The 115343-nt window shown below is 75.5% G+C and carries 67 protein-coding genes (1 of these 67 running past the window's edge); 42 read left to right on the forward strand and 25 right to left on the reverse strand.

The window, feature by feature from the left end; genetic code table 11:
* Positions 1 to 360 precede the first annotated feature (360 nt).
* The 7 genes from AC067J_RS27350 to AC067J_RS27380 form a co-directional block, all read right to left on the reverse strand.
* Positions 361 to 2583 carry an MMPL family transporter gene (locus tag AC067J_RS27350; protein ID WP_478303511.1) on the reverse strand — a complete coding sequence of 741 codons (2223 nt, stop codon included), beginning with the start codon at positions 2581 to 2583 and terminating at the stop codon, positions 361 to 363.
* 87 nt (positions 2584 to 2670) lie between these two features.
* Positions 2671 to 4041, reverse strand: a complete 1371-nt coding sequence (locus AC067J_RS27355) for an alpha/beta hydrolase (RefSeq protein ID WP_478303512.1) — start codon at positions 4039 to 4041, stop codon at positions 2671 to 2673.
* Positions 4038 to 5072, reverse strand: coding sequence for an NAD-dependent epimerase/dehydratase family protein (locus AC067J_RS27360; RefSeq protein WP_478303513.1), 1035 nt, complete (start codon positions 5070 to 5072; stop codon positions 4038 to 4040). Before AC067J_RS27360 ends, AC067J_RS27355 begins: the two co-directional genes overlap by 4 nt.
* Positions 5069 to 7429, reverse strand: coding sequence for an MMPL family transporter (locus AC067J_RS27365; protein WP_478303514.1), 2361 nt, complete (start codon positions 7427 to 7429; stop codon positions 5069 to 5071). The genes AC067J_RS27360 and AC067J_RS27365 overlap by 4 nt, the downstream gene beginning before the upstream one ends.
* An 8-nt stretch (positions 7430 to 7437) precedes the next feature.
* A complete protein-coding gene (locus tag AC067J_RS27370; protein WP_478303515.1) occupies positions 7438 to 9069 on the reverse strand; it encodes an FAD-dependent monooxygenase in 1632 nt (543 codons plus the stop codon).
* Positions 9066 to 9809 carry an HAD family hydrolase gene (locus AC067J_RS27375; protein WP_478303516.1) on the reverse strand — a complete coding sequence of 248 codons (744 nt, stop codon included), beginning with the start codon at positions 9807 to 9809 and terminating at the stop codon, positions 9066 to 9068. Before AC067J_RS27375 ends, AC067J_RS27370 begins: the two co-directional genes overlap by 4 nt.
* Positions 9800 to 10837 (reverse strand): ScbA/BarX family gamma-butyrolactone biosynthesis protein, encoded by a 1038-nt coding sequence (locus tag AC067J_RS27380; RefSeq protein ID WP_478303517.1) that lies wholly within the window; start codon positions 10835 to 10837, stop codon positions 9800 to 9802. Before AC067J_RS27380 ends, AC067J_RS27375 begins: the two co-directional genes overlap by 10 nt.
* Before the next feature lie 495 nt (positions 10838 to 11332).
* Here AC067J_RS27380 and AC067J_RS27385 point away from each other — a divergent pair, with 495 nt between their 5' ends.
* Positions 11333 to 14554 carry an AfsR/SARP family transcriptional regulator gene (locus AC067J_RS27385; RefSeq protein WP_478303518.1) on the forward strand — a complete coding sequence of 1074 codons (3222 nt, stop codon included), beginning with the start codon at positions 11333 to 11335 and terminating at the stop codon, positions 14552 to 14554.
* A gap of 298 nt (positions 14555 to 14852) precedes the next feature.
* Here AC067J_RS27385 and AC067J_RS27390 read toward each other — a convergent pair whose 3' ends face one another.
* Both AC067J_RS27390 and AC067J_RS27395 read right to left on the reverse strand, forming a co-directional pair.
* Positions 14853 to 15794 (reverse strand): aminoglycoside phosphotransferase family protein, encoded by a 942-nt coding sequence (locus tag AC067J_RS27390; protein ID WP_478303520.1) that lies wholly within the window; start codon positions 15792 to 15794, stop codon positions 14853 to 14855.
* 59 nt (positions 15795 to 15853) lie between these two features.
* On the reverse strand, positions 15854 to 18970 hold the full coding sequence (locus tag AC067J_RS27395; RefSeq protein ID WP_478303522.1) for a non-ribosomal peptide synthetase: 3117 nt from the start codon (positions 18968 to 18970) through the stop codon (positions 15854 to 15856).
* 463 nt (positions 18971 to 19433) lie between these two features.
* Between AC067J_RS27395 and AC067J_RS27400 the strand changes: the two genes are divergently transcribed.
* From AC067J_RS27400 to AC067J_RS27470, 15 genes are all read left to right on the forward strand, one after another.
* Complete coding sequence (locus AC067J_RS27400) at positions 19434 to 20543, forward strand: Gfo/Idh/MocA family protein (protein ID WP_478303524.1); 1110 nt, start codon at positions 19434 to 19436, stop codon at positions 20541 to 20543.
* Between the two features lie 103 nt (positions 20544 to 20646).
* Complete coding sequence (locus AC067J_RS27405; protein ID WP_478303526.1) at positions 20647 to 22260, forward strand: carbamoyltransferase C-terminal domain-containing protein; 1614 nt, start codon at positions 20647 to 20649, stop codon at positions 22258 to 22260.
* Positions 22257 to 23222: an LLM class flavin-dependent oxidoreductase gene (locus AC067J_RS27410; RefSeq protein ID WP_478303528.1), complete on the forward strand. Its 966-nt coding sequence runs from the start codon at positions 22257 to 22259 to the stop codon at positions 23220 to 23222. Before AC067J_RS27405 ends, AC067J_RS27410 begins: the two co-directional genes overlap by 4 nt.
* Positions 23222 to 24430 (forward strand): glycosyltransferase family 4 protein, encoded by a 1209-nt coding sequence (locus AC067J_RS27415; RefSeq protein WP_478303530.1) that lies wholly within the window; start codon positions 23222 to 23224, stop codon positions 24428 to 24430. The genes AC067J_RS27410 and AC067J_RS27415 overlap by 1 nt, the downstream gene beginning before the upstream one ends.
* Complete coding sequence (locus AC067J_RS27420; protein ID WP_478303532.1) at positions 24427 to 25254, forward strand: TauD/TfdA family dioxygenase; 828 nt, start codon at positions 24427 to 24429, stop codon at positions 25252 to 25254. Before AC067J_RS27415 ends, AC067J_RS27420 begins: the two co-directional genes overlap by 4 nt.
* 65 nt (positions 25255 to 25319) lie before the next feature.
* The gene (locus AC067J_RS27425; RefSeq protein WP_478303534.1) at positions 25320 to 26558 is read left to right on the forward strand and encodes a PLP-dependent aminotransferase family protein; all 1239 of its coding nucleotides are present in this window, start codon (positions 25320 to 25322) and stop codon (positions 26556 to 26558) included.
* 47 nt (positions 26559 to 26605) lie between these two features.
* Positions 26606 to 27757, forward strand: coding sequence for a glycosyltransferase family protein (locus tag AC067J_RS27430; protein WP_478303536.1), 1152 nt, complete (start codon positions 26606 to 26608; stop codon positions 27755 to 27757).
* Positions 27758 to 27810: 53 nt separating this feature from the next.
* Entirely contained in the window at positions 27811 to 28929 is a 1119-nt protein-coding gene (locus tag AC067J_RS27435) for a PLP-dependent aminotransferase family protein (RefSeq protein ID WP_478303538.1), read from the forward strand.
* Positions 28926 to 29945 carry an NAD-dependent epimerase/dehydratase family protein gene (locus tag AC067J_RS27440; RefSeq protein ID WP_478303540.1) on the forward strand — a complete coding sequence of 340 codons (1020 nt, stop codon included), beginning with the start codon at positions 28926 to 28928 and terminating at the stop codon, positions 29943 to 29945. Before AC067J_RS27435 ends, AC067J_RS27440 begins: the two co-directional genes overlap by 4 nt.
* A 60-nt stretch (positions 29946 to 30005) precedes the next feature.
* Positions 30006 to 31394 carry an NDP-hexose 2,3-dehydratase family protein gene (locus AC067J_RS27445; protein ID WP_478303542.1) on the forward strand — a complete coding sequence of 463 codons (1389 nt, stop codon included), beginning with the start codon at positions 30006 to 30008 and terminating at the stop codon, positions 31392 to 31394.
* 59 nt (positions 31395 to 31453) lie between these two features.
* The gene (locus tag AC067J_RS27450) at positions 31454 to 32431 is read left to right on the forward strand and encodes a TauD/TfdA family dioxygenase (protein WP_478303543.1); all 978 of its coding nucleotides are present in this window, start codon (positions 31454 to 31456) and stop codon (positions 32429 to 32431) included.
* A gap of 128 nt (positions 32432 to 32559) precedes the next feature.
* Entirely contained in the window at positions 32560 to 33561 is a 1002-nt protein-coding gene (locus tag AC067J_RS27455) for a Gfo/Idh/MocA family protein (RefSeq protein WP_478303545.1), read from the forward strand.
* Positions 33558 to 35315 (forward strand): carbamoyltransferase family protein, encoded by a 1758-nt coding sequence (locus AC067J_RS27460; protein ID WP_478303546.1) that lies wholly within the window; start codon positions 33558 to 33560, stop codon positions 35313 to 35315. Before AC067J_RS27455 ends, AC067J_RS27460 begins: the two co-directional genes overlap by 4 nt.
* A gap of 18 nt (positions 35316 to 35333) precedes the next feature.
* Positions 35334 to 37364, forward strand: coding sequence for a hypothetical protein (locus AC067J_RS27465; RefSeq protein WP_478303548.1), 2031 nt, complete (start codon positions 35334 to 35336; stop codon positions 37362 to 37364).
* Between the two features lie 66 nt (positions 37365 to 37430).
* On the forward strand, positions 37431 to 38321 hold the full coding sequence (locus tag AC067J_RS27470) for an aminoglycoside phosphotransferase family protein (RefSeq protein ID WP_478303549.1): 891 nt from the start codon (positions 37431 to 37433) through the stop codon (positions 38319 to 38321).
* A 63-nt stretch (positions 38322 to 38384) separates the two neighbouring features.
* On the opposite strand, the gene AC067J_RS27475 is transcribed toward AC067J_RS27470, so the two are convergent.
* The gene (locus AC067J_RS27475; protein ID WP_478303550.1) at positions 38385 to 39509 is read right to left on the reverse strand and encodes a glycosyltransferase; all 1125 of its coding nucleotides are present in this window, start codon (positions 39507 to 39509) and stop codon (positions 38385 to 38387) included.
* Positions 39510 to 39600: 91 nt separating this feature from the next.
* Here AC067J_RS27475 and AC067J_RS27480 point away from each other — a divergent pair, with 91 nt between their 5' ends.
* Entirely contained in the window at positions 39601 to 40671 is a 1071-nt protein-coding gene (locus tag AC067J_RS27480) for a thioesterase domain-containing protein (RefSeq protein WP_478303552.1), read from the forward strand.
* Between the two features lie 43 nt (positions 40672 to 40714).
* Here AC067J_RS27480 and AC067J_RS27485 read toward each other — a convergent pair whose 3' ends face one another.
* On the reverse strand, positions 40715 to 41545 hold the full coding sequence (locus AC067J_RS27485; RefSeq protein ID WP_478303554.1) for a thioesterase II family protein: 831 nt from the start codon (positions 41543 to 41545) through the stop codon (positions 40715 to 40717).
* A gap of 207 nt (positions 41546 to 41752) precedes the next feature.
* Between AC067J_RS27485 and AC067J_RS27490 the strand changes: the two genes are divergently transcribed.
* Genes AC067J_RS27490 through pepN (AC067J_RS27505) form a run of 4 tightly spaced genes read left to right on the forward strand, consistent with a single transcriptional unit; the run spans position 41753 to position 46935 of the window.
* Positions 41753 to 42739 (forward strand): ABC transporter ATP-binding protein, encoded by a 987-nt coding sequence (locus tag AC067J_RS27490; RefSeq protein ID WP_478303555.1) that lies wholly within the window; start codon positions 41753 to 41755, stop codon positions 42737 to 42739.
* A complete protein-coding gene (locus tag AC067J_RS27495) occupies positions 42736 to 43503 on the forward strand; it encodes an ABC transporter permease (RefSeq protein WP_478303557.1) in 768 nt (255 codons plus the stop codon). Before AC067J_RS27490 ends, AC067J_RS27495 begins: the two co-directional genes overlap by 4 nt.
* Complete coding sequence (locus tag AC067J_RS27500) at positions 43500 to 44306, forward strand: ABC transporter permease (protein ID WP_478303559.1); 807 nt, start codon at positions 43500 to 43502, stop codon at positions 44304 to 44306. The genes AC067J_RS27495 and AC067J_RS27500 overlap by 4 nt, the downstream gene beginning before the upstream one ends.
* A gap of 34 nt (positions 44307 to 44340) precedes the next feature.
* Positions 44341 to 46935: an aminopeptidase N gene (gene pepN / locus AC067J_RS27505; RefSeq protein ID WP_478303561.1), complete on the forward strand. Its 2595-nt coding sequence runs from the start codon at positions 44341 to 44343 to the stop codon at positions 46933 to 46935.
* Between the two features lie 121 nt (positions 46936 to 47056).
* Here pepN (AC067J_RS27505) and AC067J_RS27510 read toward each other — a convergent pair whose 3' ends face one another.
* A complete protein-coding gene (locus tag AC067J_RS27510; protein WP_478303563.1) occupies positions 47057 to 48268 on the reverse strand; it encodes a helicase domain-containing protein in 1212 nt (403 codons plus the stop codon).
* A 371-nt stretch (positions 48269 to 48639) separates the two neighbouring features.
* Positions 48640 to 54210, reverse strand: coding sequence for an SDR family NAD(P)-dependent oxidoreductase (locus tag AC067J_RS27515; protein ID WP_478303565.1), 5571 nt, complete (start codon positions 54208 to 54210; stop codon positions 48640 to 48642).
* Between the two features lie 187 nt (positions 54211 to 54397).
* Between AC067J_RS27515 and AC067J_RS27520 the strand changes: the two genes are divergently transcribed.
* From AC067J_RS27520 to AC067J_RS27555, 8 genes are read left to right on the forward strand one after another with little or no spacing between them, the layout of a single operon-like run.
* Positions 54398 to 56671, forward strand: a complete 2274-nt coding sequence (locus tag AC067J_RS27520) for a lantibiotic dehydratase (RefSeq protein WP_478303567.1) — start codon at positions 54398 to 54400, stop codon at positions 56669 to 56671.
* Entirely contained in the window at positions 56658 to 61613 is a 4956-nt protein-coding gene (locus AC067J_RS27525) for an amino acid adenylation domain-containing protein (RefSeq protein ID WP_478303569.1), read from the forward strand. The genes AC067J_RS27520 and AC067J_RS27525 overlap by 14 nt, the downstream gene beginning before the upstream one ends.
* A complete protein-coding gene (locus AC067J_RS27530; protein ID WP_478303571.1) occupies positions 61610 to 67036 on the forward strand; it encodes an SDR family oxidoreductase in 5427 nt (1808 codons plus the stop codon). The genes AC067J_RS27525 and AC067J_RS27530 overlap by 4 nt, the downstream gene beginning before the upstream one ends.
* Position 67037: 1 nt before the next feature.
* Complete coding sequence (locus tag AC067J_RS27535; protein ID WP_478303573.1) at positions 67038 to 70136, forward strand: non-ribosomal peptide synthetase; 3099 nt, start codon at positions 67038 to 67040, stop codon at positions 70134 to 70136.
* On the forward strand, positions 70133 to 70954 hold the full coding sequence (locus AC067J_RS27540; protein WP_478303575.1) for a thioesterase II family protein: 822 nt from the start codon (positions 70133 to 70135) through the stop codon (positions 70952 to 70954). The genes AC067J_RS27535 and AC067J_RS27540 overlap by 4 nt, the downstream gene beginning before the upstream one ends.
* The gene (locus AC067J_RS27545) at positions 70947 to 74396 is read left to right on the forward strand and encodes a non-ribosomal peptide synthetase (protein WP_478303577.1); all 3450 of its coding nucleotides are present in this window, start codon (positions 70947 to 70949) and stop codon (positions 74394 to 74396) included. Before AC067J_RS27540 ends, AC067J_RS27545 begins: the two co-directional genes overlap by 8 nt.
* Before the next feature lie 5 nt (positions 74397 to 74401).
* Complete coding sequence (locus tag AC067J_RS27550) at positions 74402 to 79951, forward strand: SDR family NAD(P)-dependent oxidoreductase (protein ID WP_478303579.1); 5550 nt, start codon at positions 74402 to 74404, stop codon at positions 79949 to 79951.
* Positions 79948 to 80706, forward strand: coding sequence for a thioesterase II family protein (locus tag AC067J_RS27555; RefSeq protein ID WP_478303581.1), 759 nt, complete (start codon positions 79948 to 79950; stop codon positions 80704 to 80706). The genes AC067J_RS27550 and AC067J_RS27555 overlap by 4 nt, the downstream gene beginning before the upstream one ends.
* Before the next feature lie 79 nt (positions 80707 to 80785).
* On the opposite strand, the gene AC067J_RS27560 is transcribed toward AC067J_RS27555, so the two are convergent.
* Both AC067J_RS27560 and AC067J_RS27565 read right to left on the reverse strand, forming a co-directional pair.
* Entirely contained in the window at positions 80786 to 81088 is a 303-nt protein-coding gene (locus AC067J_RS27560; protein ID WP_478303583.1) for an acyl carrier protein, read from the reverse strand.
* Complete coding sequence (locus AC067J_RS27565; protein ID WP_478303585.1) at positions 81067 to 81831, reverse strand: thioesterase II family protein; 765 nt, start codon at positions 81829 to 81831, stop codon at positions 81067 to 81069. The genes AC067J_RS27560 and AC067J_RS27565 overlap by 22 nt, the downstream gene beginning before the upstream one ends.
* Positions 81832 to 81995: 164 nt before the next feature.
* Between AC067J_RS27565 and AC067J_RS27570 the strand changes: the two genes are divergently transcribed.
* Positions 81996 to 82814 carry an SDR family oxidoreductase gene (locus AC067J_RS27570; protein ID WP_478303587.1) on the forward strand — a complete coding sequence of 273 codons (819 nt, stop codon included), beginning with the start codon at positions 81996 to 81998 and terminating at the stop codon, positions 82812 to 82814.
* A 49-nt stretch (positions 82815 to 82863) separates the two neighbouring features.
* Here AC067J_RS27570 and pepN (AC067J_RS27575) read toward each other — a convergent pair whose 3' ends face one another.
* The 5 genes from pepN (AC067J_RS27575) to AC067J_RS27595 form a co-directional block, all read right to left on the reverse strand.
* A complete protein-coding gene (gene pepN, locus AC067J_RS27575) occupies positions 82864 to 85524 on the reverse strand; it encodes an aminopeptidase N (RefSeq protein ID WP_478303589.1) in 2661 nt (886 codons plus the stop codon).
* The gene (locus AC067J_RS27580; RefSeq protein WP_478303591.1) at positions 85512 to 86927 is read right to left on the reverse strand and encodes an ATP-grasp domain-containing protein; all 1416 of its coding nucleotides are present in this window, start codon (positions 86925 to 86927) and stop codon (positions 85512 to 85514) included. The genes pepN (AC067J_RS27575) and AC067J_RS27580 overlap by 13 nt, the downstream gene beginning before the upstream one ends.
* Positions 86924 to 88129: a peptidogalycan biosysnthesis protein gene (locus AC067J_RS27585; RefSeq protein ID WP_478303593.1), complete on the reverse strand. Its 1206-nt coding sequence runs from the start codon at positions 88127 to 88129 to the stop codon at positions 86924 to 86926. Before AC067J_RS27585 ends, AC067J_RS27580 begins: the two co-directional genes overlap by 4 nt.
* A complete protein-coding gene (locus AC067J_RS27590; protein WP_478303595.1) occupies positions 88120 to 90354 on the reverse strand; it encodes a lantibiotic dehydratase in 2235 nt (744 codons plus the stop codon). The genes AC067J_RS27585 and AC067J_RS27590 overlap by 10 nt, the downstream gene beginning before the upstream one ends.
* Before the next feature lie 96 nt (positions 90355 to 90450).
* Positions 90451 to 91083 (reverse strand): helix-turn-helix transcriptional regulator, encoded by a 633-nt coding sequence (locus AC067J_RS27595; RefSeq protein ID WP_478303597.1) that lies wholly within the window; start codon positions 91081 to 91083, stop codon positions 90451 to 90453.
* A 442-nt stretch (positions 91084 to 91525) separates the two neighbouring features.
* On the opposite strand from AC067J_RS27595, the gene AC067J_RS27600 reads away from it, so the two are divergent.
* The 12 genes from AC067J_RS27600 (at position 91526) to AC067J_RS27655 (ending at position 103622) form a co-directional block, all read left to right on the forward strand.
* Positions 91526 to 92410 (forward strand): alkaline phosphatase family protein, encoded by an 885-nt coding sequence (locus AC067J_RS27600; protein ID WP_478303599.1) that lies wholly within the window; start codon positions 91526 to 91528, stop codon positions 92408 to 92410.
* A gap of 89 nt (positions 92411 to 92499) precedes the next feature.
* Positions 92500 to 93429, forward strand: a complete 930-nt coding sequence (locus tag AC067J_RS27605; RefSeq protein WP_478303601.1) for a hypothetical protein — start codon at positions 92500 to 92502, stop codon at positions 93427 to 93429.
* Positions 93430 to 93520: 91 nt separating this feature from the next.
* Entirely contained in the window at positions 93521 to 94786 is a 1266-nt protein-coding gene (locus tag AC067J_RS27610) for an MFS transporter (RefSeq protein ID WP_478303603.1), read from the forward strand.
* A 103-nt stretch (positions 94787 to 94889) separates the two neighbouring features.
* Positions 94890 to 95897 carry an LLM class flavin-dependent oxidoreductase gene (locus AC067J_RS27615; RefSeq protein ID WP_478303605.1) on the forward strand — a complete coding sequence of 336 codons (1008 nt, stop codon included), beginning with the start codon at positions 94890 to 94892 and terminating at the stop codon, positions 95895 to 95897.
* 373 nt (positions 95898 to 96270) lie between these two features.
* Positions 96271 to 96873: a DJ-1/PfpI family protein gene (locus AC067J_RS27620; protein ID WP_478303607.1), complete on the forward strand. Its 603-nt coding sequence runs from the start codon at positions 96271 to 96273 to the stop codon at positions 96871 to 96873.
* A gap of 110 nt (positions 96874 to 96983) precedes the next feature.
* The gene (locus AC067J_RS27625; protein ID WP_478303609.1) at positions 96984 to 98138 is read left to right on the forward strand and encodes an inorganic phosphate transporter; all 1155 of its coding nucleotides are present in this window, start codon (positions 96984 to 96986) and stop codon (positions 98136 to 98138) included.
* Positions 98135 to 98383, forward strand: a complete 249-nt coding sequence (locus tag AC067J_RS27630; protein WP_478303611.1) for a hypothetical protein — start codon at positions 98135 to 98137, stop codon at positions 98381 to 98383. Before AC067J_RS27625 ends, AC067J_RS27630 begins: the two co-directional genes overlap by 4 nt.
* A gap of 204 nt (positions 98384 to 98587) precedes the next feature.
* On the forward strand, positions 98588 to 99646 hold the full coding sequence (locus tag AC067J_RS27635; protein ID WP_478303613.1) for a DUF4129 domain-containing protein: 1059 nt from the start codon (positions 98588 to 98590) through the stop codon (positions 99644 to 99646).
* Complete coding sequence (locus AC067J_RS27640) at positions 99643 to 100188, forward strand: hypothetical protein (RefSeq protein ID WP_478303615.1); 546 nt, start codon at positions 99643 to 99645, stop codon at positions 100186 to 100188. Before AC067J_RS27635 ends, AC067J_RS27640 begins: the two co-directional genes overlap by 4 nt.
* Before the next feature lie 124 nt (positions 100189 to 100312).
* Positions 100313 to 101470, forward strand: a complete 1158-nt coding sequence (locus AC067J_RS27645) for an AAA family ATPase (RefSeq protein ID WP_478303617.1) — start codon at positions 100313 to 100315, stop codon at positions 101468 to 101470.
* Positions 101467 to 102903, forward strand: coding sequence for a DUF58 domain-containing protein (locus AC067J_RS27650; RefSeq protein ID WP_478303619.1), 1437 nt, complete (start codon positions 101467 to 101469; stop codon positions 102901 to 102903). The genes AC067J_RS27645 and AC067J_RS27650 overlap by 4 nt, the downstream gene beginning before the upstream one ends.
* Positions 102900 to 103622, forward strand: coding sequence for a hypothetical protein (locus AC067J_RS27655; protein ID WP_478303621.1), 723 nt, complete (start codon positions 102900 to 102902; stop codon positions 103620 to 103622). The genes AC067J_RS27650 and AC067J_RS27655 overlap by 4 nt, the downstream gene beginning before the upstream one ends.
* A gap of 128 nt (positions 103623 to 103750) precedes the next feature.
* Here the strand turns inward: AC067J_RS27655 and dnaE are convergent, their stop codons facing one another.
* From dnaE to cobF, 5 genes are all read right to left on the reverse strand, one after another.
* Positions 103751 to 107302: a DNA polymerase III subunit alpha gene (gene dnaE, locus AC067J_RS27660; RefSeq protein WP_478303623.1), complete on the reverse strand. Its 3552-nt coding sequence runs from the start codon at positions 107300 to 107302 to the stop codon at positions 103751 to 103753.
* Between the two features lie 290 nt (positions 107303 to 107592).
* The gene (locus tag AC067J_RS27665) at positions 107593 to 111033 is read right to left on the reverse strand and encodes an SdrD B-like domain-containing protein (protein ID WP_478303625.1); all 3441 of its coding nucleotides are present in this window, start codon (positions 111031 to 111033) and stop codon (positions 107593 to 107595) included.
* A gap of 194 nt (positions 111034 to 111227) precedes the next feature.
* Positions 111228 to 111917 (reverse strand): TetR/AcrR family transcriptional regulator, encoded by a 690-nt coding sequence (locus tag AC067J_RS27670; protein ID WP_478303627.1) that lies wholly within the window; start codon positions 111915 to 111917, stop codon positions 111228 to 111230.
* A 360-nt stretch (positions 111918 to 112277) separates the two neighbouring features.
* The gene (locus AC067J_RS27675) at positions 112278 to 114245 is read right to left on the reverse strand and encodes an anthranilate synthase family protein (protein ID WP_478303629.1); all 1968 of its coding nucleotides are present in this window, start codon (positions 114243 to 114245) and stop codon (positions 112278 to 112280) included.
* 606 nt (positions 114246 to 114851) lie between these two features.
* On the reverse strand, positions 114852 to 115343 hold the 3' portion of the coding sequence (cobF, locus tag AC067J_RS27680; RefSeq protein WP_478303631.1) for a precorrin-6A synthase (deacetylating). Its footprint extends 267 nt past the window's final position; the window shows 492 of its 759 coding nt (coding positions 268-759); the start codon falls outside the window, past its right edge; it ends in the stop codon at positions 114852 to 114854.

Below are 115343 nucleotides of genomic sequence, written 5' to 3' on the forward strand. Positions count from 1 at the left end.
TGCGGCCGGCGGGGATGTCGAGGACGGTGGTGATCGGGGCGGTGGTGGCGAAGTTCTGCATGGTGGTGTGTGCTCCTGCGAGTCGTTGCCGTCGGTGTTTCTGACAACGGAAAAGCTACGTTGCTTTCCATATCCAGGCAACACACTCATTGCGTCAAAACAGCATCCTCGCAGGTCAATGCGGCAATATCGTTGCGACGAGTGCAGCTGAAATGCAACGACAGGCTCCTGTTTCATTGCAATGAATGAGAGTGAAAGCTATGCGGGGGCCTCGGGTCCGCCGGACGCCGACACGCCCGCACCACCTGCCTCGACGGTGCGGCGCAGGTGGTGCGGGCGGTTGGGGGTGGGAGCGGGGAGTCAGTCGGTCGCGGCCTCGGTGAGGCCGAAGCGGGCGTGGAGGCGGCGGAGGGGGGCCGGGGCCCACCAGTTGGCGTCGCCGGCGAGGCGCATCACGGCGGGGAGCAGGACGGCGCGGATGAGCAGCGCGTCGACCAGGACGGCGAGGGCGAGGCCGACGCCCAGCTCCTTCAGGAAGACCACCGAGCCGGTGGCGTAGACCGCGAAGGTCAGGGCCAGGATGCCGGCGGCGGCGGTGATCAGCGGGGCGCTGCGCTGGATGCCGGTGGCGACGGCGGTCCGGGTGTCGGCGCCGCGGTCGTGCTCCTCCTTGATCCGGGAGACGATGAAGACCTCGTAGTCCATCGACAGCCCGTAGGCGATGCAGAACATCAGGATCGGGATGCTGGGCTCCATCGTGCCGGCCGAGGTGAAGTCGAGCACGCCGGCCAGGTTGCCGTCCTGGAAGCCCCAGACCAGGGCGCCGAACATCACGGTGAGGCTGAGCAGGTTGGAGACGGTGGCCTTGGCGGGGATCAGCAGGCTGCCCGTCATCAGGAAGAGCAGGATGAAGGTCGGCACCAGGATCAGCCCGGCCACCAGCGGCAGCGCGGAGAGCAGGCCGGAGCGGAAGTCGGTCATGTCCGCCGGGAAGCCGCCCACCTGGACAGGGTAGGGCGCGGCCTCGTCCCGGACCTGGCCGACCAGGCCGGGCATGTCGCCGGCGAGTGCGGCCTCCTCCGGGATCACGGTGAGCCAGACCCCCGAGCCGGTGGCGAACCGGGCGGAGTCGGCGGTCGGGCCGGTGCGCAGCCGTCCGTCGGTGTAGGAGCCGGTGAAGGTGTCGACCTGGAAGACGCCGGGCAGGGCGGAGAGCTTGGCCGCGTAGGCGTCGGTCTGTCCGGTGGTCCCCTTCGGGTCGGCGACGCCGTCGGCGACGACCTGGAGGGCGTCGGTCTCGCGGGCCGGGAAGCCGTCCCGGATCTGCTGCTGGACGACCCGGCTGGAGGCCTCGGCGGGCAGCACCCGCTCGTCGGGCAGGCCGAACTTGACGCCCAGGAAGGGCGCCCCGAGGAGCAGCAGCAGGGCGACCACCGCGGTGCCGAAGGCGAGCGGGCGGGCCATCACCCGCTGGGTGAACCGGTACCAGCGGCCGGTCTCGACGGGGCCGGCGGCGGCGGCGTCCGGCCGCAGCACCCGGTGCCCGACGGCGGCGAGCGCGGCGGGCAGCAGGACGACGGCGCCGACGATCGCGGTGAGGACGACGAAGACGCCCGCGTAGGCGAAGGAGCGAAGGAACGGGAACGGGAAGGCGAACAGCGCGAGGAGCGAGATGGCCACGGTGACCCCGCTGAAGATCACCGTCCGGCCGGCCCGTTCGACGGCCCGGACCACGGCGGTGTGCTTGTCGTGGCCGGCGGCGCTCTCCTCGCGGAAGCGGGAGATCACGAACAGGCTGTAGTCGATGCCGAGCCCCAGGCCCATCACCAGGGCGAGGTTGGCGGCGAAGGTGGAGACCTCGGTGAACAGGGTGACCCCGCGGAGCAGCGCGAGGGTGGCGAGCACCGAGAAGAGGCCGACGCCGATGGTCAGCCCGGCGGCCGACCAGCGGCGGTAGACGGCGAGCAGGAGCAGCAGCACCGCGGGCAGCACGATCGCCTCGGCGCCGAGGAAGTCCTTCCGGGCCTGCGCGCCGACCTGCCGGAAGACCTCGTCCTGGCCGCCGACCTCGACCTTGACGTCGGCGGTCTCCCGGGTGAACTTCGGTGACAGGTCGGCGAGTCGCTCGCGGGACTCGGTGGCGGTGCCGTCCAGCCAGGCGGTGACCAGGGCCTTGCTCTTGTCGGTGGCGGCCAGCGCGGGGCTGTTGCCCTGCCCCCAGTAGGAGCCGGTGGTCCGGACGCCCGTGGAGGAGCCGAGTTCGGCGGCCAGCGCCTGGCCGGCCGCGGCGACGGCGGCGTCGTCGACGGTGCCGTGCTTGGCGGTCACCAGCAGGATCATGTTGGGGCTGCCGTGGCCGAACTCGCGGTGCAGCACCTCCGAGGCCCGGTCGGACTGCGAACCGGGCGCCTCGAAGCGGGAGAGGGAGAGCGCCTTCTGGGCACCGGCGCCGAGCGCGGCGGCGAGGACCAGCAGGACGGTGCCCGTGATCAGGACCGCGCGCCGCCGGTCGACCAGCAGTCGGCCTAGCCTCCGCAACAGCGGCACCCGCTGGTCGGCCGCGGGTTCGAGGGTGAGCGTCATGACAACTGGTCTCCAGACGTGAGGTGGTGGGGCGGTCGGTGCGCCCTGGTCGGGGCGCGCCGGTCGGCGGCCCGGTTCGCAGCCGGGTCAGCCCAGCTGGTGGCCCGCCAGCCAGTCGGCGAGGGTGGCGTGGACCTGGGGGGCGTTGCGGGCCATGCCCATGTAGTGGCCGGCGTCGGGGACTTCGACCAGCGTGGTGTCGGTGGTCCCGGTGAAGAGCGCGCGGTGCTCGGCACCGCCCTGGACCCGGGCGTCCTTCTCGCCGTAGAGGAAGAGCACCGGGATCCTGATGTCCTCGATGTGCCGCACGTCGACCAGGACGGAGCCCAGTTGGGAGGCCATGTCACCGCAGGGGTGCCGGTTCTGGTGCGGGGCGGAGAGGGCGAGCACGCCCGGCTCGGTGTCGTGGAAGTTGCCGGACTTGAACTCCTCGGTGCCGAGGTCGTAGTAGGCGTAGCCGCCGGGCCCGCCGGCGCCGTCCACCGCCGAGCCGCCGCGCAGGCAGGTCTGGAGGGAGGAGAAGAAGCGGGCGTTGGCCTGCGGGGTGAGGCCGAGGTCGGTCCAGTCCATGATGACCAGGCCGTCGACGTCCTGGAAGGAGTAGGCCTCGATCTGGGAGACCTGGCTGCCGTTGGACTGGCCGGCCAGTACGACCTTGTCGAACGGGACGGCGGCCTGGCCGGGTTGTTCGGTCTGGTAGCTGCCGGCCCGCAGCTGCTCGACGATCTGGTGGGCGATGTCGGCCTGGCCCCCGATGCAGCTGCCGAAGCCGTCCGGCTTGTCGCTGGCGCCGTAGCCGATCCGGTCGATGGTGAGCGAGGCGCGGCCCTTCTTGGCCAGTTCCTCGGTGTGGTGGTAGCCGGGGGCGTCGAGGCGCCAGTACCACTCGCCGGCCGCGATGCCGTGCTCGTAGAGGGTGACGGCGCGCTTGCCGGCGCCGCCGTCGAGGACCGCCTCGGGCGCGGTGAGGTGGCCGCTGACCTGGTAGGTCTTGCCGTCCACGGGGCAGGCGGCGAGGGTGCGGTTGATGTTCCGGACGGTGAAGCGGACCGGGATGTCCACGATGTTCTCGGCGGCCAGCCGGGTCTTGGTGGCGGCGGCGGCCTGTTCGGCGCCCGGCGGCAGGGCGGCCGGCCCGTTGGCGGGGGCGGTGGCCGGAGCGGTGGGTGCGGCGGAGTCGTCGGAGCGGGCCGCGACGGCGGCCACGGCGGGCGACAGGGCGAGCAGCGCGGCCACGACGGTCAGCAGGGCGGCTTTCCTGGAACGGGGCACGGTCGCGGCCCTTTCGTTGTCCGGGGAGGAGCGTGGGTGCGGGAGGGAGGGGACGTCGGCGGAGCCGGGAGTGTCGCGGGTGTCGGGGTTGTCGGGGTTGTCGGGGGAATCGGCGGCGGAGGGTGCGGCGGAGGCGGGGCCGGTCGGGTCGGGTGACGGGCCGGCCGACGGGACGGGGGGTGTCACGACGCCACCCGCCCCTGCTCCCGGTACCAGCTCGCCTCGTCGCTCAGGGTCTGCGCCAACGGGCGGAAGGTGACGCCGAGTTCCTTCTCCGCGCGGGCGGAGGAGAGCCGGGTCCGGGTGCCGTCGAGCAGCACCCGGACCCCCTCCCGCGTGGCCACCGGCGGTCGGCCGCGCAGCTTGGCGCCGTACTCCAGTGCGGTGGCGAAGGCGAGCGCGGCGCCGGCCGGGATCTGTCGGGGCGGGGTGGCGCCGGTGGCGGCGGCGATGCCGGTGACGAGGTCGTGCAGGCCGTACCAGGAGCCGGCCACGACGTAGCGCCGCAGTCCGATGCCGTGGGTCAGGGCGCGGACGCAGGCCGCGGCGACGTCGCGGGCGTCCACGACGTGGTTCCCGGCCCGGGGGACGGCGCGCAGTTCGCCCTGCGCGACGGCGAGGAAGAGCCGGCCGGCCGAGGTGGGCCCGGCGTCGCCGGGGCCCCACATCCAGCCGGGCAGCACCAGCGGGACGGTGAGCTGCTCGCGGGCGCAGAACTCGGCGACGGCCTGTTCGGCGCGGACCTTGCTGGCCCGGTACCCGTTGCGCTGCCAGTCGGCGGGCGGCGGGGTGTTCTCGTCGGCGGGGAAGTCGGCGCTGCCCCGGCCGATGGTGTTGATCGAGCTGGTGTGGACGACCCGGCGCACACCGGCGTCGACGGCCTCGCGGAGCAGCGCGGCGACCGCGTCGACGTTGACGGCGTGCAGCCGGCGCAGGTCGGGCTGCGGCTGGTAGTACTCCCGGAAGTAGGCGGCGGTGTGGACGATGCCGCTCGCGCCGGGCAGCGCCCGGCGGTAGCCGGCCGGGTCGGTGATGTCGCCGGCCAGCACGGAGAGCCGTTCGTCGGCGGGCAGCAGCCGTTCGGCCTTGTCCCGGTCGCGGACCAGGGCGGTCACCTCGTGGCCGGCGGCGAGCAGGGCGCGGACCACGGCGCCGCCGAGCAGTCCGGTGGCGCCGGTGACCACGACGCGGCCGGGCGGGGTGCGGACGTCGGTCATCGGGACTCCTTCGCGGCGAGGACGGGGCCGGGGTCGGGATCGGGGGCGGGGTCGGAGCCGGAGCCGGGACCGGGGTCGTAGCCGGGGTCCGACCCGGCGTGGCCGGCGGCGGCCTCCGGCGCGAGCGGCTCCTCGCGCAGCCCGAACCGTTCCTGGAACCGCTTCAGCGGCGCCGGGGCCCACCAGGTGGCGTGGCCGCCGAGGGCCATCACCGCGGGGACGAGCAGGCAGCGCACCACGGTCGCGTCGACCAGCACGGCGAGTGCCACGCCGAGGCCGAGCATCTTGGTGTTGGTGATCCGGGAGGTGCCGATCGCCACCAGCACCACCGAGAGGATCAGCGCGGCGGCGGTGATCAGCCCGCCGGTGTGCTGGATGCCGTCGGCGACGGCCTTGCGCGGGTCGCGCCCGCGCCCGTACTCCTCCTTGACCCGGGAGAGCAGGAAGACGCCGTAGTCCATCGAGAGGCCGAAGGCGACGCAGAACATCAGCACCGGCAGGGTGGTCTCGACCGCGCCGGTCGGGGTGAAGCCGAGCAGTCCGGAGAGGTGGCCGTCCTGGAACACCCAGACGACGACGCCGAACATCGCGGTCAGGCTGAGCGCGTTCAGCAGCACCGCCTGCAGCGGGATCAGCAGGCTGCCGGTGAGCAGGAAGACCAGCACCAGGGTGGCGATCGCGATCAGCGCCCCGGCCGGCAGCAGCCGCACCGCGATGGCGTGCTTGCTGTCCACCAGGGTGGCCGCCTGGCCGCCGACGGAGGGCCGCAGCGCCGGGAAGTCCGCGCCGGCCCGGCGGATCTCGCCGACCAGGTCCTGGTTGGCCTGGGAGACGTCGCCCCGGTCGGAGACGGGCACCACCGAGAGGTGGCCGAGGCCGTCGGCGGAGCGGAGGCTGTCGGCCGGACCGGCCTCGCCGGAGGACACGCCGCCCTCGTAGCCGCCGATCGGGGTGGACACCTCGGTGACGCCGGGCAGGCCGGACAGCCGGGCGGCGAAGCGGGCGAGCGCGTCGCGCTCCGGGCCGGGGACGGTGCCGTTGCCGGCCGCGCCGGTGTGCACCACCACGTCGACGACCCCGGTGGCGCTGGCGGTGAAGCCGTCCCGGATGGACTGCTGGACCACCCGGGACTCCGAGGCGGTGGGCAGCTGGCGGTCGTCGGCGGCGGCGAACTGGACGCGCAGGAAGGGGAGTCCGGCGAGCAGCAGCAGGGCGGTGATGCCGAGCGCGAAGAGCGGGGCGCGCCGCATCACCAGGGTGGCGGTGCGGTGCCAGCCGGCGCCGGGCCCGCGGTCGGGCCGTGCGGCGCGGCGGCCCGGCAGCCTGATCTTCAGGGCGTCGATCCGGCCGCCGAGCAGGGTGAGCAGCGCGGGCAGCAGGACCAGCGCCGCCGCGGCGGCGATCAGCACCACGGAGATGCCCGCGTACGCGAAGGACCGCAGGAAGTAGAGCGGGAAGATCAGCATCGCGGAGAGCGAGACCGCGACGGTGAGCGCGGAGAACAGCACCGCGCGGCCGGCCGTGGCGAGGGTCGTGGCGACGGCCTCGCGGACCTCCAGCCCGCGCTCGCGCTCCTCGCGGAAGCGGCGCACGATGAGCAGCGCGTAGTCGATGGCGAGGCCCAGGCCGAGCGCGGTGGTGAGGTTCTGCGCGAACACCGAGACCTCGGTGAACCCGGTGATCACCCGCAGTGCCGCGTTGGTGCCGAGGATCGCGCAGATCCCGACGGCGAGCGGCAGCAGGGCGGCGACCAGGCCGCGGAAGACCAGCACCAGGATCAGCAGGGTGATCGGCAGCGCGATCAGCTCGGCCCGCGCCAGGTCGTCGGCGATGGTGGCCTGCATCTCCTCGCGGACGGCGACGGTGCCGCCGAGCCGGACGTCCAGTGCCTCCAGGCCGGCCGGGCTGCCGCGGTAGTGCGGGGCGATCCGGTCGAAGACCTCCTTGGCGCGGTTCTCGTCGCCCTCGATGTGGGCGAGGATCAGCCCCTTGCTCCGGTCGGTGGAGCGCAGTTCGTCGACGCCGGTCTGCCAGTACGAGGTGACGCCGACGACGTCGGGCTCGAAGGCGAGCCGCTCGCCGAGCCGGGCGCCCGCCTGGGAGGTCTCGGGGGCGTCGACCGAGCCGCCGGCCTTCGCCGAGACCTCCAGGACGAGGTTGGGCGAACTCGCCGGGAAGGACCGCTCCAGCAGCACGGCGGCGTGCGCCGACTCGGAGGACGGGTCGCTGGTGCCGCCGTTGTGCAGGCGGTCGGTGACACCGGCGCCCACGACCAGCGCGTTGACCAGGAAGATCACCACGAAGAGGAGGGCGGACCAGGGCCGGGCGGTGACCGCCCGGCCGAGTCGCTTGAGCATCGGGTACCTCACGGAGCGGGGGTGGCGGAGCGCTGCCCGGTCGGCAGCGCGGAGAGCAGCTCGCCCACCCGGCCGGGCCGGTCCAGGGCGACGACCCGGCCCACCACCCCGTCCGGGCGGAGGTAGCAGGCCAGGCCCGCCGCCCCCGGCCGCCCGGCGCCGGGCAGCCGGCCGGCCGCGAGGTCGTACGCCGCCGGCCCCGCCGGGACGGGCGTCGGCCCGCCCGGCGGGAGCAGCAGCAGGACGTCGGCGAGGTCGCGCACGCCGCGCCGGGTCAGCTCGGTGGCGGCCTCCTCGGCCGCCGTCGCGGCCCCCGGCCCGGACCCCGCGACCAGCACGGCGTGCCGGCCGCTCGCGAGGTAGCGGTGCAGGGTGGTGGCCGTGGCCCCGTCGACCGGATCGAGCGGGGTGTCACCGAGCCGTCGTCCGGGGGTGGGACCACCCGGCGCGGGCGTGCGCGTGACGGCCGGACTGGCCGTCAGATCGAGGTCCAGCTGGGCGAGTTCCGGAACGATGCGGCGTTCCAGGGCGCCACTGCGGGACAGGGTGCCGAGCAGCAGGTCGCGCAGGGCGCGGGCCGGGCGGGGCTTCAGCAGCCAGAGCTTGGTCTGGCGTTCCGAGTTCCGCACGGCCCGGGCCGAGGTGGGGCGGCGTTCCGGGTCGTAGCTGTCCAGCAGGCGCGGGTCGGCGCCGCGCAGCACGGCGGCCAGCTTCCAGCCGATGTCGAAGCCGTCCTGGACCCCGGTGTTGAGGCCCTGGCCGCCGGCCGGGCTGTGCGCGTGCGCGGCGTCGCCGGCCAGGAAGACCGGGCCCTGCCGGAACCGGGCGGCCACCTTGGTGTGCACCCGGAACCGGCTGGTCCACCAGGTCTCCTCGATGGTCCAGCGGCCCCGGCCGCGGGCGTCCAGGAGCTGCTGGAGCTCGGCGTCGTCCGGCGGGCCGGTCCGGCTGCCCGGGGGCAGGTCGAAGAAGACCCGGTGGCCGCCCTCGGGCAGGGCGACCAGGACGAGCACGCCGTCCGGGCTGAGGTGGTACTGCGCCTCGGTGGGCGGCAGGTCACCCTTGATCCGGCCGTCGCCGAGCACGAACTCCCGGTCGTAGCTGCTGCCTTCGAAGGGGATGCCGAGCGCCTCGCGAACCGTGCTGCGGACCCCGTCGGCGCCGATCACCCACGGGACGGCGACGGTCTCGACCGCGCCGCCGGCCGTCTCCAGCCGGACCACGGCCCGGTCGCCGGCCGCCTCCACCGAGGTGATCCGGGTGGCCCACTCGACCCGGCCGCCGAGGTCGAGCAGCCGCTCGTAGAGCAGTTCCTCGGTGACCGGCTGCGGCACGCACAGCGGGCCGGGGAAGCGGGTGCCCGTCAGCGTGCCGAACGAGACGCCGGCCAGCCGCCGCCCGTTGGACCAGTACGAGGCGCCGCTGAGCGGCAGGGCCCGCTCGGCGACCGGCTCGGCCACGCCGAGCCGGTGCAGCGCCTCCAGCGCGCCGCTCCACATCACCAGGGCCTTGGGCTCGGCGGCGAAGCACTCCCGGCGGTCCACCAGGCGGACCGGCACGCCGTGCTGGAGCAGCGTGCAGGCCGCGGTCAGGCCGGTGGGGCCGGCGCCCACGACGAGGACCTCCGGCTGCGCCGTCACCGGAGCATCCCGCCCGCCGGCCGGTCGAGCTCCTCCACCAGGGGGTGTCCGAGCCGGCTGGAGAGCTCCCGCAGGGCCTGGGCGGTCAGCTGCTCGGAGACGTCCCGGACGGTCTGCGCGGTGTTCTCGAAGAGCACCGCCCGGAAGCCGAGCCGCCGGGCGGCGTCGCAGTTCTCCGCCGTGTCGTCGATGAAGAGGCAGCGCTCGGCCGGGGTGTCCAGCCGGGCCAGCAGCCGCAGGTACAGCTCGGCGTCGGGCTTGCGGACGCGTTCGGCCGAGGAGTCGACGACCACGTCGAAGAGCTCCGCCACCGGGAGGGTGGCCCGCCAGCGCGGGCCCCACTCCACGACGTTGTTGGTGAGCAGCGCGATCCGGTAGCCGGAGGACTTCAACTGCCGGGCGAAGTCGACCAGTTCGGCGTTGGCCCGGCGGCCCGTGAACCAGAGTTCACCGAACGGCCGGCCGCCGAGGGCCGCCCCGGAGCCGGGCGGCAGCTCGGCGAGCAGCCGCTCGGTGAACTCCTGCTCGGTGATCGCCGCGACCTCCAACTCGGCCATCGGGCTGATCCCGTGGCGCTTGGTGGCGGCGGCGAAGGCGGTGCCGATGGCCTGCAGGTCCAGGCCGGTGCGCGCGCCGAACTCGGTGAAGGTCTCGGCGAGCGGGTTGGTCAGGACGCCGCCGTAGTCGAGGACCACGGTGTCGATGCCGCCGGCGGACGGAGCGGGCCGGTTCAGATCCACTGGGTCACCTCGATGGCGAGGGTGGCGACGGTGGCCCCCTCCTGGGAGACGTTGATCGCGACGGGGACGGTGACGGCGCCGAGCGCGCCGTCGAAGCTGGCCTCGCCGACCTCCGCGGCCACCTTGGTCACCAGGTCCAGCTCGGCGAAGTCGGTGAACTCGGCCCTCGACGCCGTGACCACCAGGCTCTCGGCGGGCAGCCCGTGCAGCTTGGCGACGGCGGCCACGGAGAGCTGCCGGGCCGCCTCCAGCTGGAGGTTGCCGGGCACGTGGTCCAGCTTGTGGTCGAACAGGTGCGGGTGGTCGGTGTCGACGACCAGCAGCGCGGAGGCGGTGCCCGACTCGCTGACGGAGGGCTCGGTCAGCACGATGTTGAACGCGTCCCGCCGGCCGACCAGGGACGGCGCGGAGCGCAGCAGCTGCGGGTGGCGGGGCGAACGCCCGTCCAGCTTCTTGCGGTTGCCCGCCCGCAGCATCTGGAACGCCCGGTTGCTGACGAAGGTCAGCGAGCCGGAGCCGACGATGGCGGGCACGCCGTCCAGCCAGAAGGTGCCGGTGAACTCGAAGCCGAGCACCCGCCCGGCCGGGTTGCGCTGCGGGCGGACGGTGGTGGAGAGCACCGCCTGGGCCGGGCTCGGCCCGATCCGCAGCGCCTCCAGGCCGAGGATGTTGAGGTTGAGCGCGCTGAAGATGAAGGCGCGGTCCAGCGGTACGTCCAGGTACTGGTGTGCGACCAGCACGCCGGACTGCCGCAGCACCTCGACCAGCAGCAGGAAGTCGTAGCCGCCACCGCGCTCGCCGACCACGTGGCCGCGCGGCAGCTGGGCCGCGACCTCGAAGGTGTGCTCGTCGCTCTCCGGGGCCGGCTCGCCGACCCGGGCCGAGTCGGTGACGAACACCTCGGCGATGGCGGCACGGTGCACCAGTGCGCGCGGCACGGTGGAGTCGAATCTCAGCTCGGAGACCGGCTTTCGGGTCAGGTACTCCTCGAAGTCGCGTGACGGCAGCAGTTCGGGCGTTGCGTTCATGGTGAATCCCCCCGTGGGCAACGTCGGTTCCCCGGTAGAAAGTGGACGGTGTGATGGGGTGTGGCGTCGGAACGGCGTGCCGGTCCCCTCACCGGCCCAGGTCGGGTTCGCGGTCTCTCCCGGCCTGGGGAAAACCTTCCGGCAGGCCGCTGACCGGGCGCTGAAGGCCGCGGGAAGGGGTCGGGAAGCGGTGGGAGGAGACGGGAGGAGGCGGGATGATGCGGAAACCGCACCGGAAAAGCACGGAAAGGACACAAGCGGAGAGCCGGTCGGGAGCCGTCGACGACGGCGGCCGCAACGGCGGGCCGGCTCACCGGAGTTCGCGCTCGACATGTCCTTGTCCAACCCGTGCCGCCACGCCCGGGACACGAGCCGACGACGTCGGCGGTCCGGCCCCCTCGCGGTGGTAGCGTCCACGGTGCGGCTGACGTCGCAACGGCTTTGGGGGAAGCTTTGACCGGTGGCGTGTGGTTCGAGGTCCTCGGACCGGTACGGGTGAGAAGCGGACACGAGGAGGCGGAGCTCGGACCGCCCCGGCAGCGTGCCGTACTGGCCGTTCTGCTGCTCAACAGCGGACGCCCGGTGCGCACCGAACGGATCGTGGACGTGGTGTGGGGCGCCGAAGCGCCCGAGCGGAGCGTCAACCTCGTACAGAAGTACGTCTCCGGGCTGCGCCGCGCGCTGGCCGGGCTCGCCACCCTGGCCTGGACGGACGCCGGCTACGTCCTGGCGCCGGCCGGCACGGTGGACGTCGAACGCTTCGAGGAACTGCTCGCCGCCGGCCGGTCCAGCCGGACCGCGGGCGACACCGCCGGCGGCGCCGAGGCGTTCACCGAGGCGGTGGCGCTCTGGCGCGGCCCGCTCGCGCAGGGCGTCGACGGCCCCGGCATCGAGCCGCTGCGACTGCGGCTCACGGAGGCCCGGCTCGGCGCCCTGGAGGACCTCTTCGACCTGGAGCTGGAACTGGGCCGGCTGGCCGGCCGGATCCCGGAGCTGCGCCGACTCGTCGCCGAGCACCCGCTGCGCGAGCGGTTCCAGGCCCAACTGGTGCTGGCACTCGCCCAGTCCGGACGGCAGGCGGAGGCGCTGGAGGTCTACGAGCGGGTCCGCCGCTCGCTCGCCGAGGAGCACGGACTGGACCCGGGGCCGCACCTGCGGGCCGCCCAGGAGCGGGTGCTGCGCCTGGCGGCGGCCCCGGTACCCGGGCAGCCCGGCCCCGGGCGCCGGGCGGACCGGGCCGGCGGCCGGGACGGGGACAGGGACCGGGCCGGTGACAGGGGCCGGGCCGGTGGCCGGGCCGGGGGCGCCGGTCACCCGTCGGCCGCGGAGCACGACCCCGCCGCGGGACGCGGCCCGGCCGTGGCGTACGACCCGGCCCTGGTCAGCGGCCCCGCCCGGACGCGCCGGGCCGGCCGGGAGCGGTCCGCGCCGGACGTGCCCAGACCGGCCCAGCTACCGCCCGGTCCACGCGGGTTCACCGGGCGCCGACACCACATCGAACGACTCGTCGAGCTGCTGTGCCCCACCGACGGCACACTCCCGCTGGTCTGCCTGGAGGGCACCGCCGGGGTCGGCAAGACCGCGCTCGCCCTGCACGCCGCCCACCGCGCCGCGCCGCTCTTCCCGGACGGCCAGCTCTTCGCCGACCTGCGCGGCCACGGCCGGGCCGGGCCGGCCGAACCCGCCGAACTCCTCGGCGGGTTCCTGCGCGCCCTCGGAGTGCCCGCCGAGCACGTCCCGCAGGGCGTCAACGAGCGGATCGGCCTCTACCGTTCGCTGCTGGCCGGCCGCGGCGTGCTGGTCGTCCTGGACAACGCCCGGGACGCCGACCAGGTCCGGCCGCTGCTGCCCGGTGGCGGCGGCAGCGCCGTGCTGGTCACCAGCCGGCGCCGGCTGGTCAGCCTGACCGCCCGCGAGGGCGCCCACCGGCTCGTCGTGCCGGTGCTGCCCCCGGACGAGTCGCGCCGCCTGGTCGACGCGCTGCTCTGCCCCGGCCAGGGGGACAACGCGGCCGCCGTCGACGAGATCGTCCGGCTCTGTGCGGGCCTGCCGCTGGCCCTGCGGATCGTCGCCGCCAACGCGGCCTACCGGTCCGACGTGCCGCTCACCCGGATCGCCCAGGAGCTCGCCGTCGACCGGGTCGCCGCGATCTCCTCGCCGGACGAGGCGCAGACCGCGCTGGCCGGCTCGATCGGCCTCTCCTACGACCTGCTCCACCCGGCCGCCCGCACCGTCTTCTGCCTGCTCGGCCTCGTCCCCGGGCCGGACTTCACCCGGGACGCGGCCGCCGCGCTGGCCGGCTCGGAGGCGGCCGCGGCCGAACGGCAGCTGCGCGAACTGGAGGTCGCCAACCTGCTGGAGCGCGCCGACGCCGACCGCTACCGGTTCCCGCACGAACTCCTCCAGCTGTTCGCCCACGACCGCGCCCACCGGGAGCTGCCGGTCGCCGAACGGACGGCGGCGCTGGGCCGGCTGCTCGGCTGGTACCTGGCGACGGCCACCGACGCGGGCACCGGCGGCCGGGCCCCGCGCCGGAGCGTCGACCCGGCGGGCGTCGTCACCCCCGACCCGCACCGCGAGCAGCGGGACCGGTCCGCCGACCTGCACGCGGAGTTCGCCAACCTGACCGCCGTCGTCCGGCACACCGCCGAGTACGGACCGCTCCCCATCGCCTGGCAACTCGCCGACGCCCTGCGGGCGTTCTGCAAACAGCACGCCCTGTTCGCGGAGTGGTGCCGACTCGCCAAGGCAGGCCTGGCCGCCGCCCGGGAGGCCGGCGACCGCCGGGCCGAGGCCGCCATGCTGCTCAACCTCAGCGACGCCAAGCACAACTCCGGGCTGATCACGGCCGGCGAGGAGTACGCCCGGCAGGCCCTGGCCCTCGGCCGGGAGCTGCGCCGGCCGGAGTTCGAGGCGTCCGCACTCGACCAGCTCGGCCGCGCCGCGTGGCTCCGCGGCATCCTCCACGAGGCCCGCGCCCACCTCACCGCGGCCGTCGCCATGCACACCCGCACCGGCGACCCGCTCGGCCTCGCCGTCTCGCTCGCCGCGCTCGGCCGGACCGAGTTCGACTCGGGCGACCCGGCCGAGGCCTACCGGCACTACACCCGCTGCCTGCGACTGGCCCGCACCACCGGGACGGCCGCGCTGGAGACCATGACACTGGTCGAACTCGGCCTGGTGCACGCCGCGCTCGGCCGCCCCGGCAACGCCGCCCAGTCGCTGCGGGCGGCGCTCTCGCTCGGCCGCACCGGGCACCACCGACGGGCCGAGGCGCTGGCGCTGACCGGCCTGAGCCTGCTGCACGCCGAAGCCGGGCGCACCGAGGAGGCCCGGACCTCGGCCCGCGAGGGGCTGCGCGCCGCCGAGTCGCACGGCGACCGCTGGACCGAGGCCGAGTGCCTCAACGCCACCGGAGCCGCCGCGCTGACCGCCGACGACCCGGCCACCGCCGCCGCCCGGCACGGCGCCGCGCTCACCCTGGCCGGACGGCTCGGCTACCGGCGGGCCGAGCTCCACGCGCTGGTCGGGCTCGCCGAGGCCGCGCTCCGGCAGGGCGACGACGGGCGGGCCGCCGACTACGCGGGCCGGGCCTACGCCTCGGCCGCCGCGCTCGGCTACCGGCCGCTCGCCCACACGGCGCTGCGCATCCAGCGCCGCCTGCCCCCCGGCGTCCGGGACCGCGAGGACGAGGCGAGCGTGCTCGGCGTCTACTGACGCCCCGCCCGGCGGCCCGGTGTGTTCCGTCGGCGACCCCGGCGGGAGCGCCCGGGCCGTTCCGGCGGTGGCCGTTGTCGGGGCGGCGCCGTGAGGGGGAGGCGAGCGCGGCCCGGCGCCTGTCCACGGCTCGGCCGGCGGCCGGGCGGGACCGCCCGGGCTGCTCCGGGGAGCCCGGAAGCGGTGACGCTCGGCGTCGAGGCCCCGGCCGCGTCCCGGCCGCGCCCCCGGGGTGACGTGGCCGGGGCGGGCGTCCGGGGGCGGCGGAGGGCGTGGGACCGCGGCCGGGGCGGGACCTTCAGGAGGGTCCGAGGAGACGGGTGAGGGTGGCGCGGCCGGCGGGGCCCCAGGTGGGCTGGCCGCCGGGGAGGCCGCGCTCCCAGGCCTGGCCGATCTCGATGAGGGAGAGGGCGAGGAGGGCCGCCCAACCGCGGGCACGGCGGATCAGCGCGTCGTCCGCGTGGGCGTAGGCGTCGAGGAACCGCGGGGCGCAGCCGGCGGGGAGGAGGAGCCAGGCGGCCGCGAGGTCGGTGGCCGGATCGCCGGCCCCGAGCCCGCCGAAGTCGATCACACCGGCGAGCGTGCCCTCGGAGACGACGACGTTCGCGGGGTGCAGGTCCCCGTGGAGCCAGGTCGGCGGGCCCTGCCAGAGGGGGGCCGAGACGGCTTCGTCCCAGACCCTCCGGACGGCGGCCGCATCGGCGTCGGAACCGTCGTCGGAATCGGCGTCGGAGGCGAAGTCCCGGAGCTTCCGGTCGAACTCCTCGGCGAGGCCGCGGAGGTCGACGCCGCGGCCCGGGTGGACCGGCGCGTCGGCCGGCGCCGGGCGGTGCAGCGCCCGGAGGAACCCGGCCAGCGTGTCGGCCGCGTGGGCACCGCGCGTGACGTCGGCGCGGTCGCCGGGCTCGCCCGGGACCCAGGTGGTGACGGTCCACGGCAGCGGGAAGCGTGCGGACGGTTCGCCGAGGCGCAGCGGTACCGGGACGGGCAGCGGCAGGTGCGGCGCCAGCTCCGGCAGTCGGCTGTGCTCCTTGCGGATCAGCGCGGCGGCCCACTCGCTCCGCGGCACGCGCACCGCCAGGTGGTCGCCCAGGTGCCAGAGCCGGTTGTTCCAGCCCGTGGCCGCCGGCCGGATCGGCAGCCCGGCGAGGTCCGGGTGCTGCTCGCGGAGGAGGGTGCGCAGCAGCTGCTCGTCGACCTCCACGGAGACCTCCGCCGAGGCTTCCTCCGAGCCCTCCACGGAAACCTCCGCCGAGGCCTCCGCACCACGGCCGTCCGCCGGCCCGGGCTGCCGCCCGGTCACCCCGCGGCCCCGCGGACCCGCTCCGCCAGACCGGCCGGCGTCGGCGCCTCCAGGAGGTCGGCGAGCGCGAGCCGGACGCCGTGCGCCCGGGCCAGCCGGGCCAGCATGCGGACCGCGACCATGGAGTGGCCGCCGGCGAGGAAGAAGTTGTCGGACGCCCCGAGGTCGGGCTGCTCCAGCAGGTCCTGCCAGAGGGCCACGATCGAGTCGACCACCGCGTCGGCCGGCGTCCCGTCCTCCGCCGCGCGCCGGGCCCGCGGCGACTGCGGCGACTGCGGGACGGGGCGCGCCGCGAGGGCGGGGTGGTCGACCTTGCCGTTGGCGTTGGTGGGGACGGGGCCGATCACGAAGGTGTCGGGCACCGCGTAGCTGGGGAGCCGGTCGCGCAGGTGCTCCCAGAGTTCGTCCCCGGTCACGTCCGGCCCGTCGACCGGCGGCTGCACGAAGGCGACCAGCCCGGGCTGCCCGTCCGGACCGTCCCGCAGCACCACGGCGGCCACCGTCACCGACCGGTGCTCCAGGAGGGCGGCCTCCACCTCGCCGAGTTCGAGCCGGTGGGACCGGATCTTGACCTGGCGGTCGGAGCGGCCGTGCAGTTCGAGCGTGCCGTCGTGGCGCCACCGCCCCCGGTCGCCGGTGCGGTAGTGGCGGCCGGTGCCGGGGGCCCGGGCGAACCGTTCGGCGGTCAGCTCCGGGCGGTTGACGTAGCCCTGCGCCAGCCCCTCACCGGCGATGCACACCTCGCCGGTCAGGCCCGGCGGCAGCGGGGAGCCGTCGGGGCCCGCGACGAACACCGTGGTGTTGCGCAGCGGAACGCCGATCGTCACCGGCCGGCCGGGGAGGACCTCACCGGCCGTGGACCAGATCGTCGTCTCCGTCGGGCCGTAGACGTTGAAGAGCCGGCAGCCGGTGGCGAGCAGGTCCCGGGCCAGCGGGCCGGGCAGCGGTTCGCCGCCGCAGAGCACCGTGCGTCCCGCGAGCGCGGTGCCGGCGACCGGCGGCACGAGGGCCAGCGTGGTCGGCGTCGCCTGGACGATCCGGACGTCGTGGCGCTCGATCAGCTCGATCGCCGAACGCGGGTCGGCCTGCGCCTCGTCGGGGGCGACGACCGACCGGCCGCCGGCCACCAGCGGGAGGAAGAGCTCCAGCGCCGAGATGTCGAAGGCGAAGGTGGTGAGCCACAGGGCGGCGTCGTCGCGGGTGACCCGCAGCGCGTCCTGGAAGTGGCGGACCACGTTCGCCAGGTTCCCGTGGGTGATCCCGACGCCCTTGGGCCGGCCGGTGGAGCCGGAGGTGTAGATGAGGTAGGCCCGGTCGGCGGTGCCGGTGCCGGTGCCGGTGCCGTCGGCCGGGGGGCCGGACCGGGCGGCGTCGCGGGCCTGTTCGTCGGAGACGGCGACCGGCAGGACCGGACAGGGCACCTCGGTGCCCTCCGGCAGGGCCCGGTCGGCGAGCACCGCGGCGGCCCCGGAATCGCCGAGCTGGTAGCCGAGCAGGTCGGCGGGATGGGCCGGGTGGAGCGGCAGGTACGCCGCGCCCGCGAGCCACACGCCGAGCGCGGCGGCCGCGAGTCCGGCGCCGCGCCGGGCGTACAGGGCGACGACGTCGCCGGGGCGGACGCCCGCGTCCCGGAGCCGTCCGGCGATCGCGGCGGCCCGGGCGGACAGCTCGCCGTACGTGGTGCCGACGCCCCCGTCGACGACGGCGACCGCCTCGGCGGCCTCGGCGGACCGGGCGAGGAAGGCCGACGGCACGGTGGGCGCCTGCTCGGGGTCGGCGGTGTCGTTGGCGGCCCGGACGGCGGCCTCGTCCGCGGCGCTCCACCACGGCAGGTCGCGCAGCGGCCGGTCCTCGCCGGCCAGCGAGCCGAGGAGCGCCTCGTACCGCAGCAGCAGGGCCCTGACGTCCTCGGCGTCCAGGATCTCGGTGCTGTGGACGGCGTGGATCGAGCAGCCCGCCGGGCTGGTCTCGACGATGAACTCCAGGTCGTGGCGGCTGTGGCGGGGCGGGACCGACAGCAGCTCGACGTCCAGGCCGCCGATCGCGGGGCGGCTGGGGAGGGGGACCGGGCGGTAGTTGAACATGTGGCGGAACAGCGGCGAGCGCCAGTCCGCCCCCGCGGCCTGCAGCCCGGGGAGGACCGCCTCGTACGGGACGCGCCGGTGGGTCAGCCCGGAGAGGAAGACGTCGCGGGTCCGCCGGACGAGCCCGCCGAAGGTCTCGTCGGGGTCCACCCGGAGGCGCAGCGGCAGGGTGTTGACGTGGTAGCCGACCGCCGACCGCTGGTCGGCCTCGCGCGCGTCGGCGGACACCCCGACGACCAGGTCGGGGCCGGCGCCGTGCCGGGCCAGCAGCAGGTAGTACGCCGCCAGCATGACGATGTTCTCCGTGACGCGGTGCCGTCGGGCCGCGTCGGCGACGGCCGCGCGGACCGCGGGCGCCAGCACGTGGTCCGTCGCCGTCCCCGCGAACGTCGGTACGTCGGGGTCCGGGCGCGCCGGGCCGAGCCGCTGCGCCGCCGGCTGCACGCCGGCGGTGTGCTCGCGCCAGTACTCCAGGGAGGCCGGGTCCAGCGGGGGCTCGGTCAGCACCGGGGCCTGCTCGGGGAACGCGACGGGGGCGCCGTGGCCGACGGCGGCGTCGTAGCCCGCGACCAGTTCGCGGAACACGGTGCCGGCCGTCCAGGCGTCGTAGGCGAGATGGTGGATGGCGACGCAGCACACGTCGCCGTCCCCGCGGTGCCAGACGCCGACCCGCAGCGGCGGTTCACGGAGGATGTCGAAGGCCGGCTCGGCGAAGTCGGCCACCGCCTCCGCCAGGTCCCCGGCCGTGTCCTCGAAGACGGAGAGCGGGACCGGCGCCTCGCCGGGGCCGAGCACCCTGGCGACCGGTTCACCGCGCTCCTCGGGGAACACGGTCCGCAGCATCGGGTGCCGGGCGGCCAACTGCCGCACCTGGTCAGCCAGTACGTCGTGGTCGAGTCTTCCGCGCACGCGGAACACGATGGTCTCGTTGGCGACACCGGCATCCGGGGCCAGGCGCTGGAGCATCCACAGCGCCTGCTCCTTCACGGTCAGCGCGCGTGGTGGCACGATCGCTCGATTGGGCAGCACCGGCCCAGTATGGGAAGCCGGGGACCGGCCGTCACGCCCCAGGAACGGGGTACACGGCTCCGGAGGGCGGGGTGCGCGGGCCGGGGCGGACCCGGGTGCGCCGCACGGCCGGCCGGGACGCACGGCCCGCCGCCGAGCGGGTGTCCGCGGCGGGCGTCCGCGGGCATCGGCGGGCATCCGGGCGGGCGTCAGGGCGGGCGTCAGGGGCGGGCATCCAGGGGCCAACTGCCCATCCGGACACCGCCGTTCGACCGCAGGTCGGTCCTGCCGGCGGAGCATCCGGGGGTGCCCGCCGAGCCGCGTCCGCAGACCTGTCCCTGGAAAGCGTGACGTCCCAGCGCGTCCGTTTCGGCACATCATGAAGCGGCGAAGGCGGCGCCGGCGATCCGCCGCCGGCGCTCGGAGACACGCGGTCTTCCACCGTCGGAGCGGGAACGTGCGCGAGATTCAGGGGGAACCCGGCATGGACACTTTGGGCCTTGGAGTGGTCGGCTGCGGCACCATCAGCAAGACCTACCTCAAGCGGCTGCCGGGGTTCGACGTCCTGAGGCTGGTGGCGGTGGCGGACGTGCGCGGCACCGTGGCCGAGAGCCAGGCGGCGGAGTACGGGGTGCCGCGGTGGTACGACAGCACCGAGGCACTGCTCGCCGATCCCGACGTCGACCTCGTCCTCAACCTCACGCCGCCGCAGATGCACGCCGACGTCGCGCTGGCGGCGCTGCGCGCCGGGAAGCACGTCTACAACGAGAAGCCGCTGGCGGCGACCCTGGAACAGGGCCGGCAGCTGGTGGAGGAGGCCCGGTCCCGCGGCCTGCGGCTCGGGGCGGCCCCCGACACCTTCCTGGGCGCCGGGGTCCAGCAGGCGGCCCGGCTCATCGATTCCGGCCTGATAGGTGCCCCGACCGCGGCCTTCGCCGCGATGAACACGGGCGGCCCGGAGGTCTACCCGCACCACGACCCGAGCTTCTTCTACCAGCCGGGCGCCGGACCGCTGTTCGACCTGAGCCCCTACTCGGTCACCGCGCTCTGCGTGCTGCTCGGGAACGTGACCCGGGTGACCGGCATCGCGCGACGCAACCAGGAGGAGCGGTCGCGGGTCGTCGACGGCGTGCGCGAGGTGATCCCGGTGGAGGTCCCCACGACGTACAGCGCGAGCCTGGAGTTCGCCTCCGGGGCGGTGGCCTCGCTGATGGCCAGCTTCGACGTCCCCCGCAACGTCCTGCCTCCGCTGGAGATCATGGGGACCGGGGGGAGCCTGACGCTCCAGGACCCCAACCGGTTCGCCGGCGGCGTGACCTGGAAGAGCACGGCGGGTGACGGCGAGACCGATCCGTCGGCCGACTCCCCGTTCACCTCCTACGGGGACCGCGGCGTCGGCGTGGCCGACCTGGCCTCGGCGGTCGTCAACGGGCGCCCGCACCGGGCGAGTGCCGAACTGGCCCTGCACGTCCTCGAAACCATGTGCGCGATCGAGACGGCCGTCTCCGAGGGACGGGCCGTGGCGGTCGTGAGCACCTTCGAGAAGCCGGCCCCCGTGCCCGCGTCGGCCACCCGCTCGGACATCGGGGACTGACCGGGCGGAGTGGTCCCGCCCTGCCGCGCCCCGACGCGCGGCGTCGTACGGCGCGGCGTCGTACGCGGATGGAAGCCGTACGCAGACAGAACAGGGAGCAGACATGAGCGTAGTGCTCGGCATCAACGGACTTCCGGGACACGGCCACGACCCGGGGGCCGCCCTGCTGCGCGACGGTGCGGTCCTCGCGGCCGTCGAGGAGGAGCGCCTGTCCCGGCGGAAGCGGGCGGCCGGCGACACCCCGGTCCTGGCGGTCCGCGAGGTGCTGGAGATCGGAGGCGTGCCCGCGGGGGCGGTCGAGACGGTCGCGCTCGCCTGGAACCCCCTGAAGATGGGGATGTCGGCGGCCGACGCCGAGGCCGCCGTCCGGGGCATCCTGGCGGGCACCGGGCTGGGCTTCCGCCCGGACGTGCGCATCGAGTACGTGGACCACCACGTCGCGCACGCGTGGACGGCGCTGGCGTTCGTCCCGGAGCACCTGCGGGGAGGGCCGGGCGCGGCGCTCGTCATGGACGCCTGCGGGGAGTCCACGGCCGGCGCGATGTTCCACGTCACCGGGGGCGGACTCACCCGCGTGTGGCACCTCGGCCTGGAGTCCTCGCTGGGGCTCTACTACGAGGGCGTGTCCCGCTTCGTCGGATTCGGCTGGGGCCACGAGGGCAAGACCATGGGCCTGGCCGGGTACGGCCGGCAGGGCGTGCTGGAGCAGCTGCCGCCGGCCCTCGTGGACGACCGCTTCGGCGGGGAGCTCCCCCGGGCGCAGGCCTCCGCGGAGGTGGACGCCGCCGCGCGGATCAAGCGCGGCCACCGCCTCGCCTACGAGCGGACCTTCGACGGCCTGCGGATGTCCTTCAACAACCGCGCCGACGTCGCCCGGGCCGGGCAGGACGTGATGTACGAGCGGGTGTGCGCCTACATCGAGGAGCTGCCCGCGTCGACGACCTACCTGGTGCTCTCCGGCGGGGTCGCGCTCAACTGCACCAACAACGGCAGGCTGGCGGAGGTCTGCGCACGGCGCGGCATCACCCTCTTCGTGCCGCCCGCCGCGAACGACGCGGGCGTCTGCCTCGGGGCCGCCGTCGCGGCCGCCGACAAGCCGGCGGACTGTGTCGTGCCCGCCGGGGCGGGGCTCGGCCGGCCGGTGGCCGCCGCCGACGCCGTGGCGACGCTGCGCGGACTCGGCCTCGACGTGGTCGAGTGCGGCCCGGAGCCGCTGGTGGCGCGCCTCGACGCGGGGGCGCTCTGCGGCTGGGTCGCCGACCGGATGGAGCTGGGTCCCCGGGCCCTGGGCCGGCGCTGCATCATCGCGAAGCCCGGGCCGGAGGAGATCCGGGACGTCGTCAACGTCCGCAAGGGCCGCGAGACCTGGCGACCGCTGGCGCCGTCCATGACGGCGGCGGAGTTCGACCGCTCCTTCCTCGGGACGCCCTCCGCCTACATGGCGATGGCCGCGGTGGTCCGGGACGAGCGGCGCGGCGCCTTCACCGCCGTGGTGCACGCGGACGACACCTCGCGGCCGCAGGTGGTGGCCGAGGACAACGGCTACCGGGCCCTGCTGGAGTGCGCCGGCACCGTCTGGGACGCCGAGGCCGTCGTCTGCACCTCCTTCAACCAGGCGGGCGAGCCCATCGTCAACACGCTGACGGAGGCCGTGGCGACCGCGAAGCGGATCGGCCTCGACTGCCTGGCCGGTGACGGTTGGATGGCCGCGCTGTGACGATCGCACTCCTGACCACGGCGCGCCCGGGTCCGGCGCAGGAGGTCGCCGAGCGGGCCCGGCGCTACGAGGACGCCGGCGTCGCCGGTGTGGTCGCGGGCGACCACCTCTTCCTGCACCGGCCGCAGGGCCCGGCGCTGCCGCAGTTCGACCCGTACGTGCTGCTCGCCGCCTTCGGCATGGCCTCGGACCGCCTGCTCCTGGGCGTCCTGATGGCCAACTCCCAGCTGGTGCACCCGGGTCTGACCGGGCGCAGCGCCGCGCAGCTGGCCGACCTGTTCGGCCCCGAGCGGGTCGTCCTCGGCATGGGCGCCGGCTGGCAGGACGAGGAGCTGGCCGCGATCGGCCGCCGGCCGCTGCACGGCGCGGACCGGATGCAGGCGCTGGAGGAGTCCCTGGACGTCGTGCGCCGGCTGTTCGACCGGGGCACCGCGACGGTCGGGGGCCGGTTCGTGACGGCCGAGGCGCTGCCGCTCTCCCCGCAGCTGTCCGCGCCGCCGTTGCTGGCGGTCGGCGGCGCGAGCCCGGGCGTGCTGCGGCTGGGCGGGACGTACGCCGACGTGGTCGACTTCGACTGGGGCCTGACCGCGGCGCTGGAACTGCCGGGCGGCTCGTACCAGGCGAACCTGAAGCGCAAGGTCGCCACCGGCGTCGAGGACCTCCGGCGGTCCGCCGCGGTCGTGGCGTCGCACGCCCGGGCCGCCGGACGGCCGTGCCCGCGGTTCTCCCTGCACGTCACCCTGGCCGCGGTCGGCGCCCGGCCCGAGGAGGACCCGGGCGTCCTGCGGCTCGCCGAACGGACGGGGACGGCCGTCGAGCAGGTGCTGGCCTCGCCGTACGTGCTGGCCGGCGACCCCGGGTTCGTCCGCGACCGGGTGGCGGTGCTGCGGGAGGAACTCGGCGTCCACTACCTCACGGTGATGCCGGAACAGGTCGAGGCCGTGGCAGGGGCGCTGGCCTGATGGCGGGCGGGAGGCTGCACGGCATCGCCGTCATACCGCGGGCCCCGCTCTCCGGGGGCGCGGAGACCATGATGCGCCAGTTCGTCGCCTTCGGGTCGAGGCTGCGGTGGACGGTCGTGACGCTGGAGGACGGCCCGCTCGTCGGCGAGCTGCGGGAGCTCGGAGCGCGGGTCCTCGTCGCCGAGGAGACCGCGGAGGCCGCGGAGCCGGTGCCCTCGGCGGCCGCCGAGGGGCGGTTGTCCGACCTGCTGCGCCGGGCCGGCGTCGACGACGCGGCCGGCGTGCTCAGCTGGATCGACGTGGCGCACCCGCAGGGCAGCGCCCTCGCCCGGGAGCTGGGCCTTCCGGCGGTCCTGTTCCAGCACCACATCCCGAGCCAGGGGAACGAGCGCGACGTGTTCGTGGCCGGCCTGCCGGCCGCCGCGGTGTTCGCGTCGTCGGAGGCGATCGCCCGGGCGCAGAGGCCGCTGTCCGGGGCGGTTCCGGTCGAGGTGGTCCACCCGGGGACCGACCTCGCGGCGGCGCGGGAGCAGCTCGCCGTGCCGCGCGCGGCGGTCCGCGCGGAACTCGGGCTGCCGGCCGCCGGGCCCGTCGTCGGGACGGTCGCGCGGCTCCAGCGCTCGAAGGGGGTGCACACCTTCCTGAAGGCCCTGCCGAGGGTGCTGGAGGCGCACCCGGACCTGACGGCCGTGGTGGTCGGCGGGCGGCAGAGCGCCAGCCCGGGGTACGCGGACGAACTGGCGGCGCTGGTGCGGGACCTCGGGCTGGCCGGGCACGTGGTGTTCGCCGGCGAGCAGCGGGACGTCCTGCCGTGGATGCACGCGATGGACGTGTTCGCGCACACCGCGCGGAACGAGCCGTTCGGCATCGTCCTCCTGGAGGCGATGTCCCTGGGCCGGCCGCTGGTCGCGGGCGACACCGGGGGACCGGGCGAGATCGTCGAGCACGGGCGCGACGCCCTCCGGGTCGGGTACGAGCGGGACGCCGACCTGTCGGCGGCCCTGCTCCGGCTGCTCGGCGACCCGGGACTGGCGGCCGCCCTCGGGGCGCGGGCCGCGGAACGGGCCGCCGACTTCTCGGTCGAGCGGTACGTGGCACACCTGGAGGAGCGGTTGTGCCGGGTCTTCGCGGGCCCGGAGCGCGGGACGGATCACGGAACCGCCGGTTCGCACGCGGCGGGCCTTACGGGAGTAGGGGAAGGGCATTGAAACTGTTCCACGCACGCTATGACGCGCCGACCGTCGGCCGGAGGATCGACCACGGCGCACCCGACGCCTCCGCCGCGCTGCTCGGCGACCTGGAGGCGAACGGCTTCGGCGTCCTCGCGACGGGCGACCGGATCGAGAGCCCGGAGACCGTGCTGAAGGACGTGGCGGGCACGTTCGACCTGGGCGAACCGGTCACGCCGATCCTCTACCGCCACGAGAACGCCGGACAGTACGCGAACCCCTACCGCAGCATCCGGAAGGACTCGAACGACGCCCACCCCGGCTTCAGCACCACCGAGGGCCAGTCGTGGCACGTGGACGGGCTGCTGGAGCAGATCGGCGCGCTGCGCACCACGATCCTCTACTGCGTGCGCTCGGCGCACACGGGCGGCGACACCCTGGTCTTCAACGCCGTGGCCGCGTTCGACCGCCTCCGCGCGGCCGATCCCGCGGCGGCGGCCGCGCTGACGGCGCCCGACGCCCTCGAACGCAGGGCCACGCTCCCGGGCGTCGACGCGAGCACGGCCGGGCCGGTCTTCGCGGTGCAGCCGGACGGCGGCGTCATCAGCCGCTTCACGGACAACGACACCTGCGTGTGGAACCGGGCGGCGGGCGCCGCCGCCGACCTGGACCGCGGGCTGGAGTTCCTCCGGGAGGCCACCCGGGACCCGCGCTACGCCACGCACGTGACGCTGGCCCCGGGCGAGCTCCTGATGTTCCGCAACGACTGGATCTCCCACGGCCGCACCGCCTACCAGGACGCCCCGGACGCTCGGCGGTACCTCGTCAGAGCGCTCTACAGCCGTCCGCCCCGCCTGTCGTGACGCCCGGTGGAACGACCGTGCCGCACCCGACCGGGGACCGGACAGACGACCAGGAGGAAGTGGAAGTGCCCGACATCTCGAAGCTCCGTGAGGTCGTCGACGCGTTCCGCCGGCACGAGGCGGACGCCGGTGACGCCGTCAACCTCGTGCCGAGCGAGAACCGGATGTCGCCGCTGGCGCAGCTGCCGCTCGGCGGTGACTTCTACAACCGCTACTTCTTCAACGACGCGCTGGAGCCGGGCTTCTGGCAGTTCCGCGGCGGCCAGGCGGTCGCCGAGGTCGAGACGGAGCTGACGACGGAGAGCCTCTCCCGGCTCTGCCGCGCCCCCTACGTGAACGTCCGGCCCATCTCCGGGATGTCGGCCATGACGATCGCCATGGCGGGACTGGGCGGCGAGCCCGGCGGAACGGTGGTGTCCGTCGACACGGCGTCCGGCGGCCACTACGCGACCTCCGACCTGGCCCGGCGGCTCGGCTTCGCCGCGGCCACCGTCCCGGCGGAGCACGGCGTGGTCGACGAGGGCGCGCTGGAGCGGGTGCTCCGCGAGTCGGCGCCGGACCTCGTGTACCTGGACCTCCAGAACAGCCGGCACGAGCTCCGGGTTGAGCCGGTCGCCGAGGTGATCAGGGCGGTGTCCCCGCGGACGCGCCTGCACGTGGACTGCAGCCACACCCTCGGCCTGGTGCTGGGCGGCGTGCTGGCGAACCCGCTCGACCTCGGCGCCGACACCATGGGCGGGTCCACCCACAAGACCTTCCCCGGGCCCCACAAGGGCGTCCTGTTCACCCGGGACGCGCAGCTCCGCGACCGGCTCCGCGACGCCCAGTTCAAGCTGCTGAGCAGCCACCACTTCGCGGAGACGCTCGCCCTGGGGCTGGCCGCCGCGGAGTTCGCCCACTTCGGCGCGGACTACGCGGCGCAGGTCGTCGCCAACGCGCGGCGGTTCGCCGACCTGTTGACCGCCGACGGCTTCGACGTCGTCCGGGACGCGGACGGCCACGCCACCGGCACCCACCAGGTCTGGGTGCGGATCGGGGACGCGGAGCGGACCGACGGGTTCTCCCGGGCGATGTACGAGAACGGCATCCGGCTGAACGTCCAGGTCGACCTGCCGGGCGTGCCCGGACCGGTGCTCAGGCTGGGCCTGGCCGAGTTCACCTTCACCGGTGGCCGGGAGGAGGCCGTCGAGGCGCTGGCCGAGGAGTTCCGCGACGCGCGGTCCGGTCTCCGCCAGGACGGCAAGGGGAGCCGGCGGGTCCGCGACCGGTTCGGCCCGCCCCACCACTACACCGACGTCCTGTAAGTCCGAGACCGGAGACCGCCCCGGCGGTCCCTGAGCTGGAGCTGGAAATGCCCGAACAACCGATCGTCGTCGACGCCGGCTCGTACTCGATGTCCGAGACGTCCATCGCGGGCGCTGGGCAGCGCCTCGCCGAGATCACGCAGGTCCTCAGCCGGCACTTCCGGGTGCAGGTGATCGCACCCCCCACGACGGACGCCGTCGACCTGGGGGAGGCCGAACTCGTCGAGGTGGGGCCGGACGCCGAGAAGGCCGTCGTGGCGGCGAAGGCCGTCCTGTTCTTCGACACCGCCGACCGGGACCGGCTGGAACTCGCCGTCGCGCACCGGAAACTGATCGTCGGTGAGTGCCGTGCGCCGATCGAGCACATGGACTTCCCCTCGCTCCTGGCCCACGACGACCCCACCGGCGAGTACCAGCGGTACCTGAGCACCTACCAGCGCCAGCTGCAGGTCACCCACCACTTCCTGTGCCGGTCCCGGTCGGAGCGGGCCGCGCTCATGACGACGCTCTGCGCGCTCGGCCGGCTCAGGCCGGCCGACGTCGTCCGGTCGAGGACGCTGGACCACCTGATCAGCACCGTGCCGATCGGCTTCGGCAGTGCCGGACTCCGGGTGGCCGACGCCGCCGAGCCGCTGCACCTGGCGGACTTCCTCTGGACCGGCGGCATGTGGGCGTTCTACGAGCCGCTGATGCTGGTGGAGGCGGTGCACCTGCTGCGCGAGCGCGGCGTGGACACCACCGCCGCCTTCCTGTACGCGCGGCCGATCGACGACACCCGGGCCACCATCGCGCGGGTCCGCGAGCTGGTCGGCGAACTCGGGCTCGGTGACCGCGTGCTGCTGAACACGGAGCCGCTGGCACTGTCCCGGCGCGACCGGTACGTGAAGGCGGCGAAGGCGTACGTGTGCGTGACGCGGCCCGGGGCGGAGAACGAGACCGCGACCAGGCTGCGGCTCCGGGACAGCTGGCTGCACGGGATCCCCAGCATCATCGACGGGTTCGGCACCTCCGGAGAGGTCGTCGAACGGGAGGGCCTGGGGATCGCGCTGCCCCGGCCGGACGCCCACAGCCTGGCCGACGCGATGGAACGCGTCGTGTCCGGCGAGCTCGCCGCGCCCGGCCGGCGCACGGAGCGCCTCTACGAGACCACCCTGGCCGGCTTCGTCGCCTGGCTGGACGCCGAACTCGCCTCGGGGTGAGGGGTCTCCCGATCCGATCAGCCCCTTCCACACTGAGGACAAGGAACGAGAACATGGACTACCGGGACCTCGGGATCTCTCCCATCGTGAGCGCCCAGGCCAACTCGACACCGCTGGGCGGCTGCACGCTCAGCGAGGGCGTCATCGAGGCGATGGGCAACGCCGCGCGCTTCCACGTCGACATGGACGAATTCTGGCGCGCGGCCGGGGAGTTCCTCGCCAAGGCCACCGGCAGCGAGGACGCCTGCCCGATCACCGGGGCGGCGGCCGGCATGGCGATCGCGGTGGCCGCCTGCGTCGCGGGCACCGACACGGCGCGCGTCCAGCGCCTGCCGGACGCCGCCGGCCTGCCCGACGAGGTCGTGCTGCAGAAGGGCCACGTCATCAGCTACGGCGGGGCGCCGATCAGCCAGATGATCGCGCTCGGCGGCGGCCGGACGGTCGAGGTGGGCACCGTCAACGAGACGCTGCCGGGCCACCTCCTCGGGGCCGTCTCGGAGCGGACCGCGGCCCTGGTGTACGTGACCTCCCACACCCACGCGATCCACCGCCGGCAGGTCCCGCTCGACGACGTGCTCGCGATCGGCCGCGAGCACGGGATCCCCGTGATCGTCGACGCCGCGGGCGAGGAGGACCTGGAGCGCTGGGCGACCAGCGGCGCCGACCTGGTGATCTTCAGCGGGCCCAAGGCCCTGGGCGGGCCGACCGCCGGTTTCGTCTGCGGGCGGGCCGACCTGGTCGAGGCCTGCCGGGCGCAGTACTCGGGCATCGCCCGGCCGATGAAGGTCGGCAAGGAGAACCTCCTGGGACTGCTCCAGGCGGTGCGGGAGTTCACCGCGACCACGCCCGAGCAGCGGGCCGAGGAGCAGTTCGCCCGGATGAGCAGGGTCGCGGAGCGCCTGGACGTGCTCCCCGGCCTCTCCGCGACCGTGATCCGCGACGAGTCGGGGCGCGCCATCCACCGCGTCCTGCTGGACATCGACCCCGAGGCGGCCGGTCGGGACGCGCCGACCCTGGCCCGGGAGATGAAGGCGGGCACGCCGGCCGTCTACCTCCGCGACTTCAAGATGCACCTGGGCCGGCTGGAGGTGGACCCGCGCGCCCTCACCGCTGCCGGCGAGGACACGGTGGTGTCCCGGCTGGAGGAGCTGCTGGCGGGCCGGACCCGATGAACGGCGGCCAGTCCGGACGGGGGGCGCCGACGGCCCCGAGGATCGCCGTCATCGGTGCCGGCTTCCTGGGGAGCGCGCTCGCCCTGGAGGCGGCGCGCCGCGGCGGCGAGGTGAGCGTCATCGGCCGGTCCGACCCCTTCTCGCTCCGGGACCTTCCCACCGGAGCCGGAGCCGGAGCCGGAGCCGGTGCCGGAGCCGGAGCCGGAGCCGGTGACGTCCGCGTCCTGCTGGGCGACGGTGTCGAGCGGCTGCCGGACGTCCTCCGCCGCGGTGTCGACGTCGTCGTGATCGCCGCCGGCGGTCGCTTCCCGGTCCCGTCCGGCGCCGAGCCGGCGGTCGACGCGGTCGGCACGGTCTCCCTCGTCATCCCGGTCTGCGAGCTGGTCCGGGCCGAGAGCCCCGGCACCCGGGTGGTGTTCCTGTCGTCCGCCGGCGCCGTCTACGCCCCGGGGGAGCGGCCCAAGCGGGAGTCGGACGCCCTGGAGCCGACCTCGCCGTACGGGATGTCGCGGCTGGTGGGCGAGCAGTACATGGACTACTACCACCGCGTGCACGGACTGCGGACCTGCGTGCTGCGGTGCGCCAACGTCTACGGGCGCCTCCTGCCGCAGTCCCGGGGCCAGGGGGTCGTCCCGGCGGCGTTCTGGAGCGCCCTGACGGGCACGCCGTTCACCCTGCACGGCGGCGGCCGGCAGGTCAGGGACTTCCTGCACGTCGACGACTTCGCCCGGGCGACCGTCGACCTGCTGGTCCGCCACCCGGATCCGCCGCAGGTCGTCAACGTCGGGAGCGGAGCCGGGCGTTCGGTCGCCGACGTCGTCGCCGCCGTCGGGGCGGCGACGGGCGCGCTGATCCCCACCGTCCGGGGCGCCACGGCCATCACCGACGTCGGCAGCCTGGTGGCGGACGTCTCGCTGCTGCGGACGTTGATCGACTTCGAGCCGCTCGGCCTGGGCGCCGGCGTGGAACTCATGGCCCGCGAAGCCGCGGTGAGCAGTCTGCTCGCCCGGTCGTGAACCCGTCGGTCCGGTGCGGCCGGCGGGCTCACCCGCCCGGTGCGGAGAAGGAGGAACAGGATGTCTACCACCGCGCGTGACGCCGACGGCTTCTTGGCGTCGGCGATGGTGTCGAGGTCCCCGGAAACCCTGGACCCGGACGCCTTCCTGAAGGAACGCGAGACCTCGGCGTGCTACGAGGTGGGCCGGGTGCCGCTGGCCGCGCTCCCGCAGTGGGAGCTGGGCGACCGGCTCCGCCACTCGTCGGGCCGCTTCTTCACCGTCGAGGGCCTGTCCGTGCGGACGGACTTCGGGCCCGAGCCGGAGTGGTGCCAGCCGATCATCGTCCAGCCGGAGATCGGCATCCTCGGCATCCTCGTCCAGCGGATCGACGGCGTGCCGCACTTCCTGATGCAGGCGAAGATGGAGCCGGGGAACACCGCCTTCGTCCAGTACGCGGCGACCGTCCAGGCGACCCCGAGCAACTACCAGCGCGTCCACGGGGGCCGGCCGACCCCCTACCTGGAGTACTTCCTGGCGGGCGGGCGCCGCCGCGTGCTCTTCGACCAGCTCCTCTCCGAGCACGCCTCCTGGTACCTGCACAAGCGGAACCGGAACATGATCGTCGAGGTGCCGCCGGACGAACACGTGCCCGTCCAGGCCGACTTCACCTGGATGACGCTGGGGCAGCTGCGGGAGCAGCTCGCACTCGGGAACCGGGTGAACATGAACGCCCGCACCGTCCTGTCCGGAATCTCCTACGCCGCGGAGGAGGACGACCGGTCCCGGGGGGCCGGACCCGCCGGGGGCTTCCACGCCGGGACCGTCGAGTCCCACCGGTCGCTGCGCTCCGCGGACGACCTCGCCCGCGCGATGACGTGGCTCGTCGACCAGAAGTCGCGGTTCTCCCTCGACGTCCGGCGGATCAGCCTGCGGGACATGGACGCGTGGGTGTGCGACGAGGACTCCGTCCGCCACCGCGACGGCCGCTACTTCGAGATCATCGGCACGTCGGTGCGGGCGACCAGCCGGGAGGTCGACACCTGGTCGCAGCCGATGCTCGAACCCGCTCCCGGGGCCGTCGTCGCCCTGGTCTGCCAACGCCGCGCCGGGGTACTGCAGTTCCTGCTCCAGGCGACGGTCCAGCCGGGCCTGACCGACCGGATGGAGCTCGGGCCCTCGGTCCAGTTCGCACCGGGGACGAGCCGCGGGCCGCAGGACCTGCCGCCGCTGGCCGGGTACCTCGACCCGCCCGACTCCTGGGTCCGCATGAGGACCGTCCAGTCGGAGGACGGCGGCCGGTTCTCCCGCGCGGACACCACCCACCTCGTGATCGAGGTGCCCGAGGACCACGAGGTCGAGGCACCGGCCAACTACCGGTGGATGAGCCTCGGCCTGCTCAACCGCGTGACGCGCCTCGGCTACTACGTCAACGTCGAGGCCCGGAGCCTGGCCGCGTGCCTGCTCTGAGGGCCCCGGCGCGTTCCCACCCCAGTCCGTCCCACCGACGAGAGAAGAAGGTTGACGCCATGACAGCTGCGGTCATCGACTGCGCACCGTACCGCGACGAACTGCTGGACCTGGTCGCGGCGCTCCCGCAGGTGCCGCGTGCGGACCTCCACGCCTTCCTGGAGGCCGCGAAGGAGCTCTCCGAGAAGCTGCCCGCCCAGCTGGCCGCGGACCTGGACGAGTTCAACGCCACCAGCACCACCGAGGGCTACCTGCTCCTGCGGGGCCTGCCGGTGGAGCCGGACGAGGAACTGCCCCCCACGCCCACCAGCACGCCCACCCCGGCGGACCGCCCGCTGCTCGCCATGGAGGCCATGGTCGCCGTCGTCGGCCGCAGGCTCGGGCTGCACACCGGCTACGAGACCGGCTACGGCAACGGCCGTGCCCGCGAGGTGCTGCACGAGCTGTACCCGACGCCGACGGCCCACCCGATGTCCGGTGAGAGCTCGAACACCCCGCTCACCTTCCACTCGGACCTGACGGAGCACGCCCGGCAGCCGAACTACATCATGCTCGGCTGCATCCGGGCCGACCACGACGGCGAGGCCGCGACCATGGTCGCGTCGGCCCGCAAGGTGCTGCCGCTGCTCGGCGAGGAGGTGCGGCGCCACCTGTTCGGCCGCGTGCTGCCGCGGGTGATCGACGAGAAGCTGAACGCCGAGCACGACGTGGCCCGGGTGGCGCTGTTCTACGGCGACGAGGACGACCCGTACTTCTGCTTCGACCGGCCGCTCCTGTCGGCCGAGGACCCCGCGGACGTGGCGGCCGTCGAGGCGCTGACCGCGGCCCTGCCGCGGGCGGCCGAGGCGGTCCACCTGACCCCCGGCGACCTGCTGGTCCTCGACAACCTGCGGACCACGCACGCGCGGACCCCGTTCACCGCGCGGTGGGACGGCCGGGACCGCTGGCTGGCGCGCGCCTACGTCCGCACGGACCGCAACGGGCAGCTGGTGGGCGGCGAGCGCGCCGGCGACATCGTCCCGTGGATCGCCCGCTAGGGCGTGTCTTAGGGCTTGTCCGGCAACTCCCGCCGCGCGTACGGCGCCGGGCCGCGTCCCGTGGACCGGCCCGCGCCCGGACACCCGGGCGCGGGCCCTCCGTTCCCGACCGAAGATCATGAGAGCCGATGGACTTCCTCCTGATAGGCGCGTCCCGCTTCGCCCTGCGACGCGTCCTGCCCGCCGTGTCCGACCTGCCCGGGATCGCGTCGGTGTCCGTCGCCAGCAGGTACGCCGACGCCGGGTCCGTCGGGCCGCTCCCGCGGCCCGGACGGTTCCACCGGGACTGGCGGGCGGCGCTGGACACCGTCCGCCCGGGCCTGGTCTACGTCTCGCTGGTCAACAGCGAGCACGCCGCGGCCGTCCGGTACGCCCTGGAGCGCGGCCACCACGTCGTGGTGGACAAGCCGGCCCTGCAGGATCCGGGCGGGGTCCCCGAGCTGGTGGCGCTGGCCCGGGCGTCCGGGCTGGTGCTGGCCGAGGCCACCTGCTACGGCTTCCACCCGTTGTTCGAGGAGGTGCGGTCGGTCACCGGGACCGGCATCACCCGGGCCGTCGCCGTCTTCACACCACCCGTTCCCCGTGAGGACTTCCGCCACGACCGGGCCCGGGGCGGCGGCGCGTTCCTCGACACCGGCCCCTACCTGGCCTCCCTGGGCAGGGTGCTGTGGGGGGCCGAGCCCGAGCGGCTCGACGTGCTGGTGGGGGAGCGCACCGCCGACGGCCTCGAAACCTCGTACAGCGTCCTGGCGGGCTACCCCGGCGGCCAGACGGCCGTCGGCCACTTCGGATTCACCACCGTCTACCGGAACACCCTCCAACTGCTGGGCAGGAGCTGCGCCGTCGAGATCGAGCGGCCGTTCTCGCTGCCCCCGGACACGGAGGCCGAGATCCGGGTCCGCACGGCCGACCGGCAGTACGTCCGCCGGGTGGAGCCGGCCGACAGCCTGCGGATCCTCCTCGCCGACGTGCTCGACGCCGCTCGGACGGGATCACGGCGCTTCGACGCCGGGGTGCTGAGCGACGCGAGGACGCTGGGCCGCCTCATCGCCGCCGGATCCACGCAGTGGAACGAGCCCCCGCCCCGGCCGCCGTCCGGTCCGCGGGGCGGAGACAGGAGCACACCGTGATCGTTCTGGGCCTGTCCGCCCTCTACCACGACTCGGCCTGCGCGCTGATGGTCGACGGCGAGGTCGTCTGCGCCGCGCAGGAGGAGCGGTTCACCCGCCGCCGCTTCGACTCCGCCATGCCGGTGCGCGCCGTGCGGGCCGCGCTGCGGGACGCCGGCGTCCGGATGCGGGACGTCGACCGGGTCGCCTACTACGAGGACCCGGTCCGCAAGCTGGGGCGCCAGCTCGGGATGGGGCTGCCCGCCCTGGCGGCGGTCCCGTCCGACGAGCTCGCCCGGCTCGACGCGGGCCGGCCGCTCCGCCAGATCCGGGAACTGCTCGGCTACGAGGGCGAGGTGACCTGCGTCCGGCACCACGAGGCGCACGCGGCGAGCGCCTTCTACCAGTCGGGCTTCGAGGAGGCGGCGCTCTTCACCGCCGACGCCGTCGGCGAGTGGACGACGACGAGCTACGGCCGGGGAGGCGCCGGCGGCGTCGACCTCTTCGAGGAGGTCGACTTCCCGCACTCGCTCGGCATCCTCTACAGCACCCTCACCTCCTTCCTCGGCTTCGCGGTGAACGGCGACGAGTACAAGGTGATGGGACTCGCGCCCTACGGGACCCCGCGCCACCTGGAGCGGCTGCGGCGGCTGGTCGTCGACCTGCCGCGCGGCCAGTACCGGTTGGACATGAGGTACTTCGACGTCAGCGGGCGGCCGCCGATGTTCACCCGGGAGCTCTGCGACCTGCTGGGGTCGGCGCCCCGCGAGCCGGAGTCGGAGATCACGCAGTTCCACTCCGACCTGGCGAGGAGCCTGCAGGTCCTGCTGGAGGAGGTCCTCCTGGACAAGCTGCGGTTCCTGCACGAGGAGACGGGGAGCGACCGGCTCTGCTACGCGGGAGGCGTCGCGCTGAACTGCTCCGCCAACCGGAGGATCCGCGAGCGCGGGCCCTTCCGGGAGATCTTCGTCCAGCCGGCCTCGGGTGACGCCGGCGGCGCGGTCGGCGCCGCCGCCATCGTGAGCCACCGGCTCTCGGGCGGCCACCGGCCGCGCCGGCTCAGGGACGTGCGGCTCGGCCCGGCGCCCGTGAGCAGCGATCCGCGGGGCTGGCTGGACGCCGCCGGGGTGCCGTACACCGACTTCGCGGGGGACGAGCCGGCTCTGCTGGAGCGGACGGCCGAGTGGCTGGACGAGGGCGCGGTCGTCGGCTGGTTCCAGGGCCGGATGGAGTTCGGGCCGCGGGCCCTGGGCGCCAGGTCGATCCTGGCGGACCCGCGGCGGGCGGACATGCGCGACCACATCAACGCCCTGGTGAAGAAGCGCGAGGCCTTCCGGCCCTTCGCACCCGCCGTTCCGGCCGAGCGCTGCACCGAGTTCTTCGAGCTCCCGACGGCCTCGCCCTTCATGCTCGACACCGCGCAGGTCCACGAGCCGGCGGCGCTCCCCGCGATCGCGCACGTGGACGGGAGCGCCCGCGTCCAGACCGTCGACCGGGACGACCACCCGCGCTTCCACGGGCTCCTCACCGCCTTCGGACGCAGGACCGGCTACCCCGTCCTGCTCAACACCTCGTTCAACATGCGGGGCGAGCCCATCGTGTCGAGCCCCGCCGACGCGCTGGCCTGCTTCATCCGGTCACGGCTGGACGTCCTCGTCCTGGACGACCTCGCCGTCCGCTCGTCCGACGTCCCGCCGCACTGGTTCGACCGCGTCGACCGGCAGTCGCCGTACCGGCAGCCCGCCATCGGTGACGACGTCTACACCTTCCTCTGAGCCGGCGAGGAGCCGACCATGTCCGACAAGACCCTCAAACTGCGTGCGGACAACCTGGCGCGCCTGCTCTCGGACGAACGGGGGTCCGAGGTGCTGGCCGAGCTGCGCAAGCTGTGGCCGGAGACGGCGCCCGGGGCCGCACCCGGGGCCGCCGGCCCGTCGGCCGGTGACGGGGCCGTGGGCGCTTGGGAGGTCGTCACCGGCCAGGGCGGCCCGGCGCTGCGCCGGCGCCGGCTCGGCGCGGAGGAGGACCGCCGGTGGGCGGCCGCCGACCGGATCCCGCCCGCCGACGGCGCCCGACGGGTGGCCCTGCTCGGGGAGTCGAGCGCCCGGGGCTTCCTGCTCGACCCCGTGCTCACCCCGGCCCTCGCCCTGGAACGGCAGCTGACCGCGTCCGGCGACGCCTACCAGGTGGTGGACCTGGCGCAGACCGGCGCCGACCGGTACGACCTGCTGGAGACCGTGCGGCAGCTGCCCCGGCTGGAGCCGGACGTCATCGTCGTGTACGCCGGCAACAACTGGATGCGGTCGCGGCACACCGCCGACGACCTGGACGCGCTGGCGGCGGAGCTCCGCGCCGGCGGCTATCCCGCGATGCGCCGCGCCTACCAGGACCGGATCGTCGGGCCCGGCGTCCGGGAGGTGCTCGACGGCCTCGCCGAGGCCGCCGCGGCCTGCGCGGCCGAGGTGGTCGTGGTGGTCCCCGAGTTCAACCTCCGGGGCTGGTCGCCCGATCCGGGGATGGAGCTGCCGCCGGTGTCGCCCGAAGACCTGTCGGCGTGGGCGGAGCACCGCGCGGAGGCCGAGGCGGCGCTGGCGGCCGGCGACGTCGACGGGGCGCTCCGGGCCACGGGGGAGATGGCCCGGCTCGACCGGGGGATGAGTCCGGTCACGGGCCGGCTGCGGGCGCGGGCGGGCGACGCGGCCGGCCGGCCGGAGCTCACGCGCCGGGCCCTGGAGCAGTCCCGGGACGCCGTCTGCGGGCTGTTCGGCTCCCACTCCCCCCGGGTCACCGAGGGCATCCGGCGCGCCCTGGTCGAGGGGGCGGCCCACCGGGGGTTCGGCTGCGTCGACCTCGGCGTGCTGCTGCGGACCGGCCCCGACGCCCCGGCGCCCGACCCGGACCTCTTCCTCGACTACTGCCACCTGAGCAGCGCGGGCATCGAACTGCTCGCGGCCGCCCTCGCCGACGCCGTCGCGGGCCGGCCGCCGGGGACCACCGCGCCCGCGGACGTCGTCCCCGCGGCGGACCGGGCCGTCGGGGACGTCCTCGCGGCCGTCCACGGCAGCTACTACGGCCAGGAGCCCGAGAGCGTCGAACGGCTGGTCCGGCGCGCCGTCCGGACGCACCCGGAGGGGCGCGCGTTCGCCGCGGCCCTGCTGAGGCTGCTCGACGGCACCGGGCCGGTGTGGAGCGCGGACGCCCTCGGCGAGCTGCTCGCGTACCCGCACGCGGCGCGGTACCTGGAGCCGATGATGGCGCGGTCCGCGGAACTGCTGGGCATGTGGAGCCTGCAGGCGGCCCTGCTCGCCACCGTCGGCGGCGAGGCGGCCCCGGCCCCGGCTCAGGGCTCGGCCCCGGCCCCGGCCCCGAAGGTGATCGACCTGCTCCTCACCGCGGAACAGGGCTACATCGACGGCGCCTTCCGCCCCGTCAACCACCAGCTGCCGGAGCGCGCCTACTTCCAGGCCTTCGGGTCGGGTTCGCGGTTCGGCTTCCGGCTGGGCGGCCCGGCCGGCGGCCGCCTGCGGCTGACCTACCGCGTTCCCGCGGCCGTCCGGGCCGGCGACCCGGTCGGGGTCGCCGTCAACGGGCACCGGGTGGGCGGACTCGCGGCGGCCCCCTCGTGGACGGACGCCACGGTGGAGGTCCCGGCCGGCCTGCTCCGGCAGGGGGTCAACGAGGTGGAGCTCCGCTGGCCCTGCGGCGGTACCGACTGGCCCGCCCGGCAGGTCTCCGACGCCCGGGACCTCGCGCGCGGGGGCCGGCCCGTCGTCCTCGGGGTCCAGGGGGAGCTGTTCGATCTTCTGCTGGACCTGGAAGGCTGACCGGATCGCCCTGCGCGGCTGCCGGGCCGCGGTTCCGGTGTTTCGATGAGAGATGGGAGTGCGGGTATGGAGATCGTGGAGATCGACGAGCGGACGGTGCGGTCCCTGCTCAGGGAGCAGCACCCGGACCTGGCGGAGCTGGAGCTCCGGTTCGCCGCCACCGGGTGGGACAACCAGCAGTGGCGGCTCGGGGACGACTACGCCCTGCGCCTGCCGCGCACCTCGCGGGCCCCCGAGCTCCTGCGCAAGGAGCAGCGGTGGCTGCCCGTGCTGGGGCCGGGCCTTCCGCTCACGGTGCCCGCCATGGTGCGGACCGGCGAGCCGTCCGACCTGTTCCCGCGCCCCTGGAGCATCGTGACCTGGGTTCCCGGCGAGCCGGCCGACCGCGTCCCGGTCACCCGTGGCGGGGACGCCGCGGACGCGCTGGCCGGCTTCCTCGCGGCGCTCCACCGGACGGCGCCCGCCGGAGCGCCCGGGAACCCGAACCGCGGCGTCCCGCTCGGCCTGCTCGCGGACGAGTTCGAGCAGCGGTTCCAGCCGTTCGCCGGCGGCGAGCGGGCCGGTGCGGTCCGCGAGGTCTGGGAGCGGGCGGTGGCGGCCCCGGCCTGGCAGGGGCCGCCGAAGTGGCTGCACGGCGACCTGCACCCGGCCAACGTGGTGGTGTCGGACGGCACGCTCTCGGGTGTGATCGACTTCGGCGAGCTCTGCGCCGGCGACCCGGCGACCGATGTCGCGGCCGCCTGGCTGCTGCTCCCGGGCGGCGCGGACGCGCGGTTCCTCGCCGGCTACCCGGACGCGGACGAGGCGATGATCCGGCGGGCCCGCGGCTGGGCGGTCCTGCGCGCCCTGTCCCTGGTCGCGATCGGGCACGCCGGGGAACGCGGCCTGCCCGGCGGGAAGCCGACCTGGGGGCCGGCGGGCCGGGCGGCGATCGACCGGCTCCTCGCCGCCGGCTGACCCGCCGCACCCGCTCGATCCGCCGCACCCGCCGCACCCGCTCGATCCGCCGGGCCCGCCGCGCTACCCGAGGCGCTCCTCCAGGGCCGCCACGCAGGCGGACAGGTCGGGCAGCGCGTGCAGCTCCCGCATGAAGCTCCGGGCGGCCGTCCGGAGCGAGGTGTCCGCCAGCGCCGCGAGCACGCTCTCCCGCAGGGAGCCGGGCGAGCACTCCGGCCAGTCGAGGACGGCGCCGACGCCGGCGGCCCGGACCCGCTCGGCGTTGAAGAACTGGTCGCTGTGGAAGGGGGTCAGGTGGAGCGGCACACCCCGGGAGAGGGCGTTGGTCACGGTGCCGAAGCCGCCGTGGGTGACGACCAGGTCCGCGCGGTCCAGGTGGCGCTCCAGCGCCACGAAGCCCAGGACCTCGGACTCGGGGAACGCCGCGGCGAGCTCCGGCCGGTCCGCGTCGGGCACCGCCGCGACGACCCGGACGGGCGCCCCCCGCAGCCCCCGGAGGATCCGCCGGAGGAAGTCGCGGTGCGGCACCCCGGCGGTGGTCCCGAGGGTGACGAGCACGACGGGTGCGCCGCCCCCGCCCCGGACCGCCGGGGGCGCCGGCGCGGGGAGCGCGGGGAGCGCGGGGCGGAAGAACCGGATGTTCGGGACGAGTTCGGCCTGCGGACCGTAGAAGCGGGGGAGGGCGAACGAGACGCCCATCGTCGGGACCTGCCGCGCCCCCTCGGGGTCGGCGGGCAGCCCGGCCTCCGCGCGGAGCCCCTCGGCCAGCGCCGCCTCGTCGGAGACGTACGGGCGGAGCGCCGACAGGGAGTCGGTGAGCAGGGTGACGTGCGGGATGCCGTTCAGCTCGGCCGCGAGGTGCCCCCCGCGCTCGGAGCAGTCCCGGACCACGAGGTCCGGGCGGTAGGACCGGATGACGTCCAGCGAGTCGGCGAGGCTCTCCCGGGCCATGGCGAGGTTGTGCTCGCGCCACCAGGCCGCGCGTTCGGGCCCGCGCGGCAGCGGATTGGTCGGGAAGCGGTCCGGCCGCTTGGCGAACACGGGCACGGACGGGTCGAACAGGGCGGCCGGGAGGCGGTCGCTCACGGCGGCCGCCACCTCGTGCCCGGCCTCCCCGAACGCCCGGGCCAGCGGCCGCATCGGCCGCGCGTGCCCGACCCCCGGGGACGCGATGAACAGGACCCTCATGATTTCCTCTCCGCCGGCCGCCGGAAGGCGCGGCCGGCTTGCGTGTACGTGCCGTCGTCGGACCACTGATCGTCGAAACAGGTGAAGGACCATGCCGCAGCCACCCCGGGATGCCACCGAGATAGAACTGAGCCGGATCTGGCAGGCGGTCCTGCGTCAGCCGGTCGCGGACATCGACCTGAACTTCTTCCTCGACCTGGGAGGGACCTCCCGGGCCGGGGTGCAGGTCGTCGTCGAGGTCCGGCGGCGGTTCGGGACGGACCTCCGCCTGGCGGAACTCCTCTCCGCGCCCACCGTCCGGATGCTGGCCGACCGGCTGGCCGGCGCGGGCGCGGGGAAGCACACCAGCCCGGTGGTGCTGCTCCGGAAGGGCGAGGAGGGGCCCCCGCTGTACCTCTTCCACGCGCTGCCGGGCACGCTCGTGAAGTACTTCGAGCTCGTCCGGGCCCTGGGGCCGCGGCACACGCTCCTCGGCCTGCAGTCGCTGGGCATCGAGCAGGACACCTCGCCGCTGGACTCCGTGGAGGAGATGGCGGACGCCTACGTCTCCCACATGCTCGACGAGCACCCCGGGGGTCCGTGGCGGCTGCTCGGCTACTCCATGGGCGGCTACCTCGCGGTCGAGGCGGCGCGCCGCCTGCGGGAGCGGGGGGAGGAGGTCGACCTGGTCGGCGTGCTGGACTCCCGGCTGCCGGCCTCCGCGGGGGCCACCGCCGACCCCGACGTCATGCGGACCCTGACGATCCAGGGGCTCGCGCGGACGATGCTGAACGTGGAGATCCCCCAGGAGGACCTGCGGGGGCGGCCGTACCGGCAGCAGATCGACGTCGTGGTCGAACGGGGCCACGCCGGCGGGGCGTTCACCGACGGCCACCACGTCGCCCGGTTCCTGCGGTTCCTGGACGTGCGGATCCGCAACCACCTCGCGCTCCTGCGCTACGAGCCCGCGGAGCGCTACCCCGGGCCGCTGACGCTGATCCGCGCCTCGGACGTGCCCGCCTACGAGGACGACGGCCGCAACGGCTGGAGCGGGGCGGCGGAGGCCGTCGAGGTGTTCGACACCCCGGGCGACCACCTCACGATGGTGGAGGCCCCGGCCGTCCACCGGCTGGCGGAGATCGTCGAGGAGCGGCTGCGCGGGGGAGGCGGTCCGCCGGCCTGACCGGGCCCGCCGCCGGCGGCCGGCCCGGTCGGTCGCCGCGGCGTCACGACCCGTCCGGCCCGCCCAGCGCCCGGCCGACCGCGAGCAGTTCCCGGGCGAACTCCGCCTTGCGGTCGGCCATCAGGAAGTGCCCGCCGGTCAGCTGACGCAGCGTGAAGCCGCCCCGGGTGTGCGCGGCCCAGCCCCGCGCCTCCTCCAGGGGCACGACGTCGTCGGCCTCGCCGCGGATCGTGACGATCGGGGCGTCCAGCGGCTGCGACGGGTAGGAGTGGATCTCGGTCGCCCGGATGTCGGCGCGGATCCGCGGCTCGGCGAGCTGCCAGACCTCGTCCAGCAGGGCCGCCTGCCACGCCTCGTCCTCGTCCCCGTCCTCGTCGCCGCCCGCCTCCTCGGCGGGGAACCCGCCGGTCTCGGCGGTGTCGTAGTAGTCGCGCAGCACCTTGGACGCCGCCTGCCACAGGAAGGGCCGCTCGGCGTCGTACCGGCGGACGAGCCCGCCCGCCGCGGTCTCCGGCAGCGGGGTGCCGTTGAGCACCAGGGCCCGCACGTTCCCGGCCCGGCGCTCCCGCAGGCGGTGCGCGAGGTCGTAGGCCATGAGGCCGCCGGTGCAGATGCCGAGGAGGACCAGTCCGGTGTCCGGCCGCTGCGCGATCTCCTCGGCCAGCAGGCCGGTGATCTCGCCGAGGTCCTCCGCCGGGGCCCGGTCCCAGAGGTCCTGGCGCCCGGGGAGCCGCACCGGCAGCAGGTTCAACTCCGGTGACACCAGCGGGATCCAGTCGTGGAAGTACTCCGTTCCCGATCCCGCCGGGGGGAACGCGACGACGGTCGGACGCCCGGCGACCGGCTCGCCGGCGTCGAGGAGGAGCTGGGGCATGGAAGGACCTCGCACGGGGAGGGCGGATGTGTCGACGCTCGCGGCCCCGGGCTCCCCCTCGGGGGCTGCTTCCGCGGGCCGGTTCCCAGTTTGTACGAGAGCCCGGGGCGATCCGGTACCGGCCCGGTGTCCCCCGTTCCGGGGGCGTGCCCGCCCTGACCGGCCCGCCTAGGGTGAGGCAGTCGATCCCCGCGGAAGGGAGATTTCGTGGCTGAGGCCAACAACACCGGTACCCGGACACCCGCGGTCGACGTTCGAGACCTGCGGCGCGTCTACCAGGAGGTCGGGCGGCGCCGTCGGCGGTCGGAACCGAGGGTCGCCCTGGACGGCGTGAGCCTGACCGTCGAGGCCGGCGAGATCCACGGCCTGCTCGGCCCCAACGGCGCGGGGAAGACCACGCTCGTCAAGATCCTCAGCACCGTCCTGCTGCCGACCTCGGGCTCCGCCCGCGTCTTCGGGCACGACGTCGTGCAGGAGGCCGGGAAGATCCGGCCGCTGATCAGCGTCACCCTCGAACGCGGCCTGCACCACTGGTTGACGGCGCGTCAGACGCTGCGGTTCTGGGCCGCGATGTACCAGCTGCCCAAGGAGGAGATCGAGGACCGCTGCACGGCCGTGCTCGACCGCTTCGGGCTGCTGGGCCGCGCCGACTCGCGCGTCCACACCTACTCGCGCGGCATGCAGCAGCGCCTCCACCTGGCCAGGGCGCTGCTCCCGGAGCCCCGGCTGGTGTTCCTGGACGAGCCGACCCTCGGCATCGACCCGGTCGGCCGGCGGGACTTCCGCGCCATGCTCACGGAACTACGGACCGACGGGATCACGGTGCTGATCGCCACCCACGACCTGGTGGAGGCCGAGACGGTCTGCGACCGGGTCACCCTCATCGACTCCGGCCGCATCCTGGCGACCGAGTCGCCCGCGACGCTGGCCTCCTGGGTCGGCGGCCGCACCCGGGTGGACGTCGAGGACGCCCCGGACGCGACGCTGGCGCGGATCCGCGCCCTGCCCGGGGTCACCGCGGTGGAGTCCACCGCGACCGGTGCCCGGGTCGAGGTGGAGGCGGAGGAGGCGCTGCGCGCCGTCCTCATGGTGCTGGTGGACGACGGCTGCAGCCGCTTCGGCATCGCCGAGACCGCACTCGACGACGTCTACCTGGCCATGATCGACGGCCAGCGCGCCACCGCGGCCTCGTGAGCGCGTTCCGCGCCGGGCTGCGCTACCAGTGGATGCTGTTCCGGGCCCGGCCCAGCGAGGTCGTCGGGATCCTGGTGGCGATCCCGTTCATCACGGCCGTACTGCTCTCCGTCGTGCACTTCGCGCAGCGCGCGGACCTGGCCGGCGCCGCGCTCCTCGCACCCGCGCTGGCGAGCCTCTGGTCGGTGATCCTCTCCGTCGGCGGCCAGTGCGTCGTCGAGGACCGCGGCCAGGGCCGGCTGGAGCTGATCCTCACCTCGCCCACCTCGCTCCTCGGCTACCTGTGGGGGCGGGTGTCGGCCAGCGTGGTGATCGGGCTGGCCGCCTTCGGCGAGGCCTGGCTGGTCGGCGTGGGCGTGTTCGGGGCCCGTCCGGTCGTGCTGCACCCCTGGTGGTTCGCCGCCTGCCTGCTCGCGACCGCCGCCGCCACCGTGCCGATGACGGCACTGCTGGCCGGGGTGTTCGCGCTGGGCCGCAGCGGCGGCGCCGCCGCGAACTTCCTCAGCTACCCGCTCTACGTCCTGGCCGGCATCTTCACCCCGGCCGCGCTGCTCCCGGACTGGCTGCACCCGCTCTCCCGCGCGTTCTACCTGTCCTGGGGCGCGGACCTGGCGCGGTCCTGCCTGAACGACCCGACGCTGCACCAGCCGGGCCTGCGGCTGGCCGTGATCGCCGGGCTCGGCCTGGCCACCGCCGTGCTGGGCGTCTTCCTGCTGCGGCGGATCGTCGACAACCTGCGGACCACGGGGATGGTGTCACTGTGACCGCCGTGCCGATCGCCGGCGTCGTGGGTGCGGCCCGGGCCGCGGCGACCGCCGGGTACCACGAGTTCCGGGCGATGATCGACCTGCGGACCTGGCTCGGCGGCTACGTCGTGCGCCTGGCCTTCCAGGTCGTCTTCTTCACCATGGTGGGCCGCTTCGTCGGCGGCCAGGAGCTGGTGCACTTCCTGCTCGTCGGGAACATCCTGGCGATCACCGCGATGCAGGGCGTCGCCAACGCGCAGACCGTCCTGAACGAGCGCGTCGGCGGAACGCTGATGCTGCTGACGGCCTCGCCCACCGACGGCCTGGCCGCCGTCCTGGCCCGCAACGCGATCCGCATCGTGCTCAGCCTGGTCAGCTCGGTCCTCGTGCTGGTCACCCTGATGCTCGCCTTCCGGATGTCGGTCCCGCTGTCGGGCGCGCTGCTGCTGCCGCCGATCCTGCTGGTGGTGGCGGTCAGCTGCTACTGCTACGGCTGCTTCATGGCCGCCCTGGTCTACCGGTTCGAGTGGCTGCAGAGCGCGGCGAGCAACGTCTCCTACCTCGCGGTGACCGTGCTGGCCGGGGTGAACGTCCCGGCGGACTACTGGCCCCGGCCGGTGCAACTGGTGTCCGACCTGCTGCCCGTGACGCACGGTCTGCGCGCGGTCCGCGCGCTGACCGGCCAGGTCCCGACGGCGCTGCCGGCCGTCCAGGTCCTGCTGGAACTCCTGGTCGGAGTGGGCTGGCTGGTCGCGGCGGTGTTCCTCCTGCGTCGCTGGATCGAGGCGGACCGCGCGGCCGGCCGCATCGACCTGAGGTGACGGACGCGGTTCCTTCGGAGTGGAGAACGACGACGTGCCCAGCACTGTGCTGACCCGGGCCGAGGCGGCGGAGCGGGCCCGGCTGCTCCGGGTCGACGACTACCGGATCGAGATCGACCTGACCGGGGCCGCCACGGCCGAGACGTTCGGGACGACCACCAGCGTCCGGTTCGGCTGCGCCGAGCCGGGGGCGACGAGCTTCGTCGACCTGGTGGCGGACGAGGTCCTGGAGATCACGCTCAACGGCCGACCGGTCGATCCGGCGCTCGCCCGGTCCGGCGCCCGGATCCGGCTGGACGCCCTGGAGGCCGAGAACGAGCTGCGCGTCGTCGCGCGCGGCCGGTACTCGCAGGACTGCGCCGGCCTGCACCGGTTCACGGACCCGGTCGACGGACAGGTCTACGTCTACTCCCAGTTCGAGGTGGACGAGGCCCGGCGGGTCTTCGCGGTCTTCGACCAGCCGGACCTCAAGGCGGTGTTCTCCTTCACCGTGCTGACGCCCCCTGGCTGGGGGGTCGTCGGCACCGCGCCGAGCCCGGAACCGGAGGCGGTGCCCGGCGGCGGGGAACGGCACGTCATGGCCCCCACGCCACGCCTCGCGAGCTACGTCACGGCCGTCATCGCCGGGCCGTACGCCGGGGTGTCGACGGTCCACCGCACCGGGGACCGGGCGATCCCGCTGGGCGTCCACTGCCGGGCCTCGCAGCTGCCGCTGCTCGACGCCGACGCCCTGCTGCCGATGATCGCCCGCGGCCTGGACTACTTCGAGGACCGGTTCGGCCACCCCTACCCGTTCGCCAAGTTCGACCTGGTGTTCGTCCCCGAGTTCTCGGCGGGGGCCATGGAGAACGCGGCGGCGGTGACCATCCGGGACCAGTACCTCTTCCGGTCGCGGGTGACCGGCAACGCCTTCGCCGCGCGCGAGGCCACGGTGCTGCACGAGCTGGCGCACATGTGGTTCGGCGACCTGGTCACCCTGCGGTGGTGGGACGACCTGTGGCTCAACGAGTCCTTCGCCACCTACGCCGCGCTGCTGTGCCAGTCGGAGACGTCGCCGGAGCACCGCGAGGACGTCTGGACCGCCTTCGCCGTCGCCTGGAAGAACGTCGCCTACCTGCGGGACCAGTCGTCCGCCACCCATCCCGTCACCGCCGACGTCGCGGACCTCGACGAGGTCCAGGGCAGCTTCGACGGCATCACCTACATCAAGGGCGCCTCGGTGCTCCGGCAGCTGGCGGCGACGCTCGGGACCGACGTGTTCTTCCGGGGCCTGTCCGCCTACCTGCACCGGCACGCCTGGTCCAACGCGACGGCGGACGACCTGGTCGCCGCGCTGGAGGAGGCCTCCGGCCGGGCCCTGGGGCCCTGGACCGACACCTGGCTCCGGACGTCCGGGGTCAACACCCTGCGCCCGGACGTGACGGTCGACGGGACGGGGCGGATCACCGCCTTCGCCGTCCTCCAGGAGGCGCCCGAGCCCGAGGCCGGGGCCAGCGGAGCGGCCGTGCTGCGGCCGCACCGGATCGCGGTCGGCTGCTACGAGCCGGACGGCGCGGGCCGCCTGGTCCGCACGGAGCGGCACGAGGTCGACGTCGACGGGGCCCGGACCGAGGTCCCCGCGCTGCACGGGCGCGTGCGCCCCGCGGTGTTCCTCCTCAACGACGACGACGTCTCCTACACCCGCACGCGGTTCGACCCCGCGTCCTTCGCCGTCCTGACCCGGCACGCGGGCGACCTCGCCGATCCGATGGCGGGCGCCGCGGCGTGGTCGGTCGCCTGGGACATGACCCGGGAGGGCGAACTGGCGGCCTGCGCCTTCGTCGCCATGGTGACCGCCGGGACCGGCCGGGACCTGGACATCGCCACGCTCCAGACGCTGCACGGGCAGGCCCGGGAGGCCCTGGACGGCTACGCCGACCCGGAGCTCGCCGGGCCCGCCCGGGACCGCTGGGCCGACCACTGCCGGGCCCGGCTGGCCGCGGCGCCGGCCGGGAGCGGCAGCCGGCTCGCCTGGCTGCAGGCCCTGGTCGGCGCGGCGTGGAGCGGGCCGCACCGCGCACTGCTGACCGCCCTCCTCGACGGCACCGCCGCCGTCGACGGCGTCCGCCTCGACGTGGACCTCCGCTGGCAGGTCCTGCGCCGCCTGGCCGCCTCCGGTGCGGTGGACGGCGCGCGGATCGACGCCGAGCTCGAACGCGACGGCTCGGCGGCCGGGATCCGGCAGGCCGCGGCCTGCCGTGCGGCGCTGCCGGAGCCGGCCGCGAAGGCCGCCGCCTGGGAGGCGGTCCTGGACCCGTCGACCGGCGGCGGGCTGCGCCGCTCGCTGATCTCCGGGTTCGTCCAGCCCGGGCAGCACGACCTGCTCGCACCGTACGTGCCGCGCTACTTCGAGGCCGTCGAGCGGCTGTGGGCCGGCGGCGGCCGGGAGGTCGCCCACCAGGTGGTCGGCGGGCTCTACCCGGTGTACGCGGCCGACGAGAGGACGCTGGCCGCGAGCGACGAGTGGCTGGGCCGGACCGGTGCCGGTCCGGCGCTGCGCCGCCAGGTCCTGGAGGGCCGGGCCACCGTCGTCCGGCTGCTGCGGACCCGGGCCGCGGACCGGGCCGCCGCGGCGGAACGGCAGCACTGACGGGCCGTCCCACGGCGCCGCCCGCCCGGGCAGCCCCGGTTCTCCGGGCCGTTTCGGTCGTCCGGGCCGCCTCGGCCGTCGGGGACGGCCCGTCGGTGCTGCTGGCGCGGGCGGCGGACGGTCAGCGCGACGATCCGCCGGAGGCCTCCGCGATGCTGTCCAGCACCGCCTGCCAGGAACCGCGCGCGGCCGGGCCGCCCGGGTCGCCGAGCTCCCCCACGACGGTCATCGACGGGCTGGGGCAGCGGCGGAGCAGCATCCGCCACGCCATCGTGGACAGCTCCTGCGCCTCGTCGACGATCAGGTGGCGGATCACCCGGCCGGGGCCGTCGGCGGTCCCGGCCTCCGCCGTCCGCGGGGCGCGGTCGTGGCGCTTCACCGTCGGCGGGCCCAGGAGTTCGGCGGCCTCGTCGAGCAGCGGGATGTCGCCGGGCGTCCAGTAGGGCGCCCGCGACCCGCCGGGGAGCGGAGGCCGCAGCAGCGACCGGCGTTCGGCCTCGCTGAGCACCGCGCCGGCCTCCGCCAGCCGGTCGCGCGAGGTCAGCAGCCTGGTGACCAGGGTCTCCGGGGTCAGCGTCGGCCAGACCTCCTCGATCCGGGCGGCCAGTTCGGGTTCGGCCAGCAGACGGGCGGCCAGTGCGCCGACCTCCCAGCGCTCCGCGTGGGAACCGACGCGGTCGGCGATCCTGCACGCCAATTCCTCGGTGATGGCGGACGCGAAGATTTCCCGGGCCCGGTTGTGCTGTCCTCCGCCGTGGCGGGCGGCGGCGGCCATGGCCCGCGCGCACAGGTCCCGGTCCAGTCGGAGCTCCATCTGGAACAGTGAATCCCGCGCCAAATACACCGTCAGATCCCGTCCGGGCAGGCGGCGGGTGGCCCGGACGGCCGCCGCGAGCACCTGGGCCATCCGGACGTCGCCCTTGACCGCCGACGCGGCGGCGGATTCGGTCGCCGTCCGGGAAATGCCGGGATAGAGATCGCCGATGCTCAAAAGCCCGACGCCGGCCCCGCCGAGTGCGGGGAGGACCTGGCGGATGCGGCGCAGGAAGGCCGGTGCCGGGCCGACGACGAGGACGTCGCCGTCCGAGGGCTGCCCGGGGGCGTGGGCCGGCGAGGGCGCGCAGTGCAGCGCCACGGCGGTCCGGGCGCTCCCGGGGCCGCCCCGGACCAGGAGGACGCCGCGCGGGTCGGCGTGGACGGCCCGGTCCCGCCCGGCCCGGACCATGGCGACGGCGGGGCCGTGCAGCATGGAGAGGTACGCGGTCCGGAGCCGCAGTTCCCTGGCCCTCCGGAGATCGTCCCGCCGGGGATTCCCTTGACCTGGACTCGTCATGCCGGCATCGGGGAATCCCTCATCGGAAGTCGGCGACAACATGACTCCAAAGAATAGTGCCAGCACAATGCGGCGCAAGAGTGGGTGCTGTCGTGGCAGGTTTCCGCTGTCCCGAATTCGCGCGACGGTCCGGTGCGTCCGGCCGTCAATTGTCGTCTAAAAGTCGGTATCGGACGGATTTCCGTGGCGCCGGCGGCGGCCCGATGCTGCCCGAAGATGCAGCCGGAAGGCACCCGGCGTAGGGCGGTTCCGCGCGGTACGGGCAAATCGCCGGGATTTCCGTCCGAAATGCGTGCGTCGCGGCCGGCGCCCGGCGCGAACGCCACGGGGCCGGTGGCGGACCCGATCCGCCACCGGCCCCGTGCGGGCTGTCAGCCCTCGATCGTCCCGGCCAGCAGGCGGATCGTCGGGAACTCGAACATGGCCCCGGCGCCGAGCCCGGCGCCGAACCGGCGGTTGATCAGGTCGACCAGGGCGACCGCGGCCAGGGAGTTGCCGCCGACGTCGAAGAAGTCCTCGTCCAGGCCGATGCCGGGGACGCCGAGCGCGTCCGTCCACAGCTCGCCGAGGATCTCGATCACCGAGCCGCCCGCCGCCGGGTCGCCGGCCGTCGGAACGGGGGCGGCGGCGGGGGCGGGAACGGCGGCGGATGCGGCCACGGGGGCCGCCACCGGCACCGGTGCGGCCGCCACGGGCGCGGGCGCCGGCGGTGCCGCGGGAGCGGTACGCGCGGGCGCCGCTCCTGCGGACGGCCCGTCGAGCCACGGGACGCCGTCGACCTCCAGCCGGGCGCCCGGTGCGTCGACCGAGACGACCGGGGGCAGCCCGCCCGCCAGCAGGGCGAGGAGCACCTGGGAGCCGGTGCGCGGGTCGAGCAGGCCGGGAGCGGGCTCGACGGCCTCCTGCGCGGCCGCGGCCGGTGCCGGCGCCGCGGGGCGGGTGGCCGCCGGCCGGGGCTCCCCGGTGCCGAAGGTGCCGGCGCCGACCTCCCGGAGCGTGAAACCGGACAGCCGGACCAGCAGCTCGCCGGTGTCGGTGTCGTGGAGGTCGAAGTCGGTCGGCCGCGGCCGCCGCTCCTGGTCCGTCGCCAGCCGGGCGTGCACGGTGACCCGGGGCGTCAGCGGCCGCAGGAACGTCACCTTCCGGTACAGGAAGGGGGCGTAGGAGCTGCCGCGCTCGATGTCGGTCAGCACCCCGGACGCCGCGTCGACGATCGCCGGGTGCAGCGGGTGGTCGGCCAGCTCGCCGTGGAACTCCTCGCGGAGCTCGAACTCGGCGATCCGCCGGAGGCCGTCGCCGTGCGAGCGGCTGACCTCCGGCCAGCGGGTGCCGAAGTCGATCCAGCCCGCCAGGCCGTCGTACTCCAGCGGCGGCAGCTCGGCCCAGATCCCGGCCAGGTCGGTCCCGGGCACGGCCTCCGCGGCGGCGATGGTGCCGGCGGCGTGCTCGGTCCACGGGCCGGACGCGCCGTCGGCGCGGCCCTGGACCCGGAAGCGGAGCGAGCCGGCGATGTCCTCGACGAGGATCCGGAGCTCCGTCGCACCGACCACCGGCGCGAGGAAGACCACGTCGCGCAGCTCGACCGGACCGTCCGCGCCCAGCTTCTGCTGCCCGGCGAGCACGGCCAGTTCCAGCATGGCGGTGCCCGGAAGGACCGGGTTGCCCTCGAAGACGTGCTCGTCGAGCTCCCAGGACCGCCCCGGGGCGTACCGGCGGGTCAGCACGGTGCGCGGGTCCGGCCGGTCGGCCGCGGCCGGCCGGGCGGCGCCGCGCGGTTCGGCGGTCACCCGGGCGCCGGTCAGCGCGGCGAGCCCGACGTTCGAACGGGTGGCCATCCCGACCTCGTCCCAGCCCGGCCACTGCACGGCCAGGGTGACGCGCTCGGCCTGGACCCGGTTCCTGGCGTGGGCGTCCAGGAAGGCGTTCGCGGCGGCGTAGTCGGCGCTGCCGTACAGCCCGGCGAGGGCCGCCTGGCTGGAGAACAGGATCAGGAAGTCGAGCTCGGGGCGCTTCGCGAAGACCTCCTCCAGCCGGAGGACCCCGAGCGTCTTCGGGGCGAGCACGGCGCGCACGTCGGCCGCCTCCCGCCGCTCGGACAGTCCGCCGCCGGGCACCCCGGCCGAGTGGAAGACCCCGTGGATCCGGCCGAACCGCGCCTCCAGCCGGTCGACCGCGGCGGCCAGCGAGGCCGGATCGGTGACGTCCGCCGTGAGCAGCTCGACCTCGGCCCCGGCGGCCGCGAAGGCCGCCAGCTCCTCGGCGAGCCGCCGCCCGTCGTCGGTCGCCGGATCGGGGACGGTGCGGCCGAGCAGGCCCAGCCGGGGCTGGAGGCCGGCGTCGACCAGGGCGCGCGCGGTCACCAGGCCGATGCCGCGCAGACCGCCGGTGATCAGGTGGACCCCGTGCCGGCGCAGCTGGGGCCGGGCGTCCGGCGCCGGGTGCGGGAGGGTGCGCAGCCCCGGCAGCCAGCGCGTCGCGCCGCGCAGCGCGACCAGGGGCGCGGAGAGGGTGCCGAGCTCCCGGGCCAGGACGTCCTCGGGAGTGCCGTCCGAGACGTCCACGCAGACCGTGGTGAGCCCGGGCAGCTCCCGCTGGACGCTGCGCAGCAGCGCCTGGGCGCCGGCGGCGGCCGGGTTCAGCGGCTCCGAGCCGGTGACGTCCGCCTGGTGCCGGCCCAGGACCACCAGGGTCGGGGCGGCGCGGTGCTTGCGCTGCCACCCGGCGCAGGCCTGCACGGCGGCGAAGAGGCTGTGCACGGCGGCGTCGAGGTCGTGCTCCAGCCGGTCGGCCACGGCGCCGGGCTCGGCGTCCAGGAGCAGGGCGTGGGCGATCACGTCGGGGCGGGTGCCGGCCCGGTCGAGGTCGTCCAGCAGGCGCCGCCAGGCGGTCGCGTCGTTCGGGTCGAACTCGCCCGGGACGGCGGTGACGGTCCGGTACCCGGCGCGGCCGAAGACCGCGTGGGCCCGGGCCCGGTTGCGCTCCGAGGTCACGACGAGCGCGGTGCCGAGCCGGAGGCCGACGTACGTCCCCGGGCTGCGGCCGTCCCGGTCGCGCACCCACTCCAGGGCGCCGAGGGACCAGGACGGAGCGCCGGCGGCCGGCTGCCGCGGTTCGGCCGCGGGCTGCTGCGCGGCGTCCTGCGGCGCGCCTTCCCGGCGGGCGGCGTCCGGGAGGGCGGCGGCTGCCGGGGCGGACGCCGGCGGCGCCGTCGCCGCGGTGGCGGTGGCCTTCCCGGCGATCGCGGTCCCGGCGCCCTGCGCCGCCGCGGGGCGTCGCGGGAGCCAGTAGTCCTTGCGCTGGTACGGGTAGCCGGGGGCGGCGGTCCGGCGGTACCCGTGGCCCGCCGGGTCGCGCCAGCCGGGCGCCGCCCCGCCGTCCACCCACACCTCGGCGAACAGCTCGTCCAGCAGGTGCCCCGGGTCCGCGCCGGGCCGGGTGACGGGCAGGGAACGCGAGTTGGTCGCCCGCACGTCCGCCCGGCCGCGCAGCAGCGCCGCCAGCGTCCGCCCCGGGCCGACCTCGACCAGCGTGGTCGGCCCGGCGGCGAGCACCGTGCCGGCGGCGCGGTCGAAGAGCACCGGTTCGACCAGCTGGCGGGCCCAGAAGTGGGGCGAGCGCGCCTGCTCGGCGCTCACCGGCTCGCCGGTGAGCCCGGAGACGATGGGCAGCCCGGGCTCGTGCAGCTCGATCCCGGCGAGGTGCTCCTCGAACTCCGCCGCCGCCCCGGCCATCGCCGCGGAGTGGAAGCCGTGCGAGGTCTCCAGCGGCCGGGTGGCGATCCGGCGCCCGGCCAGTGCGGCCTCGGCCCCGGCCACCGCCTCGGCCGGTCCGGACAGGACGGTCTGCCGGGGCCCGTTGACGGCGGCGACGCACAGCCCGTCCGTCAGCAGGTCCGTCAGGTCCGCGGCGGCGGTGGCGACGACGAGCATCCGGCCGCGCGGCATCCGGGCCATCGCCCGGGCCCGGGCCGCGACCGCGCGGAGCCCGGACTCGAAGTCGAGGACGCCGGCGACCCCGGCGGCGGCCAGCTCGCCCAGGCTGTGGCCGACCAGCACCGACGGTTCGAGGCCCCAGCTCATCAGGCAGTGCGCGAGCGCGTATTCGAGGGTGTAGAGCAGCGGCTGCGCGACCTCGGTCTCGCCGAGCTCCGCCGGGCCGCCGTGCAGCCACAGCTGCCTCAGATCGGTGCCGAGCAGGGGCTCCAGGACGTCGAAGGAGGCGTCGCAGCCCGCCCGGAAGACCCGTTCCTCGCGGTAGAGGTCCGCCAGCGCCCGCGGCTGCTGCGCGCCCTGTCCGGGGAACCCGAAGGCGGTCGCCCGGCGGACGCCGTCGAACCGCACGAGCCGGTCGGGGTCGCGCAGGGCGCGCGCGGCGTCCGCGGCGCCGCTCGCCACCACCGCGCCGCGCACCTTGCGGGGGGTGCGGCCGACGCGCAGGGTGTGGGCGGTGTCGGCGAAGCGCCGCCGGGCGGGTTCCGCGGCCGGTCCGGTCCCGTCCCCGAAGCCGTCGAAGTGGGCGGCGAGCCGCTCGCGCAGCGCCTCGGCCGCGGTCTCGTCGGCGGCCGACCAGACGACCAGCTCGCGCTCCGGGAGGGCCTGCTCCGACGCCTCGGCGGTCGGGGCGTCCGGCGCGGGGGCCTCCTCCAGCACGGCGTGCGCGTTGGTGCCGCCGACGCCGAAGGAGCTGACCGAGGCACGCCTGGCCTGCCCCGCGGGCACCGCCCAGGGCCTGGTCTCGGTGGCCACGGCGAAGGGCGAGGAGGCCCAGTCCACGGCCGGGTTGGGCGTGGTGAAGTTGATGCTGGCCGGGATGGTCCGGTGGTGCAGGGCCAGGGTCGCCTTGATCAGCCCGGCGATCCCGGCGGCCTGGCCGAGGTGGCCGATGTTGGACTTCACCGAGCCGATCGCGCACGAGCCGGGCGTCAGGTCGCCGCCGGCCACCGCCTGGAACGCGTCGACGAGCCCGGCCAGCTCGATCGGGTCGCCGACCGGGGTCGCCGTCCCGTGCGCCTCGACCAGGGTGATCGTCCGCGGGTCCACGTCGGCGGCGCGCAGCGCGGCCTGGATGCACTCGCTCTGTCCGGCCACGCTCGGCGCCGAGAAGCCGGCCTTGCGGTCGCCGTCGTTGTTCACCGCGGTGCCGCGGATGACGGCGTAGACGGTGTCGCCGTCGGCGAGCGCGGCGGCCAGCGGCTTGAGCACCACGGCGCCGGTCCCGTTGCCGAAGTTGGTGCCGGTGGCGTCCGCGTCGAACGGCCGGGGGATCCCGTCGTCGGCGCCGATGCTGCCGGGCAGGTACTCGTAGCCGCGGTTGAACGGGAACTCCAGGTCCACGCCGCCGGCGACCGCGATGGTGCTGTCGCCGTTGGCCAGGGAGGCGCAGGCCAGGTGGACGGCGACCAGCGAGGAGGAGCACGCGGTCAGCACCGTCATCGCCGGGCCGCGCAGCCCGAGCTTGTACGAGACGAAGTTGGACAGGTAGTCCGGCGCGTTGGCGATGTCCACGGCGAGCAGGCCGACCGTGCGGATCAGGTCCGGGTGCTGTTCGACGTAGTCGTACCGGTACCGGTTGACGTTCGATCCGGCGTAGACGCCGACGGCGCCCTCGTAGCGGGAGGGGTCGTACCCGGCGTGCTCCAGTGCGGCGTGCACGGTTTCGAGCATCAGCCGGTACTGCGGGTCGCGGATCTCGGCCTCGCGCGGCGTCATCCCGAAACAGGCCGTGTCGAACGCCGCGGCGTCCTCCAGCAGCGGCCGGCGGCGGACGTACGAGGGGTCGGTCAGGTTGGCGGGGTCCTCGCCCCACTCCAGCAGCTCGTCGTCGCCGATGGTGGTCAGGCTCTGTTCGCCGCCGACGATGTTCCGCCAGAAACGGTCGATGCCGTCGGCGCCGGGGAACCGCCCGGCCATACCGATGATCGCAACGGGTTCGCTGTTGGCCATAAGCCCGCTCTCCTTGGTCAGGGACGGGCCTTCCGGGCACCTGCCCAGGCCCGGGTCTTCTCGCCAACCATGGTGTGCCGGGGGAGGGTTGCGGACACGTCCCTCAAACCTGCGACAGGTCCCCGACCAGGAGTGCTGACTATCTTCCCGGTACGGGAAGATCACTGTGCCTCCGGGAGGGCCGTCCATGCTCGTCGACTCCACCACGAGGCCGGACCGGGTCGAGATCGACCGGGGCTGGCGACTGTGGCGGGTGGCCGCACTGCGCTCGGCCGGGCTCCCGTTCGGGCGCCTCGACGCGCTCGCCGCCCCCGGGGAGCAGGACCTGCCGGCCGGCGCGGCGCGCGAGACGGCCCTGAAGGCCGCGACCCGGCGGGGGATCGACGCCGTCGTGGCCGAGGACGACTTCCGGCGGGCGCTCACCTGGCAGAACCCCGACGCGATGGCGAACTGGGTGGCCGACTACGCCGCCTCGGTACGCGCCGGAGCACCGCTGGAACTCGACCGGATGGCCCGCCGCGAGGCGCTGATCGCCCGCTACGCCCAGCGCTACTGCGCCAAGAACGACACCATCGGCTTCTTCGGCCCGGTCGCCTGGGCCGAGCTCGGCGGGCCGGAGACCGCGATCCGCGGCACCGGCGCGATCACCCGCACCGGCGTCGGGCTGGAGGTCTGGGCGCTGCAGGCGGTCGCCCGGGCGTGGAACGCCGACCCCGCCCTGGCCGGGCTGCTCCCCGTCCGGCTGGACCCGGCGGTGAGCCGGGCCGGGGACGCCCTGCGGCGACCGCTGCGGCCCCCGTTCACCCCGAGCGGCGGGGCGCTCGCCCTCGTCGACCGGCTCGCCGGGGCCGGCGCGGACCTCTCCGTCGCGGAGCTGTGCGGCGACCGGGACACCGGGGCCCTGGACGAACTGCTCCGGGCGGGCGTGGTCCGGGTCGGCTTCCGGGTACCGATCGACGGGCACCCGGAGCGGCTGCTCGGCGCCCAGGTGGAGCGGATCGCTGACCCGGCGGTCAGGGACCGGCTGGCCGCCGTGCTGGCCGGACTCGACGAGGCCCGCGAGGCGGTCCGCGACGCGGCCACCGCCGACGGCCTGCAGGCCGCCCTCGCCGCCGTCGACACCCGCCTCGCCGCCGCCGCGGGGCACCCGGTGCGGCCCGCGCCCGGACTGACCCCCGGCGGACGCACCCCGCTCTACCTGGACTGCCGGCGCGACCTCGACGCCGACATCGGCCTGCCCGACCTCGACGAGCTGGCCCTGCCGATGTCGGTCCTGCTCGACGCGTCCCGCTGGCTCTGCGCCGAGATCGGCCAGGTCGCCCACGACGAACTCGTCGACCGCCACCGCGAGCTGAGCCGGCAGCGGGACGAGGTGACGCTGGCCGAGCTGCAGTTCGCCGCGGCGGACGTGCTGAGCCCGTCCAGTGAGCTCTACGCGCCCGTGCTCGCCGACTTCCAGCTGCGCTGGGCGGAGATCCTGCCGCAGGGGACGGAGGACGCGGTGGTGCCGGCCGCCCGCGCGCGGGAGATCGCCGACGTGGTGTTCCGGACCCAGGGCCGGCTCTGGGCGGCCGCCCGCTCGCACAGCCCCGACGTCATGCTCCGCCGCGAGGCGGACGGCCGGCTGGGCTGGGTGCTGGGGGAACTGCACGTCGCGCTGAACACCCTGGAGAGCCGGGTGTTCTCGGCCCAGGCCGACGACCGCGGGCGGCTGGTCGCGGCGGTCGCCGAGGACAGCGCGCCCGGCCGCGTCGTCCCGGTCTACCCGGGCACGGCGCCCGAGGTCAGCTCGCGCACCTACCCCCCGCTGGCGCTGGATCCGCCCGGTGCCTACCGCTACTGGTCCTACGGGTCCGACGACGGCCACCCGTCCGGTGCGGCCGGCACCCCGGCCACCGCCCTGGTGGTGGGCGAGCACGCCGGGGAGCTGCTCGCCACCGCCCGCGGCGAGGGCTGGCAGGCGCCGGTCCTGGAGTGCTTCGGCGAGTTCCTGACCGCGGTGGTGGTCAACATGTTCCGGATCCGCGCCCCGCGCCGCCGCGCGCCCCGGGCCGGCATCGGCGCCCTGACCGTGTGCCGGCGCCAGTGGCGCTTCCGCGCGCGGGAGTTCGGGCCGCTGCCGGCGCGCTCGCGCGAGGCCGGGCAGGACACCCTCCGCCGGTGGGCCGCGGCGCAGGGCCTGCCCCGGCACGTCTTCGTCCGGACCGCGGCCGGCACCAAGCCGTTCTACGTCGACTTCGCGGCACCGGTGCTGGTCGACAACCTGGCCCGGGCGCTGCGCCGGGCGGCGCCGGACGCCCCCGTCGACCTGGTCGAGATGCTCCCGGCCCCCGACGAACTGTGGCTGAGCGACCCGTCGGGCGGCCGCTACACCTCGGAGCTGCGGCTCGTCGCCGTCGACCCGCAGCCGCACCCGTCCGCGTCCTGGGAGTTCGAGGAGGCACCGCATGCCGGTTCCTGACGACCGAGGGCTGCTGGTCGGCGCCCTGTTCGCCGAGACCGCCGCCCGCTTCCCGGACCGGGTCGCGGTGGTGGCCGGTACCGGGTCGCTGACGTACGGGCAGCTGGCCGGTGCGGCCCGGCGCCTCGCCGGCCTGCTGCGGCGGGCCGGCGCGGGACCGGACGTCCCGGTCGCGGTGCTCTTCGACCGGGAGCGCGTCGAGTCGGTGGTCGCCGCGGTGGCGGTCTGGCTGGCCGGCTCCTGCTACCTGCCGCTCGACCCGGCGGTGCCGGTGGCCCGCAACCGCCGGATGGTGGCGGCCGCCGGGCCGGCCGCGCTGATCGGGGCGCCCGGGGCGACCGCGCCGTTCGCCGACCTCGTCGCGACGCTCGCGCCGGAGGACGCCGCACCGGCCGGCACCGCGCCGGAGGACACGCCGCCGTACGCCGGGCCCGGCGCCGCCGACGGCCTGACCCCGGACCACCTCGCCTACATCGTCCACACCTCCGGCTCGACCGGCGCCCCCAAGGCGGTCGCCGTCCCGCACCGGGCGCTGGCCACCGTCCACCGCGCGTGGGCCGACTGCTACGACCTCGACACGGCCCCCCGGGTCAGCCTCCAGGCCGCCGGTCCCGCCTTCGACGTGCACGTCGCGGACCTCGTCCGGGCCCTGCTGTCCGGCGGGCGGCTGGTGCTGTGCCCGACCCGGACCCTGCTCGACCCGCCCGCGCTCGCCGCGCTGATCGAGGCCGAGTCGGTCGACACCGTCGAGTTCACCCCGGCGGTCCTCCGGCTGTTCGTCGCGGGGCTGGACCGCCCGCTCCCGTCGCTGCGGCTGGTCGTCTCCGGCGGCGAGCGCTGGTCGGTGGAGGACTACCGCGGGCTGCGCCGGGCACTCGGCGAGCGGGTCCGGGTCGTCAACTCCTACGGCGTCGCCGAGGCCGCCGTCGACAGCACCTGGCACGAGGTGACCGAGGACTCGCTCGGCGCGGCGGACGGCTCGGTCCCCATCGGCAGCCCCTTCCCCGGCGTCGAGACGGCCGTCGTGGACGGCGCGGGCCGCGAGGTCGGCGAGGGCGGGACCGGCGAACTCTGGCTGGCCGGGCCGACCCTGGCCCGGGGCTACCACCGCGACCCCGAACTGACCGCGGAGCGGTTCCCGCACGCCGGCGGCCGGCGCTGGTACCGCACCGGCGACACGGTCCGCCGGGTCGGAGGCCTGTTGGTCCACCTCGGCCGCGGCGACGACGAGATCAAGGTCGGGGGCGTCCGCGGCAGCCTGAGCGCCGTCGAGGCCGTCCTCTCGGCCCACCCCGAGGTGGCGGGCGTGGCGCTGGTCCGCGAGGACCGGGACGGCGGGACGTCGCTGGTCGCGCACCTCGTCGCCGACCGGGCGGCCCTGGACCGGGTGCGCCGGCACGCGGCGGGCATCCTGCCGCCGGCGCTGGTCCCGGCCCTCGTCGCGCACCGGAGCTTCCCGCTGACGTCCTCCGGGAAGGTCGACCGGGCGGCGCTGACCGACGCCGTGCGCACCGAGCCGGTGATGACCCCCCGGGACGCGACCGAGCGGCTCCTCGTCGACGCCTGGACCCGCCACCTCGGCCGCGGACCGGGCCACCGCGAGGAGAACCTCTTCGAGGCCGGCGGCAGCTCGCTCACCGCGGCGCTGCTGGCCGCGTCCCTCCGCGCCGCCACCGGCGCCGCGGTCTCCACCGCCACCGTCCTCGCGGCCCCCACGGTCGCCGCCCTGGCCGGCGAGCTCGCGGCCGCCCGGTCCGCCGCCGCGGCGCCCCGGGCGGACGCCGCCGCCACCGGGCCGCTCTCGCCCGACCAGCGCCGCCTGTGGCTGCTGCACAAGCTGCGCCCGGAGGACCCCGCGTACAACCTGCCGACGGTGCTGCGGATCGAGGGACCGCTGCGCCCGGACGTCCTGCGCCGGGCGCTCGACCACCTGGTCGAGCGGCACGACGCGCTCCGGACCGCCCTGGTGGACACGCCGGACGGGCCTGTCGCCCGGATCCTCCCGGCCGCGGGCATCCCGTGGGAGCTGTTCGAGGAGCCCGGCGCGGACGACGTCGCCGCGTACGCGGCCCGCCCGTTCGACCCGGCCCGCGGCGACGTCGTCCGGGCGGCCCTGTTCCGGCGCGGCCCCGACACGGCCGACCTGGTCCTGGTCGCGCACCACGCCGTCCACGACGGCTGGTCCGAGCGGGTGCTGCTGGAGGAGCTGGGCACCGTCCACGACGCCCTGCTCGCCGGGGCCGAGCCCGGACTGCCGCCGCTGGGACTGCGCCGGCTCGACGTGAGCCGGTGGCAGGCCGAGCGCCTGACGGGGGAGTTCGAGGCGACCAGGCGGGCGTACTGGCGCAGCCGGCTGGCCGATCCGCCGGCACCGGCGGCGCTGCCCGCCGACCGCCCCGGACCGGCGACCGGCCGGCCCGGGACGCTGCGCGTGCCGGTCACCGAGCAGCAGCTCCGCGCCGTCACCGCCGTCGCCGCTTCGGCCCGCACCACCCCCAACACGGTGATGCTCGCCGCCTTCGCCGCGCTGCTCGGCCGCTGGTCCGGCCGGTCGGACCTGGTGGTCGGGGTCCCCTACGGAGACCGCGACCTGGAGGCGACGCACCGGATGGCCGGGTTCGACGTCGCCACCCTGCCCGTGCGGCTGGCCGTCGACCCGGAGGCCGGCTTCGACGGCCTGCTGGAGGGCACCCGGACGGCGCTGACCGGGGCGATCGCCCACAGCGAGCTGCCGTTCGACCGGATCGTCGAGGAGGCGCGCCGGGCGGGCGGCGACAACGCGCCGCTGTTCCGCGTCTGGTTCAACTGGCTCGGGGAGCCGCCGGCCCCGCCGGCGCTCGCGGGCCTGCGCGTGACGGTGGCCGAACCGCCGGTGCCCGGCGCGCTGTTCGACCTGGCCGCCTACGTGACCCTGGACGGGGCCGCCGCCCGGGTGGACCTGGTCTACGACGCGGACCTGTTCGGCCCGGAGACGATGGCCGGGTTCGGCGACCAGTACCTCGCCCTCCTCACCGCCCTCTGCGCGCGCCCGGAACTGCCCCTCGCGGAGCACCGCCTCGCCGGGGCCCCCGCCGACCGCCCGCTGCCGGACCTGCGCGGCGGGGCACCGGACCTCCTGACCCGGCTCGCGCGGACCGCCGCCGGGGCCGCCGGCCGGGAGGCCGTCCGCGGCCCCGGCGAGTCCGTCGACTACCGGCGGCTGTACGAGCGGGCGGCCGCGGTGTCCGCGCTGCTGGAGCCGGGAACCGTGGTGGGCGTGCTCGCCGACCGGACGCCGGGGCTCGTCCCGGTGCTGCTCGGCGTGCTCGGCGCGGGCGCGGCGTTCACCGTCCTCGACCCCGGCTACCCGGCGCCCCTCCTGGCGGCCCGGCTCGACGCGGCCGGAGCCCGGGTGGCGCTGTCGGTGGGCCGCCCGGTGCCGCCGGAGCTGTCGGCCGGCCGGACGCGCTGGCTCGACCTGCCGTCGGACACCGGTCCCGGCGCGGGGGCGTGGCCGCCGGCGGCGCACCGGCCGGACGCACCCGGCTACATCGCCTTCACCTCCGGGACGACCGGCGCACCGCGCGGGGTGGCCGGCGCCCTCGAACCGCTCGCCCACTTCCTCCACTGGTACACCGGCCGCCACGGCATCGGCCCGGGGGACCGGACCGCGATGCTCGCCGGCCTGGCCCACGACCCCCTGCTGCGGGAGGTGTTCGTGCCGCTGTGGACCGGGGCCGCGCTCTGCGTGCCGCCCGCCGACCTGGTGCGCTCGCCCCACGAGCTGCGGGACTGGCTGGCCACCGAGGAGGTCACCGTCCTGCACGCCACCCCGGCCCTGTGCCGGCTGCTCGCGCTGGCGCGCACCGCCCCCGTGCTGCCCCGGGTGCGGCTGGTGTGCTGCTCCGGCGACACGCTGACCGCGGACGACCTCGCGGCGGTGCGCGGCTGGGCCCCGAACGCGGAGGTCGTCCACGGGTACGGCGCCACCGAGACCCCGCAGCTGGTCAGTGCCCGGGTCCTGGACCCGGCCGCGGCGGACGGCGGCCCGGTGGCCATCGACCCCGGCGCGCCCGGAGCGGAGGTCCTCGTGCTCGACCGGCGCGGCCGGCCGGCCGCCCCCGGCGAACTGGGCGACGTCGTCGTGCGCGGCCCCCACCTGGCGCTCGGGGTCCTCGGGGACCCGGCGGCCTTCACGGCCGACCCGGTGCCCGGGCACCGCCGGTTCGCCACCGGGGACCTCGGCCGCCGCACCGCGGACGGCCGGATCGTGCTCGCCGGGCGGCGCGACGACCAGGGCAAGGTCCGCGGCGTCCGGGTCGAGCCCGCGGAGATCGACCACTGGCTGCGCCGGCTGCCCGGGGTGCGTGACGCCGCGTGCGCGATCCGCCCGGACCACGACGGCGAGCCGCGGGTGGTCGCCTGCCTCGTGCCGGAGCCGGGGCACCCGGTCCCGGCCCTGGAGGCGGTGCGGGCCCGGCTGCGGGTCCAGCTGGCGGAACCGATGCTGCCCGCCGTGGTGGTGGCCGTGGCGGCGGTCCCGCTCACCCCCAACGGCAAGGTCGACCGGGCCGCGCTGCCGGAACCGCCGCCGGTCCGGCCCCGGCCGGCCCGGCGGGCCCGGCCGGCCGGCGATCTGGAGGGCCTGGTCGCAGACCTGTGGCGGGCCGCGCTCGGCGTCGCAGACGTGGACGTGGACCGCAACTTCTTCGACCTCGGCGCCAGTTCGATGCAGATCGCGCAGGTGCACCAGCAGCTGCAGGACACCCTGGCCCGTCCCATCCCGATCGCGATGCTGTTCGGACACGCCACCGTCCGCGACCTCGCCGCCCACCTGGACGGTTCGGGCCCGCAGCCCGCCGTCGCCCCCAGGCGCGCCACGACGGCCGCCCGTACGACAGACCTTCGCCTCCGGCGTCTCGCCGCGCGCGGATCAGCGTCAGCCAAGGAGAAGAACAGATGAAGCCGAGCCTTGACGAGCACATCGCGGTCATCGGGCTGGCCAGCCGTTTCCCCGGGGCCCGGGACACCGCCGAGTTCTGGGACAACCTGCGCAAGGGGCAGGACGCGGTCACCTTCCCGGGGGACGCGGCGCTGCTGGCCGAGGGCGTCCCGGCCGACCTGCTCGCCGACCCCTCCTACGTGAAGGCGTACGCCGAGACGCCCGGACTGGAGCTGTTCGACGCCGGGTTCTTCGGCTTCACCCCGCGCGACGCGGCGGTGCTCGACCCCCAGATCCGGATGTTCCTGGAGGTCGCCCACGGCTCGGTGGAGAACGCCGGGTACGACGTGCACCGGATCGCCGACGGCGTCGGGGTGTTCGCCGCCACCGGCGTGAACACCTACCTGGACGTGTACGTCCGGTCCGGCGCCGGCTACCAGATGCTCACCAGCAGCAGCATGGGCGTCAGCACCCTGAGCTACCCCGACTTCCTGGCCACCCACGTCGCCTACCGCTTCGGGCTGCGCGGCCCGGCGCTCACCGTCTCCACGGCCTGCTCCAGCTCCGCGGTCGCCACCCACCTGGCCTGCCAGGCGCTGCGCACGGGGGAGTGCGACTACGCGATCGCCGGCGGCTCCGAGGCCGAGATCCCCGCGCACCGCGGCTACCAGTGGGACCCGGGCGGCCCGCTGTCGGCGGACGGCCGGTGCCGTCCCTTCGACCGGGACGCCAGCGGCACCGTCTTCAGCACGGGCGCCGGCGCGGTGCTGCTCAAGCGCCTGGGCGACGCGCTCGCCGACGGCGACCACGTCTACGCCGTGATCCGGTCGTCGGCGGTCAACAACGACGGCGCCACCAAGGCCGGCTTCTCGGCGCCCAGCCTGGTCGGCCAGGCGGCGGCGATGCGTCAGGCCCTGGAGCTGGCCGGGGTGGAGGCGTCCGAGGTCGACTACGTCGAGGCGCACGGCACCGGCACCGCGCTCGGCGACCCGATCGAGGTCGCCGCGCTGACCGAGGCCTACCGGGCGGCCGCCGGGGGCGCGCCGATCGCGCTCTCCTCGGTCAAGGGCAACATCGGCCACCTGGGCCACGCCGCCGGCGTCTCGGGACTGATCAAGGTGGCGCTCTGCCTGGACAACGAGCAGCGCGTGCCGACCGCCAACTTCACCGAGCCCAACCCGCGGCTGCGGCTGGACGAGACGCCGTTCCGGATCGACGCGGCCACCGTCGCCTGGCCCCGGGACCCGGAGCGGACGCGGATCGCCGCCCTCAACTCGCTGGGCTTCGGGGGCACCAACGCGCACCTGATCCTGGAGGAGGCGCCGGCTGTGGCCGGGGCCGCGCAGGAGGACGCCGGCCGCCCGCAGGTCCTGCTCTGGTCGGCCCGGGACCCCCAGGCCGTGCAGGACTACGAGGCCAGGCTCGCCGAGCACCTGCGGAGCGCCGACGCGGAGCCGCTGGCCGACATCGCCGCGACGCTCCAGGACGGCCGGACCGAGTACCCGGTGCGCGGCGCGGTCGTCGCGGCGGACGCGGACGGCTGCGCCGAGGCGCTGGAGAGCGGCCGGGTCCGCCGTTCGGCCGCCCCCGCCGCCGGCAAGGACGGCAAGGACGGCAAGGGCGGCCGCGCCGGCCGGGCACCGGAGGTCGTCTTCGCCTTCCCCGGCCAGGCCGCCCAGCACCGGCGGATGGCCGCCGGACTCTACGGGACCAGCGAGGTCTTCACCCGCGCCCTGGACGACCTGTTCGACCGCTTCGAGCGGGCCTCCGGCTCGGCCGCGGTCCGGGAGGCCTGGACCTCCGCGGACGACGAGCGGCTGGCGGACACCGCGACCGCCCAGCCGCTGCTGTTCGCCGTCGAGTACGCGCTCGCCGAGCTGTGGAGGTCCTGGGGCGTCGAGCCCGCCGCCGTGGTCGGACACAGCCTGGGCGAGCTGACGGCGGCCGCCGTCGCGGGCGTGTTCGGACTCGACGACGCCGTCCGGCTGGTGCTGGCCCGGGCCGGCGCGATGGCGGCGATGCCGGCCGGCGCGATGGCCGTCGTCGGGGCGCCGCAGGAGCGGCTGCGGCCGCTGCTCGCCGAGGGCGTCACCGTCTCGGCGGTGAACGGTCCGAAGCAGACCACCATCGGCGGACCGGCGGACCGGCTGCGCGAGACGCTCGACGCCCTGCGCGGCGAAGGCCTCGCCGTCCGGGAGATCGCCACCTCCCACGCGTTCCACACCGAGTCGATGCGCCCCGCCGTGGAGCTCTTCGCCGCGGCCTTCGAGGGCGTGACGCTCCACGAGCCCGCCGTGCCGATGGTCTCCGCCGCCACCGGCGACGAGGTGGGGACGCAGGCGCTCGACCCGGACTTCTGGGCCCGCCAGATCGCCGAACCGGTCCGCTTCGACCTCGCGCTCGCCCGCCTGCTCGACCGGCCCGGCACCGTGGTCCTGGAGGTCGGCCCGGCGCGCACGCTGACCGGCCTGGTCCGCCAGTACGGCTCGGACGCCGAGGCCGTGCCCACCCTGCCCATGCCGGGCCGGGCCGGGGGCGACGACCTGCACTCCGCGCTGTCGGCCGCGGCGGCGCTGTGGACCGCCGGGCAGCCCGTCGACTGGGCGGCGACGCGCGAGCACCGCCCCTTCCGGCGCGCCACGCTGCCCGGATACCAGTACCAGCGCACGCGCTGCTGGATCGACCCGACGCCGGCGCAGAGCCCGGCGGACGCCACCGAGGAGGCTCCGATGTCCGTACCGGCCCAGGCCCCCGCCGTGCCGGCGCCCGTCGCACCGGAACCCTTCTCGGTGCTCACCTGGACGGAGCGGCCGGCCGCCGAACTGCCGGAGCAGGCCGAGGACCGGGGGGTCGCGCTGGCCCTGCTGCCGGCCGACGAGGAGATCGGCCTGCTGACCGTCCTGGCGCTGCAGCAGGCCGGCTACCGGCCCGTCGTCGCCCGGCCCGGCACCGGCTACCAGGAGGTGGACGGTGAGTTCCGGCTGCGCGCCGACGACGAGGCGGACCTCGACCGGCTGCTGACCGAACTGGCCCGCCGGGGCAGCGCGCCCCGGCTGCTGGTGCACGCGCTGGCCCTGCCCGACCGGCCGCGCGCGGCCCTCGCGGAGGCCGACGAGCAGCTGTCCACGACGTTCCACAGCCTCGCGGCGCTGGCCCGCTCCGGCGCCCGCCACGCCACGGCCGCCGGGGTCCTCGTGCTGGCCGGGCACAGCGCCGACCTGACCGGCGCCGAGCAGCTCGACCCGGTCAAGGCCACCCTGCACGGAGCGGTGCGCAGCCTCGCCCTGGAGGCCCCCGAGCTGGCGTGCCGGCTGGTCGACGTCGCGCTCCCGGCGCAGGAGGAGGACCTCGCCGCCGAGATCGCCGGACTCCTGGGCCCCGTCGACGCCCCGGCCGGGGCCGGGACCGACGTCGTCGTCGCGCTGCGCGGCGGCCGCCGCTGGGTCCGCGAGGAGCGGCCGTTCCGGCCCCGGTCCCGGTCCGGCAGCCTGCCGGCGGTGCGCCGCGGCGGGGTCTACGTCCTGCTGGGCGGCTTCGGCGGGCTCGGCCTGGCCGTCGCCCGCGCCATCGCCGGTACCGGCACCCGCCCGCACCTGGTGCTCACCGGGCGGTCGCTGCCGCCGGCCGACGTGCTGGCCGCCGAGACGGCCGCGCTCCGCCGGCTGGGCGCGACGCTGCAGGCCGAGGCCTGCGACGTCACCGACCTGCGGGCGATGCGCCGGCTGTTCGACACGGTGCGGGTCCGCCACGGCGCGGTCAGCGGGGTCGTCCACCTCGCCGGCGTCGCGGGGGACGGCATGCTGATGGGGCGTCGCCGCGAGGACGCCGACGCGGTCCTGCGGCCCAAGGTGCGCGGCACCCTGGTGCTCGCCGAGGTCCTCCGGGACCACCCGCCGCTGGACTTCCTCGCCTACTTCTCCAGCCGCGCGGCGCTCGGCGGGCTGGTCGGCAGCGCCGACTACGCGGCGGCGAACTGCTTCCTGGACGCCCACGCCCAGGTGCTGAGCCGGGAGGGCGTTCCGGTGGTCAGCCTCAACTGGCCGAGCTGGAGCGAGGTCGGCATGGCGGCCCGCGAGGAGCGGCCGGCCGGCACCCGCCACTGGAAGTCGCTGCTGGACGCGGCCGCCGACCCGATGCTCGACGAGCACCGGTTCAGCGGCAAGCCGGTCATGCCGGGCACCGGCCACCTGGACACCGTGGTGCGCGCCTTCCGGGAGACGGTCGGACCGGCCGGTACGCCGGTGCGCCTCACGGACGTGATCTTCCAGCAGGCCCTGGTGGTGGAGCGTCCGCGCCGGTTCGAGGTGGTCTTCGAACCCGACGGCACGGCCTGGCGGTTCACGGTCTCCTCGTCCGCGTCCGACGGCACCGACCCGATGCGGCACGCCGTCGGCGGGATCGAGGTGCTCGACGCCGCGGTGCGGCCGACGCCCGAGCCGGGCCTCGCCGCCCTGCGCGAGCGGCTGACCACCCCGATGCACGTGGACCCGCCGACCCAGACCAAGGACGCGCTGTTCGCGTTCGGTCCGCGCTGGGACACCATCGCCGGGGTCGCCGTCGGCGCCCGCGGCCACCTGGAGAAGCTGATCGAGCTGGAGCTCCCGGAGGCGTTCCGGGCCGAACTCCCGCGGTACGCGCTGCACCCGACCCTGCTCGACAACGCCACCGCGGAGGCCCGCACCAGTGGCCACGACGACGCGCACCTCCCCTTCGGGTACGGCGTCTTCGAGGTCTACGAGGACATCCCGGCGGTCTGCACCAGCCACATGGCGCGGCGCGACGGGGCACCGGGACTGATCGTCGCGGACATCGACCTGTACGGCGAGGACGGCCGGCTGGTCGGCAGGATCGACAAGTACAGCATGCGGCGCATCGAGGACGACGGGTTCCTGGCCGGGGCACCGGCGGGGCCGAGCCGCCCGCAGGCGTCGGACGGGGACCGGCCGGCGGCCGAGGGGATCGACCCGCGCACCGGTGCCCGGATGCTCCTCTCGGTGCTGGGCGGCCGTCACCCGTACCAGGTGGCCGTGCGGCCGTTCGTCGACGGCGCTCCGGTAGCGCTGCCGCCGTACGCCGCGGCGCCCGCCGAGGTCGCGCCGGCGGCGGTTCCGGCGCCCGTCCGGGCGGCCGCCGCCGCGGTGGCACCCGTGGCGGCAGCGGCCGCGCCCGCGCCTGCGGCGGGACCGGAGCCGGCACCGGCGCCGGCCGGGCAGCCGGCCGGGACGGTCCTGGAGCGGCTAACCGAACTGTGGAGCCGGCTGCTGGGCTGCCCGGTGGCGCCCGACGACGACTTCTTCGCGCTCGGCGGCACCTCGCTGACCGCGGTCGAGCTGATGGCCGGGATCCGGCAGGAGTTCGGGCTGCGGATCGGGATCGTGACGATGTTCGACCACCCGACCGTCGAGGCGTTCGCCGAGGTCCTCGTCGGCCAGGGGGCGAACTGACGTGCCCGGAGGACTCGACCGGGCGGTCGACCGAGCGGTCGACCGGCCGGTGAACGACAAGGAACGGGCGCTGTGGATGCTGCACCGCCTGGCGGCGGGCCGCGGCATCTGCAACGTGGGCTTCGGCCTGCGGGTGGACGGACCGCTGCGCTGGTGGCCGCTCCAGGAGGCGCTCGACCACCTGGCGCGCCGCCACGCGGGACTGCGCACCACCTTCGTCGGCGACGGCGCGCGGCCGACCCGCAGGCGCGCCCCGGCGGAGGGCGCGCACCTGCCGCTGGAGACGGCCACCGCGACCGAGGACACCCTCGACGCGATGGTGACGGCGTTCGTCGCCGAACCGTTCGACGTCGCCGCGGGCCCGCTGATCCGGGCCAGGCTGATCGTCCTGCCCACGGGCAGCGTGCTCTGCTTCGTCGCGCACCACCTGGTGGCCGACTGGACGACCGCGCTGAGCGTGCTGCGGGAGGTCACCAGGCTGTACGACGCCTTCGCGGCGGGCCCGGAGGCGCCGCCGGACCTGCGGGGCCCGGTGGACGGCTCCGACGCCCCGGAGCCGGGCGAGGAGGAGCTGGCCTACTGGGTGGAGCACCTGGAGGGGGCCGACCCCTCCCGGCAGGCCCTCGCCGGGGCACGGCCGTTGCCGGCCCTGCCGACGTTCGCCGGGGGCCGGGTCGACCGCGACCTGGACCCGGTGGCGGACGCGGTGGCCCGGCTGCGCGCCCGCACCCGTTCGAGCGACAACATCGTGCTGCTGGCCGCCTACTGCGCGCTGCTGGCCCGGCACGGCGCCGGGCCGGACCTGGTGGTCGGCGTCCCGGTCAGCGCCCGCCGCTCCGGGACGGCGGACGCGTTCGGCTACCACGTCGACACCCTGCCCGTCCGGGTCCGGGTGGACCTCGGGCGCGGATTCGACGAGTTGGTCGCCCAGGTGCGGACGGCCTTCCTCGGCGGGCTCGAACACGGCGCGGCGTCCTTCGAGACGGTCCAGCGGCACAGCGGCCTGCGCAGCGCCGACTGGCGGGCGCCGCTCTTCCGGCACGCGTTCAACTTCCGCCCGCTGGGCGCCTCGGACGAGCAGCTGACCATGGCGGGCCTGCCCGCGCGGCAGATCGACGCGGGGCACGAGCTGAGCCGGCTCGACCTCGACCTGATCGTCTTCGCCGGACCGAACTCGCTGGACGCCACGGCGGTGTTCAGCACCGAGGCGCACGACCGCGCGCGCGTCGAGGCACTGGTCGACCGGTACGCCCGGCTGCTGGTCGCGCTGGACGCCGAACCCGGCGCCGCGCTCGGCACGGTGGACCTGGCGACCGAGGCCGACCGGCGGACGGTGGCGGCGCTGAACGCGGCCGCCGGGCCGGTCGGCGACGGCGCGGCCGCCCCGAGCGTCCCGCGGCTCGTCTTCGAGCAGGGGCTCCGGAACCCGGGCGCGACCGCGGTCGGCGACTGGACGTACGGCCGCCTGCTGGAGCGCGCGGCCGGCATCGCCCGCGCGCTCGGGGAGCAGGGGGTGGGCCCCGGCGACGTGGTCGGGCTCCACCTGGAGCGCGGGCCGGAGCTGGCGGCGGCGGTCCTGGGCGTCTGGACGGCCGGAGCGGCCTACCTCCCGCTCGAACCGGCCCACCCGGTGGCCCGCGGCACCCACCAGCTCGACGACGGCGGGGTGCGGGTGCTGCTCTCCCGGCTGCCGGTGGCCCCGGAATGGGCGGCCGGCCGGGTCGTGCTGGCCCCCGAGGGCGACGCCCCGGCGACGGCGCCGGTGCCGGGCCCGCTCGCGTACCTGATCTACACCTCGGGCTCGACCGGCCGCCCCAAGGGCGTGGAGGTCGGGCACCCGGCGCTCGCCAACGTGGTCCGCCACTTCGCGGAGCTGCTGGGCGTCACCGCGGACGACCGCTTCCTCTGGCTGACGACCGCCTCCTTCGACATCTCCGCCCTGGAGTTCCTGCTGCCCCTGGCCGCGGGAGCGCGGGTGGTCCCGGTGAGCGACCGCACCCGGCTGTCCGCGGGCGACCTCGCCGCCCTGGTCAGGACGGAACGGGTGACGGTCGCCCAGGCGACCCCCACCACCTGGCGCTTCCTGGCCCCTGAGCTCGGCGACGCGCTGCGCGGCATGCGGGTGCTCTGCGGGGGCGAGGCGATGACCGGAGCCCTGGCCGAGCGCCTGCTGGCGGCCGGCTGCCGGCTGTTCAACGTCTACGGCCCGACCGAGACGACGATCTGGTCGACGGCGGCCGAACTGCGCTCGCCGGTGCCCGACCGGGTGCCGATCGGGCGGCCGATCGCGAACACCACCGTGTCGGTGCGGGACGCCGAGCACCGCGAGCTCCCGCCGGGCGTGCCCGGGGAGCTGTGCCTGGGCGGCGCCGGACTGGCCCGCGGGTACCGGGGCGATCCGGCCCGGACCGCCGAGCGCTTCCGCACGGACGAGCGGCAGGGCCGCTACTACCGCACGGGCGACGAGGTCGTGCTCGACGCCGACGGCGCACTCCGGTACCTGGGGCGGCTCGACCGCCAGCTGAAGATCCGCGGCCAGCGGATCGAGCCCGGCGAGGTCGAGTCGGTGTTCGAGGGGCACCCGGAGGTGGCCGCCGCGGCCGCGTTCGCGCAGACCGACGCCACCGGGGAGGCCGCGCTGACCGTGGCCGTCCGCCCGGCGGCCGGTCCGGCCGGCCACGACGAGGACCGGGCGCTGGCCGCCCGGCTGAGCGAGTACGCCCGCGGGTTCCTGTCCGCGGGCGGGCTGCCGGGCCGGGTGCTGGTGGTCGGGTCCTTCCCGCTGACCGGGAACGACAAGATCGACTACGGCGCGCTCGCCGCCGCGGCCGGCGCCGACGCCGGGGAGGACCCGGCCGCGGGAACCGCGGACCCCCTCGTGGACACGGTCGTCGGGATCTGGCGGCAGGTCCTCGGCGACCGGGGGATCGGGCCGTCCTCCCACTTCTTCCTGAGCGGCGGGCACTCCCTGGCGGCCGTGCGGGTCGCGGCGGAGCTCTCGGCCGCCCTCGGCACCGGGATCGGCTTCGACGCCGTCTTCGCCGCCCCCACCCCCGCCCTGCTGGCCGCCCACATCGCCGAAACGAGAGGCACACGATGATCGACGACCGGCACTGGTACGTCCCGCTCGCCGCGGACGGCGACCGCCGGGTCTTCGGGTTCCCGCACGCCGGCGCCGGCTGCGCCCAGCTGTCGCCGCTGGCCGACCTGCTGGCCGGGCACGGCGTCGCGCTCTGGTCCGCCAACCTGCCCGGGCGCCAGGCCCGGCTGGCGGAGCCGCCGCGCACCGAGCTGGCGGGGCTGGTGGACGAACTCACCGACGCCCTCGTCGAGCTGATCGACGACCGGCCGTACGACCTGTTCGGCTACTGCGGCGGCGCCGTGCTCGCCTTCGAGGTCGCCCGGCGGCTGCGCGCGCGGTCCGTGCGCCTGCCCGAGCGGATGTTCGTGGTCTCCTTCGAGGCGCCCGACATCGCCTGGCGGCCGCGCAGACTCCCGTACCTCCCGTCCGACGTGCTCTGGGAGTACCTGACCGAACGCGGCGGCGTCTCCGGCGACCTCGCCGTCGACCCGACGGTGCGCCGGCTCGTCGAACCCGCCGTCCGGGCCGACTTCTCGTGGCTCGGCGAGTACCACTGCGAGCCCGAGGCGCCGCTCCCGGTGCGCGTCGTGGTCTTCCACGGCCTCCAGGACGAGGACACCCTCCACGGCGCCCTGCTCGGCTGGCGCCGGCACAGCACCGCACCCGTCCGCCTGGTCGGCCTGGACGGCGGCCACTGGCTGCTGGAGGACGCGTGCGCCGAACTCGCCGACCTGACGGCGCGGGAGATCACGGGCCCGGCACCGGACCGGCCCGACCCCGAAGCGGCGGCACCCGCCGCCGCCGGACCCGTCGACCTCGGAGGCCTTGGTGACTGAACCGACGACCGCGGACCCGGCCGTGCCGGCCGCGGTGGACAGCGGATCGCAGGCCCTGTGGATGCTCCAGCAGCTCGTCCCCGACCTCGGGGTCTCGAACGCCGCCGTGGCCATCGAGATGACCGAGCAGGTGCGCTGGTGGCCGCTCCAGGAGGCCCTGAACTGGCTCGTGCGCCGGCACCCGGCACTGTCCGCCGAGTTCGTGCTGCACGACGGCGCGGTGGGCCGCCGGTCCGCCGAACCCGCCCTCGAACTGGACCTCGTCAGCAGCGACCCCGACCGGATCGAGGCCGACCTCACCGCGTACGCGGCCGGCCCGTTCCGGCTCGACCGGGCGCCGCTCGTCCGGGTCGGCCTGTTCACCGTCTCCGCGCAGCGGTCGGTGATCTGCCTGGCCGCCCACCACATCGTGGTCGACGCCGCCAGCCTCGGCCTGCTGGTCGCCGAGATCGGGCAGGCCTACCGCGCGATCACCGAGACCGGCGCGCCGCCGGAGCTGCCCGCCCCGGTGGACGTGCCCGCGGCGGACCACGGCGCGGCCCTGGAGTACTGGCGCGAGCGGACCGCGGACTTCGACCCGGCCACCATGCGGCTGGACGGCGCCCGCGAACCCGGCGCCGAGCCCACCTTCGCCGGCCGGATGGTCGAGCGGGAGCTGTCGCCGGAGGCCGTCGCCGGCCTGGCCGAGCTGCGGCGCACCTGCAAGGCCACCGACGCGCTCGTCCTGCTCGCCTGCTACCACCTGCTGCTGCGCCGCCTCGGCGCGGCCGAGGACCAGGTGATCGGCGTGATGGCGGACACCCGCGGCGGCCGCTCCGCCGACGCGGTCGGCTACCACGTCGCGACGGTCCCGCTGCGCGTGCCGGTCGAGGACGGCATCGGCTTCGACCGGCTGGTCGCACGGGTCACCGAGGCGATGGTCGCCGGGTTCGAGCACGGGCGCGCCCCGTTCGAGGCCGTCGCCGCCGCCGACCCCGCCGGCGCGGACGACGCGGGCTGGTGGCGCTCCCGGCTGGTCCGGCAGCTGTTCAACTACCGCCCCGAGCACCCGACCACCCGCCCGGCGGGCGACGGCTCGCTGTTCCGCGAGGTCGCGACCGGGCTGAGCCGCTTCGACCTGGAGCTGACGGCGCAGCCGGTCGGCCCGCGGGTGACCGTGAAGCTGGTGGTCAGCACCGAGGTGTACGACGTGGAGTTCGCCGAGGCGTTCCTGGAGCGCCTGGACGCGGTGATCCGCGCGGCGGTCGCCGACCCGACCAAGCCGGTGGGCGAGTTCGACATCCGCTCCGACCGGGACCGCGAGGTGGCGGACCGGACCAACGCGACCGGTACGGACTGGCCGGGACCGGCGACCGTGGCCGGCCTCTTCGCCGCGGCCGCCGAGCGGCGCCCCGACGCGGTCGCCGTCGTCGAGGCGGACCGCTCCGGATCCCGCTCCGTCGGCTACCGCGAACTCGCCGGACGGGCCGCCGCCTACCGGGCGGCCGTGCTCGCCGCCGGCGGCCGGCCGGGCGAGGTCGTCGCGCTGGCCGGCCCCCGCGGGTGGGACACCGCGGCGGCGGTCCTCGGGGTCTGGGCGGCCGGCTGCGCCTACCTCCCGCTCGACTCCGGCCACCCGGCCGAGCGGCTGGCCTACCAGCTCGACGACGCCGGCTGCCGCCTGGTGATCGGCGCCGGCCACCTGCCGCCGGAGTGCCGGGAGCACCGCACCGAGGTGGTCGCCGGAGCGGCCGCGGAGGACCTCGGCCCGGCCGTCCCCGACCCCGACGACTGCGCCTACCTGATCTACACCTCGGGCTCCACCGGCCGCCCCAAGGGCGTCCGGCTGTCCCACCGCAACCTGGCCAACGTGGTCCGGCACTTCGCCCACGACCTCGGCCTGGGCCCGGACACCAGCACGCTCTGGCTGACCACGTTCGCCTTCGACATCTCGGCGCTCGAACTGTGCCTCCCGCTCGCCGTCGGCGGCCGGGTCGTCGTCGCCCCGGACCAGGCGCGCGGCGAGCCCGAGCAGCTGATCGAGCTGATCGAACGGGAGCGGGTCTCGGTCGTCCAGGCGACGCCGACCACCTGGCGGCTGGTCGCCGGGCCGTTGGCGGGCAGACTGGCCGGGCGGGTCGCGCTGTGCGGCGGCGAGCCGCTGCCGGACGCCCTGGCCGAACTGCTGCTGCGGACCGGCGCCGAGGTCCACAACGTCTACGGCCCCACCGAGACGACGATCTGGTCGACCAGCTCCCGGGTACGCCCCGGCGAGCCGGTGCTGGTCGGCCGGCCGCTCGCGAACACCCGGGTGCGGGTGCTCGACGCGGCCGGGCGGCCGCTCCCGGTGGGCTGCACCGGCGAACTGTGCATCGCCGGCGACGGCGTGGCCCTGGGCTACCACGAGCGCCCGGAACTCACCGCGGAACGCTTCCGCGAGGACCCCGGCCTCGGCCGCTACTACCGCACCGGGGACCTGGCCCGGCTGCGCCCGGACGGCCGGATCGAGCTGGCCGGGCGCGCCGACCGGCAGGTGAAGCTGCGGGGCCACCGGATCGAGCTGGGCGAGGTCGAGGCGGCGCTGGAGACCCACCCCGAGGTGGGCGCGGCCGCGGTCGTCCTCAAGGGCGATCCCAGCGGCGACGGCTTCCTCGCGGGATTCGTGGTCGCCGCCGACCGCACCGGACTGGTGGCGGACGTCTGGACGCACGCCGGACAGCGGCTCCCCGGCTACAGCGTGCCCGCCCGCATCGTGGTCCTGGACCGGCTGCCGACCACGGCCAACGAGAAGGTGGACGTCAACGCCCTGGCGGCGCTCCCGCTGGACGAGGTCGGACCGGTCGCGGACGCCGGGGCCGGGCAGGCCGAGCCGGCCGACGAGGTCGAGGCGGCACTGGTCGGGCTGTGGACCGGCGTCCTCGGCCGGAGCGGGCTCGGCCCGGACTCCAACTTCTTCCTGTCCGGCGGGCAGTCACTGCTGGCCGTGCAGCTCGCCGAGGCCGCCGGCGCCCGCTTCGGCGTGCCCGTCACCATGGCGATGGTCTTCCGCGCACCGACGCCGGCCGCACTGGCCGAACTCGTCCGGCAGGCGGGAGGTTCGGCCCCGCCGCAGCCCGCCGGCGGCACCGAGGCGGAGCTGGTCGCGGCGGCGGTGCGGGCGACGCTGGGCTTCGACATCCCGGAGGACGCCAGCTTCTTCGAGGCCGGGATGAAGTCGCCGGACGCGGTCCGGCTCCACGCGCGCCTGAGCACCGGGCTCGGCGTGGAGTTCCCGGTGACCGACGTCTTCAAGTACCCGACCCGCAGCGCCCTGGCGGCCCGCATCGCGGCGATCCGCTCGGGCACGGCGGAGGCCGGGCCCGCGCCGGCGCGGCCCGCCGCCGCGCCGCAAGCCCCGGCGGGCGGCTGGACCGCCGGGTCGCGCAGAGACCTTCGAGCACGTATCCGAGAGCGAAAGGGGTGACGGCTGTGGCCGACTCCGTGGAGCCGATCGCGGTGATCGGCATGGCCTGCAAGCTGCCTGGCGCACCCGACCTGGAGAGCTTCTGGCAGAACCTGGCGGGCGGACGGGAGACCGTCTCCTTCTTCGACCCCGAGGCGCTGGCCGAGGCCGGCGTGCCGACGGCCGAGGCCGCCGACCCCGACTACGTGCCGGCCGCGCCGGAGATGCCGGAGGTGGACCGCTTCGACGCGGACCTCTTCGGCATGACCGCCGCCGAGGCCCGGATCGCCGACCCGCAGATCCGGACCTTCCTGGAGCTGTGCCACGCGGCCGTGGAGCACGCGGGCTACGACGCGTTCGCGCTGCCCGACAGCGTCGGCGTGTTCGGCACCACCGGCCCGAACTCCTACCTGCGGCACATCCTCACCACCCGCCCCGACCTGGTGGCCGGCTCGCCCGGGATGGCGCTGTTCACCCTGAACAACGCCGACTACCTGTCGACCCTGGTCTCCTACAAGCTCGACCTGCGCGGGCCGAGCATGACGGTGCTCACCGCCTGCTCCAGCTCACTGGTCACCGTGCACATGGCCGCCCAGGCGCTGCGCGCGGGCGAGTGCGACGCGGCGCTGGCGGGCGGCTCGACCGTGGAACTCCCGCTGGGCCACGGCCACCTGTGGACCCCCGGCGGCGTCCTCACCCGGGACGGCCACTGCCGTCCGTTCGACGCGTCCGCGTCCGGGACCGTCTTCGGCAGCGGCGCCGGTGTCGTCCTGCTGAAGCGCCTCGACGACGCCCTCACGGACGGCGACCGGGTGCTGGCGGTGATCCGCGGCAGCGCCGTCAACAACGACGGCAGCGACAAGGTCTCGTTCAGCGCCCCGAGCGTCGGCGGCCAGTCCGCGGCGGTCGCCGAGGCGATGCTGCTCGCCGGCGTCGAGCCGGGCGACGTCGACTACGTCGAGGCCCACGCGACCGGCACCGGCCTCGGCGACCCGATCGAGGTGGCCGCGCTCACGGAGGCCTACGAGGCGCTCAACGACGGCCGGCTGATGCGGGGCCGGACCGCGATCGGGTCGGTGAAGTCGAACATCGGCCACATGAACTCGGTGGCCGGGGTGGCCGGTCTGATCAAGACCGTGCTCATGCTGGAGCACGAGACGATCGTGCCGAGCATCAACATCGACGAGCCCAACCCCAGGCTGGAGCTCGACCGCTCGCCCTTCGACCTGGCGACCCGCTCCCGGGCCTGGCCCCGCCGGGCCGGACGGCCCCGGGTGGCCGCGGTGAGCTCGCTCGGGATCGGCGGGACGAACGCGCACCTCGTCCTCGCCGAGGGCCCGGTCGCGCCGCTGCTCCCGAGCCGGGAGGCGCCGCGGCTGGTGGTCTGGTCGGCCCGCGACGAGGAGGGCGTCGACCGGCTCCGCGGCCGGCTCGCCGACTGGTTCGGCGCCGGCGGCGAGGAGGGCTTCGCCGACGCGGTGGGGACGCTGCAGCGCGGCCGCACGGCCCACCGGGTACGGGCCGCCCTGGTGGCGTCCTCGGCCGCGTCCGCCGCCGAGGGACTGGCGGCCGGCGGCGGGCGGCTCGCCGTGGGCCGGACCAGGCCGGACGCCCGCCGGGCCTTCCTGTTCCCCGGGCAGGGGGCGCACCGGGCCCGCATGGCGGCCGGCCTGTACGGGACGGTGCGTTCCTTCAGCGTCGCCATGGACGAGTGCCTCGACCTCTTCGAACGGGCCGGGGTCCGGACGGACGCCTGGCTCGCCGAGGAGCGCGCCGAGGAGACCGAGCTGGTGCAGCCGCTGCTCTTCTCGGTCGAGTACGCGCTCGCCGCGATGTGGCGGGAGTGGGGGGTCGAGCCGGCGGCGGTCCTCGGCCACAGCGTCGGCGAGCTGGCGGCGGCCGCGGTGGCCGGGGTGTTCACCCTGCCGGACGCGGTGCACCTGGTCGCGGCCCGGGCGGCGGCCATGGCCGCGCACCCCTGCCCCGGCGGGATGCTGGCGGTGGCCGCCGACGCCGGGCAGGTCGGCGGACTGCTGTCGCCCGATCTCGTCGTGGCGGCGGTGAACGGGCCGGCGCAGACGGTGGTCTCGGGCCCGGAGGAGGCACTCGACGACCTGGCCGTCCGGCTCCGCGAGCGGCAGCTGGCCTGCCGCCGCCTCCCGGTCGCCCGGGCGTTCCACCACCCGGGCTGGGCGGAGGCCGCCGACCGCTTCGCCGAGGCGTTCGGGGCGGTGACGCTCCGGGCCCCGTCGATCCCCCTGTACTCGGGCCGGACGGGGCGCCGGCTGACGGCGGAACAGGCGACGGACCCGCGCTTCTGGGCGGAGCAGCTGACCGCGCCGGTGCTGTTCGGTCCGGCCCTGGAGGCGCTGACCGCGGCCGGGGAGTGGACCCTGCTGGAGACCGGTCCCGGCCAGACCCTGACCACCCTGGTGCGCCGGGCGGCGGGTGCCGGGGAGGGCCGGGTCCGCGCGGTCGCCGCGCTGGGCAACGGCGACGACGAGGCGGCCGCGCTGCTGGCCGCGGGCCGGATCTGGCTCGACGGCGCCGCACTGGACTGGGAGGCCGTGGGCCAGCCCCGGGCGCTCAGCCGCCGTCCGGTGCCGGGGTATCCGTACCGGCGCGACCGGCACTGGGTCGACCCGCTGCCGGCCGAGGGGCCGGCGGAGCCCGGGGCGGACCACACGGCGGACCACGGGGCCGCGACGGACCTCGGGACCGCCGCCCCCGTCCCCACTGCTGCCCCCACCGCTGTCCCCACCGAGGCCGGGCCGGTGCCCGACCACGGGACGGCCGGTGCCGCACCGACCCCGCTGGGCGTCGTCGAGTGGCTCTCCGCCCCGGCACCCCGGCCGGTCCACGGTCCGGGTCCGGGCGGCACCGCGCTGGTCCTGCTCCCGGACGACCCCGACCGGGCGCTGACCGTCCTGCTGGCGGTGGAACGGGCCGGCTGGCGCACCGTGCGGATCCGCCCCGGCGACGCGCCGGGCGAGTCGGCGGGCGAGTTCCGGGTCCGGCTCGGCGAGCCGCAGGACCTCGCCGCCCTGGCCGGCGTGCTCGCCGAACGGGGCGTCCACGCCGACCTGTTCCTGCACGCCGCCGGCTACGGCGCCGTGCCCGCGGCCGGGGAGCGGCCCGCCGGGACGGAGCCCGCCGGCAAGCAGGCGGCCGGAGAGCTCGACGCCGGGTTCTTCAGCCTCCTGGCCTTCGCCAAGCTGGCGCTGACCCGTGCCCCGGGCCGGGCCGTGCCCCGCTTCGTCGTCCTGACCAGCGCGGCGGTCGACGTCAGCGGCGGCGACCCCCTGGTGCCGGCTCGGGCCGCCGCGGTGGCGTTCGCCCGCACCCTGGCGGCCGAGACGCCGGGGATGCGGGTGGCCGTCGTCGACGCCGCCGACCGCACCGGGGTCACCGAACTCGCGGCCGAGCTGGCCGGGCCGCACCCCGGACCGGTGACCGCCCTGCGCGGTTCGCGCCGCTGGGTGCCGGCCGAGCTGCCGCTGGAGCTGCCGGCCCCGGTCCGCGAGGCGCTGCGCGAGCGCGGCGTCTACCTCGTCACCGGCGGGTTCGGCGGTCTGGGGCTCGCGCTCGCCCGCCACCTGGCCGGCTCCGGGCAGCGCCCGCGCCTCGTCCTGCTGGGCCGCCGCGACCCGACCGCCCCCGGGGCGGACCCCGACGACCCGTTCGTGGTGCGGGCGCGGACCGCGCTGGCCGAACTCACCGCGCTCGGTGCGGAGGTCCTCGCGGTCGGCGGCGACGTCACCGAACCCGGAGTGCTGGACGCCGCCCTCGACCTCGCGCAGGACAGGTTCGGCGCGGTGAACGGGGTGTTCCACCTGGCCGGCATCGGCGGCGGCCGCATGATCGCCTTCCGCGAGAAGGCCGACGCCGCCGAGGTGCTGGCCCCGAAGACCACGGCGACGGTGCTGCTGGCCGAGGCCACGGCCGGCCGGCCGGTGCTCGACTTCGTGACGCTGTTCAGCAGCCGCGCCGCGGCCGAGGGGCTGGTCGGTTCCGCCGACTACGCCGCCGCGAACGCCTTCCTGGACGCCGCGGCCGAGGCCCTGCCGTTCCACGCGACCCGGGTGCTGAGCGTGGGCTGGCCGGTGTGGCAGGGCGAGGGCATGGTCGACCACGAGGGCCCCGACCTGGGCGGGCTGGCCGCGCTGGTGGCACGGCTGGCCGACGGCGGTCCGGCCGGGCCTCCCGCGCCGGCCTTCCGGTGGGAGGGCGATCTCGGCCCGGGGACCCACTGGGTCCTCGACGAGCACCGGGTCGGCCGGGTCCCGCTGCTGCCGGGCGCCGCCTACGTCGACCTGGTGGTGGGCCTGTTCACCGAGCACCTCGCGCGGCCCGGCGAGGACGTCGAACTCACCGACGTGGTCTTCCGCGCGCCCTTCTCGGACGAGGACACCCGGCGCCTGCGGGTGGAGTTCACCGACGCACCGGACGGCACCGGGTACGCGTTCACCGTCGTCTCCCGGCCCGCGGCCCGGCCGGACGACGGGTGGACCGAGCACGTCACCGGCCGTGCGGCCGGGGTGGGCGCCGAGCGGCGGCGGGTCGACCTCGCGGGCCTGATCGCCCGCCTGGAGGCGGAGGGCAGCACGCCGGCCGACAAGGTGCCGACCGATCTGGCCTTCACCATGGGCCCGCGCTGGCGCAACATCCGGGACGTCCGCGAGGACGGCACGGAGCGGCTGCTCCGGCTGGAGCTGCCGTCCGCCCTGGCCGGCGACCTGCCCGGGCACCGCCTGCACCCGGCGCTCCTGGACACCGCCACCGCCGGGGTCCGCTCCTCCGGGGAGGGGGCCTTCGTGCCCTTCATCTACCGCCGGCTGGTCGTCCACGCGGACCTGCCGGGGGAGTTCTACAGCCACGTGCGGCGGACGCCCGCCGATCCGGACACGGCCATCGGGGACGTCGACATGATCGCCCCGGACGGCACGGTGCTGGCCCGGGTCGAGGGCTTCACCATGCGACGGGTCGCCTTCGAGCCGGGCTGGGACCGGCCGCAGGCCGCCGCGGGCCCGCGCGCGGCGGCGGCCCCGGAGCGTCCGGAGGAGGAGGGCCTGGACCCGGAGGAGGGCATGCGGCTGCTGCTCCGGCTGCTCTCCGGTGACACCCCGCGGTCCGTGCTGGTCCGGCCCCACGTCGGTGGCCGGCCGGTACCGCTCGCCGTGGCGCCCGCCGCCCCCGTCCCGGCGGCGCGGGCGGACCACCCGGTCCCGCGGCCCGCACCGGCGGCGGCCCCGGCGGCACCGGTCACCCCGGCCGTACCGGTCACCCCGGCGGCACCGGTCACGGTCCCGGCCGCGCCCGCCGCACCCGCCGTCCCGTCCGCCGCCCCGGCCGCCGCGCCGACCGGCCTGGCCGGCCTGTGGCAGCACGCCATCGGCGTCCCGCCGACCGGCGACGACGAGGACTTCTTCGAGGCCGGCGGCAACTCGCTGTCCGCGGTGGAACTCATCGGCCGCATCCGGGCCGTCCACGGCCTCGAACTCAGCATCGGGCTGCTGCTGGAGGTCCGGACCTTCGGCGGGCTCCGGGAGATCGTGGAAGCCGGTGGCGGCCGGTGACCCGGACCGCCGGGGAGCTGCTCCGCTGCCGCTCCCCGCACCCCGATCCGGCCCTGCGGCTGTTCTGCCTGCCCTGGGCGGGCTCCGGCTCGCTCGGGTACGCCTCCTGGCAGCTGCCCGCCGACCTCGCCGCCGAGGTGTGGACGGTGCAGCTGCCGGGCCGCGAGGACCGGATCGGACAGCCGCCGCTGCGCCGGATCCCGGACATGGCCGAAGCGCTCCGGACCGCCGCGACGCCCCTGCTCGACCGGCCGTTCGCGTTCTTCGGGCACAGCATGGGAGCGCTGCTCGCCTTCGAACTGGCCCGGCTGCTGCGCAGCACCGGCGGACCGGCTCCGGTGCAGCTCTTCCTCTCGGCGATGCGCTCGCCCGACCTGGCGCCCTGGCGGCCGGCGGCGAGCACCCTCGACGAGGAGGCGCTGCTGCGCCGGCTGGACGAGATGGCGGGGCCGTCGGTGTCCGCCCTGCGTGACCGCGAACTGCTGCTGTGGATGGCTCCGGTGATCCGCGCCGACTTCGAGGCCTGCGAGGCGTACCGGTACGAGCCGCAGCCGCCGCTGGACGTGCGGGTGAGCCTGCTGGCCGCGGCGGACGACGCCGAGGTCCGGGTGGACGAGGTGGCCGACTGGTGGCGGCACAGCACCGCCACCGGTCCGGTCCGGATCTTCGAGGGCGGGCACCTCTACCTGCTCGACCACCGCGACCGGGTGCTCGAACAGGTGGCGGCGGAGCTCGCCCTGGCGACGGCGGGCTGAGCGCGCGAACGCCGGCGGGGGGAGGGTGGTCCCTCCCCCCGCCGGCGTGACGGGGGTGCGGTACGGCCTGGGCCGGGGGTCAGTCCCGAGGACCGGTCTCCCACGGAAGGGCCCGCCGGCCGCCCGGGGACGGGGCCTGCGGGCCGCCGTGGCGCCGGGCCGCCTCGGCGGACAGGGCGCGCCGGGTCGGGTAGCGGAAGACGTCGATCAGGGTGAGCTCCACGCCGTCGTCGGCCAGCGCCGTCACCACGGCGGCCAGTCCGACCGAGGTGTAGCCGGCCTCGAAGAAGTTGCTGTCCTCGCCCAGGTCGGTGCAGGCCGGCGGGCGGTGCGCGGCGAAGGCGGCGCGGATCTTCCGGTTCAGTTCGCCGTGGTCCGGCATGCGTCCTCCACGAGACGGGCGACCGTGTCCGGGGCGCCCTCCAGAAGCCAGTGGTCGCCCTCGACCAGGTGCACGGAGCAGGTGCGGCTGGTCTGGGCGCTCCAGCCGACGAGGTCGATGGGGTTCTGCAGCGCCGGATCGTGGCGGCCGATGACCACCGAGACGTCCAGCGGCATGCGGGGCAGCTCCGTGTACCGGAACCCCGCGAACAGCTCGTAGTCGGCCCGCAGCGCGGGCTCGAAGATCTCCCGGAACCCGGGCTGCGCGGCCAGCTGCGGCGGGAAGCCGCCGGAGGAGGTGATCCGGTCCCAGAACTCCGCGGACGGCAGGGCGTGCACGTCCTGTTCCATCTCGGTGAACTGGGGCCCGGGGAAGGAGATCGCCACCAGCGCGCGCGGCAGCGGCAGTCCGGCCGCGTGCATCGCCCGGGCCACCAGGTACGCCAGCGCGGCGCCGGAGCAGTAGCCGACCAGGACGTAGGGGCGGTCGGTGAAGCCGCGCAGCTCCTCGACGAGTTCGGCGACCAGCGGGGCGAGCTCGGTCCGGCCCGGTTCGCCGAACCGGGCCTGGCGTCCGGGCAGGTTCAGCCCGTACAGCGCCGCGTTGTCGGACAGCCGCGCGGCGCAGTCGCCGAAGGTCGAGCAGCCGGCGCCGGCCTGGGGCATGGCGAAGACGCGCACCGGCCGGTCGGGGTTCTCGACGAGCGGGACGAACCAGGGCGGGGAGGCTTGGTTGACGGTCATGCGCACGGGGATCAGGGTAGGCAGGCCCTGCGCGCCGGTCATGCCCCCGGAACCGGGGACGTGCCCGCCGCCCCGGCCGGCTGGAGGATCACGCTGCCGGGGGAGGGCCTCGACGGCCGCCGCCCCGGCACCGGTGTCCCCCCGAGATCCTGGAGCCGCGTGCGATGACCGTACCGCCCCCGTTCAGCCCCGTCCTGCTGGCCGACCGGGTGGCCGTGGTCACCGGCGGCGCGACCGGCATCGGCCTCGCGGTCGCCTGCGCGCTCACCGAGGCGGGCGCTTCGGTGGTCATCGCCTCCCGCTCGGCCGAGCGGCTCGCCGCCGCCGAGGTCGAGATCGCCCGGCGCACCGGGCGCCCGGCCTGGAGCGTGCCCTGCGACGTGCGCGAGGAGGACGAGGTGGCCCGGCTGCGGGACTTCGTCCGGGCCCGCTGCGGCTCCGCCGCGATCGTGGTCAACAACGCGGCCGCCAACTTCCGCCTGCCCGCGGAGCGGATGACCTCCCGGGCGATGCGCGCCGTCCTGGAGACGGACCTGCTGGGCACCTACCACGTGACCCGCGCCTTCTTCGACGACCTGAAGGCCACCGGCCACGGCTCGGTGCTCTCGATCGGCATCGCGGCGGCCGAGCACGGCTTCCCCGGTTTCTCCCACGCCGGTGCGGCCAAGACCGCCATCTCCTCCCTGACGGCCTCCTGGGCCTCCGAGTGGGGGCCCTACGGCATCCGGGCCAACTGCATCGCGCCCGGCCCGATCCCGACCAAGGGGGTCTGGGAGAACATGCTCGGCAGGCCGGCCTCGGAGGACGCGGACGCGGGGGCGCAGGCGTTCGCCAACCTGGTGCCGGCGGTGCCGCTGCGCCGGCTGGGCACCCCGGAGGACGTGGCCGCCGCCGCGGTCTTCCTCTCGTCGGACCTGGCGGGCTGGATCACCGGTGTGACCCTGCGGATGGACGGCGGGCTCAACCTCACCCAGTGCCTGTAGGGGCCTGCCGTGCGGACCGGCCGGGGGACCGCAGCCCCCCGGCCGCCGCTCACGCGGTGGGCCGTCCGTCGTTCCCCTGATAGTCCGCCCGGTCGGCAGCGCGGTCGGTAGCGCGGTCGGCAGCCCGGTCGTCCGCGCGGTCGGCGGCGCGGGCCAGGACCGCCAGCCGCATGGTCTCGCGGGCGTCGGCGAGCAGCCGCCGCACCGGCGCACCGGAGCGGGTCCGCTCCCCCCAGGCGTCGGTGAGCTCCAGGACGGCCGGATCGACGCCGTAGTACGGGTAGAGCTGCCCGATGAGGGCCAGCCCGGCCTCGCCGCCGTCGGCCCACCAGCGGTCGATCTCCTCGAAGTACCGTGCCACGTAAGGGGCGTGGACCTCCGCCCGGGCGGCCGGAATGGCGAAGCCGGAGGCGGTGGCCTGCCTGATCGCCGGATCGGGCGCGCCCTCCCCGGTGATCAGGGCCCAGGACTCGGCCTTGGCGGCCGGATCCGGGCGGGCGGCCAGGCAGAGCGCCGCGCGCCACCGTCCGCGAGGCGTGTCGTCCGCGCGCGACCGGGCCTCGATCAGGTCCCGGTCGGCGGCTCCCAGCACGGCCAGGCGCTCCAGCGCCGACCAGCGCGTTCCGCCGCCGAGCGGGATCCCCGGGGCCGCCCCGTCGGCCGGGCCGCCGTCGGCCAGCGACCGGAGGAGCCCGGTGTGGCGGGCGGAGGCGGAGGCCAGGAAGGCCTGGAACCAGTGCGTCTGCCGCCGGGAGCCGGGCCGCGCGCCGCGGGCCTGCTCCAGGCAGACGTCGGCCCAGTCCGCCCCGCCCCGCTCGGCCCAGGCCGGGTCGGTGAAGAGCCGCAGCGCCAGCTGCACCCGGCCGTGCAGCCGCCGTACCAGGGTGGGTTCCGGTTCGAGCGGCGCGGCCGCGGCGGCCAGCCCGACGAAGCGGCGGCCCGGCAGCTCGGCGGTCCGGGTCATGTCCCAGGCCGCGGACCAGAACTGGGACCGGGCCAGCGGATCCGTGAGCGCGGTGTAGCGGCGGGCCAGCGTGTCCAGCGAGTCCGGGTCGAGCCGGATCCGGGCGTAGGCGGTGTCGTCGGCGTTGAGCAGCACGGCCGCCGGGCGGGGGCGGCCCGCCAGGGCCGTCACCTCGGTCCGGGCGCCGGACAGCTCGACCTCCAGGTCCTCGGCGTGCAGCGTCCCGCCGTCGCCGGAGGTGTAGACGCGGACGCCCAGCCGGTGCCGGTCGGGCGGCGGTGTCGGTCCGCCGCCGGTGCCCGGCAGCGCGGGCGCCTCCCGCACGATGCCGAGCGAACGGATCGACCCGTCGGCGGCCGGCTCGATCACGGGCCGCAGCACGGCGGTGCCCACCGAGCGCAGCCAGGCCGTGAACCACTCCCGGAGCTCCGCTCCGGGGCAGTGGTCGGCCACCGCGGACAGGAGGTCGTCGAGCGTGGCGTTGCCCCACCCGTGGCGGCGCAGCCAGTCGCCCAGCCCGGCGTCGAAGCGGTCCGGTCCGGCCTGGGCGGCGAACTGCCGCACCAGGGCGGCGCCCTTGGCCCAGGTGACCTGGTCGACGGCCGTCCGGATGCCGCGCAGGTCGGCCACCTCGGCGAGCACCGGGCCGGCCGACGGCATGAGCTCCCGGGCGTGGGCGGCGCTCTTGACGGTGTTCGCGAACGCGGCCCAGGCGGCGGGGCCGTGCGCGTCGGGCGCTCCGGCGGCGCACTCCGCGGCGGCGTGGGCGGTCAGCGCCTCGGTCAGCCAGAGCTCGTCCCACCAGCGGGGGGTCACCAGGCCGCCGAGCCAGGCGCGCGCGACCGCCCTCAGCACCGCCGTCTCGCGCAGTTCGGGCTCGGCGTGGGCGGGCGAGCGGAACACGAACGAGTCGTCGAGCGTCACCAGGCCCGCGCTCGCCGGTACCGGTGCGGTGGGCCGGGGAGCGAGCACCTGCTGGTGGGCGGCGAACGGGTAGGCCGTCCCGAAGCGCCGCTCGCAGCGGGCGAGGGCGTCGCGGACGAGCCGGAACAGCGGTTCGGCGTCGAGGTGGCCGGCGAGCGAGCGCCGGCAGTACAGGGCGAGCGGGACCGTCCCGGAGCGGCCGTCGAACCCGTCGGTCAGCTCGCTGTAGGGGCCCGCGGCGACGGACACGGCGTGCGGGGGGATCCGCGGCGTCGGCGCGAAGCGGTGGACCTCGCCCCGGGCCTCCGACCGGGCGGGGCCGTCCGGTGGCGAGTTGCCGATCACCCGCCAGCCCGGCGGGGCGGTCACGGTGAGGGTGAACGACGCCTTCAGGTCCGGCTGGTCGAAGACCGCGGCGATCCGGCGGGCCCCGGCGGCGTCGGACCGGGTGTGGAGGTAGACCTCGGAGTCGTCGGGGTCGACGAACCGGTGCAGGCCGCCGCCGTCGCCGTAGGCGAAGTCGGCGACCACGCGCAGCTCGTTGTCGGCGGCGATCCCGTCGAGCCGGAGCCTGCCGTCGGCGCAGACCGACCCGGGATCGAGGGGGCGGCCGTTGAACTCCACGGAGTGCACGGCCGCGGCGACCAGGTCGACGAAGGTGGCGGCACCCGGGACGAGCCCGGTGAACCGGACGTGCGTGACGGAGCGGAAGGTGCCGCCCCGCGGTGCCGGGGCGAGGTCGAGCCGGACGGCGTACCGGTCGACCCGTACCGTCCGGGCCCGTTCGGCGGCCTCCCCGCGGGTCAGGTTCACACCGGGCACGCGCCGCCGCCCTCCTCGCCGCCGTGGTGGAACACGGCGGAGAACCGGATGTCCTGGTTGGTCGTGAGGTTGATGACGGCGCCCGTGCCGGTCGGCACCGCGCGCGCGAGCGAACCGGTGTAGCCGGCCGGCGAGTAGAAGATCCCGTGCACGACGTCCCAGGGCTCGTCCCGGTCGGTCCGCGGGTCGTAGACCGGCTCCGGCTTCGGCGTGACCCGGGCCTGCACGACGGCGGACCCGCGCGACGCCCGGTCCAGCACCGCGTCCCAGCGCCGCGGGTCGCACTCCCAGCCGGCGACCACGCCGCGCCCGCCGTACCCGACGGTGGGTTTGACGATCAGTTCGGTGCGCCGGGCCCGGCACTCCTCCAGCAGTTCGTCCCGGGTGGGGCCGCCGTCGGCGGTGAGCAGCCTGGTCCACGGCACGATCCGGTCGATCGCCGCCCGCTCCTCGTGGTCGGCGGCCCGCAGTCCCGGGTCGGAGAGCAGCGCCAGGCAGCCCTTGTCGGAGAACAGTTCGGTGCTCAGCGGCGACCAGAACACCGCCAGGCCCTCCTCGTGCGCCCGGGCCACGGTCTCCAGCATGGCGGGCCCCTCGGGGTGGGACAGCACCTGGTGGCTGTTGAAGCACCGCACCACCACGTCGACCGGCACCTCGCCGGAGCCGGTCCGCAGCAGGAGGCGGCCGCGGCCGAGCCGGAGGTCGTCGAGCTCGGCCACCCGGCAGTCGACGCCGAGCTCCCGCAGCGCGGCGCGCAGCGGCTGCCACCCGTAGCCGTGCTCGGCGAGGGCACCGGGCCCCTCGGTGAGCACGACGACGGGCTCGCCGCCCGGGCGGACGGTCCCGGCGGCCTGCCGGAGCAGCCGGGCCAGGGTCTCGACGGCCGAGGCGTGGCCGAGCCCGTGGCGGCGGGCGAAGGCGTCGACCTCGGGGAGCGACAGCCAGGTGCGCGGATTGAACGCGGTCTGTTCGGCGCAGCCGACCGAACTGGAGAGGCCGGTCTCCAGCAGCTTGAAGCCGGTTCCGTCGTGGTACGCGTCGGCGCGCCCGTAGAACGCCTGCGCCGTGTCCAGCCGCCGCAGGAGGGCCGCGCGGCGCTCGTCGATGCCCAGGAAGGCGCAGTAGCGGTCGAGGTCCCCGTCGAACAGGCGCTCCGGCAGCCGGGTGGTGACCCGCAGGACGGTCAGCACGTCCTCCGCGAAGGACCGCAGGTCGCCGAGCGGCGCGAAGACCGGCCGCGGCAGGTAGCCGCTGTTGACGCCCTCCCAGCGGTACTTCCCGGCGGCGAGTTCGGCGGCGGTGGTGCGCAGCACGGGCGACTCGCGGCAGAGCCGGTTGAAGGCCGCCGCGACGGCTTCGACGGTGCCGGGGGTGCCGGCAGTGTCGGTGGTGTCGGTGCTCAATGCTCTCTCCCCGTCTCCACCAGGTCAGGGTGGTCGTCACCGAAGTGGGCGCGCCCGCGGGCGAAGGCCTGCCGGCGGACCTCGGCGAGGAAGCCCGTCGGCAGCGACCGGGGGTCGCACTCGGCCCGGAACCTGTCCAGGACGTGGTCCGTCCAGCGCGCCACGCCGTCCGCCGGGAACGTCTCCTCGCCGTCGAACAGCCCCACCTGCCAGAGCGGCACCGGAACGGCGCCGCGCCGCAGCTTGCTCTCGTAGCTGGCGGGTCCGAGGTGCAACGCCCGCAGTCCGCGCTCGAAGCAGAGCTCCATGGGCAGGTAGAACTCCAGCTCGAACATCAGCGGGGTCGTGTTGGTCCGCAGCTCCTCGGCCAGGCCGAGGCTGCGCCCCCAGAGCCAGCCGCCCCATTCGTAGAACAGCGAGTAGCCGAGCAGGCGCCGGCCCACCGGCTCCCGGACGGTGAACAGGGTCTCGTACGGCGCCAGTCGATCGCTCATCAGCCGCAGTTCGCGGAGCATGTCCTCCGCGGTCCGGTGCGAGTTGTGCCGGCGGAAGGTCTCCTGCCGCATCGGGACGATCTCCTCGATGCAGTCGGCGAGGCGTTCCCGGCCGAGCAGCAGGTCCATGGCGGCGACCCGGGCGCGCTCGCGGCGGAGCTGGCGGCGGTAGCCGCCGGTGCTGTCCAGGTGTTCCCGCACGGACTCGCCCCGGAGCGGGACGACGGTGTCGAAGACCGGTGCCAGGATCGGCAGTGCGGCCCGGTCCCGGCTGATCGCGTCCGCCGTCGGCGTGGTCAGGTGCAGGGCGTACAGCCAGCGCCGGCCGTGCCGCCCGCCCTCCTCGGCGGCCGCGCGGAGCAGGGCCCCGGCGGCGCCGGGCGCGGCCAGCGGCAGCTGGGCGCGGTAGCCCCGGCGCGGCCCGAGCAGGGCGTACGGCCGGTCCGGCCGGAACGGGAACATGACGTGCGGCCGGTAGGCGGCGTTCGGCTCCTCGGCGGGGAACGCGAGCCGCCCCGCGCCGATCGGCGTGCCCCGGTCGGACACGCCGAGGTAGCCGGCCGTGCCGTCGTCCAGGACCTCGTGGGCGCGGAGCCACGGGGCGCTGCCGTACAGGCCGAGGGAGTCGTCGTCGAACAGGGCGGCGGCCGGGCCGAGTGCGTCGAGCCCGGGGGCGAAGACCGTGTCGGGGGCGGGGGTCAGGGGCACGGCAGCACCCGTTCGTGGGGGGTCGTGTCCACGGCGACGACGCGCAGTTCGGACGTGTAGCGCCGGCCCTGTGCGTCGTGCAGCCAGAGCTGGTCGAAGTCGGGGAGCATCTCCGAGACGGTGACGTCCGCGTCCGGGTCGGCCTCCAGGGCGCGGCGGACCGAGCGGGTGAACTGCAGCGCGGAGACCCGGCTCTCCAGGTCGACGAGGATCGGCTTCGCCTCGCCGGGGACGATCGCGAAGGAGTGCCGCGGGACTCCGCGGGCGGCGAGGTCCGCCGTGCCGGTCAGCTCCCGCGCGGGGATCCGCCAGGTCTCGCGCACGACGACGAGCCGGCCGACGGTCACCCTCGGCAGGTGCGTCCAGTCCGCGGGCAGCACGCCGAAGTGCTCCGCCACGCAGCCGCTCAGGAACTCGCCCAGCATCTCGACCGCGTCGGCCTTGAACTCCCGCTCGACGCTGAAGACCCGGAGCCTGCCGTGCCGGTCGCGGTAGAGCCAGAGCGCGGCGCCGGGGATCCGGTCGCGCTCGGGCGGGAGGGTGTCGGTGGCGTGCCAGGCCCAGTGCTGGTAGCGGTCCGGGAGGTCGAAGCTGAGCGGCGGGTAGACCCGGGCGTTGAACTCGGCGGAGGTGCGGTCGAAGGTGGACACGATGCGCCCGCCGGCGAAGTCCTCGGCCACCGAGGACTCGATCACGTCCGCGTCCGGCTGCCCGGTGACGAAGACGCGGTTCTCCAGGGTGTTGACGCCCAGGTGCAGTTCGCCGAGCACCCAGCGGAAGTCGGCCGGGCGGCCGTCCTCCCAGCGGTCGACGGCGAGCATCACGTCCGGGGAGTGCTGGCGGGCGGCGGCCCAGCCGTAGTCCGTGGCGGCGAAGGCCGTCCGGACCCGGTCCGCCACCTCGGACACGTCGAGGTCGACCCGCCGCTGGTCCGGGGAGGCCGCGAGGATCCCGGCCCACCGGTGGCGGAGTTCGTCGAGCAGGGCGCGCAGCCGGCCGCCGGGGCCGCCGTCGAGCGCCGCCCGGACGTCCGGGTAGGCGGCGAGCAGGGGCATCGGCTCCGGTCCGTGGCGGTCGAGGGCGGCGCCCAGCGTCTCCCGCACCAGGTCCGCGACCCGGGCCGTCAGCCAGCGGGCGCTGTCGAGGAGGAGGCCGAGCGGTTCGGCGAGCGCGGCCCGGAGCTCCGGGCCGATGACGACCTCGACGTCGCGGGTGGTGTCCAGGTAGACGAGGCGGCGGCCGTGGCCGGTGCGGCGGCCGGTCGCCTGCCGGCGCGCGGATCCGCCCGTGAGCGAGGCGAACTCGGCGTCCAGTGCGGACATCGCCTCGGTCAGCGGGAGCGGGTCCGGTCCGGCGGCGGCGAGCCGGCCGAGTTCCGCGCGGCCCGCGTCGAGGCGGTCGAGTGCGTCGAGGAGTTCGGTGCGCACCTCCTCGTCGGGGACCAGCGCGATCCGGTCGCGCAGTGCGGCCTCCGGCCGGTGGTCGAGCGGGACGGGGAAGCGCCAGTCCACGATGCCGAGGCCGGTGAGCGCGGTCAGCTCCGCGGTGAAGGACTCCCGGTCCTTCGCGAGGCCGAGGTCCGCCAGTTCCTCGAAGAGCTGCGCTGCGCTGCGCAGCCCGTCGGCGCGCCGGTGGATCTCCGCCTGCGGGGGAGTGAGGTCCTGCGGCCCGGCGCCGCGGAAGCAGCGGCCCTCGTGGACCATCGAGCTGCGGTCCCGGGCGACGGGCATGTGCCAGCGCAGCGGCGGCCGGGCGGCCCAGGTGTCGACCAGCAAGGAGAGCGCCCAGGGCTCGAAGCGGACCCTCGGCGGGCCGGTGATGCCCGGCCCGGGGCGGACGAGCAGCGGCTGTCCGGCGTCGTCGCTCCAACGGGCCGCGCAGGTGGGGCCGGAGAAGCCGATGACGTCGTTCTTGGCGGCGTAGCGCTGCAGGTAGGCGCCGAGTATCCGCTGGTGCGAGGCCTTGGGGGTCGGGACGGGCGCGCCGGTGAGCGCGGCGCGGTGACGCGCGCCGAGCCAGTCGCGGACCAGGTCGGGGTTCTGCCAGGCGATCGCGCCGACGAACCACGGGTCCGCGACGGCGTCGCGCACCGGGCCGAGACCGTCCGGTCCCGGATCGGTGAGCAGACGGCGTGCGGGTGTCCCGGCGCTCCGCAGTCCCGACAGGTCCCACATCGACCAGTTGCCGGCGAGCGGGAGTCGGCCGACTGGTGCACTGGTACGCATTGATCACCCCGTCATCCGTGTCCGGCCCCCGACCCTAGGCTTTCGGCCGGGTGCGGACATGACGCCTGAACGAGGGACACCGCCGGGCGGGGTGCCTCAGGACGAGGGCTCGGGCACCCGGTGCGTGCGCGCGAGCAGCGCGGCGCGGGTCAGCTCGGCCTTGTTCCCCGCGCCGGTCTTGGAGCGGATCCGCTTCACGTAGGTGTCGACCGTGTGCCGGCTGATCCCGAGCCGGGTGGCGACCTGGCTGTGGGTCAGCCCGTGCGCGATCTGCGCGAGCACCTGCTCCTCCCGCCGGGAGAGGCAGAGCGCCGGACCGGCCTCGGCGGCACTCCCCGCGTCCGGGGGGCCGGACGCCGCCTCCTCGCCCTCCGGCCGGAACAGCCCGCCGACGGCGACCTGTTTGACGGCCTCCACGAAGACGCCCGACTCGTCGAAGCGGCTGACCAGGCCGCGTGCCCCGGCTTCGAGGAAGGCCCAGGGCGGGAACGCCGACGTGCTGCTCGTGAGCATGATCACGGGCGCGAGTCTGGCGATCCGTGCCACGTACTCGACCGGATCCGCCTCGACGACCGCCTCCGGGTCGATCAGGTGGACGTCCGCGGCCCAACACGGTTCCTGGACCGAGGAGAGCCGGGTCGTGACGTCCGTGATCCCGGCTGCCGTGAAGACCGCCTTCACGCCGAAGAGGAAGACCGGGCTGCGGTCCAGGACGTCTATCTTGATCATTTTTCCCCCCGTGGATTTCAGATCGTTATGTCTTGTTTCCTTCGTGGAAGCAGGAATCTCCTCCTCCGTACCGGATAACCGATATCTTGGAAGGTTCAGCTCTCCGCCCTGCTGCCCGATCGGCAGTTTACTGACCGTCTCGGAGGCCGAGACCGGGGTCCGTGTACCTGGTTCACGTGACGTGATGGGCGCTCCTCGCGGTTGGCATGATCATGTGCTGACGCATGCATCTTCGCAGGGTGCGGGTGGGGGACCGACCGGCAGGTCGGCGATCCGGTGCCCGCGCCGACCGCGCGCCGGAGTCCCGCGCCCGCCGTGACCCGGCCGCCCGCGTCCCGCGGCTCCACCGACCACCCCACCCACGGCTTTGCCGGCGGCCTCACCGAGGGCTTCACCGACGGCCTCACCGACGGCTTCACCGACCCGACGAGCAGGGAGCAGCATGAGCAGGACGAAACTCGTGACCGCCGCGGTCGTGGCGGCCCTGGTCGCCCTGACGGCCGTCGTGGTCGCGACCACCCGGTCCGGGTCCTCGGCGGGCACCCCGGCAGCCGCCGCGAAGGCCCCGGTCCCCCGCTACGACCACATCGTCATCGTCCTGTTCGAGAACAAGGACTACTCGGCGGTCATCGGCAACCACAACGCGCCGTACATCAACTCGCTGGCCGCGCAGGGCGCGAGCTTCAGCCAGTCGTTCGGTGTCACCCACCCGAGCCAGGGCAACTACATGGCCCTGTTCTCCGGCTCCCAGCACGGGGTCACCGGTGACGCCTGCCCGGTGGACCTCACCGGCAAGGCCAACCTGGGCAGCCAGCTGATCGAGGCCGGGCTCACCTTCAAGGGCTACTCCGAGGGCCTGCCCTCCGAGGGGTTCACCGGCTGCACCAGCGGCCGCTACGTCCGCAAGCACAGCCCCTGGGTGAACTTCGACAACGTCCCGCCCACGGCCCACGTCGGCTACGACGGCTTCCCGGCCGACTACGGCAAGCTGCCGACGGTCTCGTTCGTCATCCCCGACCTGTGCAACGACATGCACGACTGCTCGGTCGGCGACGGCGACACCTGGCTGAAGGGCAACCTCGACGGCTACGCCCAGTGGGCCAAGACCCACAACAGCCTGCTCGTCGTCACCTTCGACGAGGACAACTTCAGCTCGGTCAACCAGATCGCCACCGTGTTCGTCGGCGACAAGGTGCGGCCGGGGACGTACTCCCAGCAGATCAACCACTACAACGTGCTGCGGACGATCGAGGACGCCTACGGGCTGAGCCCGCTGGGCAACGCCGCGACGGCCGCCCCGATCACGGACGTGTGGACGGCCTCCTGAAGGGCGCGCCACCCCGGCCGCAGCCCCGCCCCGCCCTGAGCCGCCCCGCCTGACCCGACCCGGCCCGACCCGTAGGAAGGACGTCCACCGTGAGAAGGCGCATCGTCACCGCGCTGGCCTGCGCCGTCCTGCTCGCCGCCGTCGCCGTCGGCTACACCGTCCTCCGCGCCGGACCGGCGCCGGGCGCCGCCGGCTCCGGCGTCACCCTCGACGGGCCCGGGCTGCTCGTCCGCGACACCGCCACCGGCCGGCTCGCGGTCCGGCACGAGGACGGCGGCCGGACCGTGGCGCCCGTCGGCTGCGCACGGCTCTACGCGGCCGCCGGCACCGGCGTCTGCCTGCGCGAGGGCGCCGTCTCGGCCCGCCTCGTGGTCCTCGACCGGACCCTCGCGGAGGTGCGGAACATCCCGCTCAACGGCGTACCCAGCCGGGCCCGGGTCTCCGCCGACGGCCGCATGGTCTCCTGGACGGTCTTCGTCGCGGGCGACTCCTACAACGGCGGCCGGTTCTCCACCCGCTCCGGGATCCTCGACACCCGCACCGGCGAACTCGCGGGCAACCTGGAGAACTTCACCGTCGACGGACGCCCGCCCGCCCCGGACGCCAACTTCTGGGGCGTCACGTTCGCCGCCGACGACAACCGGTTCTACGCCACCATGTCCACCGACGGCCACCGCCGCCTGGTGGCCGGCGACTTCGCCGCCCGCGACCTGCACGAACTCAAGGACAACGTCGAGTGCCCGTCGCTGTCCCCCGACGGCACCCGGCTCGCGTACAAGAAGGCGCTGCCCGGCGGCGGATGGCGCCTCACCGTGCTCACCCTCGCCGACCTGACCGAGACCGCGCTGGCCGAGACCCGCAGCGTCGACGACCAGGCCGCCTGGCTCGACGACGCGACGGTGGCCTACGCCCTGCCCCGCTCCGGAACCGGCTCGGACGTCTGGCGGGTCCCCGCGGACGGCTCCGGGGAGCCGGTCCTCCTGGCCGCCGGCGCGGAGTCACCCGCCGTCCTGCGCTGACCGGTCCAGGGCGTGTTCGCAAAGCCGCGTCGCCGCCCCGGCGGGACTTTGCGAACACGCCCTGGGCCCCGAACCCGGAGGATCACTGCCCGTGTACCTGACCACGATCGACGCCGGCACGAGCGCCCCGGACGGTGCCGGACCGGGCCGCCACCGCTGGAAGGCGGTCGGCGGCAACGTGTTCGCGCTCGGCGCGGTCAGCCTGACCACCGACATATCCGCGGAGATGGTCACCGCGGTCATGCCGCTCTACCTGGTGATGGGCCTCCAGCTCGGCCCCGTGGCCTACGGGGCGCTCGACGGCCTGTACGGCGGAGCCACCGTGCTGCTGCGCCTGGTCGGCGGCTACCTCGCCGACCGGATCAGGCGCCGCAAGGCCGTCGCCGGCCTCGGCTACGCACTCTCGGCCGCCGCGCGGATCGGCCTGCTCGCGGCCGGCCACTCGGCTCCGGCGATCGGGCTGGCGATCACCGCCGACCGGGCCGGCAAGGGCCTGCGGGCCGCGCCCCGGGACGCCCTGATCACCCTGTCCGCTCCGCCGCACGCCCTCGGCCGGGCCTTCGGCGTGCACCGCGCGATGGACGCCGCCGGCGCGTTCGCCGGCCCGCTGGTCGCCCTGGCCGTGCTCGCCGCGGCGGGCCAGGCCTTCGACGCGGTCTTCGTCACCAGCTTCTGCGTGGGCCTCCTCGGGCTCGTCCTGCTCGTCCTGTTCGTCCGCGACCACCGGGAACCCGGGCCGCCGGGGGAGGGGGCGTCGCTGCGGGACTCCGCCGGACTGCTGCGCCTGGCCCCGGTCCGCCGCCTGCTGGCGGCGGCCGGCCTGCTCGGACTCGCCACCGTCGGCGACGGCTTCGTCTACCTGATGCTGCAGCGCCGCGAGGAGGTGTCCGTCGGCTGGTTCCCGCTGCTGGCCGTCGGCACCGCGCTGTCCTACCTGCTGCTGGCGGTCCCGGTCGGGTACCTCGCCGACCGGTACGGCCGGCGGATCGTCGTCCTCGCCGGGTACGCCGCGCTGGCCGCGGTCTACCTGCTGCTCGCCGGCGCCGCGCACGGCCGGCTCCTCGTCCTCGCCGTGCCGGCGCTCTACGGCTTCTTCTACGCCGCCACCGACGGCGTGCTGATGGCACTGGCGGGCCCGGTGCTCCCCCCGCGGCTGCGCACCACCGGGCTGGCCCTGATCCAGAGCGGCCAGGCCCTGGGCTACCTCGGCTCGTCCGTGCTCATGGGGTTCGCCTGGCAGCTCTGGGGCCCGGAGACCGCCGCGCTGGCCGCCGCGCTCGCCGTCGCCGTCGCCCTGGCCGCCACGGTGCGCCTGCTGCCCGCCGGCCGTCCCGCCCCCGGCACCCCCGTCCGCTGAACCCCGCCGCCGCGGGCCTCGGGCTGTCCCCGCTTTCGGGGGCTGCCCATGACGGGCGGGGCGGTTTTGCATGGTCGGGTCCACGCCGACGAAGGAGACCGCCGTGATCGATGTCTACGCCACCTGTCCGCCGTCCTACGGCCGCCCGCCCGAGGAGTTCTCGCAGTCGATCATGAAGACGGCGGCCCGGGCCGAGGCCGCCGGTCTCGAAGGCTTGCTGATCTTCACGGACAACTCGTCCTTCGACCCCTGGTTGGCGGCGCAGCAGATCCTGCACCGGACCACCTCCCTGGTCCCGCTGGTCGCCGTCCAGCCCGTCTACATGCACCCGTACGCCGCCGCCCGCATGGTCAGCAGCCTGGCCTCGCTGCACGGCCGGCGGATCGACCTGAACCTGGTGACCGGCGGCTACCGCCCCGACCTCGACGCGCTGGCGGGGTTCCTCCCGCACCGCGAACGCTACGACCGGCTCGTCGAGTACGGGAGCATGGTCTCCGAACTGCTCCGGGCCGAGGAGCCGTTGACTCGCAAGGGCGAGCACTTCGAGCTGCGCAAGGCGGTGCTGTACCCCAAGCTCCCCGAGGGGTTGGAGCCGCGGGTCTTCCTGGGCGGCTCGTCGACGGACGCCCACGACGCGGCCACGGCGCTGGGATGCACCCGGCTCACGTACCCGCGAGCGGTCGAGGAGTACGCGGACGACCCCTCCGCCCTCGCCGGGGTCGGGATCCGCGTGGGCATCATCGCGCGCGACGACAGCGAGGAGGCGTGGCACGTCGCGCACCGGAGGTACCCGGGTGCGGAGTGGGCCGAGCGCGCGCACGAGGCCGCCCAGGGCGACGTCGACTCCCAGTGGCACCGGAGGCTCTGGAAGGACTCGTCCGGTGCCGGGAAGGCGCGGGGGGCCTACTGGCTCCACCCGTTCCGGACCACGCTGGAGTTCTGCCCCTTCCTGGTGGGCAGTCACGAGGAGGTGGGTGCGGAGCTCGCCCGCTACCTCGACCTGGGCGTCTCCACCCTGGTCCTGAACTTCCCCCAGAAGGACGAGGACATCCCGCACGCGCTGCGCGCGGTCGAGTACGCCCAGCGCGCGGTGGCGGGCGCGGCGCGATGAGGTGACCCGAGGTCCGGGTGCGGGCGTCGCCGTCGGCGGCGCGCCCCGCCCGGACCTCCACGACGCCCCCGGCGCGCGTCCCGCGGCGAACGGCCGTCGACGGACTTCTTCCCGACAGGCACGGGTCCGTACCGCTGTCAACGATCTGTCTCATCGTCAGAAATCTTGTAGCACAAGTGAATTGGCGCGACTTGACGGCTGTCGACCGGTCGTCCGGTGCGCGTTCGGACGTGCGGGGAGGAGTGAATCCGCCCCGACTCTGCTGCGCGCGTGCGGCCGGTTCCGGACATGCGCCGGATACCGGGTCCTCGCCGCATCCGCGGGGGAGAATTCTGCTGGCGGGCGTTCCGGACCCTCTGCTTTGATGGCGGCCATGAACGACGGAACCACTCGGCAGATCGCGATCCTGCTCTTCCCCGAGGTCGAGGAACTGGACGCGATCGGGCCCTGGGAAGTCCTCTCCTACTGGACCCGCAAGTTCCCGGAGGACGGCTGGGCGGTGAGCTGCGTCTCCCGCGACGGCGGCCCGGTGCTCTGCGCCAAGGGGCTCACCGTGCAGGCCCACCAAGCGCGGGACGCGATGCCCGCGCCGGACGTGCTGCTGCACCCCGGCGGCCAGGGCACCCGCCCCCTGCTGGAGGACGCCGACCACCTCGACTGGGTCCGCGGCCTGGCCGCCACCGCCTCGCTGACCACCAGCGTCTGCACCGGCGCGCTCGTCCTGGCGCGGCTCGGGCTGCTGCGCGGGCGGCCCGCCACCACGCACTGGTCGTCACTCGACCTGCTCGCCGAGCTGGAGCCCACCGCGGACGTCCGCCGGGACGAGCGCTTCGTGGACGACGGCGACCTCATCACCTCGGCCGGCATCTCGGCGGGCATCGACATGGCGCTGCACCTGGTGGCCAGGCTGCACTCGGTCGAGCGCGCCCGGCAGGTCCGGCACGGCATCCAGTACTACCCCGAGCCGCCGGTGTAGCGGCCGCACGCCGTGCCGTTGGTCCGATCGGGTGGCGGGCCGGTGGCGCTCCGGCGCGCCGGGTCGTCGGGGGATCGGGCCGATCCGGCCGGCGGGCTAGGTTCGGGCCCGTGACCGGCAACGACGCGGTCCTGGCTCTGGTGGTCGTCACCGCGCTGGGGTTCGACTTCACCAACGGATTCCACGACACCGGCAACGCCATGGCGACCTCGATCGTCACCCAGGCCCTGCGCCCGCGCGTGGCCGTCGCCCTCTCCGCCGCACTCAACCTCGTCGGCGCGTTCCTGTCGACCGCCGTCGCGGCGACCATCGCCGGCGGCCTGGTCGACAGCGCCGACGTCACCCTCGTCGTCGTCTTCGCCGGCCTGGCCGGCGGCATCCTGTGGAACCTCACCACCTGGTACCTCGGCATCCCCTCCAGCTCCTCGCACGCACTCATCGGCGGCGTCGTCGGAGCCACCATCGCCGCGGCCGGCACCTCCGCCGTCAAATGGCAGGGCCTGGTCTCCAAAGTGATCGTGCCCGCCACCCTGTCACCGTTCATCGCCGGCACCGTCGCCGTCGCCGGCACCCACCTCGTCTACCGCCTCACCCACCACGTCCCCGAACGCCCCCGCGACCACGGCTTCCGACTCGGCCAGATCGGCTCCGCCTCCATGGTCTCCCTCGCCCACGGCACCAACGACGCACAAAAGACCATGGGCGTCATCACCCTCGCCCTCATCGCCAACGGCACCCTCCACACCGGCGCCCAGTCGCCGACCTGGGTGATCACCTCCTGCGCGATCGCCATCGCCCTGGGCACCTACCTCGGCGGCTGGCGCGTCATCCGAACCCTCGGCAAAGGCCTCCTCGACATCGGACCACCCCAGGGCATGGCCGCCGAATCGGCCTCCGCCGCCGTGATCCTCGCCGCCACCGACTTCGGCTACTCCCTCTCCACCACCCACGTCGCCACCGGCTCGATCCTCGGCTCCGGAGTCGGCAGGAAAGGCGCCGTCGTCCGCTGGAACACCGCCCGCCGGATGGCCCTCGCCTGGCTGCTCACCCTGCCCGCCTCCGCACTCGTCGGCGCCGCCGCCTACTGGACCGCCCACGCGATCGGCGGTACCCCCGGCGTCGTCGTCGTCTTCGTCCTGCTCCTCCTCGCCTCGACCGCCTTCTTCGCCGCCTCCCGACGCACACCCGTCACACCCGACAACGTCAACGCCGCCTGGACCGGCTCACTCACCCCCACACCCGAGATCAACGAGGCACCCTCGTGACCTCCTGGATCAACCTCCACGCACTCTGGCGCATCCTCCTCGTCGGCCTCCTCGCCGGCGCCGGCCTACCGGCCCTCTTCGCCATCGGCCTACGCGCCCTCAACCCCCCACCCCCACCCGGCACCCCAGCCACCACCACCCCGCCCACAGCCGGCCCAGCCGCCCGCGCACTCGCCACCCTCTGCTTCGCCACCGTCCTCGCCGCCATCGCCTGGGGCATCTCCGTCATCGTCAACCACAGCTGACCACCCACCGGCCCACCTGCTCTGAGCGACGGCCGGGGTCTGGTCGTGGGCGGTGGCGGGTGGGTGGAGGGCCTTGCGGGGGAGGGAAGTTGAGGGGTGGGGAGGTCCGGCGGGCGAGGGGCGTGACAGCGCGACAGTCGGCATGCGAAGCTGCACTCCGGTGCGCACTGGTCTGCACCACGGGGGACACCGGGGGGTATCCGTATGAACGACGACGCGGCGCGGCGTGGGCGCCGGGCGGCGGGTGCCGGACGGGTGCCGGGCGTCGTGCTGGTGGTGGCCGGGGTACTGCTCGCCGCGGCCGCGCTCCGGCCGGACGGCGGGCTGCTCGGGACGGCCGTCACCGGGCCGGTGCGCACGCTCGGATCCGTGGTGCTGCTCGCGCTCGCCTGGGCCGTCGTCGCCGGGCGCTTCGCCTCGCGGCTGCGCGAGGAGGTCCGGCACCTCGTCGGGCCGACGCCGTGGGCCGAGCGGCTGCGGGGGGCCGCCGTCGTGCTGCTGGCCGGAGTCGCCGTCGCGGTGCCGGTGCTGATGGTGGTCTTCCACAGCCGGGCGGCCGACCGGCCGGAGCCGGTCGTCGAACCGAAGGCGCGACCGACGGAACCGGTGCCGATCCCGGACGACCAGGATACCGCCGGGGAGCCCGGTGACCCGGTCGAGCCCCTCCTCGCGGTGCTCGCCGCCGCCCTGGTCCTGGCCCTGCTGGCCGTGCTCGTGGTCGTCCTCCTCCAGATGTTCCGCCGGCTGCGGCTCGGCCGGCGGCAGCCGCCCGGCCTGCTGCCCGCCGCACCGCCGCGGACCGGGGACGTCCTGGCCGCCGCCGTCGTCACCGGCCGGCGCGCGCTGACCGGCGACGACGCGCGGGCCGCCGTGATCGCCTGCTACGCGGCGATGGAGGGGTCGCTCGCGGCCTCCGGGGTGTCCCGGCGGGACTGCGACAGCCCGACGGAGCTGCTGGACCGCGCGGTGGCCCACGACGGTGTGGACCCCGTCCACACCCGGGCCCTCACCGCGCTGTTCCGTGAGGCCCGCTACTCGACCCACCCCATGGACGACACTCATGTGCACCGCGCGCGGACGGCCCTCGACGCCGTCGCCGCCCGCCTGGAGAGCCGGACGGACGGGCCGCCGGAGTCCCCGGAGCAGCTGGAGTCCCCGGAGCGCCTGGAGTCCCCGGAGCACCTGGAGCCTGCGGGACCCCCGGGCCCCCCGGGGCGGAGCGGGCCGGGCAGCCGGACCGGCGCGCCGGGAGACCGCCGGTGAGCGCCCCCGAGCCCGGGCGGGCGGAACCGGGCGGGCGATCGCGCGGCCCGGAGATCACACCGGGCTCGGTGCGGCACAGCCTGATCGAGCTGGCCGTGCCGGCCGTCCTGGCCGAGGTCGTGTTCGGCCTGGTCGGCGGCCTGCCCGCGGTCGGCGCCGGCGCGGTCCTGCTGACCGCGACCGCCCTGGTCGCCGGCCGGTTCGTCGGCGGCGCGGGCTTCGCGGAGGAGGGACTGCGCCGCCGCCCCCGGCTGATGGAGGCGTACGAGCCCGGACTGGGCGACTGGCGCTGGACCGTCCGCCAGGGCCTGGACCCGCAGGGCGACGGCCAGGCCCTGCGCGGCCGGCTCCAACGGCTGTTCGCCGCACGCCTGTCGGAGGCCCACGGCCTCACCCTGCGCGCCGACCACGACCGCGACCGCGCCGCCGAACTGCTCGGGCCCGGGCTCTGGCCGTGGATCGACCCGGAGGCCCCGGCCCCGGCCGGGAGCATCCCGGCACCGGTCCTCCGCGCCCTCGTCGACCGGCTCGAATCCCTGTAGCCGCGGCGGGCCCGTCCACGGCACCACCCGCAGCGCGCCCGGAACCCCGGCAGCGCCGGCACCTCCCGGCACCCCGGGCGCCACCCCCACCACGACACCGGACCAGAAGCCACTCAGGAGAGCCATGACCGCCGTACCCCAGGCCCCCGTCGACCCGCCCGTCGGCCCGCCCGTCGACCTGGACGCCGCGCACACCCCGCCCACCCCGGGCGGCGGGCCCGCCGAGGCGGTCGTCCTGACGCCGCACCAGGCGGGCCAGCGCGCCCGCGAGGTGGTCAAGGAGATCGAACGCGCCGTGGTGGGCAAGTCCGAAGCCCTGCACCTGGTCATGCTCGGCGTCCTGGCCGGCGGCCACGTCCTGATCGAGGACCTGCCCGGGCTCGGCAAGACCCTGCTGGCGCGCTCCTTCGCGACCACCCTCGGCCTGGACTTCCGCCGGATCCAGTTCACCCCCGACCTGCTGCCCTCGGACGTCACCGGCGCCCCCTTCTACGACCGGCGCAGCGGGGAGATGGTCTTCAGGCCCGGTCCGCTCTTCACCCAGCTCCTGCTGGCCGACGAGATCAACCGCACCCCGCCGAAGACCCAGGCCGCGCTGCTGGAGGCGATGGCCGAGGGGCAGGTCTCCGTCGACGGCGCCACCCGGCGCCTGCCGCAGCCCTTCGCGGTGATCGCCACCGCCAACCCGATCGAGTACGAGGGCACCTACTCCCTGCCGGAGGCCCAGCTCGACCGCTTCCTGCTCCGCGTCCGGATGGGATACCTGTCCACCGGGCTGGAGGCCGCGCTGCTCCGGGCCCGCCTGGACCGGGCCGCGCCGGAGCCGGTGCTGGAGCCCGTCAGCAGCCCGGCCGAGCTGCTCGCCATGCGTGCGGCCGTGGAGCGGGTCGAGGTGGACGACGACCTCGTCGAGTACGTGGTCGCGCTGGTCGACGCCACCCGCGGTGACCAGCAGATCCAGGTCGGCTCCTCGCCCCGCGGCGGCCTCGCGCTGATCCAGCTGGCCCGGGCCCGCGCCATGCTGGAGGGCCGCGACTACCTGACGCCGGAGGACGTCAAGGCGCTCGCCGTCCCCGCGCTGGCCCACCGCCTCACGCTGCGGCCGGAGCTGTGGGTGCGCCAGGTCGAGGTGGACGACGTGATGGCACGGCTGGTCGACTCGGTGCCGGCGCCGCAGACCGTGCCGCGCACGACCTCGGGTGCGGCGGCAGGTGTGACGGCAGGTGCGGCTGCGGGCCCGGGCGCCGGCCCGGCGGACGGCTCCCCGGTCGGCGCGCGGTGACCGCCGCACCACCCGCCGTCGGCCGGCCCGGGGAGCGGGCCGACCCCGCCGCGCCCGCCCCCGCCGTGCCCGCCGACCCCGCCGCGCCCACCACTCCCGCCGCCACCGCGGACGCCGTCAGCCGCCGCGTGCTGGCCCGCAGCGCCTGGGCCACCGAAGCCGGACTCCCGAAGTCCCCGCCCTCCCCGCACTGGCGGGCCGGTGAGCAGACCCTGCGCCTGCTCACCGTCGCCGCCGTCGCGGCCGTCGCCGCCCTGGCCACCGGCCGCCCCTGGCTGCTCGCCCTGGCGGCCGGCCCCGCCGTGCTGCTCGCCCTGGCCGCCCCCGGGCGCGGCCGCCCCTCGGAACTGGCCGCCGAGAGCACCGCCGAGCCGCGCCGCTGCTTCGAGGGCGAGCAGGTCACCGTGCGGATCACCCTCCGGCACGACGGCCGGATCGGCCCGCTCGACCCGACCTTCGCCTTCGGCCCCGGCCTCACCCTGGAGGCCCTCACCATCGGTGACGACGGGCTCGACCTGGTCCTGAGGGCCGGGAGCTGGGGCCGCTGGACGCTGGGCACCGTCGACCTCGACGTCTACGACGCCGGCGGGCTGGGCCGCCGGACGGTGCGCGCCGACCTGGGCGAGGTCGAGGTCTTCCCGGTGCCGAGCGCCTCCCGCCTGACCCCGATCCCGGTCCGCCTGCCCGAACGGATCGGCGAGCACATCACCGCGCACGAGGGCACCGGTGTCGAGGTCGTCGGCGTGCGTCCGCACGTGCCGGGCGAGCGCCAGCGGCGCATCCACTGGCCGTCCACCACCCGCCGCGACGCCGTCCAGATCAACCAGTTCGCCGCCGAACGCGCCGCCGACGCGGTCGTCCTGCTGGACACCCTGGTTGACGTCCGGGACGCCGTCACCGGCCTCTCCAGCCTGGACGAGACCCTGCGGGCGGCCGGCGGACTGACCCGGGCCTACCTGCGGCGGCACGACCGGGTCGGCCTGATCGCGGTCGGCGGCGACCTGCGCTGGCTCACCGCGGCCGGCGGGGACCGCCAGTTCTACCGCATGGTGGAGAGCGTGCTGGAGGTCCGCCAGGACCGGCGCCACCGCGGCCCCGCCCTCCCGCGCCTGCCCCTGGCCGCACTGCCGGGCCACGCCCTGGTGTACGCCTTCACCCCGCTGGCCGACCAGCGGATCCTGGACGTGCTGGGCCAGGTCCGCGAACGCGGCAACCCGCTCGTCGTGGTGGAGATCCCGGCCGGCGAACCGGTGGCCGACCCCGAGGACGAGGTCGACACCCTCGCGCTGCGCCTCTGGCGCGCCGAACGCGAGGCGATGCGCTCGGCGCTGCGCGGCAGGGGCATCCCCGTGGCCCGCCACACCGCGGGCGAGGCGCTCGACCTGGCGCTCGCACCCCTGCTGCGCCGCCGGATCGGGAGGCCGGCCCGGTGACCGCGAGGCAGAGCACCGCCACCACGACCGGCACCACGACCGGCACCACGGCCGATCCGGCCGTCGGGCCAGGTCCGGGGAGCGCACCGGAGACCCGCCCGGACGCGGGAACAGACTCGGGAACGGACGCGGGCCAGGGCGCGCACACGGGCCCGGACACCGCGGCCGCGGCCGGACGTCCGAGGCCGTCCAGCGACCGGGCCCGCCTGCTCCAGCGCACCGCCCTGCGCGGCACCGGCGCGGCCCTGGCCCTGACCGCCGCGCTCGGCGGTGCGACGGACCGGTTCGGCGCCGCCGCCCCGGTGGCGGCCGCCGTCCTCGCGCTCTGGGCCGCCCCGGCCCCCGAGGGCCTGCCGGTCCGCGCGCTCACCTGGCCCGCCCGGCTGGCGGCGGCCCGCACCACCCTGCTGGCCGCCGGGTCCGTCCTGCTCGCCGCGCTCGGCGAGCCGCCGTTCTGGCGGGCCCTCGCGGTCACCGTGCTGCTCACCGGCTACCTGCTGCTGCTCGACGCCTTCGGTACGCACCGCCGGACCGTCGGGCCGGGCCGCGCGCTGGCCGCGGTGGCCGCGTCCTGCCTGGTGCTGCCGGTGGCGTTCGCACCGCTGTCGGCGGGCGAGTGGTCCCGGCCGGCGGCCCTGCTCGGCCTGGCCGCCGCGGCCTGCGGCGTGGGCCTGGCGCTGTGGCCGCACCGCGGGCGAGGACGCGACACCCGGACCTGACGGACACCCGCAACCGACCCCGGCCCCGGCCCACGGAAGTCCGCAGGCCGGGGCCGGGGCCGGGGCCGGTTGTGGGGCCGGGGTCGGGGCCGGCACCCGGAGAGGGGCCGGGGGGTCCGGAACGGCCGCTACACCGTGCCCTGCCAGGACTGGGTGCCGAACAGCGTCTTGATGTCCGAGGCGAGGCCGTTCTCCGGGTTCACCAGGAAGCCCAGCTCGTACAGGATGCTCCGGTCCCAGCCGGTGGTGAGCAGCCGCACCGGCACGTCCCCCGGGTGGTCCTGCAGGGCGAGCTTGAGGTCGGACACCACGTCCGGGGTGATCTTCCCGATCGGGATGCTGATCTGGACGGGCGGCTTGGTGCCGAGTTCGGCGGAGGACACGTCGAGGGTGGTGATCTCCTGGCCGAAGATGCTCAGGCTGCCGTCGCGTTCGTTGAGCCGCCCCCTGGCCGAGATGACGTTGTCCTCGACCATCTGGTCGGCCATCAGGTTGTAGGTGGCGGGGAAGAACAGCACCTCGACGGAGCCGTCGCGGTCGGCGAGCGTGATGATCGCCCAGGCGTTGCCCGCCTTGTTGATCCGGCGGTCGACCGCGGTGATCAGGCCGGCGAGCCGGACCTCGCCCTCGGTGCGGCCGGATCCCATGAGTTCGGCGATCGAGGTGTCGCGGTTGCGGGAGAGGATGTGCTCGGCGCCGTCCAGCGGGTGGCTGGAGACGTACAGGCCGAGCATCTCCCGTTCCAGGCTGAGCAGTTGCTTGCGCGGCCACTCACGGTCGGTCAGCTGGAAGTCCAGGCCGATCGCCGGGGCGCCGGCGTCGGACTCCAGGGCTCCGAAGAGGTCGTCCTGGCCGATGGCCTGCTGCTTCTTGAGGCCGGTGACGGCGTCGATGGCGGTTTCGTGGACGGTGCTCAGCGAGAGGCGGGTGTGCCCGAGGGAGTCGAACGCGCCGGCCTTGACGAGGGAGTCGACGGTGCGCTTGTTGCACACCACCAGCTCGACCTTGTCCAGGAAGTCCGCGAACGAGGTGTACTTGCCCTTCTCGTCGCGGGTCTTCACCAGCGACTCGATGACCGGCACGCCGACGTTGCGCACCGCCTTCAGGCCGAAGCGGACGTCGCTGCCGACGGCGGTGAAGTCGACCACCGACTCGTTGACGTCGGGGGAGAGGATCTTGATCCCCATCTGGCGGCACTCGGCGAGGTACACCGCCATCTTGTCCTTGTCGTCCGCCACCGAGGTGAGCAGGGCGGCCATGTACTCGGCGGGGTAGTTCGCCTTGAGGTACGCGGTCTGGTACGAGACCAGGCCGTAGGCGGCGGAGTGCGATTTGTTGAACGCGTAGCCGGCGAACGGGACCAGGACGTCCCAGACCGCCTGGATGGCCTCGTCGGAGTAGCCGCGCTCGCGGCAGCCCGCCTGGAAGGGGATGAACTCCTTCTCCAGCACCTCCTTCTTCTTCTTGCCCATCGCGCGGCGGAGCAGGTCGGCTTGGCCGAGGCTGTAGCCGGCCAGCACCTGCGCGGCTCGCTGCACCTGCTCCTGGTAGACGATCAGGCCGTAGGTCGGGCCGAGGACCTCGCTCAGCGGGGCTTCGAGCTCGGGGTGGATCGGGATGATCTCCTGCTGGGCGTTCTTGCGCAGCGCGTAGTTGGTGTGTGAGTTCATGCCCATGGGGCCGGGCCGGTAGAGCGCGGACACCGCGGAGATGTCGGCGAACTCGGTGGGCTTCATCAGGCGCAGCAGGGCGCGCATCGGCCCGCCGTCGAGCTGGAACACGCCCAGGGTGTCGCCGCGGGAGAGGAGCTGGTAGGTGGTCGGGTCGTCGAGCGCGATCTTCTCGATGTCGACGTCGACGCCCCGGTTGGCCTTCACGATCTTGATGCAGTGGTCGATGATGCCCAGGTTCCGCAGACCCAGGAAGTCCATCTTGATCAGGCCCATGGCTTCGCACGACGGGTAGTCGAAGCCGGTGATGATCACGCCGTCCTTGTCCCGCTTGTGCAGCGGGATCAGGTCGAGCAGCGGGGTGGAGGAGAGGATGACGGCGGCGGCGTGCACGCCGGTGCCGCGGATCAGGCCCTCGATGCCCAGGCCGGTGTCGATGATCTTCTTGACGTCGGGCTCGTTCGCGTACAGCGCCCGGATCTCGGTGCCCTCGTTGTAGCGGGAGTGGCTCTCGTTGAAGAGGTCCGCGAGGGGGACGCCCTTGCCCATCACGTCCGGCGGCATGGCCTTGGTGATCCGGTCGCCCATCGCGAACGGGTAGCCCAGGATGCGGTTGGCGTCCTTGACGGCGGCCTTGGCCTTGATGGTGCCGAAGGTGTTCACCTGGGCGGTGTACGCGGAGCCGTACTTCTCGGTGACGTAGCGCACCATCTGGTCGCGCTGGCGGTCGTCGAAGTCGATGTCGACGTCCGGGGGGTTGATGCGCTCGGGGTTCAGGAACCGCTCGAACAGCAGGTCGTGCTCCAGCGGGTCCAGCTCGGTGATCCGGGTCAGGTAGGAGACCATCGAGCCGGCCGCCGAGCCTCGGCCCGGGCCGACCGGGATGCCGTTGTCGCGGGCGTACTGGCAGATGTCCGCGACCACGAGGAAGTAGGCGTCGAAGCCCATCGGGCTGATGACGCCCATCTCCAGCTCGACGCGGTCCAGGACCTCCTGGCTCGGGTTGTCCCCGTAGCGCGCCTTGAGGCCGATGGCGATCTTCTTGCGGAGGAAGGAGGCCTGGGTCTCGCCCTCGGGCACGTCGAACTGCGGCATCCGGTCGACGTAGGTGAAGACCTCGTCGTACGACTCGATCCGCTCGGCGATCGCGAGGGTGTTGTCGCAGGCCTCCGGCAGCTCCCGGAACAGCTCGCGCATCTCGGCGGCGGTCTTGATGTAGTAGCCGGTGCCCTGGAACTTGAAGCGGTTCGGGTCGTCCTTGTTCTTGCCCACGCCGACGCACAGCAGGCTGTCGTGCGCGTCCGCCTGGTCGGCGGTCACGTAGTGGGAGTCGTTGGTGGCCAGCAGCGGGATGTCCAGCTGCTTGGCGAGGCGCAGCAGGTCCTCGCGGACGTCCCGCTCGATGGACAGGTCGTGGTCCATCAGCTCCAGGAAGTAGTTCTCCTTGCCGAAGATGTCCTGGTACGCGCCGGCGGCCTTCACCGCCTCCTCGTACTGGCCGAGCCGCAGCCGGGTCTGCACCTCGCCGGAGGGGCAGCCGGTGGTGGCGATGATGCCCGACGCGTTGGCGGCGATCAGCTCGCGGTCCATCCGGGGCTTCATGTAGTAGCCCTCCATCGACGCGAGCGAGGAGAGCTTGAAGAGGTTCCGCAGGCCGGTGGCGTTCTGTGCCCACATGGTCATGTGGGTGTAGCGGCCGCCGCCGGAGACGTCCTTGCCGCCCTCGCCGTCCGAACTCGGCCGCTGGCCGCCGGGCGACCAGAAGACCTGCTTCTTCTCGAAGCGCGAGCCGGGTGCGACGTACGCCTCGATGCCGATGATCGGCTTCACGCCGGTCTTGGCGGCGCTGTGGAAGAACTCGTACGCGCCGAACATGTTGCCGTGGTCGCTCATCGCGATGGCGGGCATGCCCTGTCTCTCGGCCTCCGCGAAGAGCTTGCCGTTCTTCGCGGCCCCGTCCAGCATCGAGTACTCGGTGTGGACGTGCAGGTGGGCGAAGGTGTCGGACACTGCGCTGGGGCTCCTTGCGGATCGACGACCGGAGGGAAGTGCCCAACCCTACGCGGAGCCGGGGTCCGACTCGCCGTGGTCCGGCGATCCACCGTCGACCGTGACGGATTCCTCACATCGGATCGGGCGCCGGGCGGGGGTGCCGGGCACCGGGCGGTGGCGGGGCGCGGGCCCGTACCGGGGGCGGACACGCCGGTGGCGCCGCAGGTCTGCGGCGCCACCGGGGTTCCGGTCGGTCGGGGGACGGGTTCAGCGGTCGGTCATCGGCCGGTCACCGGTCGGTCGGCGGCTCAGCTGTGCCTCCCGGGGCGACGGTAGGCCACCAGGCAGAGCACCAGGCCGCCGAGGACGGCGATGCCGCCGAGGACGGTCAGCAGCGGTCCGGGCTGGCCACCCGTGTTCGGCAGCGAGGGGCTGCTCGGCGGGGCGGTCGGGTGCTTGCTGTGGCCGTGGCCGGCGGTGACCGTCTTCGTGGCGGTCGCGGTCGCCGTGTGGGTGTGCGTGTGGGTGTGGGTGCGCGTCGGGGTGGGTGTGCGTGTCGGGCTGTGCGTCGGGCTGTGCGTCGGAGTGGGGCTCGGCGACGGGCTCGGCGACGGCGAGGGAGAAGGCGACGGGCTCGGTGACGGGCTCGGCGACGGTGACGGGCTGGGCGAGGGGCTCGGCGACGGTGACGGGCTGGGCGAGGGGCTCGGCGAGGGCGAAGGGGACGGGCTCGGCGAGGGGCTCGGCGACGGGGACGGCGAGGGCGAGGGGCTCGGCGACGGGCTGGAGGTCTGCAGGACGACGCCCATGTCGAGGTCGAGGTTCCGCTGGCCGCCGGAGAGCGTGACGGTCTGGGTGAGGCCGGTGACGGGGTCGGCGTCGGAGTCCTTGCTCGGGTCGCCGCCCTGGTTGCGCTTGGTGACGGTGGCGCCCGCGGGGAGGGTCGCGAGGTCGAACTGGACCTGGTAGGTGCCGTCGGGGAGGTTGTCGAACAGGTAGCGGCCGTCGGCGTCGGTCACGGTGGTGACCGGCAGGCCGTTCTTGTCGCGGATCGGCTGGCCGTTGCCGTCCAGCAGCTTCACCGTCACGCCGGCGACGCCGGGGTCGCCGGGCTTCTGGATGCCGGAGCTGTCGAGGTCCTGCCAGACGAGGTCGCCGAGGGCGTTGTTCGACGGGGTGGTCCGCTTGATCGCCACGCCGACCTTGGCGGGTTCGGCGGGGAGCAGCTGCCGGCCGCTGGAGTCGGTGGCGGTGTAGGCGAAGCTGTTCCAGGCGTACTCGTCGTCGGGGGCGTCCACCGGGGCGACCATCGGCCAGGTGAGGGTGAAGGACGCGCCCGAGGCGAGCGTGCCCGCGCGGTGGATCCTGAACCAGGTCGCCGTTCCCGGGGCGGGGAAGGCGGTGGTCCACACGGCGGCGGCGTCGCAGCCGGTCCGGTCGACGAGGGCGCTCTCCACGCACGGGTTGGGGTTGGTGGTGTACTCGATCACCACGGTCGGGTCACTGCTGGTGATCGCCTCGCTCAGCGAGGGCGTCCAGGTGCTGCCGCGCGGCGCGTCCTGGGTCAGGACGTAGTTGTCGCCCGGGGCGGGCAGCTTGTCGTAGGCGATGAACGCGGTGACCGGGTCCGGCGAGTCGTTGCGCACCGTCATCCGGTACGACATGCCGCCGCCGGGGGTGGTGGAGCCCAGGCTGACGTAGTCGGAGTCGAGGTCGCCCTTGACCTCCTTGAAGGAGCGCAGCACCGACGGCACCTGCACCTCGACACCCGAGGCGGCGCGGCACAGGGTCTCGGTGGTGTTGCCGTTGGAGTTCAGGTCGAGCAGGTCCGGCACGCCGCTGTCGAAGCCGCTGTTCATGCAGGTGACCGGCTGGGTGGGCTGGTCGACGGTGACGTAGACCTCGTTGTTCAGGGTGCCGCCCCGCACGCTGCCGGCCACCATGGCGTCGAAGAGCATCCGGTAGGCCAGGCCGTCGTGCAGGTACATCATGTCGGGCGCGCCGGCCGGCCACTGCATCCGGATGACCTGGCTGCCGTTCGGACCGGGGCTGACGGTGATCGACTCCGGTGCCTTGGCGTCCGGGTAGTTCGGGTCGGGCCGGGCCGAGCCCTCGACGTAGACCAGGCCGGCGGGCAGCACGTCGAAGAGGACCAGCGGGCGGTCCAGCGGGTGGGCGCTGCGGTTGTACGGGGTGACCTGGAAGGTGACCTTGCCGCCGGGGGAGGTGAGCGAGCCGGCGACGGTGGTCTTGGCGGCGCCCAGGTTGGTGCCCTGGGTGACGGTGGTGGAGGCGCAGGCGTTGGCACTGGCGTTGTTGGTGCCGTCGGTGGCGCTGGTGTCCAGGCAGTTGGTCAGCGGGGTCGGCGCGGGCCGTCCGTCGTGGCCGACGGCGGAGACCTGGGTCACCAGCTGGACGGCGTTGCCGGGGCTCCAGCCGGTGGGGATCGGGCCGTTCCAGGTGAACCGGAGGCCGTCGAGCCAGCGGCCGGCGGGGATGCCCAGGTTGTCGGCGGCGGGGTCGCCCGCGCCCTCGACGAAGGTGATCCGCCGCGGGGTGGACCCGTTGAACGGGCTGCCGGGGGTGAACGTCAGCCAGGTCGGGTCACCGTTGAGCCGGTACTGGAGGGTGAGCGCGATGCTGGTCGGGTTCCACGCCTCCAGCTGGATCGACTGCGGGAAGATCCAGTTGTAGAGGCCCTCGGTGGTGCCCGTGCCGGGGTCGGTCATGGTCAGGCTGGTGGCCGGACCGGCGGTGTTGGTCGCCGAGAGGCTGAAGGAGTTGATGTCCCCGGAGGCGACGGTGGACTGCCACACCTTGCTCGCGGTGACCACGACGCCGGTGGCCGGCGGCTGGAACGTGCCGGTGACGGCGCTGTCGTCGTCCAGCTCGCGCTCGGCCTCGCCGAGCGGGGAGCCCAGCAGGTCGGTGGTGTTGGTGGCGGTGGTGCCGTTGGGGAAGTCGCTCTCCGGGAAGTTGACCACCAGGGCGCCCGGGATGCGGCAGCCGCCGCGGCCGTTGCCGGAGACGAACTCGCCGATGTCGTAGCCCCAGGTGTTGGGACCGGGCGCGACCGGGGACCACCCGGGCGAGCGGCCGGTGTCCACCACGGCGCCGGGCGGCAGGGTGTCGAGCAGGCGGCTGGTGGTGAGGTCGACGTTGGGGACCAGGTCGGTGGCGCAGGCACTGAACTGGAACGTGACCGTGCGGCCGTCGCTGCTGGAGGTCTGCACGCCCTTGGTGACCGTGTACTGCGGCTGCACCTGGGCCGAGGTGTCGGCGCTCGCCGTCTGGGACGTCTGCCCGTCGGCCGTCATGGTGGCCGTGTTGGTCGAGGCGCTCCCGTTGGGGGTGGAGAAGTTGGGGTACCTCATCACCACCGTGATGGTGGCCGTGGTCCCCGGGCTGAGGCTCCTCAGCTGGATGTCCATCGTGCCGCCCATCGCCCCAGGGGCGGGCACGGTCGAACCGGCCTCGTCGACCGTGGACGGGTCGGGCGACCAGCCGACGAACTCCATGTTCGCCGGCAGGGTGTCGGTGATCTGCCCGTTGGTGCACTCGGTCACCGAGCAGGTGTACCGAAGTGTGAAGGTGACGTTCTCCCCGGGAGAGGCGGTCGCCTTGTCCACGCTCTTGGTGAAGGAGATCGCGGCCTGGGCCGGTGTGGCCAGTAGACCGCCGCCCAGCAGGGTGCCTGCCAGGAGGGCGAGCGACGAAACGATTCGCCCGGTTCGATGTGGAATGCGCATGCCGACCAGTGCATCCGACCACCGGACACACCCACGAGCGGCACGGGGCCCGGTGGCGGCCTGTCACCTGATCAGGTGATATTCGTCGGGCCGGGCGGATGTACCGGTCCGGCGGGAGGCTCCTGGTGGGCTGGCAGGGCTGGCAGGGCTGGTGGGCCGGGTGGTCCGCGCTGTGGTGGCCGGCCGGGCGGGGGTCAGGCGGCTCCGCGGGCTCCGTGGGGGAGGAGGGCCTCGGCGCCGTCGAGGGCGCGGGCGACCGTGAAGGCGTGGAACGCGGCGGCGGCCTCCTCGGCGGTCTGTCCGCCGGCGGCACGCTCCCGGACGTCCCGGGCGTCCCGGGCAGCGGCGGCCAGGCCGGGGTGGTCCGGGGAGTCCTCGTACGGGGTGAGGACGCCGTGCGGTTCGTACTGCGTGGCGGGGGTCGCGGCGCGGTCGTCCTCGGACGCGACCAGCAGGAAGGCGCTGTTGAGCAGGTAGCGGTAGACGAGGGTGGCGTCCGCGCCGAATCCGGCGCGCTCCAGGATGTGCACGCCGGTGTCGATGACGGGCAGGGCGGCGGGCACGGTCGGGCCGACGAGGCACATTCGGCGGGCGACGCCGGGGTGCTGCCGCATCACCACCCGCCCGTCGACCAGGAACGCGGTGAACCACTGCCGCCAGGGCAGGTCCCGGTCCGGGACGGGCATGGCGGCGACGACGGCGTCGGTGACCTCGGCGACCACGGCGTCGCGGTCGCCGACGTGGTGGTAGATCACGCCCGGCCACACGTCGAGGGCCCCCGACAGCTGACGGATCGACCAGTTGTCCAGTCCGTGCGTCCTGGTCAGCTCCAGCGCGGCGGCCACGATCTTTTCCGCAGTGATGGGCGGGAGGCCTTCGGCCATGCGGGAGCGTCTGCGCGGGGACCGGATCATACGGCGACCCTAGTTCAGCGCCCGAGAGTCCGGCGAGAGGCCGTGTCGTGCCCCGCCCGGCCTCCGGCGTCCCCCCGGGGCACCCTTCGGAGCCCCTGCGACCTGGCCTTTCCCGGCGACTGGCCCGGCCCGTCGGCCGGGTTCCGCGCACCGCTCGAACACTGTCCAAGCGTGGCCGGGACCGTTCCGGCCGGCGGGGTCGCCCGCACCGGTCGCCGGCCCTGGTCTCCGCTGCGGCGGTGCTGTTCCCGGTCCAGTCGGGCGCGGTGCGGGGCCGGGGACGGCCCGGGAGGCGGAAGGCGGGTGCCGCCCGTCCGCCTCCCGGACGTCTCAGGCGGTCCCGGCCGGTTCCGCCAGCAGATCGGCGAGGAGGCCGCCGAGGATCGCGGGGCCGTTGTGGGTGAGGACGGACGCCGGGTGGAACTGCACGGAGGCGAAGTCCGGCCCGCGCAGGGCGTGGACCTCGCCGTCGGCGGGGTCGCGGGAGACCCGGACGGTGCCGGGGCGCCAGAGGGAGGGGAAGTCCTCGGTGTCGCAGCGGGCGGCGAAGGCGGTGTGGAAGCCGACCGGCTCGGCCCTGCCGAACAGGTCTACGGTCCGCTGGACGCCCCGCTGCGGGACGGGTCTGCGGACGACGGCCAGTCCGAGCAGGGTGCAGAGCACCTGGTGGCCGAGGCCGACCGCCAGGAACGGGGTCCCGTTCGAGAGCAGCCGGGCGGTGGCGGCGCGGAGGCGGGCGATCCCGGGGCTGCCGCTCTGCCGCGGGTCGCCGGGACCGGGGCCGGTGACGACCAGGTCGTATCCGTCCAGGCCGTACGCGTCGGCGGCGTACACGTCGGAGTCGTACGTGTCGGGGCCGTCACCGGGGTGGGCGTGCCCTTCCGGGGCGTGCGGGCTGTGCGCGCCGTGCGGGCCGTGCGCCTTCGGGCCGGAGCCGTCCGGTTCGCCGAACCGGCGGACCTCGACGGTGGCGCCGAGCGCGGTGAGCACGGGCCGGGCCAGGGCGGTCAGCGCGTCCCCGGAGTCCAGGACGAGGATCCGGCGCCCTTCGAGTGCGGGCACCGGCTGCACTCGCTCGCCCGGCTCCGCCTGCCAGAAGGCGGAGAGCGGCTCGTTGCGGGCGTCGAGGGCGCGGCGGACTGCGGGGTGCGAGCCGTGGTCGGGCGCTTCCGGGGTCCGCTCCCCGGGATCGGGATCGGGATCGGGATCGGGAGCGGGAGCGCCAGCCGCCAGGGCCGCGAGCAGGCCGGCGGCCTCGGCCTTCCGCCGGGTCGCCTCCGCCACCGGGCCCGACCCGCGCACCGGGTCCGGGTCGGGGTGGATCCGCAGCCGGCCGGCCGCGTCGATGCCGGCGGTCCGGGCGAGGACGGCGGAGTCCAGGGCCTGGCGGCCGCGGCCGTCCCGGCCGATCAGGGCGATCACGCCGGGGTGGTGGCCCGGGCCGCCGGCCGACTCGGCCGCGCCGACCGAGCCGGCCGCGTCGCCCGGGAGGGCCGGTGCGGGCAGGGTCTCGTGCAGGATCTCCCGTACGTCGCGGGTGGTCCGGCCCTCGATCAGGTACTCGGTGTGGGCGAGCCGGGGGGTGCTCCTCAGTCGCGGGCCGGTGATCCGGCCGCCGTCCTCGCAGAGCCGACCCGCCGTCCCGAGCCCCTCGTCGACGGCCCGGTAGAGCCCGGAGGCCTCCTCGGGGTCCGCCAGGAAGGCGAGGAGGCCCTTGGTGGCCGGCCCGTCGGTCGGGTACCGGTGGGTGCCGCCGACCGGGTTCAGTACGACCGTGCCGCGGTCGAGGCCGACGTGGCGCCGGGTCGGGGCTCCGATGAAGGTGTGGTCGCCGGTGTGCACGACGAACGTCCAGTACGAGCCGGGCTGTCGTCCCAGCAGCCGCCGGAAGAGGGCGAGTGCGGTGGCGGGCGACCAGTCGGCGACGGCGTCCGTGCCGGTGAGGGCGACCGGCGTGGCGGGCAGCAGGCGGAGCACTTCGGCGACCGGGGCGAGGGCCTGCCCGGTGACGGTGAGCGCGGTCGACGTGGCCGGGGCGGTGGCGGCGGGGTCTTCGCCGGGGGCCGGGTGGCCGGGGCCACCGGGCTGCGGCCGGGGGAGGAGGGCGAGGACGTGGTGGCGGCCGGGGGCGTCGGCGTCTGGTACGGGCAGGTCGGCGATCCGCACCGGGCGGCTCACCGTGCCGGTCAGGACGTCGAGGATGCCGGGGCCGGTGGTGCCCGGGCGGTGCACCAGGGCGAACGGCGGCGGCGCGGAGCCGGTGATGAGGCGCAGCAGTTGCCGGGCGGTCCGGGTCATCGCCGCGCGCTTCCGGCGGCTGCGGTCGGTGGCGCGGTCGGTGACCCGGCCGGTCGGCCGGTGCGCGGCCGGGCGGTGCGCGGCGCGGTCGGCGGCGTGCTCCGGACCGGTGCGGTGTACGGGGATGTCTGCGGGATCGTCAAGGTAGCGGTCCCTCCGGGAGGGTGACGGCGGTGGTGGCGGCTGCCGCCCACACCCGGCCGTGCCGGACCCTGCCGCCCGGGAGCGGGGCCGGTCCGAGCTGTGCCGTCACCGCGGGCGGGGCCGCCACGACAGGTGGTGCCGTCACGGGGGACGGAGCCGCTGCGGTGGGGGCCGGGACCGTCCGGGCCGGCACGGCGGGGGTGGGTCTGGTCCGGACGGGGCTGGACAGGCAGGCCGGCGCGACATGGTCGATGGGCCATCCGCAGCTCCCGTTGGACGCTGTATATGAAGTGAGGCTAACCTCACCTACTCGCGGTCGACAAACGTCAAGCATTTCCTGTGCGACCCGCTCCCGGGCCCGCTCACGCACCCGAACGCGGGGACCCGGACGCGGACGCGCGCACGGATCCGCACACGAGAATGCCGCCCCCCGCCGGTGCGGGGGCGGCGTTCGAGCGGGCGTCAGCCCTCCGAGCGGCGGAGCAGGTAGGTGTCCATGATCCAGCCCTTGCGCGCGCGGGCCTCCTCGCGCAGCTCGCGGATCCACGGGGCGGTGTCCGCGAGCGGACCGGCGGCGAGGATCTCGTCGGGCGTGCCGAGGTAGGCGCCGTAGAAGACCTCCAGCCCCTCGGGGTCGATCCCGGTGAAGGCGGCGCGCCCGTCGAGCATCACCACCACGTCGTCCACGCCCTCGGGGAAGCCCTCGGCGAGGCGGCGGCCCGTGGTGATCTGCACCGGACGCCCGACCCGGGTCAGTGTGGTGCGGTGCCGGGCGGCGAGCGCCGAGACGCTGCTGATCCCGGGGATCACCTCGTACTCGAACGCCGCGCTCCCGCGCGCCAGCACCTCGTCGATCACGGCGATGACGCTGTCGTAGAGGCTCGGGTCGCCCCAGACCAGGAACGCGCCGGTCTCGTCCGGGCCGAGGTGCTCGGCGACCAGTCGCTCGACCAG

Source organism: Kitasatospora sp. NPDC042419, assembly GCF_056437345.1.

Bases quoted from the DNA above. Each gene is read 5' to 3' on its own strand.
- AC067J_RS27520 (WP_478303567.1), top strand. From the start codon at position 54,398: ATGCTCGTCGACTCCACCACGAGGCCGGACCGGGTCGAGATCGACCGG.
- AC067J_RS27470 (WP_478303549.1), top strand. From the start codon at position 37,431: ATGGAGATCGTGGAGATCGACGAGCGGACGGTGCGGTCCCTGCTCAGG.
- AC067J_RS27635 (WP_478303613.1), top strand. From the start codon at position 98,588: ATGAACGACGACGCGGCGCGGCGTGGGCGCCGGGCGGCGGGTGCCGGA.
- AC067J_RS27415 (WP_478303530.1), top strand. From the start codon at position 23,222: ATGGCGGGCGGGAGGCTGCACGGCATCGCCGTCATACCGCGGGCCCCG.
- AC067J_RS27515 (WP_478303565.1), bottom strand. From the start codon at position 54,210: ATGGCCAACAGCGAACCCGTTGCGATCATCGGTATGGCCGGGCGGTTC.
- AC067J_RS27365 (WP_478303514.1), bottom strand. From the start codon at position 7,429: ATGCTCAAGCGACTCGGCCGGGCGGTCACCGCCCGGCCCTGGTCCGCC.
- AC067J_RS27445 (WP_478303542.1), top strand. From the start codon at position 30,006: ATGTCTACCACCGCGCGTGACGCCGACGGCTTCTTGGCGTCGGCGATG.
- AC067J_RS27430 (WP_478303536.1), top strand. From the start codon at position 26,606: ATGCCCGAACAACCGATCGTCGTCGACGCCGGCTCGTACTCGATGTCC.
- AC067J_RS27595 (WP_478303597.1), bottom strand. From the start codon at position 91,083: ATGATCAAGATAGACGTCCTGGACCGCAGCCCGGTCTTCCTCTTCGGC.
- AC067J_RS27540 (WP_478303575.1), top strand. From the start codon at position 70,133: ATGATCGACGACCGGCACTGGTACGTCCCGCTCGCCGCGGACGGCGAC.
- AC067J_RS27570 (WP_478303587.1), top strand. From the start codon at position 81,996: ATGACCGTACCGCCCCCGTTCAGCCCCGTCCTGCTGGCCGACCGGGTG.
- AC067J_RS27590 (WP_478303595.1), bottom strand. From the start codon at position 90,354: ATGCGTACCAGTGCACCAGTCGGCCGACTCCCGCTCGCCGGCAACTGG.
- AC067J_RS27400 (WP_478303524.1), top strand. From the start codon at position 19,434: ATGGACACTTTGGGCCTTGGAGTGGTCGGCTGCGGCACCATCAGCAAG.
- AC067J_RS27510 (WP_478303563.1), bottom strand. From the start codon at position 48,268: ATGACGAGTCCAGGTCAAGGGAATCCCCGGCGGGACGATCTCCGGAGG.
- AC067J_RS27380 (WP_478303517.1), bottom strand. From the start codon at position 10,837: ATGAACGCAACGCCCGAACTGCTGCCGTCACGCGACTTCGAGGAGTAC.
- AC067J_RS27620 (WP_478303607.1), top strand. From the start codon at position 96,271: ATGAACGACGGAACCACTCGGCAGATCGCGATCCTGCTCTTCCCCGAG.
- AC067J_RS27475 (WP_478303550.1), bottom strand. From the start codon at position 39,509: ATGAGGGTCCTGTTCATCGCGTCCCCGGGGGTCGGGCACGCGCGGCCG.
- AC067J_RS27360 (WP_478303513.1), bottom strand. From the start codon at position 5,072: ATGACCGACGTCCGCACCCCGCCCGGCCGCGTCGTGGTCACCGGCGCC.
- AC067J_RS27560 (WP_478303583.1), bottom strand. From the start codon at position 81,088: ATGCCGGACCACGGCGAACTGAACCGGAAGATCCGCGCCGCCTTCGCC.
- AC067J_RS27350 (WP_478303511.1), bottom strand. From the start codon at position 2,583: ATGACGCTCACCCTCGAACCCGCGGCCGACCAGCGGGTGCCGCTGTTG.
- AC067J_RS27665 (WP_478303625.1), bottom strand. From the start codon at position 111,033: ATGCGCATTCCACATCGAACCGGGCGAATCGTTTCGTCGCTCGCCCTC.
- AC067J_RS27600 (WP_478303599.1), top strand. From the start codon at position 91,526: ATGAGCAGGACGAAACTCGTGACCGCCGCGGTCGTGGCGGCCCTGGTC.
- AC067J_RS27530 (WP_478303571.1), top strand. From the start codon at position 61,610: ATGAAGCCGAGCCTTGACGAGCACATCGCGGTCATCGGGCTGGCCAGC.
- AC067J_RS27670 (WP_478303627.1), bottom strand. From the start codon at position 111,917: ATGGCCGAAGGCCTCCCGCCCATCACTGCGGAAAAGATCGTGGCCGCC.
- AC067J_RS27565 (WP_478303585.1), bottom strand. From the start codon at position 81,831: ATGACCGTCAACCAAGCCTCCCCGCCCTGGTTCGTCCCGCTCGTCGAG.
- AC067J_RS27525 (WP_478303569.1), top strand. From the start codon at position 56,658: ATGCCGGTTCCTGACGACCGAGGGCTGCTGGTCGGCGCCCTGTTCGCC.
- AC067J_RS27450 (WP_478303543.1), top strand. From the start codon at position 31,454: ATGACAGCTGCGGTCATCGACTGCGCACCGTACCGCGACGAACTGCTG.
- AC067J_RS27455 (WP_478303545.1), top strand. From the start codon at position 32,560: ATGGACTTCCTCCTGATAGGCGCGTCCCGCTTCGCCCTGCGACGCGTC.
- AC067J_RS27440 (WP_478303540.1), top strand. From the start codon at position 28,926: ATGAACGGCGGCCAGTCCGGACGGGGGGCGCCGACGGCCCCGAGGATC.
- AC067J_RS27405 (WP_478303526.1), top strand. From the start codon at position 20,647: ATGAGCGTAGTGCTCGGCATCAACGGACTTCCGGGACACGGCCACGAC.
- AC067J_RS27675 (WP_478303629.1), bottom strand. From the start codon at position 114,245: ATGACCCGGACCGCCCGGCAACTGCTGCGCCTCATCACCGGCTCCGCG.
- AC067J_RS27645 (WP_478303617.1), top strand. From the start codon at position 100,313: ATGACCGCCGTACCCCAGGCCCCCGTCGACCCGCCCGTCGGCCCGCCC.
- AC067J_RS27435 (WP_478303538.1), top strand. From the start codon at position 27,811: ATGGACTACCGGGACCTCGGGATCTCTCCCATCGTGAGCGCCCAGGCC.
- AC067J_RS27480 (WP_478303552.1), top strand. From the start codon at position 39,601: ATGCCGCAGCCACCCCGGGATGCCACCGAGATAGAACTGAGCCGGATC.
- AC067J_RS27465 (WP_478303548.1), top strand. From the start codon at position 35,334: ATGTCCGACAAGACCCTCAAACTGCGTGCGGACAACCTGGCGCGCCTG.
- AC067J_RS27485 (WP_478303554.1), bottom strand. From the start codon at position 41,545: ATGCCCCAGCTCCTCCTCGACGCCGGCGAGCCGGTCGCCGGGCGTCCG.